Origin of the sequence: Paraburkholderia sp. RCC_158 (genome assembly GCF_041355255.1) — a bacterium.
Classification (GTDB): domain Bacteria; phylum Pseudomonadota; class Gammaproteobacteria; order Burkholderiales; family Burkholderiaceae; genus Paraburkholderia; species Paraburkholderia graminis.
Genome location: NZ_JBFUPM010000012.1, coordinates 115344 through 229991 on the forward strand (window position 1 = coordinate 115344; position 114648 = coordinate 229991).

Annotated in this window: 100 protein-coding genes, 1 other RNA gene, 1 pseudogene and 1 riboswitch (2 of these 103 running past the window's edge); of the genes and pseudogenes, 51 read left to right on the top strand and 51 right to left on the bottom strand. The window is 64.7% G+C overall.

Going from position 1 to position 114648, the window contains the following annotated elements:
* Together AB6809_RS22595 and AB6809_RS22600 are read left to right on the top strand one after the other, a co-directional pair.
* Window positions 1–424 carry the 3' portion of a hypothetical protein gene (locus AB6809_RS22595; RefSeq protein WP_371027245.1) on the top strand. Its footprint begins 200 nt before the window's first position, so 424 of the gene's 624 nt are visible here — the last part of the coding sequence; the start codon falls outside the window, past its left edge; it ends in the stop codon at window positions 422–424.
* A 61-nt stretch (window positions 425–485) separates the two neighbouring features.
* Window positions 486–1196 carry a nuclease-related domain-containing protein gene (locus AB6809_RS22600; RefSeq protein WP_371027246.1) on the top strand — a complete coding sequence of 237 codons (711 nt, stop codon included), beginning with the start codon at window positions 486–488 and terminating at the stop codon, window positions 1194–1196.
* Window positions 1197–1236: 40 nt separating this feature from the next.
* Here AB6809_RS22600 and AB6809_RS22605 read toward each other — a convergent pair whose 3' ends face one another.
* Window positions 1237–2337 carry a glycosyltransferase gene (locus AB6809_RS22605; protein ID WP_371027247.1) on the bottom strand — a complete coding sequence of 367 codons (1101 nt, stop codon included), beginning with the start codon at window positions 2335–2337 and terminating at the stop codon, window positions 1237–1239.
* A gap of 252 nt (window positions 2338–2589) precedes the next feature.
* Here AB6809_RS22605 and AB6809_RS22610 point away from each other — a divergent pair, with 252 nt between their 5' ends.
* Window positions 2590–4239, top strand: coding sequence for a methyl-accepting chemotaxis protein (locus AB6809_RS22610; RefSeq protein WP_371027248.1), 1650 nt, complete (start codon window positions 2590–2592; stop codon window positions 4237–4239).
* 75 nt (window positions 4240–4314) lie between these two features.
* Here AB6809_RS22610 and AB6809_RS22615 read toward each other — a convergent pair whose 3' ends face one another.
* Window positions 4315–4749, bottom strand: coding sequence for a diacylglycerol kinase (locus AB6809_RS22615; RefSeq protein ID WP_370882101.1), 435 nt, complete (start codon window positions 4747–4749; stop codon window positions 4315–4317).
* A gap of 276 nt (window positions 4750–5025) precedes the next feature.
* On the opposite strand from AB6809_RS22615, the gene bcsB reads away from it, so the two are divergent.
* Genes bcsB through AB6809_RS22660 form a run of 9 tightly spaced genes read left to right on the top strand, consistent with a single transcriptional unit; the run spans window position 5026 to window position 20483 of the window.
* Window positions 5026–7437, top strand: coding sequence for a cellulose biosynthesis cyclic di-GMP-binding regulatory protein BcsB (gene bcsB, locus AB6809_RS22620; RefSeq protein ID WP_371027249.1), 2412 nt, complete (start codon window positions 5026–5028; stop codon window positions 7435–7437).
* Window positions 7437–8870 carry a cellulose synthase complex periplasmic endoglucanase BcsZ gene (bcsZ, locus tag AB6809_RS22625; RefSeq protein WP_371027250.1) on the top strand — a complete coding sequence of 478 codons (1434 nt, stop codon included), beginning with the start codon at window positions 7437–7439 and terminating at the stop codon, window positions 8868–8870. The genes bcsB and bcsZ overlap by 1 nt, the downstream gene beginning before the upstream one ends.
* Entirely contained in the window at window positions 8849–13072 is a 4224-nt protein-coding gene (locus AB6809_RS22630) for a cellulose synthase subunit BcsC-related outer membrane protein (protein ID WP_371027252.1), read from the top strand. The genes bcsZ and AB6809_RS22630 overlap by 22 nt, the downstream gene beginning before the upstream one ends.
* Window positions 13073–13083: 11 nt before the next feature.
* Window positions 13084–15072 carry a cellulose biosynthesis protein BcsE gene (gene bcsE / locus AB6809_RS22635; protein ID WP_371027254.1) on the top strand — a complete coding sequence of 663 codons (1989 nt, stop codon included), beginning with the start codon at window positions 13084–13086 and terminating at the stop codon, window positions 15070–15072.
* The gene (locus AB6809_RS22640) at window positions 15069–15308 is read left to right on the top strand and encodes a hypothetical protein (protein ID WP_371027256.1); all 240 of its coding nucleotides are present in this window, start codon (window positions 15069–15071) and stop codon (window positions 15306–15308) included. The genes bcsE and AB6809_RS22640 overlap by 4 nt, the downstream gene beginning before the upstream one ends.
* A complete protein-coding gene (bcsQ, locus tag AB6809_RS22645) occupies window positions 15305–16084 on the top strand; it encodes a cellulose biosynthesis protein BcsQ (protein ID WP_371027257.1) in 780 nt (259 codons plus the stop codon). Before AB6809_RS22640 ends, bcsQ begins: the two co-directional genes overlap by 4 nt.
* A gap of 1 nt (window position 16085) precedes the next feature.
* The gene (bcsA, locus tag AB6809_RS22650; RefSeq protein ID WP_371027259.1) at window positions 16086–18653 is read left to right on the top strand and encodes a UDP-forming cellulose synthase catalytic subunit; all 2568 of its coding nucleotides are present in this window, start codon (window positions 16086–16088) and stop codon (window positions 18651–18653) included.
* Between the two features lie 55 nt (window positions 18654–18708).
* Window positions 18709–20271 (top strand): cellulose biosynthesis protein BcsG, encoded by a 1563-nt coding sequence (gene bcsG, locus AB6809_RS22655; protein WP_371027260.1) that lies wholly within the window; start codon window positions 18709–18711, stop codon window positions 20269–20271.
* A complete protein-coding gene (locus tag AB6809_RS22660) occupies window positions 20268–20483 on the top strand; it encodes a hypothetical protein (protein WP_371027262.1) in 216 nt (71 codons plus the stop codon). Before bcsG ends, AB6809_RS22660 begins: the two co-directional genes overlap by 4 nt.
* Before the next feature lie 85 nt (window positions 20484–20568).
* Here the strand turns inward: AB6809_RS22660 and galE are convergent, their stop codons facing one another.
* From galE to AB6809_RS22680, 4 genes are all read right to left on the bottom strand, one after another.
* On the bottom strand, window positions 20569–21591 hold the full coding sequence (gene galE / locus AB6809_RS22665; protein ID WP_029971085.1) for a UDP-glucose 4-epimerase GalE: 1023 nt from the start codon (window positions 21589–21591) through the stop codon (window positions 20569–20571).
* 12 nt (window positions 21592–21603) lie between these two features.
* The gene (locus AB6809_RS22670; protein ID WP_006048601.1) at window positions 21604–22752 is read right to left on the bottom strand and encodes a glycosyltransferase family 4 protein; all 1149 of its coding nucleotides are present in this window, start codon (window positions 22750–22752) and stop codon (window positions 21604–21606) included.
* 70 nt (window positions 22753–22822) lie between these two features.
* A complete protein-coding gene (locus AB6809_RS22675) occupies window positions 22823–23656 on the bottom strand; it encodes a glycosyltransferase (RefSeq protein WP_371027264.1) in 834 nt (277 codons plus the stop codon).
* The gene (locus AB6809_RS22680; RefSeq protein WP_044020762.1) at window positions 23653–24915 is read right to left on the bottom strand and encodes an oligosaccharide flippase family protein; all 1263 of its coding nucleotides are present in this window, start codon (window positions 24913–24915) and stop codon (window positions 23653–23655) included. Before AB6809_RS22680 ends, AB6809_RS22675 begins: the two co-directional genes overlap by 4 nt.
* Window positions 24916–25159: 244 nt before the next feature.
* Between AB6809_RS22680 and AB6809_RS22685 the strand changes: the two genes are divergently transcribed.
* The 4 genes from AB6809_RS22685 (at window position 25160) to waaA (ending at window position 30154) form a co-directional block, all read left to right on the top strand.
* The gene (locus tag AB6809_RS22685) at window positions 25160–26554 is read left to right on the top strand and encodes a phosphomannomutase/phosphoglucomutase (RefSeq protein ID WP_006048597.1); all 1395 of its coding nucleotides are present in this window, start codon (window positions 25160–25162) and stop codon (window positions 26552–26554) included.
* A 286-nt stretch (window positions 26555–26840) separates the two neighbouring features.
* Complete coding sequence (gene waaC / locus AB6809_RS22690; RefSeq protein WP_029971088.1) at window positions 26841–27842, top strand: lipopolysaccharide heptosyltransferase I; 1002 nt, start codon at window positions 26841–26843, stop codon at window positions 27840–27842.
* A gap of 49 nt (window positions 27843–27891) precedes the next feature.
* Window positions 27892–28776: a Kdo hydroxylase family protein gene (locus AB6809_RS22695; RefSeq protein WP_006048595.1), complete on the top strand. Its 885-nt coding sequence runs from the start codon at window positions 27892–27894 to the stop codon at window positions 28774–28776.
* Between the two features lie 64 nt (window positions 28777–28840).
* Window positions 28841–30154: a lipid IV(A) 3-deoxy-D-manno-octulosonic acid transferase gene (waaA, locus tag AB6809_RS22700; RefSeq protein WP_029971089.1), complete on the top strand. Its 1314-nt coding sequence runs from the start codon at window positions 28841–28843 to the stop codon at window positions 30152–30154.
* Between the two features lie 111 nt (window positions 30155–30265).
* Here waaA and ureG read toward each other — a convergent pair whose 3' ends face one another.
* The 14 genes and pseudogenes from ureG to AB6809_RS22770 all read right to left on the bottom strand — a co-directional run.
* Complete coding sequence (gene ureG, locus AB6809_RS22705) at window positions 30266–30919, bottom strand: urease accessory protein UreG (RefSeq protein WP_006048593.1); 654 nt, start codon at window positions 30917–30919, stop codon at window positions 30266–30268.
* An 11-nt stretch (window positions 30920–30930) separates the two neighbouring features.
* Window positions 30931–31611 (bottom strand): urease accessory protein UreF, encoded by a 681-nt coding sequence (locus AB6809_RS22710; protein ID WP_029971090.1) that lies wholly within the window; start codon window positions 31609–31611, stop codon window positions 30931–30933.
* Window positions 31598–32218 carry an urease accessory protein UreE gene (gene ureE, locus AB6809_RS22715; protein WP_029971091.1) on the bottom strand — a complete coding sequence of 207 codons (621 nt, stop codon included), beginning with the start codon at window positions 32216–32218 and terminating at the stop codon, window positions 31598–31600. The genes AB6809_RS22710 and ureE overlap by 14 nt, the downstream gene beginning before the upstream one ends.
* A 2-nt stretch (window positions 32219–32220) precedes the next feature.
* Window positions 32221–33927, bottom strand: a complete 1707-nt coding sequence (gene ureC, locus AB6809_RS22720) for an urease subunit alpha (RefSeq protein WP_006048590.1) — start codon at window positions 33925–33927, stop codon at window positions 32221–32223.
* 52 nt (window positions 33928–33979) lie between these two features.
* The gene (locus AB6809_RS22725) at window positions 33980–34285 is read right to left on the bottom strand and encodes an urease subunit beta (protein ID WP_006048589.1); all 306 of its coding nucleotides are present in this window, start codon (window positions 34283–34285) and stop codon (window positions 33980–33982) included.
* Between the two features lie 25 nt (window positions 34286–34310).
* Complete coding sequence (gene ureA / locus AB6809_RS22730) at window positions 34311–34613, bottom strand: urease subunit gamma (protein ID WP_006048588.1); 303 nt, start codon at window positions 34611–34613, stop codon at window positions 34311–34313.
* A 133-nt stretch (window positions 34614–34746) separates the two neighbouring features.
* The gene (locus AB6809_RS22735) at window positions 34747–35547 is read right to left on the bottom strand and encodes a transporter substrate-binding domain-containing protein (RefSeq protein WP_029971092.1); all 801 of its coding nucleotides are present in this window, start codon (window positions 35545–35547) and stop codon (window positions 34747–34749) included.
* 251 nt (window positions 35548–35798) lie between these two features.
* Complete coding sequence (locus tag AB6809_RS22740) at window positions 35799–36692, bottom strand: urease accessory protein UreD (RefSeq protein WP_029971093.1); 894 nt, start codon at window positions 36690–36692, stop codon at window positions 35799–35801.
* Window positions 36693–36838: 146 nt separating this feature from the next.
* Window positions 36839–37531, bottom strand: a complete 693-nt coding sequence (gene urtE / locus AB6809_RS22745; RefSeq protein WP_006048585.1) for an urea ABC transporter ATP-binding subunit UrtE — start codon at window positions 37529–37531, stop codon at window positions 36839–36841.
* A gap of 56 nt (window positions 37532–37587) precedes the next feature.
* Window positions 37588–38451, bottom strand: coding sequence for an urea ABC transporter ATP-binding protein UrtD (gene urtD, locus AB6809_RS22750; RefSeq protein WP_006048584.1), 864 nt, complete (start codon window positions 38449–38451; stop codon window positions 37588–37590).
* Window positions 38448–39644, bottom strand: a complete 1197-nt coding sequence (gene urtC / locus AB6809_RS22755; RefSeq protein ID WP_029971094.1) for an urea ABC transporter permease subunit UrtC — start codon at window positions 39642–39644, stop codon at window positions 38448–38450. Before urtC ends, urtD begins: the two co-directional genes overlap by 4 nt.
* 1 nt (window position 39645) lies before the next feature.
* The gene (gene urtB, locus AB6809_RS22760; RefSeq protein WP_081653081.1) at window positions 39646–41292 is read right to left on the bottom strand and encodes an urea ABC transporter permease subunit UrtB; all 1647 of its coding nucleotides are present in this window, start codon (window positions 41290–41292) and stop codon (window positions 39646–39648) included.
* Between the two features lie 402 nt (window positions 41293–41694).
* A complete protein-coding gene (gene urtA, locus AB6809_RS22765; protein WP_006048581.1) occupies window positions 41695–42999 on the bottom strand; it encodes an urea ABC transporter substrate-binding protein in 1305 nt (434 codons plus the stop codon).
* Window positions 43000–43671: 672 nt separating this feature from the next.
* Window positions 43672–44778, bottom strand: a pseudogene (locus AB6809_RS22770) (DUF3443 domain-containing protein); the annotation flags it as partial.
* Between the two features lie 23 nt (window positions 44779–44801).
* Between AB6809_RS22770 and AB6809_RS22775 the strand changes: the two are divergent.
* Window positions 44802–45110: a hypothetical protein gene (locus tag AB6809_RS22775; protein WP_371027289.1), complete on the top strand. Its 309-nt coding sequence runs from the start codon at window positions 44802–44804 to the stop codon at window positions 45108–45110.
* Between the two features lie 272 nt (window positions 45111–45382).
* On the opposite strand, the gene AB6809_RS22780 is transcribed toward AB6809_RS22775, so the two are convergent.
* The 3 genes from AB6809_RS22780 to AB6809_RS22790 all read right to left on the bottom strand — a co-directional run bounded on the left by AB6809_RS22780 (window position 45383) and on the right by AB6809_RS22790 (window position 47850).
* A complete protein-coding gene (locus AB6809_RS22780; protein ID WP_029971099.1) occupies window positions 45383–45838 on the bottom strand; it encodes a DUF2844 domain-containing protein in 456 nt (151 codons plus the stop codon).
* Between the two features lie 148 nt (window positions 45839–45986).
* Window positions 45987–47294: a DUF3443 domain-containing protein gene (locus AB6809_RS22785; protein WP_029971100.1), complete on the bottom strand. Its 1308-nt coding sequence runs from the start codon at window positions 47292–47294 to the stop codon at window positions 45987–45989.
* Between the two features lie 28 nt (window positions 47295–47322).
* Window positions 47323–47850 carry a DUF2844 domain-containing protein gene (locus AB6809_RS22790; protein WP_029971101.1) on the bottom strand — a complete coding sequence of 176 codons (528 nt, stop codon included), beginning with the start codon at window positions 47848–47850 and terminating at the stop codon, window positions 47323–47325.
* A gap of 242 nt (window positions 47851–48092) precedes the next feature.
* On the opposite strand from AB6809_RS22790, the gene AB6809_RS22795 reads away from it, so the two are divergent.
* Window positions 48093–48929, top strand: coding sequence for an alpha/beta fold hydrolase (locus AB6809_RS22795; RefSeq protein ID WP_006048575.1), 837 nt, complete (start codon window positions 48093–48095; stop codon window positions 48927–48929).
* Between the two features lie 82 nt (window positions 48930–49011).
* On the opposite strand, the gene AB6809_RS22800 is transcribed toward AB6809_RS22795, so the two are convergent.
* Together AB6809_RS22800 and AB6809_RS22805 are read right to left on the bottom strand one after the other, a co-directional pair.
* Entirely contained in the window at window positions 49012–49335 is a 324-nt protein-coding gene (locus AB6809_RS22800; protein ID WP_006048574.1) for a rhodanese-like domain-containing protein, read from the bottom strand.
* Window positions 49336–49396: 61 nt separating this feature from the next.
* Window positions 49397–50050, bottom strand: coding sequence for a protein-L-isoaspartate O-methyltransferase (locus tag AB6809_RS22805; protein ID WP_006048573.1), 654 nt, complete (start codon window positions 50048–50050; stop codon window positions 49397–49399).
* 310 nt (window positions 50051–50360) lie between these two features.
* On the opposite strand from AB6809_RS22805, the gene AB6809_RS22810 reads away from it, so the two are divergent.
* The 6 genes from AB6809_RS22810 (at window position 50361) to AB6809_RS22835 (ending at window position 57308) form a co-directional block, all read left to right on the top strand.
* A complete protein-coding gene (locus tag AB6809_RS22810) occupies window positions 50361–51422 on the top strand; it encodes a LacI family DNA-binding transcriptional regulator (protein ID WP_044020760.1) in 1062 nt (353 codons plus the stop codon).
* 3 nt (window positions 51423–51425) lie between these two features.
* The gene (locus tag AB6809_RS22815; protein ID WP_053857658.1) at window positions 51426–52913 is read left to right on the top strand and encodes a sugar ABC transporter ATP-binding protein; all 1488 of its coding nucleotides are present in this window, start codon (window positions 51426–51428) and stop codon (window positions 52911–52913) included.
* Window positions 52894–53907 (top strand): ABC transporter permease, encoded by a 1014-nt coding sequence (locus tag AB6809_RS22820; RefSeq protein ID WP_006048570.1) that lies wholly within the window; start codon window positions 52894–52896, stop codon window positions 53905–53907. The genes AB6809_RS22815 and AB6809_RS22820 overlap by 20 nt, the downstream gene beginning before the upstream one ends.
* Before the next feature lie 75 nt (window positions 53908–53982).
* Window positions 53983–54945, top strand: coding sequence for a substrate-binding domain-containing protein (locus AB6809_RS22825; RefSeq protein ID WP_006048569.1), 963 nt, complete (start codon window positions 53983–53985; stop codon window positions 54943–54945).
* A gap of 73 nt (window positions 54946–55018) precedes the next feature.
* Complete coding sequence (locus tag AB6809_RS22830) at window positions 55019–56068, top strand: sugar phosphate isomerase/epimerase family protein (protein ID WP_371027273.1); 1050 nt, start codon at window positions 55019–55021, stop codon at window positions 56066–56068.
* 82 nt (window positions 56069–56150) lie between these two features.
* On the top strand, window positions 56151–57308 hold the full coding sequence (locus AB6809_RS22835) for a Gfo/Idh/MocA family protein (RefSeq protein WP_029971105.1): 1158 nt from the start codon (window positions 56151–56153) through the stop codon (window positions 57306–57308).
* 5 nt (window positions 57309–57313) lie between these two features.
* On the opposite strand, the gene AB6809_RS22840 is transcribed toward AB6809_RS22835, so the two are convergent.
* From AB6809_RS22840 to AB6809_RS22850, 3 genes are all read right to left on the bottom strand, one after another.
* Window positions 57314–57574, bottom strand: coding sequence for a hypothetical protein (locus tag AB6809_RS22840; RefSeq protein WP_006048566.1), 261 nt, complete (start codon window positions 57572–57574; stop codon window positions 57314–57316).
* Window positions 57575–57682: 108 nt separating this feature from the next.
* Complete coding sequence (locus AB6809_RS22845) at window positions 57683–58843, bottom strand: ABC transporter substrate-binding protein (protein ID WP_006048565.1); 1161 nt, start codon at window positions 58841–58843, stop codon at window positions 57683–57685.
* A 43-nt stretch (window positions 58844–58886) separates the two neighbouring features.
* Complete coding sequence (locus AB6809_RS22850) at window positions 58887–59828, bottom strand: CysB family HTH-type transcriptional regulator (RefSeq protein ID WP_029971106.1); 942 nt, start codon at window positions 59826–59828, stop codon at window positions 58887–58889.
* 238 nt (window positions 59829–60066) lie between these two features.
* Here AB6809_RS22850 and AB6809_RS22855 point away from each other — a divergent pair, with 238 nt between their 5' ends.
* From AB6809_RS22855 to cobA, 6 genes are all read left to right on the top strand, one after another.
* Complete coding sequence (locus tag AB6809_RS22855; protein WP_029971107.1) at window positions 60067–61746, top strand: nitrite/sulfite reductase; 1680 nt, start codon at window positions 60067–60069, stop codon at window positions 61744–61746.
* Between the two features lie 22 nt (window positions 61747–61768).
* Window positions 61769–62326, top strand: coding sequence for a DUF934 domain-containing protein (locus AB6809_RS22860; RefSeq protein WP_029971108.1), 558 nt, complete (start codon window positions 61769–61771; stop codon window positions 62324–62326).
* Window positions 62323–63075 (top strand): phosphoadenylyl-sulfate reductase, encoded by a 753-nt coding sequence (locus AB6809_RS22865; protein WP_029971109.1) that lies wholly within the window; start codon window positions 62323–62325, stop codon window positions 63073–63075. Before AB6809_RS22860 ends, AB6809_RS22865 begins: the two co-directional genes overlap by 4 nt.
* Before the next feature lie 127 nt (window positions 63076–63202).
* Complete coding sequence (gene cysD / locus AB6809_RS22870; RefSeq protein WP_006048560.1) at window positions 63203–64165, top strand: sulfate adenylyltransferase subunit CysD; 963 nt, start codon at window positions 63203–63205, stop codon at window positions 64163–64165.
* A 27-nt stretch (window positions 64166–64192) separates the two neighbouring features.
* Window positions 64193–65509, top strand: coding sequence for a sulfate adenylyltransferase subunit 1 (locus AB6809_RS22875; protein ID WP_029971110.1), 1317 nt, complete (start codon window positions 64193–64195; stop codon window positions 65507–65509).
* A gap of 46 nt (window positions 65510–65555) precedes the next feature.
* Window positions 65556–66326, top strand: a complete 771-nt coding sequence (gene cobA, locus AB6809_RS22880; RefSeq protein WP_029971111.1) for a uroporphyrinogen-III C-methyltransferase — start codon at window positions 65556–65558, stop codon at window positions 66324–66326.
* A gap of 36 nt (window positions 66327–66362) precedes the next feature.
* On the opposite strand, the gene AB6809_RS22885 is transcribed toward cobA, so the two are convergent.
* From AB6809_RS22885 to lptF, 3 genes are read right to left on the bottom strand one after another with little or no spacing between them, the layout of a single operon-like run.
* Window positions 66363–66749 carry a sirohydrochlorin chelatase gene (locus AB6809_RS22885; protein ID WP_029971112.1) on the bottom strand — a complete coding sequence of 129 codons (387 nt, stop codon included), beginning with the start codon at window positions 66747–66749 and terminating at the stop codon, window positions 66363–66365.
* Between the two features lie 11 nt (window positions 66750–66760).
* A complete protein-coding gene (lptG, locus tag AB6809_RS22890) occupies window positions 66761–67909 on the bottom strand; it encodes an LPS export ABC transporter permease LptG (protein ID WP_006048556.1) in 1149 nt (382 codons plus the stop codon).
* A 3-nt stretch (window positions 67910–67912) separates the two neighbouring features.
* Window positions 67913–69010 (bottom strand): LPS export ABC transporter permease LptF, encoded by a 1098-nt coding sequence (gene lptF, locus AB6809_RS22895; RefSeq protein ID WP_006048555.1) that lies wholly within the window; start codon window positions 69008–69010, stop codon window positions 67913–67915.
* A 137-nt stretch (window positions 69011–69147) separates the two neighbouring features.
* Between lptF and AB6809_RS22900 the strand changes: the two genes are divergently transcribed.
* The 3 genes from AB6809_RS22900 (at window position 69148) to AB6809_RS22910 (ending at window position 72244) form a co-directional block, all read left to right on the top strand.
* Window positions 69148–70689 carry a leucyl aminopeptidase gene (locus AB6809_RS22900; RefSeq protein WP_371027276.1) on the top strand — a complete coding sequence of 514 codons (1542 nt, stop codon included), beginning with the start codon at window positions 69148–69150 and terminating at the stop codon, window positions 70687–70689.
* Window positions 70690–70768: 79 nt separating this feature from the next.
* Window positions 70769–71185 carry a DNA polymerase III subunit chi gene (locus AB6809_RS22905; protein ID WP_006048553.1) on the top strand — a complete coding sequence of 139 codons (417 nt, stop codon included), beginning with the start codon at window positions 70769–70771 and terminating at the stop codon, window positions 71183–71185.
* 102 nt (window positions 71186–71287) lie between these two features.
* Window positions 71288–72244 (top strand): DUF2486 family protein, encoded by a 957-nt coding sequence (locus AB6809_RS22910; RefSeq protein ID WP_029971114.1) that lies wholly within the window; start codon window positions 71288–71290, stop codon window positions 72242–72244.
* A 111-nt stretch (window positions 72245–72355) separates the two neighbouring features.
* Here AB6809_RS22910 and AB6809_RS22915 read toward each other — a convergent pair whose 3' ends face one another.
* Together AB6809_RS22915 and ilvD are read right to left on the bottom strand one after the other, a co-directional pair.
* Entirely contained in the window at window positions 72356–72697 is a 342-nt protein-coding gene (locus AB6809_RS22915) for a c-type cytochrome (RefSeq protein WP_006048551.1), read from the bottom strand.
* A 171-nt stretch (window positions 72698–72868) separates the two neighbouring features.
* Window positions 72869–74542, bottom strand: coding sequence for a dihydroxy-acid dehydratase (gene ilvD, locus AB6809_RS22920; RefSeq protein WP_029971115.1), 1674 nt, complete (start codon window positions 74540–74542; stop codon window positions 72869–72871).
* A 131-nt stretch (window positions 74543–74673) separates the two neighbouring features.
* On the opposite strand from ilvD, the gene AB6809_RS22925 reads away from it, so the two are divergent.
* The gene (locus AB6809_RS22925) at window positions 74674–75678 is read left to right on the top strand and encodes a LysR family transcriptional regulator (RefSeq protein ID WP_029971116.1); all 1005 of its coding nucleotides are present in this window, start codon (window positions 74674–74676) and stop codon (window positions 75676–75678) included.
* Window positions 75679–75789: 111 nt separating this feature from the next.
* Window positions 75790–76689, top strand: a complete 900-nt coding sequence (gene lgt, locus AB6809_RS22930; RefSeq protein ID WP_029971117.1) for a prolipoprotein diacylglyceryl transferase — start codon at window positions 75790–75792, stop codon at window positions 76687–76689.
* A 110-nt stretch (window positions 76690–76799) separates the two neighbouring features.
* On the opposite strand, the gene AB6809_RS22935 is transcribed toward lgt, so the two are convergent.
* The 5 genes from AB6809_RS22935 to AB6809_RS22955 all read right to left on the bottom strand — a co-directional run bounded on the left by AB6809_RS22935 (window position 76800) and on the right by AB6809_RS22955 (window position 79272).
* Entirely contained in the window at window positions 76800–77531 is a 732-nt protein-coding gene (locus AB6809_RS22935) for an SIMPL domain-containing protein (RefSeq protein WP_006048547.1), read from the bottom strand.
* Window positions 77532–77707: 176 nt separating this feature from the next.
* Window positions 77708–78166, bottom strand: a complete 459-nt coding sequence (locus AB6809_RS22940) for an EVE domain-containing protein (protein ID WP_371027278.1) — start codon at window positions 78164–78166, stop codon at window positions 77708–77710.
* 85 nt (window positions 78167–78251) lie between these two features.
* A non-coding RNA gene (gene ssrS / locus AB6809_RS22945) (6S RNA) lies at window positions 78252–78433 on the bottom strand.
* A 171-nt stretch (window positions 78434–78604) separates the two neighbouring features.
* Entirely contained in the window at window positions 78605–78919 is a 315-nt protein-coding gene (locus AB6809_RS22950) for a cell division protein ZapA (protein WP_006048545.1), read from the bottom strand.
* Complete coding sequence (locus tag AB6809_RS22955; RefSeq protein ID WP_006048544.1) at window positions 78916–79272, bottom strand: hypothetical protein; 357 nt, start codon at window positions 79270–79272, stop codon at window positions 78916–78918. Before AB6809_RS22955 ends, AB6809_RS22950 begins: the two co-directional genes overlap by 4 nt.
* A 218-nt stretch (window positions 79273–79490) precedes the next feature.
* Window positions 79491–79840, top strand: a riboswitch (cobalamin riboswitch).
* A gap of 88 nt (window positions 79841–79928) precedes the next feature.
* Here AB6809_RS22955 and AB6809_RS22960 point away from each other — a divergent pair.
* From AB6809_RS22960 to cobC, 6 genes are read left to right on the top strand one after another with little or no spacing between them, the layout of a single operon-like run.
* Complete coding sequence (locus AB6809_RS22960; RefSeq protein WP_029971118.1) at window positions 79929–81815, top strand: TonB-dependent receptor domain-containing protein; 1887 nt, start codon at window positions 79929–79931, stop codon at window positions 81813–81815.
* Window positions 81816–81842: 27 nt separating this feature from the next.
* Window positions 81843–82913 (top strand): iron ABC transporter permease, encoded by a 1071-nt coding sequence (locus AB6809_RS22965; RefSeq protein ID WP_029971119.1) that lies wholly within the window; start codon window positions 81843–81845, stop codon window positions 82911–82913.
* Complete coding sequence (locus AB6809_RS22970; protein ID WP_371027280.1) at window positions 82910–83764, top strand: ABC transporter ATP-binding protein; 855 nt, start codon at window positions 82910–82912, stop codon at window positions 83762–83764. Before AB6809_RS22965 ends, AB6809_RS22970 begins: the two co-directional genes overlap by 4 nt.
* Window positions 83765–83797: 33 nt before the next feature.
* Entirely contained in the window at window positions 83798–84886 is a 1089-nt protein-coding gene (gene cobT / locus AB6809_RS22975; protein ID WP_029971121.1) for a nicotinate-nucleotide--dimethylbenzimidazole phosphoribosyltransferase, read from the top strand.
* A 47-nt stretch (window positions 84887–84933) separates the two neighbouring features.
* Complete coding sequence (locus AB6809_RS22980) at window positions 84934–85719, top strand: adenosylcobinamide-GDP ribazoletransferase (RefSeq protein WP_029971122.1); 786 nt, start codon at window positions 84934–84936, stop codon at window positions 85717–85719.
* Complete coding sequence (gene cobC, locus AB6809_RS22985; protein ID WP_006048537.1) at window positions 85704–86294, top strand: alpha-ribazole phosphatase; 591 nt, start codon at window positions 85704–85706, stop codon at window positions 86292–86294. Before AB6809_RS22980 ends, cobC begins: the two co-directional genes overlap by 16 nt.
* Before the next feature lie 64 nt (window positions 86295–86358).
* On the opposite strand, the gene AB6809_RS22990 is transcribed toward cobC, so the two are convergent.
* Genes AB6809_RS22990 through cobU form a run of 4 tightly spaced genes read right to left on the bottom strand, consistent with a single transcriptional unit; the run spans window position 86359 to window position 89901 of the window.
* Window positions 86359–87279, bottom strand: coding sequence for a cobalamin-binding protein (locus AB6809_RS22990; protein ID WP_029971123.1), 921 nt, complete (start codon window positions 87277–87279; stop codon window positions 86359–86361).
* Between the two features lie 51 nt (window positions 87280–87330).
* Window positions 87331–88392, bottom strand: a complete 1062-nt coding sequence (gene cobD / locus AB6809_RS22995) for a threonine-phosphate decarboxylase CobD (RefSeq protein WP_029971124.1) — start codon at window positions 88390–88392, stop codon at window positions 87331–87333.
* A 19-nt stretch (window positions 88393–88411) separates the two neighbouring features.
* Window positions 88412–89347 (bottom strand): adenosylcobinamide-phosphate synthase CbiB, encoded by a 936-nt coding sequence (cbiB, locus tag AB6809_RS23000; RefSeq protein WP_029971125.1) that lies wholly within the window; start codon window positions 89345–89347, stop codon window positions 88412–88414.
* Window positions 89347–89901, bottom strand: a complete 555-nt coding sequence (cobU, locus tag AB6809_RS23005) for a bifunctional adenosylcobinamide kinase/adenosylcobinamide-phosphate guanylyltransferase (RefSeq protein ID WP_029971126.1) — start codon at window positions 89899–89901, stop codon at window positions 89347–89349. The genes cbiB and cobU overlap by 1 nt, the downstream gene beginning before the upstream one ends.
* A 45-nt stretch (window positions 89902–89946) precedes the next feature.
* Between cobU and AB6809_RS23010 the strand changes: the two genes are divergently transcribed.
* Window positions 89947–91491 carry a cobyric acid synthase gene (locus AB6809_RS23010; RefSeq protein WP_371027283.1) on the top strand — a complete coding sequence of 515 codons (1545 nt, stop codon included), beginning with the start codon at window positions 89947–89949 and terminating at the stop codon, window positions 91489–91491.
* A 159-nt stretch (window positions 91492–91650) separates the two neighbouring features.
* Entirely contained in the window at window positions 91651–92067 is a 417-nt protein-coding gene (locus tag AB6809_RS23015; RefSeq protein WP_029971128.1) for a DoxX family protein, read from the top strand.
* A 146-nt stretch (window positions 92068–92213) separates the two neighbouring features.
* Here AB6809_RS23015 and AB6809_RS23020 read toward each other — a convergent pair whose 3' ends face one another.
* The gene (locus AB6809_RS23020; RefSeq protein WP_006048529.1) at window positions 92214–92633 is read right to left on the bottom strand and encodes a PaaI family thioesterase; all 420 of its coding nucleotides are present in this window, start codon (window positions 92631–92633) and stop codon (window positions 92214–92216) included.
* A 249-nt stretch (window positions 92634–92882) separates the two neighbouring features.
* Between AB6809_RS23020 and AB6809_RS23025 the strand changes: the two genes are divergently transcribed.
* Complete coding sequence (locus AB6809_RS23025; protein WP_006048528.1) at window positions 92883–93521, top strand: ParA family protein; 639 nt, start codon at window positions 92883–92885, stop codon at window positions 93519–93521.
* Between the two features lie 60 nt (window positions 93522–93581).
* Here AB6809_RS23025 and panD read toward each other — a convergent pair whose 3' ends face one another.
* The 4 genes from panD to AB6809_RS23045 form a co-directional block, all read right to left on the bottom strand.
* On the bottom strand, window positions 93582–93968 hold the full coding sequence (panD, locus tag AB6809_RS23030) for an aspartate 1-decarboxylase (RefSeq protein ID WP_029971129.1): 387 nt from the start codon (window positions 93966–93968) through the stop codon (window positions 93582–93584).
* A gap of 51 nt (window positions 93969–94019) precedes the next feature.
* Window positions 94020–94853, bottom strand: a complete 834-nt coding sequence (panC, locus tag AB6809_RS23035; RefSeq protein WP_006048526.1) for a pantoate--beta-alanine ligase — start codon at window positions 94851–94853, stop codon at window positions 94020–94022.
* 273 nt (window positions 94854–95126) lie between these two features.
* Window positions 95127–96002: a ScpA family protein gene (locus AB6809_RS23040; protein ID WP_029971130.1), complete on the bottom strand. Its 876-nt coding sequence runs from the start codon at window positions 96000–96002 to the stop codon at window positions 95127–95129.
* 16 nt (window positions 96003–96018) lie between these two features.
* Window positions 96019–96204 carry a DUF3460 family protein gene (locus AB6809_RS23045; RefSeq protein WP_029971131.1) on the bottom strand — a complete coding sequence of 62 codons (186 nt, stop codon included), beginning with the start codon at window positions 96202–96204 and terminating at the stop codon, window positions 96019–96021.
* 371 nt (window positions 96205–96575) lie between these two features.
* On the opposite strand from AB6809_RS23045, the gene AB6809_RS23050 reads away from it, so the two are divergent.
* Both AB6809_RS23050 and AB6809_RS23055 read left to right on the top strand, forming a co-directional pair.
* Complete coding sequence (locus AB6809_RS23050) at window positions 96576–98432, top strand: autotransporter assembly complex family protein (protein ID WP_029971132.1); 1857 nt, start codon at window positions 96576–96578, stop codon at window positions 98430–98432.
* 28 nt (window positions 98433–98460) lie between these two features.
* Window positions 98461–102828, top strand: a complete 4368-nt coding sequence (locus AB6809_RS23055; RefSeq protein WP_029971133.1) for a translocation/assembly module TamB domain-containing protein — start codon at window positions 98461–98463, stop codon at window positions 102826–102828.
* 95 nt (window positions 102829–102923) lie between these two features.
* Here AB6809_RS23055 and metG read toward each other — a convergent pair whose 3' ends face one another.
* A complete protein-coding gene (gene metG / locus AB6809_RS23060; protein ID WP_371027285.1) occupies window positions 102924–105071 on the bottom strand; it encodes a methionine--tRNA ligase in 2148 nt (715 codons plus the stop codon).
* A 413-nt stretch (window positions 105072–105484) separates the two neighbouring features.
* Window positions 105485–106138 (bottom strand): OmpA family protein, encoded by a 654-nt coding sequence (locus AB6809_RS23065; RefSeq protein ID WP_029971135.1) that lies wholly within the window; start codon window positions 106136–106138, stop codon window positions 105485–105487.
* Window positions 106139–106519: 381 nt separating this feature from the next.
* On the opposite strand from AB6809_RS23065, the gene apbC reads away from it, so the two are divergent.
* The 5 genes from apbC to AB6809_RS23090 all read left to right on the top strand — a co-directional run bounded on the left by apbC (window position 106520) and on the right by AB6809_RS23090 (window position 112227).
* Window positions 106520–107608: an iron-sulfur cluster carrier protein ApbC gene (gene apbC, locus AB6809_RS23070; protein ID WP_114155858.1), complete on the top strand. Its 1089-nt coding sequence runs from the start codon at window positions 106520–106522 to the stop codon at window positions 107606–107608.
* A gap of 120 nt (window positions 107609–107728) precedes the next feature.
* Window positions 107729–108262, top strand: a complete 534-nt coding sequence (locus AB6809_RS23075) for a superoxide dismutase family protein (RefSeq protein ID WP_006048518.1) — start codon at window positions 107729–107731, stop codon at window positions 108260–108262.
* A 306-nt stretch (window positions 108263–108568) separates the two neighbouring features.
* Window positions 108569–109138 (top strand): dCTP deaminase, encoded by a 570-nt coding sequence (gene dcd, locus AB6809_RS23080; RefSeq protein WP_006048517.1) that lies wholly within the window; start codon window positions 108569–108571, stop codon window positions 109136–109138.
* Between the two features lie 87 nt (window positions 109139–109225).
* Entirely contained in the window at window positions 109226–111511 is a 2286-nt protein-coding gene (locus AB6809_RS23085) for an arginine/lysine/ornithine decarboxylase (protein ID WP_006048516.1), read from the top strand.
* A gap of 2 nt (window positions 111512–111513) precedes the next feature.
* Window positions 111514–112227, top strand: coding sequence for a lysozyme inhibitor LprI family protein (locus AB6809_RS23090; RefSeq protein ID WP_029971137.1), 714 nt, complete (start codon window positions 111514–111516; stop codon window positions 112225–112227).
* A gap of 41 nt (window positions 112228–112268) precedes the next feature.
* Here AB6809_RS23090 and AB6809_RS23095 read toward each other — a convergent pair whose 3' ends face one another.
* Both AB6809_RS23095 and AB6809_RS23100 read right to left on the bottom strand, forming a co-directional pair.
* The gene (locus tag AB6809_RS23095) at window positions 112269–113195 is read right to left on the bottom strand and encodes a bestrophin family protein (protein ID WP_029971138.1); all 927 of its coding nucleotides are present in this window, start codon (window positions 113193–113195) and stop codon (window positions 112269–112271) included.
* Between the two features lie 152 nt (window positions 113196–113347).
* Window positions 113348–114648, bottom strand: the 3' portion of a protein-coding gene (locus tag AB6809_RS23100) for a bifunctional transcriptional regulator/glucokinase (protein ID WP_006048513.1). The gene runs 616 nt beyond the window's last position; 1301 of the gene's 1917 nt are visible here — the last part of the coding sequence; the start codon falls outside the window, past its right edge; the stop codon is at window positions 113348–113350.

The window sequence follows — 114648 nt, forward strand, 5'->3', positions numbered from 1 at the left end:
GAGCGGCTATGCGCTACAGACACCCTGGAATTTTCGCAGCAAGCATTTGCAGGTGCTCATCAATCGCTGGTCCACGCAGCGACTGACATCCGAAGAGGCGGCCGAGAGACTCCAGCACTGGTGCGAGTTTTTCCGATGGATCAGGAAGCCCCAACTCATCGTTTTAATGAACGCGCCTCTTACCGCAGCAGCCTCGCGTGTCGGGGGCAAACCTGTCCAATACTGCGATGCTTCAGTCTACTCGCGGCCGGACATACCAGTGCTCACGAGCGAAAAGGCCATGGACGCCCTGACGGAACACCGCGGTAACCTGCGCAAGGCGGCCCGCGCGCTGGGAACGTCGACGCATGCTGTCTGCGAGGCCCTGAACGAAGGGCGGCCAACGGCGGAGCAGTTTCCTCCCGGCCTTACGATCCTGAGCTGATGCTTGACTTCTCCTAGCGCCCGATACGCTGGTTTCACCTACATCTAAAGGAGAAACCAGCATGCTGATCCAGAAAATCCTCGGGCTCGCGACTGGATTGCTGTACGCGTATCTGAGCTTCAGCCAGCAACGTCTCGCGGACGACGACGCTCGCGAAGCGCGGGCGGCACCTGCCCAGGAGCGGGGGGAAGAAGGAGAGAGGGAGGTGTCAGCTGAACTGCGCTGGCACCTCACGCGACTGTGCGGTGATGACTGGCTGGTATTGGATGGCCTCGTTCTGATCCACGCACCGGGGAGCGACTTTCCGACTGCTGAAATCGATCATCTGGCGATCGCGCCGTTCGGAGTCTTCGTGGTCGAAACAAAGCATTGGGCAGGGGTAGTCACACACGGTGAAACCGACGACACGTTGACGCTCACGACGGTTGATGGGCAGCGGTTCGTGCGCACCTCGCCATTGAAGCAGAATGCAGCGAAGGTGCGGTTTTTGCGCAGCCTGCTTCCTCCGCGGCTGTGGATCGTTGAAGGGCTCGGTGTCTTTTCGCATGAAGCCGTAATGGTCGCCCCTGCGCTTCCCGCGGTGTTGCTTGAGCGCAGTGAACTTTACCGGCATCTGCGGGTGCGCCAGCAGCAGTTTGCGCGTACGGGGACGGGACGCCTGCCCGTTCCCAAGATCGCGGACGTTATTTTGCGGCATGCGGACACGCGTCCGGAGGCGCTGGCTGAGCACCGGCAACGCATCCAGGAGGGCCGCGCGCGCGGCCAGAGCTAGGCCGGATAAATCCGCTGACACGGGGACCTGTGAACTGCGCTCACCGCCTGGTCTTCCTCACCACCATCCACCGCGGCGACTTGAACCGCACGATGCTCACATAGAGCCACACATAAGTCGCCGCGAACACCACCACGAAACAGAACAGATGCAGCGTATGCCGCCAGAACAGCGTAGCCGGCACCACTGCAATCAGACACAGCAGCCACAAATAAGGCGACGTCAGCGAATTGCGCCGCGTGAGTTCGCGCGCGGTTCGCGTGCCGACTGCCCAGCGCATCAGCCGCTTATACACCAGCATATGCAGATGCACGCCATCGGGAATGCCGGGCGACATGCCGCGAATAAACTTCTTCCGGTAAATCGAGAAGCACGTCTCGAAGATCGGATACATGAAGAGCAGCACCGGATACCACGCTGACACATCGCGATTGCGCATCACCAGCATGATCGACAGCTCGGCGAGCATGAAGCCGATGAAATATGCGCCGCCGTCACCGAGAAAAATCAGCCCCGCCGGGAAGTTCCAGATGAAGAAGCCGAGCACCGCGCCCATCATCATGAACGATGCCGACAGCACGATCGGATCGTGCACCTGGAAGGCCACGTAGGCGAGCGACGCGAACATCATGAACGCGACCATCGAAGCCAGGCCGTTGAAGCCGTCGATGATATTGATCGCGTTCGCCAGCGCCGCGACCGCGAGCACCGTCACCGCGCACGAAATCACCGCATACGAGAGCAGAAAGTCGAGCGGCGGCACGCTGATGCGCGTCACCGCGATGTCGAGCAGAAAGTACGCGAGCGCGGCTGCCGCCATCGTGCAGACGAGGCGCGCAAGCGGCGACACGCGCTTGGTCAGGTCTTCGACGAGACCCGAGCCGAAGGCCGGCATGCCGCACGCAATGAGTCCGAGGATGCCGCCCGACACCGCAGGGTACGCGCCGTGCAATTGCACCGCCGACGCGATCAGCCCGAGCAGAATGCCCGTTCCGCCGATGCGCGGCACCGGGCGCACATGGAATTTCTGCACGCCGGCGAGATCGGTGTCCGTCGAAAATTTTTCATGCAGATGCGCGTAGCGCACGATCAACAGCGTGATCAGCAGTGAAACGAGAAAGCCGAGCGCAAAACTAAGCATGAAAGTGGGCCTGAGCGAAGACGCCGAATTATACAAACGAAATCTTGCGCGCCCGGAAAAGCGCCGGGCTCGCCGATGCCGCCGACTATCCCAGATAGTGAGGCGAGAATTGCCCGGAAAGCCGCGCCAGTCATGGATTTCACCTATTCAGCGAGGCTTGCCGCGAGCCGTTAAGACTGGATGCGGCGAAGTGCGGACAGCGCGGGGCAACAGGCACTCGTCGCGGATCGACAAGACCGTTCCGGAGAATCCATGCTAAACAACATCACAATTCGTGGCGGCCTGACGCTGGTCATCAGCGTATTCGTTGCCTTTCTGCTGACGGTGATCGGCGTCGGCTATGGCGCGCTGAAGCTCGCCAACAGCAGCCTCGCCGACACGCAGCGCAGCGCGTCGGCGCTCTCGCATCTGAAGGCGAGCTCGGAGAAGCTCCTGCAGGTGCAACTGGCGCTGGGCTCGTATCAGACGCTCTTTAGCATCGGCAAGCAGACCGACGATCTGCTGCCCGCCGCGCACAAGGTGCTGGTCGAGTCGAACAACGACTTCCGCAATTACATGGCCGGCCCGTTTGCGAGCGACGCCGAGCAGAAGCTCGCGCAGAACGTCGAACAGGCACGCAGCGCGCTCGTCGATAAGGCGATCGAGCTCGAGTTCAAGGCGCTCACCGACTTCGACTTCAACACGTTTCGCAACATTCAGGGCGAGACGGCGAACGCGTTTTACGCGACGTATTCGAAGGCCATCGACGCACTCGAACACGCGCAGATCGAGAATCAGCATCGCCAGGCCGCGACCGCCGAGCAACGCTTCCAGATGGCGACGCTGCTGTTTGCCGCGATCGGCGCACTCGCCATCGCGGTGGGCGTGGCGGCGCGCATCGCGTTGTCGGCGGCGCTGATCAAGCCGGTCAACGCGACCGTCAAGCACTTCGAGCGCATGGCTGCAGGCGATCTGACGGTGGCGATCAAGAGCCAGTCGCGCAATGAAATGGGCCAGTTGCTGAGCGCGTTGACGAAGATGCGCGACGGTCTCGTCGAAACGGTCTCGCAAGTGCGCGGCAGCACCACGGCCATCACGCAGGGCGCGAACGAAATCGCCTCGGGCAACACCGATCTGTCGGCGCGCACCGAGCAGCAAGCCGCGGCGCTTCAGCAGACGGCGGCCAGCATGGAGCAGCTTTCCGCGACCGTGAAGCAGAACGCGGACAACGCGAAGCAGGCCAACCGGCTGGCGCACGGCGCGCTCGATACCGTCACGCGCGGCGGCAAGGTCGTGTCACGCGTGACCGAAACGATGGACGGCATCACCGAGTCGTCGCGCAAGGTGACCGAGATCATCGGCATGATCGAGGGCATTGCGTTTCAGACCAATATTCTCGCGCTGAACGCGGCGGTGGAGGCGGCGCGCGCCGGCGAGCAGGGGCGCGGATTTGCAGTCGTGGCCTCGGAAGTGCGCAGCCTCGCGCAGCGCTCGGGCGCGGCGGCCAAGGAGATCAAGGAGCTGATCGGCGATTCTGCGGCGCAGGTGGAGCAGGGCGCATCGCTCGTCGCCGAGGCAAGCCGCACGATGAACGAGGCGATGCAGTCGGTGGAGCGCGTGACCGGCATCATGGGCGAGATCGAGGCGGCGGCGCTCGAGCAGAGCGACGGCATCGAGCAGGTCAACAAGGCCGTTTCGCAGATCGACGAAGTCACGCAGCACAATGCGGCGCTCGTCGAGGAGGCCGCGGCGGCGGCGAAATCGCTGGAAGAACAGGCGGCGGTCTTGCGCGACGCGGTCGCAGTGTTTCGCGTGGATGGCGCGCAGTCGGCCGGAGCCGCGGATGGCCGCTCGCTGTCGCATGCCGACACGCGCCGTCCCGTATTGCCGGCGCGCGACGCTTCGCCGCTGCAAGTGGCTTGACGTCGAATGTCGAATGGTTGGCGGGCTTCAGAAGGCCCGCCCCGCGCGCGGCTTCTGGAGCCAGCTCAAAGAAAACTAAAGATAAGCCCCGGCCAGCCTCACAACCACCGGCCCGGCGAGCAGCAACCAGACCGTCGCGCAGATCAGCAGCGACAACGTGACCGCCGCGCTGCCGCAATCCTTGGCCCGTTTTGAAAGCTCGTGCCGCTCCAGCGAAATGCGGTCGATTGCCGCTTCGATACTCGAATTCAGCAACTCGACCAGCAGCACCAGCAGCAGCGACGAAATCAGCAGCACGCGTTCGACCGGCGTGACCGGCAGCAGCAACGCAAACGGCATCAACACCGCGGCGAGCGCGGTCTCCTGACGGAATGCGCTTTCTTCACGCAGGGTCGTAAGGAATCCGTCATAAGAGTGCCGCAGCGCGAACAGTCCGCGCAAGATTCCGCTGCGTTTGGGAGCGACAGGGGACGGCGGCGGATCGTTCGGGCGGCGCATCGATCGGTTCATTCTGGACATCCGCAGAAGCATGCCACACGGGCCTCTGTCTGTGTGGCCGCCGGGTGTTCGCGCTGCTACTGTCTCGCGCACGCGACATCGTGCGGCATCATTTTGAGATTTGCGCTCCAGTTTTCGGCTGCCGTGACGTAAAGCAGTGTGACCTTACCTTCTGTTGTCTTATTATTGCCCCTTCCTTCTATCCCATCAGCATCCCGGCCAGGGAATTGGCTTTGCCACAGCATTGCCAGCAATTGTGCTGCGGGGGCGCGAGAGTCTGATCAGTTCATGAAGCCTGCTGTCTCGTTCTGTGTGTCACTGGTGGCCGGCGCATGCGCGCTCGCAGCGGCTATCTATCCGTCGATGTCGGTGGCCGCGCGTGCTGGCGAGGCGCCGGCGCGCACAACGGTTGCGCCCGCAACCGACGCGTCCTCGGTTTCCGCTGCTGCGTCGGCTGCTTCCGCTGGAATCGCCGGCAAGCTCGCTGCCGCGCCGCTGGCATCTGCGTCTTCTGCCGCCGTGGGCGGATCGTCCGCCGCAACGAGCGCTGGCGCGCTGCGTTTGCCGTTCTCCATGCTCGGCGCCTATCAGACGTTGGCGCTGCGCGGTCTCGACGACACCCGCACGGTCAATGTCGGCGTGCGGCTCGACCGTGTGGTGACGGCCGCGACGCTGCGCCTGCGCTACACGTATTCGCCGTCGCTCGTGTTTCCGATGTCGCACATCAAGGTGTCGGTGAACGGCGAGTCGGTCGCCACGGTGCCGCTCGAGCGCGAACAGGCGGGGCAGGCCGTCACGCGCGACATCGTGCTCGATCCGCGTTTTTTCACCGACTACAACCAGCTCAACCTGAACCTGATCGCGCACTACACGCTCGATCATTGCGAAGACCCGCAAAACTCCGCGCTGTGGGCCGACATCAGCCCGACGAGCGAACTGATCCTGCAAACGTCGGCGGTCCATCTGCCGAACGATCTCGCGCTGCTGCCCGCGCCGTTTTTCGACCGCCGCGACGTGTCGCGCCTGCGTTTGCCGTTCCTGTTGCCGGCCAATCCCGACAACGAGACGGTGCGCAGCGCCGGCGTCCTGGCGTCCTGGTTCGGCATGCTGGCCGATTACCGTCAGGCGCGCTTTCCGGTGGTGTCGGGGCTTCCCGCCGACAGCCACGGCGTCGTGATCGGCGTGGCGTCTTCGTTGCCTGCGCAACTGAAGCTGCCCGCGCCGGCCGGCCCGACCTTGATGGTCGTCGACAACCCCGCCGCGCAGGACAAGAAGTTGCTCGTCGTCACGGGCCGCGATGCCGCCGAAGTCGAGCGCGCCGTCGATGCGCTCGTGCTCGGCCGTGCCGCGCTGTCCGGCCCGGCGACGACGGTCGCGCATATCGACATCGGCGAGCCGCGCAAGCCTTACGACGCGCCGCGCTGGGTGCCGGTCGACCGTCCGGTGACGTTCAAGGAACTCGTCGACGACCCGGCGCAGCTGCAGGTCAGCGGCAGCAATCCCGATGCGATCCGCGTGAATCTGCGCGTGCCCGCGGACCTGTTTTCGTGGAGCGGCACGGGCGTTCCGCTCGACCTGCATTACCGCTATACCGCGCCGACCGTCGTCAATAATTCCGCGCTGGCCGTCAACATCAACGATCAGCTCGTCAAGTCGCTGCGTCTGCCGAAAGCGAGCGCCGAGGACGGGCAAGGGCGCATGCAGTTGCCGGTGCTCTCCGACCAGCCGAGCCACTCGACCAACTCGATCGACATTCCGGCGTTTCGCGTCGGCAGTTCGAACCAGTTGCAATTGCGCTTTAACCTCGATTCGCAAAAGACCGGTCTGTGCCAGGGCGTCGCGGCCAATCCGGTGCAGGCCGCGGTCGACCCCGATTCGACGATCGACTTCTCGCATTTCGTGCACTACGCGCAGATGCCGAACCTCGCGTTCTTCGCCAATAGCGGCTTTCCGTTCACCCGCTACGCCGATCTTTCGCAGACGGCGGTGGTAATTCCGCCGCATGCGGGCGCCGAGGAACTCGAAGCATTCCTGACGATGATGGGCCACATGGGTCAATGGACCGGCTACCCGTCGTTGCGCGTGCAGGTCATTCGCCCGGCGGCGGTTGCGTCGCTCGCGCAAACGAAGGACATGCTGTTCGTCGGCGGCTCGCCCGGCGTGCTTGCGCAAACGCCGTGGCAAGCGGCGCTGCCGCTCACGCTCGGCGCGCTGCAAGGCGGGGCCGGCGGCGCGGGCGGCTCAGGCGCACCGAGTGGCACCGTGCGCGCGTCGTTCTCGGTCAAGGAACACTGGCGTAACGGCGCGCCCGTCGCCGGCGGCAGCGCGCAGCTCGAGCAGGACGGCGCGCTCGCCGCGCTGTTCGGCTTCCAGCAGCCCGGCACCAAGGGGCGCAGCGTGGTCGTCATGCAGGCGACGAGCCCGGCGCATCTGACCGACATGCTCGATGTGTTCGAACGCGGCGACAGCGTGTCACGGCTGCAAGGAGATCTCGCACTGGTCCGCGACGGACAGATCGACAGCCTGCGCGTCGGCGAAACTTATCTGGTCGGCTACGTGCCGTGGTACGCGCGCATCTGGAGCAGCGCGATCAGGCATCCGGTCGTGCTCGGCTTGCTGGGCGCGTTGGGCGGTCTGCTGCTGGCGATCGGCGCCTTTGTCGCACTCCAGGAGCTTGCGGCGCGCCGCCGGGGTCTCTGATGGTGAAGCGCACAGTTCAGGTTCGCGCGAACGGCGTGCAGTCGCCGTCTGTCGGCGTTGCGCGCGCGGCATGCGCACGCAACGCGCGTCGCGTCGCGTCGGGTGTGTGCGGCGCGGTGCTGGCGTGGCTTGCCGCGGGTGTCGCGCTGGCGCCGGCGAGTGTTGCGGCCGCGGTTTCGGGTGCTTCTTCGGCCGCGGCTTCGGCTGGTACTTCGGTTGCTGCAAATTCGGCCGCTTCTTCGGCTGGCACTTCCGCTACTTCTTCGGCGGCCGGCGCAGCCGGCACCGCCGCATGTCCCGCCCAGGCTTTCCGCGCCTTCGACAACGCCGGCGGCGCGCAATCCACGGTACTCGCGCTTTCCGCCGATTGGCCCGCGTGGGAACAGTTCAGGCGTAAGTTCGTCTCGCCGGACGGCCGCGTGATCGACGTCGGTTCCGACGACGACCGCACGGTCTCCGAAGGCCAATCGTACGGACTGTTCTTTGCGCTCGTCGCCAACGACCGCGCGTCGTTCGACCGTCTGTTGCACTGGACCGAGAACAATCTGGCCGAGGGCGATCTCACGGCCCATCTGCCCGCGTGGCTGTGGGGGCGAGGGCAGGACGGCAAATGGGGCGTGCTCGACAGCAACGCGGCGTCCGACGCCGACTTGTGGATCGCCTATGCGCTGCTCGAAGCGGGGCGCGTCTGGAACGAGCGCAGCTACACGGCGCGCGGCGCGGCGCTTGCCAGGCGCGTGCTTGACGAGGAGACCGCGCGCGTGCCGACGCTCGGCCTCACGCTCTTGCCGGGACCGACGGGTTTTCATCCCGAGGCCGATTTGTGGCGCGTCAACCCGAGCTACGCGCCGGTTCAGGTGCTGCGCGGCCTGGCTAGCGCGCTGCCTTCGGACAGGCGCTGGCAGGCGCTCGTCGATTCGTCGGCGCGCATGGTCGTCGACTCGGCGCCGCAGGGTTTTTCACCCGACTGGTCGCTCTATCGCGCGGGCAAGGGCTTTTTGCCGGATCCCGCGACGCATGCCGAGAGCGCGTACAACGCGATTCGCGTGTACTTGTGGATCGGCATGCTCAGCGGCAGCGATCCGTTGAAAAGCCGCCTGCTCAATCATTTCACGCCGTTTGCGCGCTATGTCGCGGAACACGGAGCGCCGCCGGAGCGCATCGATACGACCGACGCGAAACCCGGAGCGAACGACGGCAACGCGGGCTTTTCGGCAGCGGCGATTCCGTTCCTGATTGCGCGCGGCGAGACGTCGATTGCCGACCGGCAGGCCGCGCGGGTCGACCAGCTCGATGCGCAGACCGCGCCCGGCTATTACACGAGCGTGCTGACGCTGTTCGGCCTCGGCTGGCGCGATGGCCGCTATCGCTTTGCGGCCGATGGGTCGCTCGACTTGCCCTGGAGTTCTGTTTGCCGTCCCGCGAAACGCTAACCGTCGCTGTTCGCGCGCGCTCGCGAATTGCGCGCGCGCTGTGGCTGGCCGGTCTCACGTGCGGCATGCCGCCGCTCGCGCATGCGGTTGCCGCGCAGGAGGCGGCAGCGCAGGCTGCCGGTTCCGCGTCGGCGGCGCCGGCTGAGCCGGCTGAGCCGGCACACGCACGCGCCGCGCGGTCTGCGGGCAAGGGCACGCGCAATGGCGGCGCGGCAGCGGCCAGCGCAAGCGTCGCAGCCAGCAAGAGTGCCGCGGTCAGCAAGAGCGGCGCGGTCAGCAAGAGCGGCGCAGCCCACGCCCACACCAGCGCCGATTCCAGCGCCCGCGCCGCAGCGCACGCCAGCGCCAGAGCCGTAGCCGTAGCCGTAGCCAGCGCCGCGGCCAGCGGTAACGCCGCAACCAGCATCACTACCACCGCCACCCCAAGCACCGCAAACCCCACCCCCGCCACACCCGCCGCATCACCCGCCGATTCCACCAACATCTCCCGGCTGTACGCAACCGCCCGCCTCTGGAGCGCCAAGCGTCGCGACGACCTCGCCAAGCAGGCAATCGACAAAGCGTTGCTCATCGCGCCGCAGTCGCCTGTCCTGCTCGCCGAACTGGTGAGCATCAATTTGCGCCTCGGACAGGCGCAGGCCGCCCAGGCCGCGTTGACGAAGCTGCACCAGGCCGCGCCCGGCAGCAAACTCGCGCAACAGTCGGACGACGAATTCCGCGTGGCCACGAGCGGCCGTGGCGAGCTCGCCACGATCCGCCTGCTCGCGCGCAGCGGTCAGTCCGAAGAAGCCGCGCGGCGCCTCGAGGCGCTGTTCCCGCACGGCGCGCCGTCCGGGCCGCTCGGTGCGGAGTACTACAGCATCGTCGCCGGCACGCCGGACGGCCGGGTGCGTGCGGTCGCCGCGCTGCGCGCGCGGCTCGCCGCCGATCCCGCCGACGCGCAAGCCGCGATGGCGCTCGCCGGCCTGCTCAATCGCAGCAGCGACACGCGGCCCGAGGCCGAGCGCATCGCCCGTTCGCTCGCTACCCGCAACGATGTGGACCACGGCGCGGCGATGGACCTGTGGCATCGCGTGCTGCAGTCGGCAGGGCCCGACCCGGCCTATGTGCAGGGCTTGAGCGCCTACGTCGCGCTCGCGCCGGACGACACCGAGTTCCACGACCGCCTCGCCGTGGTCAAAGACAAAGTCGACGCCCAACGCCGGCTCGAAAGCAATCCCGATTACATCGCGCAGAAGCGCGGCCTCGCGCTGCTCTCGCGCAACGATCTCGCCGCTGCCGATCCGCTGCTGACGCGCGCCGCGCAGGCGCGATCCGATGACGCCGAGGCGGTTGGCGGCCTCGGTCTGCTGCGTATGCGCGAGGGCCGCCAGGACGAGGCGCAAAAGCTCTTTCAGCGCGCCGCGCAACTCGCGCCCGACAATCGCGCGAAGTGGACGGGCCTCGCCCGGACCGCGCAGTTCTGGGCCACGCTCACGCGCGCGCGGCAAGCCGCGGCGGCCGGCCGGCCGGACGAAGCCGCGCGGTTGGCGCGCGAGGCGCTCGCCATGAACGTTTCGAATACCGACGCCAAGCTGGTGCTCGCCGACTCGCTGCTTGCGCAAAAAGATTGGGCGAACGCCGAGCCTTTGCTGAAGGAATTGCTGAGCGCGCGCGATCCGAGCCTCGCGACGGTGCGCAGCACCGCGACGCTGTTCGACAACACCGGCCGCGACGAACGCATCGGGCCGCTGCTGGATGCCGTGCAAAACCGCTTCCGCGCGCCGGCGGATCGCGCGGAACTCGCGCAGATTCGCGCGGACAATCTGGTGGCGCAAGCCGAGCGGCTGTCGCAGCAAAGCCTGCGCGCGCAGGCGATCGACCGCTACGAAGCGGCGCTGCGCGCAGCACCGGATTCGCCGTGGACGCGTTTCGCGCTCGCTCGCATCTATCGCGATCTCGGCCTGCCGCAACTCGGCCGCACGGTGATGGACGAAGGGCTGAAGGCTTCCGACTCGCCGGAAATGCATTACGCCGCCGCGCTCTACCGCAATTCCACGGACGACCTGGCCGGCGCGCGCGCGTTGCTCGCGAGCGTGCCGGCCGCGAATCAGACCGATGCGATGCGCGCGTTCGGCCGCAATCTGGATGCGCAGCAGGCGCTCGTCACGGCGCGCGCCGCGTATGCCGCGGGCGACGCGCAGGCGGGCAAAGCCGCGCTCGATCAAGCCGCGGCGCTCGGCGCGGACGACGCGAACCTGACCGCGTCCGTGGGGTCGCTCGAAATCGACATGGGCCAGCCGGATCGCGGTCTCGCGCGCCTTGCCGACTGGATGAAGGCGCACCCGCAACAGACCGACGACGACGTCAGGCTGCGCTATGGCGATCTGCTCGGCTCCGCGCATCGCGACGACGAACTCGACGCGTGGCTGCGCGATCTGCGCAACGACGCCACGTTGACCGCGGCACAGCGCGCGCGGCTGCAGGACCAGTCGGTGCGGCTTGCGCTGCGCCGTGCGGACGCCGCGATCGACGCCGGCGACTACCGGCGCGCGGCGGCGGTTCTCGCGGCCGTCGACGAAGAAGGCCAGCGCGATCCGCGCTACACGCTCGAGGTCGCCGATCTGCAGCGCGCGCAGGGCCAATTCGCCGGCGCCCGCGCGACGCTCGAAAAACTGCTCGCCGAGCATCCCGACGATCCCGATGCGCAGCTTGCGTTGGCCCGCGTGCTTCAGCAAAGCGGCAAGCGTCGCGAGGCGCTCGATCTCGTGCACGGCGTTGTCGAACAAAGCGCGCCGGACGACATCGATACGCGGCTCTCGGCGGCGCGCCGGCTGGCCGCGTTGCGCCGGCCGTATGAAGCACAGACGCTGACCGACGAACTGGCGAGCGCGTTTCCCGACCGTTACGACGTGACTGCGCAGCGGGGGCATATCAGCGAGGATCTCGGCCGCTACGACGACGCGGCGGCGCTGTATCGCAAGTCCGAGGTGCAGGAGCGCAGCGCCGGCGTGAGCCCCGGCCCGAACGGCACGCCTGCGCAAGTGGCGTTGAGCGATCTGGAGCAGCGCCGCGATCCGTCGATTGAAGCGGCGTGGTATCCGGCCTACAAGTCCGGCGACGAGGGCATCTCGAACTATCACGCGCAGCAGGTGCCGATTTATGCGCAGTTGCCGGTCGGTTACGACGGACATGTGTTCGCGCATGTCGACGTCGTCAATCTCGATGCTGGCACGCTGAGCAGCTCCGACTCGAGCCTGCTCGACACGCTCGGCACGCACGCGGCGCTGACGGACAGCGGCACCGCCGCGGTGGCGAGCTTCCATCAGCATGCGACCGGTGCGGGCGGCGGCATCGGCTACCGGTCGGACAATCTGCGGTTCGATCTCGGCACGACGCCGATCGGCTTCCCCGTGCATTACCTCGTGGGCGGCGTGCGCTACCGCATGGCCGGCGACGACAGCAGCTTCACCGTCAATCTGTCGCGGCGGCCGCAAACCAGCAGTGAACTGTCGTACGCGGGGCTTCGCGATCCGTGGACGGGCGCGGTCTGGGGCGGCGTGCGCCGCGACGGGCTGGATGTGCATTCTTCCGTCGACGTCGGCCGCGTGAACCTGTTCGCCGACGTCGGCGCCGGGATGTTCACCGGCCGCAACGTCGCTTCCAATACCGGCGTCACGCTCCGCACGGGAGCGACCGTGCCGGTCTTCGAGCGCGCCGACATGAGAGTCAGCACCGGCGTGGTCGGCAATGCATGGCACTATGCGAACAATCTGCGGTTCTACACTTTCGGCCAGGGCGGCTATTACAGCCCGCAGCGCTATCTGTCGCTCGGTTTCCCGGTCGAATGGCAGGGCCGCCGCGGCGCGTGGCGCTGGGATCTGACCGCGACGGTCGGCGTGTCGAACTCGTATGAGCGCAGTTCGCCGTTTTATCCGAACGGTCTGCCGGCGTCGGCGGCGCTGAACCCGGCGGCGCTGAGCAACAGCAACAACGTGTATGGGGCCAGCTCGACGCGCGGCGTGTCGTTCCTTTACGGCCTGACCGGCGTCGTCGAACACCGTTTCAGTCCGCATCTGGTGGCCGGGCTGCTGTTCGACATCGACCGCTCGCACGATTACGCACCGAGCTCCGCGATGGTCTATGTGCGCTACAACCTGGATGCTCGCAAGCCGGATACGAGCCTGTCGCCGACGCCGACGCGTCTGTATTCGAGCTATTGAGGAGGCACGGCATGCGACCCGCAACGTCAGATCCACGACATTCCGGCCAACGGCCGGGCAACGCGGCTTCGTCGGTGTCGACGCTGCGCGCGCTCGGCGCCGGCTTCAGGCGCCTGGTTGCGCCGAACAAGGCGCCCGACCGGCTCGCGCTCGACGGCCTGCCCGAAAGCTGGGCGACACTGGCGCCCGGCAGCGTGTACCTCGTGTACGGCATCGCGGGCACGCCGGCAGCCGACGCGCTGCTGTTCGAAAGCGCCCGCGACTGCGCCGCGCGCTCGGTCACGCTTGTGCTGTCCGCCACACGCGCCGCGCCGCTCGCGCGCTTGCACGCGAAAGGCGGCGGCGATCTGCCGGCGCGCCTGAACGTCGTGACGCTAAGACCGCGCGAGTCCGCGAGCGACGCCGCTGTGGGCAGCGCGCAGACGGATGCCGCGGCACGGCCGCTGGCGCGTCTCTACGGCGCGCTGCGCGCGCTCAAGCCGTTTGGCTTCAGGCGAGGCAGCGTTTTCTTCGTCGAAGGCGCGGAGCATTGGTTTAGTTGGGACCGTCCCGACGATCTCGCCTACGAAGGCCGCGTGCTCGCCGACTGGTGCGAGACGCGCAACATCACGCTCGTGCTGCTGGCCGGGCGCGCGGCGGCGTCCACGAACGACCTCGCGCTCGATTCCGAGGCGATCGAAGAGCAGCTCGAACAGGAGGCGCGCGATCCCGAGCGCGACGCGTTCCACACCAGTTGCCAGGGCGTCGCGCGATTGCAGCCGACTCACGGCGAACTGTTGTGGCATGTCGATTTCTGGCGCAGCCGCGCGGCGCTCGCCGCCGGCGAAGTGCGTGCGCTGCGCTTCACGAACGCCGGCCGCCTGATGGTCGCGCCCGAGGAAACCGAAGCCTGCCGCCGTGCCGACGCACGCATCGCACGCGACGAAATGCGCGTGATCGCGACGCGCAAAGCCGTCGGCGATGAACCGTGGGTGCCAGCGGAGTGGGAGATCGTCGACGGTTTGCAGGCGGCGCTCAAGGCGAGCCTTGGCGCGCGCGCGGCGAGCGTCGTGCTCGACTACAGCGGCGGCGATCAGCTCGAGACGCTGTGCGAGACCATCCACACGCTGCGCCGTACGTGCGGGCGCGCGCTGAAGATCGTGCTGGTCGAACGCGGCCAGGTGCTGCGTCATCAGTTCGAGTTGCTCGTGCTGAATCTCGGCGCGAACCTCGTGATCGGGCGCGACGTGCCGTTTTCGCGGATGCAGTCGCTGATGCAGTCGTTAAGAGGGCAGCTCAACGCGCGCCCGGTCGCCGCCGATTACCGCGCCGCGCTCGCCGCTGCGCTGAGCGATGCCGTCTGCGGCTATTTGCCCGTGGCGCGTTTCGCGGATCACGTGAGCAACGTGCTCGGGCGTGGCTTGTCGTTGAACCTGCCGCATGTGCTGGTCAAGCTGCTGCTGAAGCCGGAAGTCGCGCATGCGGACGCGCTGCGGCAGTGTCGGCCGGTGCGCAATGGCGATGTATTCACCGCCGACGGCGCGTATCTCTATGTGTTCCTGTTCGCTTGCCGGCTGGCTGATGCGCAGGGATCGCTGGCGCGCATTTTTCAGGTGCCGGTCGAGTCGCTCGCGCAAAGCAGGCAACTGATCGCCGGCGAGCAGTTGTTGCCGGAGATCGAGCGGCTGCGCATCGAGGAGCGCCGCGTGCCGAATGTCGACTTTAGCGATCTGTTTGGTGCTGTGGCTGTTGCTGTTGCGCAGGATGCATCGCAACGCCCGGTGGAAACCCCGACAGAAAGCCGGCAAGAAACCGCGGCAGAAGCCACGACACCGGGCGTGACTGAACACATCGCGCAAGCCCCGTCTGCAAGCGCCGTCAACTCACACAGCCTGCCTTCCGACGAAGCCGACCACGCGCCGCAACCCGCCGCCGCCACCGACCACGCCGCCGCGCAACTCCGACGTCGCCGCCGCGCCGAGCCGGCCGCCATGCCACTGCGCAAGCAGGAGGCCCTATGACATTGTTTTTCCTCATCTGCTTCGGCATCGGCATGATCGGCGGGATTCCGCTGTGGATCGTCTGGCAGCACTTTCGCCGACGTTCCGGCATGCGCGCCACGCGCAGCTTCGATCCGCGGCATGAAGTCCCGTTCGACGCCGCCGCGCTCGTGCAGAAGGGCCGTCTCGTGCCGCCGGCCGTTGCCGCGCCGGCCGCTGAAGAAGAACGCGCGACTGGAGCGTCGTCCGTCCAATGAAAACCATCGCGATTCTTTCCACGGCGGGCGGCGCCGGACGAACCACGCTAACCGCGGCGCTCGCGGTGCTGCTCGCGCGCCGCGGCCGCCCCGTCGTCGCCGTCGATTTCGATCCGCAAAACCTGCTTGGTCCGCACCTCGGGCTCGACGAGTTGCCCGCCGACGGAATCGGCGCGGCCATCGCGAGCGGCGCGCCCTGGCACGCGCATACATGGCGCAATGACGACGGCGTGCTGTTCGTCCCGCACGGCGACGTGCCGCTTTCGAGCCTCGTGTCGATCAGCCAACTGCTCGCCGACGAACCCGCGTGGCTCGCGAACTCGCTCGCGGGCATCGACCTGCCCGCGCAAGGCGTCGTGCTGATCGACACGCCGCGTTATCCGTCGGTGCATGCGGCGCAGGCGCTCTACTGCGCCGATCTGATCGTCTGCGTGACACCGCCCGAGCCCGGTCCGCTCGCGACGCTCGCACGCCATCTGCCGCAATTGCGGGCGGCGCGTAACGAGTCGCTCTTCGTGCTAAACCGCCTGAACCCGGCGCGCGAGATGCAGCGCGACGCGCTCTCCATGCTGTCGGCCGCGCTCGGTCCCGGCGCCGCGCCGGTCATCCGTCTGCATGCCGACGCCGCGCTGCCCGAAGCATTCGCGCGCGGCTCGTGGCTTTTCGACGATGCGCCGTATTCGCAGACCTCGCACGACCTGCAAGGACTGGCAAGCGCGGTCGACGAATGGCTCGCGCCGCTCGCCGAGCCATCGCGGGATTCGGAGCCTCGTTGACATGACGACGCCACAGCCAAACCAGCCCTTCGGCGACGCCCGTCCTGCGGCGCGGCCGTTGCGCTCGCGCGCGGGCGACTGGCTCGCGCGCCGTCTCGGCGTGAGCGGCGGCGGCCGGCTCGAATGGTGGGTGCGGCTCTTTTTCCGGCCGCCCGCCGATGGCCGGCGCGATCTGCCGTTGTGGCTCGCGCGCGTGTCGGTGGCGTTCCTCGCGGCTCGCTTCGATGTCGTGCGTCCCGCGCCGTTGCGCGCCTGGCTGTGGCGCGTGTTCGTGCGGCCACGGCCGCTGCGGCTCTCCATTGCCCCGAAGATCGGGCGCGGCCTGGTCTGGCTCGGACGCTATGGCGTGCTGCCCATCTACCGCTTATGGCGCGGCGCAGTCGGGGCGCTCGACCGCCAACTGGCGAGACTGCCGTGGCAGCGCTGGGGCACTTCGCTGGAAGCGGGCGCGACGCGCGCGGGCCGCATCCGCTGGCTGATGTTGATGCTGGCGGCGCTTGGCGCCGTGCTGTGGGCGCTGGTCGGCACATCGCCGCTGGCCGGCGTGAACCAGTACGTGTTTTTCGGGCTGACCATCGGGCTCGCTTTGCTGATCCGCCGTCTGCCGGGCCGTCTTCCGGTGCTGCTGCTCGCGTCGCTGTCGTTGCTCGCGATGCTGCGCTACGTCTGGTGGCGCGCGACGCAGACGCTCGACTTTCACGGCCCGAGCGAAGCGATCGTCGGTTATGCGTTGTTCGGCGCCGAGGCGTACACGTGGCTCGTGCTGCTGCTCGGTTTCGTGCAGACGGCCTGGCCACTCGAACGGAAAGTGTCGCCGCTGCCCGACGACCGTTCGCGCTGGCCCAGCGTCGATGTCTACATTCCGACTTATAACGAGCCGCTCGCGGTCGTGAAACCGACCATTCTCGCGGCGCAGGGTATCGACTGGCCCGAAGACCGCCTGCACATCTATCTGCTCGACGACGGCAAGCGTCCCGAGTTCGAAGCATTCGCGCGCGAGGCGGGCATTCGCTATCTGACGCGCACCGACAATCTGCATGCGAAGGCGGGCAACATCAACCGTGCGCTCGCGAAGACGAACGGCGACTACATCGCCATTTTCGATTGCGACCACGTGCCGAGCCGGTCGTTCCTGCAAACGACGATGGGCACCTTCCTGCGCGATCCGCTGTGCGCGATGGTGCAAACGCCGCATCACTTCTTTTCGCCCGATCCGTTCGAACGCAACCTCAATACCTTCCGCCGCGTGCCGAACGAAGGCGAGCTGTTTTACGGGCTCGTGCAGTCGGGCAACGATCTGTGGAACGCGACGTTCTTCTGCGGCTCGTGCGCCGTCATCAAGCGTGCGCCGCTGGAAGAAGTGGGCGGCGTGGCCGTCGAGACCGTCACCGAAGATGCGCATACGGCGCTCAAGCTGCATCGGCGCGGCTATACGACAGCGTATCTGCCATACGTGCAGGCCGCGGGTCTCGCCACCGAAAGCCTCGCCGGCCATATCAAGCAGCGCACCCGTTGGGCTCGCGGCATGGCGCAGATTTTCCGCATCGACAATCCGTTTTTCGGGCGCGGGCTGAACCTGTTCCAGCGCATCTGCTACGGCAACGCGATGCTGCACTTCTTCTATGGCGTGCCGCGTCTCATCTTCCTGACGATGCCGATGGCGTTCCTGTTCTTCGGCATGTACGTGATCAACGCATCGGCGACGACGATCGCCGGATTCGTGTTGCCGTACATCATGTTGTCGAGCATCGCGAACTCGCGGCTGCAAGGCCGCTATCGACGCTCGTTCTGGGCGGAAGTCTACGAATCGGTGCTCGCGTGGTACATCGCGGTGCCGACCACGCTCGCGTTCTTCAGCCCGAAGCACGGCAAGTTCAACGTGACGGACAAGGGCGGCCGCATGGACGAGGGCTATCTCGACTGGTCCGTGTCGAAGCCCTACATCGTGCTGCTGGTGCTGAACGTGGTGGCGATGCTCGCGGGCGTGTACCGCATCGTGTTCGGTGTCGGCGAGGAGTTCGCCACTGTACTGATGAACGTGTTCTGGACCGCCTACAACCTCGTGATGCTCGGCGCGGCCGTGAGCGTCGCGCGTGAGGCGAAGCAGATTCGCGGCAGCCACCGTGTGCCGATGAGCATGCCGGCCACGCTCTTGCTCAGCGACGGCACCACGGTCGCGTGCATGACGAGCGACTACTCGACGGGCGGCCTCGGTCTTCACGTCGCGCCCGGCCTGCCGCTCGTTGAAGGCGACTGGCTGCAGGTGTGCGTGAGCCGCGGCGACCGGCAGTTTGCCTTTCCGGTCCACGTGGTGCGGGCGGCCGGCCAGCATCTCGGCGTGCAGTTCGACGAGTTGACGCTCGAGCAGGAACGCCAGCTCGTGCAATGCACGTTCGGCCGCGCGGACGCATGGATCGCCGCCGCCGACGAAGCGCGCACCGAGGAAGATGCGCCGTTGCGCGGGCTCGCCGAAGTGGTGCTGATGGGCGCCGAAGGTTATTCGCGCCTGCTGCAAGGCCTGTCGCAGAAACTGCGCGCGGTGTTTGCGCTGGACGAAAGCCGCTATTGAAGCATTGAGCTATTGAACCGCCGGCGCGAGGCGCCGGAATCTGAGGTTGGATCGAATGAGTGTCTGGAACCTGTATTTCCTGCTGAAGCTGTATCTGTTCAGCACAGGCCATCTGCATCCGCTGTGGCTCGCGAACATCGCTTTCGCGCTGGCGCTCGCCGCGACGGGCGCATTGCGCAACCGTCTGCTGCGCGTGTTGCGCGCGGTGATCGCGCTGGCCGTCGGCATCGTGCTGATGTATCACGAAGCCGCGATTCCGCCGTTCGCGCGGCTCGTCGAGGAGTTCGGCAATCTCGAGTCGTTCAGCTTCGGTTACTGGATGGAGCTCGCGCAACGCTTCGTTCCGCCCGCGGCTTTGTTCGCCGCCTGCTGCGCGATAGTCGCGTATGTGGTGGTGAACCGCTGGTTGCGCGTGACGAGCTTCGTCATCATCGCGCTCGTGGCGTTGCCGGTCTGGCAGGCGAGCACCAATGCGCTCGCCACGATTCAGGCGGCCGCCACGCTGCGCACGGGTGCGAAGGATGGCGGCGTCGCGCAGCCCGGCGCGCCGCTCGACCATACCGCGGCGCTGGCCGCGTTCCGTGCCGGCGAATCGCAACGTCAGGTGAGCATGGCCCATCTCACGAGCGATCCGAACCAGCAGTTCGACGTGATCGTGCTGCACGTGTGCTCGCTTTCATGGGCTGACCTCGATGTATCGAAGGCGCGCAACAACCCGATGTTGAGCCACTTCGACTATCTGTTCACGAACTTCAGCACCGCGGCAAGTTATAGCGGCCCGGCGGCGATCCGCGTGTTGCGCGCAAGCTGCGGGCAGGAGGCGCATGCCGACCTGTACAAGCCGGCGGCGCAGCAGTGTTATCTGTTCTCGCAACTGGCGCAGGCCGGCTTCGCGCCGCAGACCATCCTGAATCACGACGGACACTTCGACAACTTCCTGCAGATCATCAAGGACAACGTCGGCGTGCCGAATGTGCCGATGATCTCGAGCGCCGACGTGCCCGTTGCGATGCATGCGTTCGACGGCTCCGCGATTCACGACGACTACGGCGTGCTCGCGAAGTGGTTCGCGCAACGGCAACAGATGGCAGGACCGGTCGCGCTGTACTACAACACGATCAGCCTGCACGACGGCAACCAGTTGCCGGGCGTGAGACAGACCAGCATCGAATCGTATCCGGCGCGAGTCAACAAGCTGATGAACGACTTCGACCGGCTCGCCGATCTGATCGCCGCGTCGGGCCGGCGTGCGGTGATCGTGTTCGTGCCTGAGCATGGCGCTGCGCTGCGCGGCGACGCCAACCAGGTGGCGGGCCTGCGCGAGATTCCGACGCCGCGGATCGTGCACGGACCGGTCGGCGTGCGGCTCGTCAATCTTCCTGGCAGCCACGGGCCGACCACGGTCATCGACCAGCCCACGAGCTTTCTGGCGGTGTCGCAACTGCTGTCGAATCTGGTGTCGAACAGTCCGTTCAAGCCGGGCGTGACGCTGTCGCAGTACGCAGCCGATCTGCCGAAAACGGAGATGGTCGGCGAAAACGAAGGCACCGTCACGATGAAGACGGCAACCGGTTACGTGGTGAAAACGCCGGACGGCGTGTGGGTGGACGAGAAGTGAACAAGCCTGAATTGCAATCGGCGCAAGAGCCGAAGCAGGAGCCGACGCAGCGCAGGTGGTCGGTCAACGACATTGCCGGCCTCGCGCGATCGCTGCCCGAGATCGATCCGTCGAAATACGTCGATGAGCAGGCCGAGCATGCGTATGCGCATGCGCTGGTGAAGTGGCCGGTGATGGCGCGATTGATGGGGCTCGTGAAAGAGCCGCGGTAACAGAAGCGCTAAAACAAGCGCTAAAAGAAGCGCGCCGGTCGAGCCGGCGCGCGCAATTACTTCGGTAAGCGAAGCAATTGAAGCATCAATTAAAGCCGTTCGGATTCGCGGACTGCCAGCGCCAATGGTCCGCACACATTCTTTCGATACCGAACTCGGCACGCCAGCCGAGCACCTCCAGCGCCGCGCGCGGATCGGCAAAGCACGACGCCACGTCGCCCGGACGGCGCGCGACGATTTCATACGGCACGGGCCGGCCCGACGCCTTTTCGAATGCCTTCACGACGTCGATCACGCTATAGCCCTGGCCGGTGCCGAGATTGACGACGAAGCTCGCGTCGCGCTTCACAAGCGCATCGAGCGCGGCCAGGTGCCCGCGCGCCAGATCGACCACGTGAATGTAATCGCGCACGCCGGTGCCGTCCGGCGTTTCATAATCGCCGCCGAACACGCGCAGCTTGTCGAGCTTGCCGACCGCGACCTGCGCGACATAAGGCATCAGGTTATTCGGAATGCCTGCGGGATCTTCGCCGATCAGGCCGCTCTCGTGCGCGCCGACCGGATTGAAATAACGCAGCGTGGCGACGCGCCACGACGGGTCCGCGACCTGCAGATCGCGCAGCACCTGTTCGGCGATCAGCTTCGACTGGCCATACGGATTGGTGGCCGACAGCGGAAACGATTCGTCGATGGGCGAGCTTTTCGGCACGCCGTACACCGTGGCCGACGAACTGAACACGAACTGCTTCACGTTGCGATCGCGCATCACGCCGAGCAGCGCGAGCAGGCTGCCGACGTTGTTGCTGTAGTACTCGACAGGCTTCGCGACCGATTCGCCCACCGCTTTCAGCGCCGCAAAGTGAATCGCGCCGGTGATCGGATGCGCGTCGAAAATGCGGTTGAGTGCGGCTTCGTCGCGCGCGTCGGCTTCATGAAACGCGACCGTGCGGCCGGTGATCTGTTCGACACGCCGCAGCGATTCGCGCTTGCTGTTCACGAGATTGTCGATTACCACGACGTCGTAGCCACCGTTCAGCAGTTCGACGCAGGTATGCGAGCCGATGAAGCCCGCGCCGCCTGTTACCAGAATCGTGCCCTTCGTGGTCATGCTGTTGCTCCGTTAAAGTAAAACGCCCGTCATTTTTTGCACCAGGTCTTTATACGTTTCGACGACGACGCGTTCGTCGAATTCCTGCGCGACTTTCTGCCGGCCGCGTTCCGCCATCGCGCGGCGCTCTGCGCCGCTCATGTCGAGCATTTGCGCGAGCGCGTCCGCGAGGCTGTCCGCGTTGCGCGCTTCGCAAAGCAATCCGTTGACGCCGTGCGCGACCACTTCGCGGCAGCCGGGCACGTCGGTCGCGACAATCGGCCGTCCCATCGCCGACGCTTCCATCAGCGTGCGCGGCACGCCTTCGCGATACGAAGGCAAAACGACGCAATCCGCATCGGCGATAAAGGGCCGCACGTCGTGCGCCTCGCCGCGATACTCGACGATGCCTTCGCGTTCCCACGCCGCGACTTCGTCGCGCGTGATCGCACTCGGATTGTCGACGCCGACCGGCCCGAGCAACTGGAAGCGCGCATGCGGATAGCGTTCGCGCACACGCCGCGCCGCTTCGACGTATTCGCCCACGCCCTTGTCCCACAACAAACGGCCGATCAGCACGAACCTGAATTCCGCGCGCTCGGGCAAGGGCGTGAAGCCGAATTGTTCGAGGTCGACGCCTTCGCCATGCAGAAGCCGCGCGCGTTCAGGATGCACCAACAAATTCTGTTCGACAAACGCTGTCTGATCGTCGCGATTCAAAAACCATATTTCGCGCGGAAAACGGAACGCAAAACGATACAGTTTTTTGGCGACCTGCGCGGCGCGGCTCCGCTGGATGAACACATAGCCGAGACCCGTTGTGACCGCGACCGATTGCACGCCCGCGAGCTTCGCCGCAATCGAGCCGTAAATATTCGGCTTGATCGTGTAGTGAAACACGACGTGCGGGCGGATCGCGCAGTAACGGCGGTAGAGCGACCACAGCGTGCGCAGATCGTCGCGCGGATTGGTGCCTTTCGACGCGACCGGCAATTCGATGCAGCGGCAACCCATTGCGGTGAGCAGTTCGAAGGTGCGGTCGCGCGGCGCGAGCACCGTCACGTCGACGCCGCGTCCCACCAGCATGCGGATCAGGCCTTGCCGATACGTATAGATTGCCCAGGCGGTGTTACACACGAGTGTAATGCGCAACGCGGGCGTCGACTTCAGGGCTGGCTTCATGCGGGAACGAACTCGGCGGTGAGTGAAAAGACAAGCTGTGAGAACAGGCGGACCGGGACTAAGCTGAAGCTCAATGACTCGCGCGCGCAGCCAGAAGGCCGCGTTTGACCCGCTGCAACGCGCGGTAAGGCGTCACGAGATGCAGCAGATTTTTGCCGAGGCCCAACCAGTCGTACGGATTCGCGATGTTGAAGTAGCGCAATTGCAGCCGCAGCGTCGACAGCACCTGGCGGCGGCGCCTGGTCGCGCTGATGCCGCCTTCGTTCAGCTCGTAGTACAGGCCCAGCTCCGGCAGATTCGCGCAGTCGTAGCGCTCCATCAGGCGTACGAACAGATCGAGGTCTTCGGCCGAACGATACATCGCGCGATAGTTGCCGACGGCGCGCACCGCGTCGATTCGCAGCATCATCGAAGGATGCGCGAGGCATGAGCGGAAAAAGCGCAGGCGGCGGATGTCCGCCGGGTCGCTCGGCGGCGTCAGCATGAAGAGCGGCTCGCCCGCGCGCGTGACGACCTGCGTCCACATGCCGAGGCCGGCGACGCGCGGATGCGCTTCCATGAACGCGCGCTGCTTCGCAAGACGCTGCGGCACGCTGCGGTCGCCCGCGTCGATGCGCGCCGCGTAGCGATAGCCGCGCTGCGCGAGCGCGTCGATGCCGGCTTCCAGTGCGCGCTCGATGCCGCCGTTCACCGGCATGCGCAGTACTTCAATGTGCATGTTGGCAAGCTCGGGCGCGACGATGGGCGGCGTGCTGCCGTCATCGACGATCAGAACGTGCACCAGCGGACGTTCATCGAACGACGCGAGCGTCAGATCGACGTCGGCCTGGCCGTTATAGGCGGGCATCAGCACCGCGACGTCGTCGAGGCAGTGCGGCGGCGTGTCGGTGGCGGGAAGCGTCATGGGCGCAATTTGAAACGAATGTAATAAAGATTAACTGCCGCCGCCGCCAGATAACCGCACGCGAGTCCGGCCAACGCGCCATAGGCGCCGAGCCGCGGAATCGCGAGCAGATTGACGACGAACGCTACGGCAAGCGCGAGCAGCCATTTGAACAGCAACACGAACTTCGCCTGATACTTCAGCACGACGAGATTGCCGATCGCCTCGATGCCCGCGGGCACGGAAAGCCACACCGCCCAGCGGAAAATCTCGATGGCGCCTTCGAAGCCCGGCCCGAACACGCGGCGAATGATAAAGCCCGCGAGCAGGTCGAGCACGAGCGCGCCGCCGATCATCAACGCGGCGGTCATCGCGGTGAGGCGCCAGATGTTCCGGCGCAATTGCGCGGCCTGCTGCACACGGTAGACGAATGCGGGCGCGATAGTCTGTGCGAGCATTAACGCAAGCGTGATCCAGTTTTCGTTCAGTTGCTGCGCGGCCGAATAACGCCCAAGATCGGCGAATGAAACGGCGCGTTCGAGCATGAGCCGGTCCAGTTTCAGGAACAGGTACATACAGATCAGGCCGAGCCAGAACACCGTGCCCGCGCTCGCAAAATGCCTGAACAGCGAGCGGTCGAAGTGCCAGCCCAGCTTGCCGCCATGACGTCGAATGTAATAGACGACCAGCACGCCGCCGATGGCCGCCGACTCCAGCGCCCACAGCCAGCCGAAGCGCGAGGGCTCGGCAGCCGCGCGCACGAGCAGATAGACGAAGCCCGCCTTGATGACCGCGGTGCTCATGCTCGTGAGCAACTGCGGCTTGCTGTACGTCATGCTTTGCAGCCACGCATTGATCACGCCGACGAACGGTTCGCGAAACAGCATCGTGACGGCAAGGCCCGCGAGCATGGCGCCGACGAGCGGATCGAAGAGGCCGAGTGCAATGGCGAGCCATGTGAGCAGCAACGCCGCGACCGAAACGGCAAAGCGCAGCGTGAAGGCGCTGCCGAGCACGGTGCCGAGTTGCGCGGGCGGCCGCGCGACGATGGTGGGCACCAGAATCTCCGCGCCGCATACCCATGTGATCGGCGAGAGCACGAGCAGCAGCGTGTTCGCGTATTGCCATTTGCCGAACGTATCGGGTCCGAAGTAACGCGCGAGGATGCCGCTGATCGCAATCGCCACGCCGATTTGCGTGAGCCGTTCGAGCCCGAGCCAGACGATATTCGTGAACGCGCGCGTGACGTCCGGATTGGCGAAGCGTTTGAGCGTCAGCATCCGGCAGGCGCCCGCCAATGCATCGTGCGCGAGTGCGCGCACCTGACAGGCCATCCCGGCAACTTTACAAATGGAGGGCGTCTAAGCATTAGAATGGCGTTACCAGGCTGGTCCGAAAAGCGCAATTATAAGTTGGAACCGGATCGCTTCCGGCAAGGGCGCGGCACCATGTCCGATCACCATGATTTACCGATCTGCATGACCGCGCCGGTCAAAATTTTCCATTGCACGCAAGTGAGCCAACATGATCTCCAAATCTATTTTCAAGGCGTATGACATTCGCGGTGTGATCGGCAAGACGCTCGACGCCGACACGGCGCGTTCGATCGGCCGCGCATTCGGCAGCGAAGTGCGTGCGCAAGGCGGCGACGCTGTAGTCGTCGCGCGCGACGGTCGCCTGTCGGGTCCGGAATTGATCCAGGCATTGTCGGACGGCCTGCGTGCGGCCGGCGTCGACGTGGTCAATGTCGGCATGGTGCCCACGCCGGTCGGCTACTTCGCGGCGAGCGTGCCGTTGCAGCTCGAAGGCGGCGAACGCCGTGTCGATTCGTGCATCGTCGTGACGGGTAGTCATAATCCGCCGGATTACAACGGCTTCAAGATGGTGCTGCGCGGCTCGGCGATTTATGGCGAGCAGATTCTCGCGCTGCATCAGCGCATCGTCGACGAAAACTTTTCCGAAGGCAGCGGCACCTACACCGACTACGACATCGCCGACGCGTATCTCGAACGCATTGCGAGCGACGTCAAGCTCGCGCGTCCGATCAAGATCGTGGTCGATACCGGCAACGGCGTCGCGGGCGGTCTCGCGCCGAAGCTCTTCAAGAAGCTCGGTTGCGAACTCGTTGAACTGTTCACCGAGATTGACGGCAACTTCCCGAACCATCACCCGGACCCGGCTCATCCGGAAAATCTTCAGGACGTGATTCGCGCGCTGAAGGAAACCGACGCGGAAATCGGCTTCGCGTTCGACGGCGACGGCGACCGCCTGGGCGTCGTCACCAAAGACGGCCAGATCATTTATCCGGACCGCCAACTGATGCTGTTCGCCGAAGAAGTTCTGTCGCGCAACAAGGGCGCGCAGATCATTTACGACGTGAAGTGCACGCGCAATCTCGCGAAGTGGGTGAAAGACAAGGGCGGCGAGCCGCTCATGTGGAAGACGGGTCACTCGCTCGTGAAAGCCAAGCTGCGCGAAACGGGCGCACCGCTCGCGGGCGAAATGAGCGGCCACGTGTTCTTCAAAGACCGCTGGTACGGTTTCGACGACGGCCTGTACACGGGCGCACGTCTGCTCGAAATCCTCACGCGCGTGCAGGACCCGAGCAAGCTGCTGAACTCGCTGCCCAACTCGCATTCCACGCCGGAACTGCAACTCAAGCTCGAGGAAGGCGAGAACTTCGAACTGATCGCGCGCCTGCAGAAGAACGCGCAATTCACCGGCGCGGACGACGTGGTGACGATCGACGGCCTGCGCGTCGAATACCCGGACGGCTTCGGCCTTGCGCGTTCGTCGAACACCACGCCGGTCGTGGTCATGCGTTTCGAAGCCGATAACGACGCGGCGCTCAAGCGCATCCAGGAAGATTTCCGCCGCGTGATAATGGCGGAGAAGGCGGACGCAAAGCTGCCGTTCTAAAAGCTTGAACGGCGGCAGCGAAGGCGCTGCGGTTTGCAATGAGCCGCAGTGGTCTTTCGCAGTTTGCGTTATAACGCGGCGCGGGTCTCACTTACCGCGCCGCGTTTTTTCATGCCGATCAGCTATGTCGCGCTAGAATTGCCGTCCTGGCGACGCGACATCAGCGCATAAGCGCATCAAGGTCGTGTCGCCGCTCGCTGGAGGTATATCGCGTGAAGCGAAGCGGCAGGTTTTTCGCCGCGCCTCTTTCAATGCATCTTAGGACCGCCTGGCCGGTTTTCCTCTCTTGAGCGTGCAAAAGATATTGATCGTGAGGGTGTCGTCGCTGGGCGACGTCGTCCATAACATGCCGGTGATCGCCGACATCCGGCGCCGCCATCCCGACGCGCAGATCGACTGGCTCGTCGAGGAAAGCTTCGTGGGGCTGGTCGAACTCGTTAGCGGCGTGCGGCGTGCGATTCCTGTGTCGCTGCGGCGCTGGCGCAAACGCATTCTTTCGCTCGACAACTGGCGCGAGATCGGCGCGTTTCGCCGCGCGCTCGCCGCCGAGCACTACGATCTCGTGATCGACTGCCAGGGGCTCATCAAGACCGCATGGGTCGCGAGCATGGCGCGCGGACCGCTCGTCGGGCTCGGCAATCGCACGGATGGCGCCGGCTACGAATGGCCGGTGCGATTCTTCTACGACAAGCGCGTGCCGATCGCGCCGCGCACGCATGTTGTCGAACGCACGCGGCAACTGGTGGCCGCGGCGCTGAACGAGCCCGAGCCGCAACCCACCGACGAGATCGACTTCGGCATCGACACGGGTCGCGCTGCGCTGGCGTTGTCGGCGGCCAATCTGAATCTTCCGGTGCCTTACGTGGTGTTCGTGCACGCGACGTCGCGCGCCGACAAGCAATGGCCCGATACCGCGTGGATCGAATTGGGCCAGGCGCTCGTGCGGCGCGGCGCGTCGATCGTCCTGCCGTGGGGCAGCGACGCCGAACGCGCGACGAGCGAGCGTCTCGCGAAGGAATTCGGCGCGGCGGCCATCGTGCCGCCGAAGTTGTCGTTGCCCGCGGTCGTCGGGTTGATCGAAGGCGCGGCTGCGACAGTCGGCGTTGACACAGGTCTGGTTCACATTGCGGCTGCGCTGAAGCGGCCCACGGTCGAGTTGTACAATTTCGCCACCGCGTGGCGTACCGGCGGCTACTGGTCGCCGAACGTCGTCAATCTCGGCACGGCCGGGCAACCGCCCACGCTGCAACAAGTGAAGTCCGCGCTTGCCGGCTTCGGCCTGCTGTAATTCGTCCGGCGCGCTTCGCCTTACGCATCATCCGTTTTCAAGGGCGATCATGAACGAAACACAGATCATCGAAGTCGCGAACGCCGACTGGCACGCACGCAATCTGTCCGTGCCGCGCGAGACGCTGCTGGCCGGCGTCGAACGCGGCAAAGTGCTGTATTTTCCGAATCTGCGCTTTGCTATCGAAGGCGGCGAGCAGGCGCTGCTCGATCCCGCGCTCGCCGATCCGAATCGCAAGAACATCAGCCTCGAACCGAACGGCGGCGCGCTGCATGGCGTGGCTGGGGACGCCGTCACGCAGTCCGCGGTGCGCGCGTTGATCGCGCGTTATCAGGCGAATGCACGCACGCTGGTCGACGGGCTCTTTCCCGAATACAACGGCCGGCTGCGGGTCGCGCCCACGAGCCTGCGGCTGCATCAGGTGGAAACGCGCCAGACCTCGTGGCGCAAGGACGATAGCCGTCTGCACGTCGACGCATTCCCGTCGCGGCCGAATTACGGCGAGCGCATTCTGCGCGTGTTCACCAACGTCAATCCGCATGGCGTGCCGCGCGTGTGGCGAGTCGGCGAACCGTTCGAGGACATGGCCAAACGCTTCCTGCCGCGCATCAAGCCGCAAATGCCGGGCGCCGCGTGGCTGCTGAATCTGCTGCATGTGACGAAGTCGCCGCGCAGCGAATACGACCATCTGATGCTCAATCTGCACGACGGCATGAAGGCCGATCTCGAGTATCAGAAGACGAGCCCGCAGGAGACCATGCCGTTTCCGCCGGGCAGCGTGTGGGTGTGTTTCTCCGACCAGACTTCGCACGCGGTGATGTCCGGTCAGTTCATGCTCGAACAGACCTTCTTTCTGCCGGTCAAGGCGATGGCGCAACCCGAGTGCGCGCCGCTCGGCATACTCGAACGCCTGAAGGGCAGGGCGCTGGTTTGAGCGCCGCTTGTTGCGAGTCGCCGGCTTCGTCAGCCCGTCGCGTGCTTCGTGATGCGGAGCGCGCATGCTGAGGGTGATCTATAACGCGCTGTGGTGGATCATCGCGCCTGTCGCCGTGCTGCGTTTGCTGATCCGCTCGCGCAAGGAGCGCGGTTATCGTCAGCATATCGGCGAGCGCTTTGGTTATGCGCGCGGACGTTTGCCGGAGGACAACGCGCCGCTGATCTGGGTGCATGCGGTGTCGGTGGGCGAGACGCGCGCCGCGCAGCCGCTGATCGACGCGCTGATGAAGGCGCGTCCCGATGCGCGCATTCTGTTGACGCACATGACGCCGAGCGGCCGCGCAACCGGCGAGCAGATTTTCGGCGACCGTGTGTTGCGCAGCTATCTGCCGTACGACATGCCTCACGCGGTGCGGCGTTTTCTGCGCGCGTGGCGGCCGTCGGTCGGTCTCGTGATGGAGACCGAAGTGTGGCCCACGCTGATCGACGAATGCCGTCGCGCGGATGTGCAACTCGTGCTGACCAATGCGCGCATGTCGGCGCGCTCATTCAAGCGCGCGGCGAAGTTCGGCGGTGCGACGAAGGACGTGTTCGGCGGCTTTGCGCGCGTGCTGGCGCAAAGTCCGTCGGATGCCGAGCGGCTCACCGCGCTCGGTGCGCGCAACGTCGCGGTGCTCGGCAATCTGAAGTTCGACATGAACACGCCGCCTGAACTGGCGGCGCGCGGTCATGCGTGGCGCGCGGCGATCGGCGCGCGTCCCGTGTGGGTTGCGGCAAGCACGCGCGAGGGCGAAGAGGAACTCGTGCTGCAGGCGTTCTCCGAGCTTGGCGTGGAAGGCGCGCTGCTGATTCTCGTGCCGCGTCATCCGCAACGCTTTAACGAAGTGGCGGCGCTCGTCGAGAAAGCGGGCTTGCGGCTCGCGCGGCGTTCGCAATGGGCGCCGGATGCGAAGGTGGCATCGGCCGCGGTGGCTGCGAGCGGCGGCGTGCCTACGTTGCCGGCGGACGTGAATGTGCTGCTCGGCGATTCGATGGGCGAACTGGGCGCTTATTATGCGGCCTCCGACTTGGCGTTTATCGGCGGCAGTCTGTTGCCGCTCGGCGGACAGAATCTGATCGAGGCATGCGCGGTCGGCGTGCCGGTGCTGATCGGCCCGCACGTGTTCAACTTCACGCAGGCCACGGCCGATGCGGTCGCCGCGGGCGCGGCGGTGCAAGTGCAAGACCCGGCCGATCTCGCCCGCGCACTGCGCGAACTCTTCAACGACAAGGCGCGGCGCCTCGCGATGGGCGGCGCGGCATCGGCCTTCGCCGCGCGCCATCGCGGCGCGACCGCGCGCACAGTGGATGTGTTGATGGCGGTGTTGCCGGAGTGAGGGGGGGCTCGGCGCTTCTTGCTAATTAATTCGTATATCCTGAAGACAACTGCGTTTCGCACCGATCACCCTCATCCGGGCGAGTGAGACGCCGAGCATCACGCTCCGCCCTCAAACCCTCAACAACCCCTTCCGCTCGATAAACCGCACCACCTGATCCAACCCGTCGAGCGCCTTCAGATTGGTCATCACGAAAGGCCGCTCGCCGCGCATTTTCTTCGCGTCTGAGGCCATCACGTCGAGGTTCGCGCCGACCATCGGCGCGAGGTCCGTCTTGTTGATCACGAGCAAATCCGACTTCGTTATGCCGGGGCCGCCCTTGCGCGGGATCTTCTCGCCGCCGGCCACGTCGATCACGTAGATCGTCAGGTCCGACAGTTCCGGGCTGAAGGTTGCCGCGAGGTTATCGCCGCCCGATTCGATGAAAACGATGTCCGCGTCCGGGAAGCGCGTGAGCATGCGGTCGACGGCTTCGAGGTTGATCGACGCGTCCTCGCGAATCGCCGTATGCGGGCAGCCGCCCGTCTCGACGCCCATGATGCGCTCGGCCGGCAACGCGCCCGCCACCGTCAGCAGGCGCTGATCTTCTTTCGTATAGATGTCGTTGGTGATCGCGACAAGATCGTATTGTTCGCGCATCGCCTTGCAGAGCATTTCGAGCAGCGTGGTCTTGCCCGAGCCGACCGGACCGCCGACGCCCACGCGCAGCGGCGGCAGTTTCTTCGTGCGAACGGACGAGTGAGCGGAATGTTGAGGTGCGTTCATGATGGATCGATTTATGAGCGAAAGAGCCGCGAATACTGCGACTCGTGACGCGCCGACAGAATGCCGAGCTGCGGCGCGAACGTATTGATATGTTCCGGCGATGTCGCGAGCGCGCGCGTGACCGCAGCGTCGATCGGTCCGCGCAACGCGACGATAATGCGCTGCCCCGCGAGTTGCCCGAGCGGCACCGCCTTCAATGCGGCAGCGGCCTGGTTCTCCACCCAACTGAATGCGTACGCGGCGAGAGCGGCATCGACCGCTGCATCGTGCGCGTAGGCGGCGAAAGCGAATGCCGTGGGCTGCGCGAGCGGCGTGATCGCGCCAAGCGTCGCGCGCCGCGCTGCATCGCTCCATTCGAGCGACACGCACAATTGCCGCAGCGACCACCCCATTTGCTCGGTCTCGCGACGCAACTCGGCAGACTCGCGGCTCGCGAGGAATTCGCGGTTCGCTTGTGCGAGGCCGTCGGCGTCGTGCGTGCGCCAGCGTTCCATTTGATGCGCGAGGAACGGCAGTTCGCCATGCGCGAGCACGTCGGTCAGGCCGCTTGCGATCCAGTCGCGGGCCGAGTCGGCGTCGGTGATCAGTTGCGCTTCAATCGCCGCTTCGAGACCCTGCGAATAACTGAATGCGCCGATCGGCAATGCCGGCGACGCGAGATGCAATAGCGCGGTGAGTTCAGCGATGCGCATGGTGAGAGTGATGCGCGTGGCCGCAAGATTCGTCGTGTACGTGGCCTTCGTGATCGTGCGAATGGCCGTGATCGTGCGAATGCTCATGCCCATGATGCTCGCCGAACACCTGCTGCGCCAACGCATAGTCTTCGGCGAAAGTCTCGTCGTGGCCATGCTTGTGACCGCCGCCATACGCGCCCGACTCGGGCTGAAACGGCATCGACACCTGATCGACGGTTGCTCCGATGCGCTTCAACATATCGGCGAGAACCGGATCGAATTCGAGCTTCAGATAATCCGCGCCGACTTCAACCGGCGTATGACGATTGCCGAGGTGATACGCGGCGCGCGTGAGCGTCAGCGTATCTTTCGCGCGGACCACGAGCACGGTTTCCGCTGCGGCGACCACGCGCACGAGGCCGCCGTCGTCGGCGACCAGCACATCGCCGTCGCGCAGAACAGTGCCGCGCGGCAGCAGCATCGCCACTTCCTCGCCGTTATCGAGCGTGGCCGCGAGGCGGCTCTTGCGACGTTCGTCGAACGCGAGTGTCAAGGTCGGCGCGCGCTTGACCAGCACGGGCGCGAGCTTCAGATGAGGTGCAAGCAGTTTGTCGAGTGTGCGCATGATTAGAACAGGAAATAGCGTTGCGCCATCGGCAAGACAGTGGCCGGTTCGCAGGTCAGCAGTTGACCATCGGCGATCACCTGATAGGTTTCGGGATCGACGCTGATCGACGGACGCCACGCGTTGTGAATCATGTCGGCCTTCGTGATGTTGCGGCAGTTCTTCACGGCCACGATACGCTTGTTCAAACCATAACGCTCGGCAACGCCAGCCTCGGCGGCGAGTTGCGAAACGAAAGTCAGCGACGTGCGCCCCAACGCACCGCCGCGCGTCGCGAACATCTCGCGATAATGCACCGGCTGCGGCGTGGGAATCGACGCGTTGGGGTCGCCCATCTGCGCCATCGCGATCATGCCGCCCTTAAGAATCAGCGAAGGCTTGATGCCGAAGAACGCCGGCTCCCAGAACACGAGGTCGGCCCATTTGCCCGGCTCGATGGACCCGACTTCATGCGCGATGCCGTGCGTGATCGCGGGGTTGATCGTGTACTTGGCGACGTAACGCTTCGCGCGAAAGTTGTCGTGACGCGCGCCGTCTTCGGGCAGCGCGCCGCGCTGCACCTTCATCTTGTGCGCGGTCTGCCATGTGCGGATGATCACTTCGCCCACGCGCCCCATCGCCTGCGAATCGGACGACAGCATCGAGAGCGCGCCGAGATCGTGCAGGATGTCTTCGGCGGCAATCGTCTCGCGGCGTATGCGCGACTCGGCAAACGCAATATCTTCCGCAATCGACGGGTCCAGGTGATGGCACACCATCAGCATGTCGAGATGCTCTTCGAGCGTGTTGACGGTGTAAGGGCGCGTCGGATTCGTCGACGAGGGCAGCACGTTCGCCTCGCCGCATACCTTGATGATGTCCGGCGCGTGGCCGCCGCCCGCGCCTTCGGTGTGGTACGTGTGGATCGTGCGGCCCTTGAACGCGGCCACGGTCGCTTCGACGAAACCCGCTTCGTTCAGCGTGTCCGTGTGAATCGCGACCTGCGTGTCGGTGTCATCGGCAACGGAGAGACAGTTGTCGATCGCGGCCGGCGTCGTGCCCCAGTCCTCGTGCAGCTTCAGGCCGATCGCGCCCGCGGCGATCTGTTCGAGCGCGGGCTGCGGCTGGCTCACGTTGCCCTTGCCGAGAAAGCCGAGGTTCATCGGATAACCGTCGGCGGCTTGCAGCATGCGTTCGAGATGCCACGGACCCGGCGTGCAAGTGGTCGCATTCGTGCCAGTGGCCGGGCCGGTGCCGCCGCCGAGCATCGTCGTCACGCCGCTCGCGAGCGCTTCTTCAATCTGCTGCGGGCTGATGAAGTGAATATGCGTGTCGATGCCGCCCGCCGTCACGATCAGTCCTTCGCCGGCGATCACTTCGGTGGACGCGCCAATCGCAATCGTCACGTTCGGCTGAATGTCGGGATTGCCCGCTTTGCCGATCGCGGCAATGCGGCCGTCCTTGATGCCGATGTCGGCCTTCACGATGCCCCAGTGATCGAGAATCACCGCATTCGTCACGACAGTATCGACAACCTCGGCATGCACGCGCTGCGACTGGCCCATGCCGTCGCGAATCACTTTGCCGCCGCCGAATTTCACTTCCTCGCCATAAGTCGTGAAGTCGCGCTCGACTTCGATCAGCAACTCGGTGTCGGCGAGACGCACGCGGTCGCCGGTGGTGGGGCCGAACATTTCCGCGTATGCGCGGCGGCCAATGCGTAAGGTCATGGTGTGGGTCCGGAAATGAGCAGGTCGTTCGGGGCGAGTGCCCGCAAGGGCATCACAGCTTGCCCATCACCTTGCCGTTAAAGCCGTAGACGATGCGCTCGCCCGCCAGTTCGACGAGTTCGACGGTGCGCTCCTGGCCTGGCTCGAAGCGCACGGCCGTGCCCGCCGCGATGTTCAGGCGAAAGCCGCGCGCGGCTTCGCGGTCGAACGCGAGCGCGTCGTTCACTTCGTAGAAATGGTAGTGCGAGCCGATCTGCACCGGCCGGTCGCCGGTATTCGACACGACGACCGTGACGGTGGCGCGGCCCGCGTTGAGTTCGTGCTCGCCGTCGTCGGTGAGGAGTTCGCCGGGAATCATGGGCGTGCCTTTGTGGTTCAGCGGATCAAGGGATCGGATGATGAACGGTGACGAGCTTCGTGCCGTCAGGGAAGGTCGCCTCGACCTGAATGTCGGGGATCATCTCGGGCACGCCTTCCATCACGTCGTCGCGTGTGAGCAGCGTCGTGCCGTAGTGCATGACCTCGGCGACGGTCTTGCCGTCGCGCGCCGCTTCCATCAGCGCGGCGGTGATGAAGGCGACCGCTTCCGGATAGTTCAGTTTGAGGCCGCGCGCGCGGCGCCGTTCGGCAAGCAGCGCAGCGGTGAAAATCAGCAGCTTGTCCTTCTCGCGAGGTGTCAGCTTCATCGAATGAGTGCGGTGAGTGGCGCCCGGTCCAAGTGGATCGGGTCGCGACAATGATATGCGTTGCGGGTCGCGGATGCGACCCGTGCAATGCCGGACCAAACAGCGACGCTATCAAGTCCGGCTAACGGCGCGCTTACAGATCGGCAGGCAGCGCCGCGCCGAACCACTTCTTCGACATCGTGTTGAACGTGCCGTCCTGCTTCGCCTGCGCGATCGCGGCGTTGACCTTCTGCTGCAGGCGCGGCTCGTTCTTGTTCATGCCGACGAAGCACGGCGAGTTCTTGATGACGAACTTCGGCTCCGGACGGCGCGGCGGATTCTTCGCGAGGATCGCTGCCGCGACGATGTTGCCCGCCGCGATCAGTTGAACCTGGCCCGACAGAAATGCGGCGATGGTCGCGTTGTTGTCCTCGAAGCGCTTGATCGTCGCGTTCGGCGCCATTTGCGTGAGGCCGAGTTCCTCGAGCGCGCCGCGCGTCGCGCCGACCGTCTTGCCGGTGAGGTCGGCGGGGCCGCTCACCTTGACGTCGGCGGGACCGAACACGCCCTGGTAGTACGGCGCGTACGCGGTCGAGAAGTCGATCACTTTCTCGCGATCCGGCGTCTTGCCGAGCGACGAGATCACGAGGTCGACCTTGTTCGTTTGCAGATACGGAATGCGGTTCGCGCTGTTGACGGGCACGAGTTCGAGCTTCACGTTCATCGACTTCGCGAGCAGCGCGGCCGTCTCGATGTCGTAGCCTTGGGGCTTCATGTCCGGGCCGACCGAGCCGAATGGCGGATAGTCCTCGGGCACGGCGACTTTCAGCACGCCCGCCTTGGCGATGTTGTCGAGCGTGTCCGCGTGGGCGGGCACGGTGACGGCGAGGACAGGCGAGGCGAGCAGTGCGGCGAGCAGCGTGCGGCGCATGGAACGAAGCGTGGGTCGGTTCATGTGATGTAGGCGTGGTCCAGGCGTGGTGTGGTCGGTGTGCGCGTTCGGGCGCGATGTCGACGCGCGAGGCGCGGCAGCATCGCGCGCTAACAACGCAAGGTGTGTGCCATCGTGGTGCGGCGGGCGCGAGCGGGGAGTTTTCAGCGCGGCGCACCATGTGGGGGCTCGCCGTTGCGCCAGTGTGGTGCGGGGCTGTCTTACGCGGTGAAAGCGCGGCGGCGCGCTAGGTGGTCCAGATTAGGTGGCCCAGATCAGGTGGTCCAGATTCTTAGTGGCACGGCATCGACGCCGTGCACGATGGGGCGCAACTGCATCCAGCATTGCGTCAACGCGCGTTGCAAGCTCTCCATTGAACGCGAGAGGACACGAACCAGCAACACGCCGCTCGTCACGCAAGTGGCCGCTGCGCGTATCGTGCTGTCGAATGGAAGCTGAGCGGTCAGCGCCTCGGCGAGCGCGTCGTCGCAAGCAGCGCCGATCGCCCACAGCGTGCCGTACGCGGGAAAGCCGCCGAGTCCTTGAGCGGCATCGCGCAACGGGTCGTCGGCGGCGAGGCTCGCGCGCTCGAACCACAGCAAGTCGCCGTTCATGTCGTTCTTTGCCCGCACGATCCGCGACACCGCCCGCAGACTTCCCTCCGACCACCGCTCGCCAGCCGCTTGCCGGCCCAACTGCGTCGCGTCCCAGCCGATCGCGGTCGCGCCTTCGTCGAGTGTCAGCGAAAAATCCAGCGCCGCATTCGCATGATCGAACACGATGTTGTTCTGCGGCAGCCAGTCGAGCTTCGCGTTCTCGCCGACGTGCACGGCGATGTTTTGCCGCGCGGCGCGTCCATTGGACTTGTACCACTTGGTCGCGCCTGGCGTCGTGATGACGGCATGCGCGGCGGCGCCGACATTCACGCTGATGTCGAGCTGATCGCCGCCCGCAATCCCGCCGGGCGGATGCACGATCACCGCATGACAGATGGACTCGCCCTCGGGATAAAGCGGCCGCTGCACGCGCAACGGTCCATCGTGGAGCCGGTGTTCAAGCGCCGTGCGCTGAGCTCGCCTGACGAAGCCGAGTTCGAGACGCGCGCGCCATTGCGCATGCGCTTCGCTTTGCGCATTGGCCAACGTGAGGTGGTTTTCGTGAAGCGACATGCAAGTGGACGTGCTAATGAACGTGCTAATGAGCGTGCGATCGATGTGTGAGTACAGGAACTACAGGCGCGAGCCGGAGCTAACGCGAGGCCCGCGCAACACGAACAAGACGCGCCGAGCATAGCACGCGAACCAACGCGCACAAGTCACACCGCGATCAGCGCACGCACGCCGTCCGCATCCATATTCGCGCCTTCTCCGCCCGCGACGATCTCGCCACGGCTCATCACCCAATAGCGGTCGGCGATCTCCTTCGCGAAGTCGTAGTACTGCTCCACAAGCAGCACCGTCATGCCCATTTCCTCGACCAGTTGACGCAGCGTGCGGCCAATATCCTGAATGATCGACGGCTGAATGCCTTCCGTCGGTTCATCGAGAATCAGCAGTTGCGGCTCGCTCATCAGCGCGCGGCCAATCGCGAGCTGTTGCTGCTGACCGCCCGACAGATCGCCGCCGCGGCGCCCGCGCATGTCCTTCAGCACCGGAAACAATTCGTAGATGCGCTCGGGGACTTTCTTCGGCGCTTTCTTGCTGGCCGCGCCCACCAGCAGATTTTCTTCGACGGTGAGCCGCGGAAAAATATCGCGCCCTTGCGGCACATAAGCGAGGCCATGCTCGACGCGCGAATACGTGGGCAGCTTCGTGATCGGCGCGCCGCGCCACGCGATGGAGCCGCTCTTCGTCTGCACGACGCCCATCAGGCAGCGCAGCAGCGTGGTCTTGCCGACGCCGTTGCGGCCCAGCAGCACAGTGAGCTTGCCGTCGGGCACGGTCAGCTTCACATCGCGAAGAATGTGGCTGCCGCCGTAGTACTGGTTGAGGTTTTGTACTTCTAGCATGGTGGTCCGGTCCTGTGATTCTCTGCGCGCTGATCGGGCTAACTAATAGAGCTAACTCAGCGGCCGAGATACGATTCGATCACGGTCTCGTCGCGTTTGACGTCGTCGAGCGTGCCGTGCGCGAGCACGCGTCCTTCGGCCATCACCGTGACCTTGCCGGTCTTGCCCGACAGTGCCGCGACGAACTCCATATCGTGCTCGACCACCATCATCGAGCAGGTGCCGCGCAGATGGTTGAGCAGTTCGGCGAGCTGCATGGTTTCGTCGTCGGTCATGCCGGCGGCGGGTTCGTCGAGCAGCAGCAGCGCGGGTTGTTGCATCAGCAACATGCCGATCTCGAGCCGCTGCTTTTGTCCATGCGACAACTCGCCGGCCAAACGCCGCGCCTCGCTTTCGAGACCGATCAACGCCAGCGTTTCTTCGATGCGCGCTTGCGCCTCGCGATCGAGCCGCGCACGCAATGAAGCGAGCCAGCCCTTGTCGGTTTTCATCGCCAGTTCGAGGTTTTCCCACACGGGATGCTGCTCGAAAACCGTCGGCTTCTGAAACTTGCGTCCGATGCCGGCGCGCGCGATGGATGGCTCGTTCATCCGCGTCAGGTCGATCGACTGGCCGAGAAACACCTTGCCGGAATCGGGCGCGGTCTTGCCGGTGATCACATCCATCATCGTCGTCTTGCCCGCGCCGTTCGGGCCGATGATGCAGCGCAATTCGCCGGCGTCGATGGAAAGCGTCAGCGCGTTCAACGCGCGAAAGCCGTCGAAGCTCACGGTCACGTCGTCGAGATACAGGATCGTGCCGTGCGACACGTCGATCTCGCCCGGCACGACCGCGTGCCCCATGCTGGCGACGCCGCTTAGCGCATGCTCGGAAGGTTGTTCGGGCAACGCGAGATCGGGAACCATCGGATTTTCGTTCATGAGCGGTTCCTCTTGCGGGTCACGAGTTCGATGAGTCCCATGATGCCGTTCGGCAAGAACAGCGGGACCAGCACGAAAATCAGACCGAGAAAGAACAGCCAGTATTCAGGGAAATTCGCCGTGAAAAAGCTCTTCGCGCCGTTGACCGCGAACGCGCCGACAATCGGCCCAATCAGCGTGCCGCGTCCGCCCACGGCGACCCAGATCGCCATTTCAATCGAATTGCCCGGCGACATTTCGCCGGGATTGATGATGCCGACTTGCGGCACATACAACGCGCCGGCAATGCCGCACAGCACCGCGGACACGGTCCACACGAACAGCTTGTAGGCGAGCGGGCTATAGCCGAGGAACATGAGGCGCGTCTCGCCGTCGCGCACGGCGGTGACGACGCGGCCTAGCTTCGACGTGACGATCGCGCGCGCGCCGATGAACGCGAGAATCAGCACGGCAAACGTAATCAGCAGCAACGCGGTGCGCGTACCCGGGTGCGTGATCGCGAAGCCGCCGATGCGCTTGAAATCCGTAAAGCCGTTATTGCCGCCGAAGCCCGTTTCGTTGCGATAGAACAGCAGCATCGCGGCGAAGGTCATGGCCTGCGTGATGATCGACAGATACACGCCTTTCACGCGCGAGCGGAACGTGAAGAAGCCGAACACCCACGCGACCACGGCCGGCACCAGCACGACCAGCAGCAGCGCATAGCCGAGATATTGCGTGCCTTCCCAGTACCAAGGCAGTTGATGCCAGTCGAGGAACACCATGAAGTCGGGCAGGTCGCTGCCGTACTTGCCGTCGTGACCGATGGCGCGCATCAGGTACATGCCGATTGCGTAGCCGCCGAGCGCGAAGAACAGCGCATGACCGAGGCTCAGAATGCCGCAGTAGCCCCACACGAGATCGAGCGCCAGCGCGGCGATCGCGTAGCACATGAACTTGCCGGTGATCGTCATCGCGTAGGCGGACAGATGCAGCGGGCTCGTCTCCGGCACGACGAGCGTGGCGAATGGCACGCCGAGCCCGAACACGATGATCAACGCGATCAGCGCGAGCCACGCGCGCCGCGACAGCAGCGCGGGACGCGGCGGCAAGCCGAGCGCGAAGCCGGATTGCGCGGCGCGCGTTTCGGCGCCGCTTGTGCCGTGCGTGCCGACGTGAGCCGGCGCGTTCGAAGAAGAAGTCGCAGATGTCATGTCATGCCTCCGCGCTGCGGCCCTTGAGGGCGAACATGCCCTGCGGACGCTTCTGGATGAACAGCACGATCAGCACGAGCACCGCGATCTTCGCGAGCACGGCGCCCCAGAACGGTTCGATCGCCTTGCTGACGAGTCCGAGCCCGAAGCCGCCGATCACCGTGCCCGCCAGTTGACCGACGCCGCCCAGCACGACCGCCATGAACGAATCGATGATGTAGCTCTGACCGAGGTCAGGGCCGACGTTGCCGATCTGCGAGAGCGCGCAGCCGCCGAGTCCCGCGATGCCCGCGCCGAACGCGAACGCATACGAATCGACGCGCGCGGTTTTCACGCCGACGCAAGCGGCCATGCGACGGTTTTGCGTGACGGCGCGCACGAACAGACCCAGGCGCGTCTTCGTCAACACGGCCCATGCAATGCCGACGACAAAGAGCGCAAACGCGAGGATCACGAGGCGGTTATACGGCAGGATCAGATTCGGCAACACGGTTACGCCGCCGCTCATCCACGAAGGGTTCACGACTTGCACGTTCTGCGCGCCGAACAGCATGCGCGTTGCCTGGATCAGAATCAGGCTGATGCCGAACGTGGTCAGCAGCGTTTCGAGCGGACGGCCATACAGATGCTTCAGCACAAGCCGCTCGATGACGATGCCGACAAGCGCCGCCGCGACGAACGACGCAGGCACCGCGAGCAGCGGATACCAGTCGAACGCGCCGGGCGCGAAGCGTTGAAAGAGGTTCTGCACGACATAGGTGGCGTAAGCGCCGATCATCAAAAATTCACCGTGCGCCATGTTGATGACGCCGATCAGGCCATACGTGATCGCGAGGCCGAGCGCGGCGAGCAGCAGCACGCTGCCGAGCGACAGACCCGCGAACAGCGTGCCGGCAATCGCGCTGCGGCGCTGGATTGCATCGAGTTCGTCGATGCCCGTTTGTGCCGCGGCCCGCACGCGAGCGTCCGTTTCGGCGAACGTGCCGTCGGGCTTCTTCGCGACGAGCGGACGCAGCAGTTCGTTCATGTCGAGGTCGTGGCGAGCGGCGACGAGTTGCACCGCTTCGAGGCGTTTCGTCGCGTCCGCGTCATGCAGCGCGGTCATGGCCCAAAGCGTATCGAGGCGCTTCTTGAGCGCCGGGTCGGTTTCCTTTGCGCGGGCCGCGTCGACGAGTGGTTTGATCGACGGGTCCGGGTTTTTCAGCAGCGCATTGATGGCTTCTTCGCGCGTCGTTTTGTCGGCGGAGTCGAGTTGCAGGCCGGAGAGCGCGCCTGATACTTTTGAGCGCAGCAGGTTGTTTAGCGTGACGGGCTGGGCGTCGCTGGCTTCCACTGGTTTGCCGGTGACTGCATCGTGCAGCGTGTCGCCGTCTTGTAGCAGGACGGCGCCGGAGTCGGTGGCGAGGACCGCGTCTTCGGACAGCGCCTTTAACACCGTCAGCGATTCCTTGTCGTGGTTCGCGATGAGTTTGTCGATGGCTGCGGACTTGGCGTCGAAGTCGTCGGCGGCGAGCGGCGCGACATCGGCGGTGGTCAGCGCGAACGCGGTGTGTGGCGTTAGCGTGGCTAATGTTGCTAACGCGAACAGTGCAGATGCGGTGCCGCGTCGAGCGAACCGCTGCGCAGAAGCGAGAAATGGAAACGCCATGATGGCCTTTGAAGAATGACTAGCGACGCGGCGCGATGCAAGGCAGCGTTTCGCGCGATGGGTTGCGGGAGCGCTGCGGATGCTTGTGGCCGGCCGCTTGTTGTGGCGAGGTGCTGGCGGCGCGATGCGGCGTAGTGCGGCGGTGCAGTACGACGGCGCAGGACGACCAGCAGTGCGACAGCGCAGTACGACACACGACGCGACCACGGAGTACGACCACGCAACACGGCGACGCAGTGCAACCCACGCACTACGCGATCCACACGATTCGAGCAACGCACGACCACGCAATTCAACCCGAAGCCATGCGCCGCAAAGCGACTCCCCGCACGCGCCCCGCAACCACAAAATCAACGCATCGCAACGGCAACACAAGCCGCCGCGACACGCCACACCACGCAATCAGGCGACCCGCGACCGCGAGCGCTTCAGAAACGCCGGAATCGAACTCACCACATCCGGCTTGCCTGCATTGCCCGCGATAAACGGACTCCACGGCTGCGCGCGAACCGCGGTCTTGGTGCGCCATACGACATTGAACTGACCGTCCGCGCGCACTTCGCCGATCATCACCGGCTTATGCAGATGGTGGTTGCCGTCCATCTCGAGCGTGAAGCCCGACGGCGCCGCGAACTGCTGGCCGACCATCGCCACGCGAACCTTGTCGACGTCCGTGCTCTTGGCCTTCTCGACCGCCTGCTTCCACATGTGAATGCCGACGAAAGTCGCTTCCATCGGATCGTTCGTCACGCGCTTCGTGCCGCCCGGCAGGTTGTTTTCCTTGACCCACGCGGCCCATTGCTTCTTGAACTTCTCGTTGGCCGGATTGCGCACCGACATGAAGTAGTTCCATGCCGCGAGATTGCCGACGAGCGGCTTGGTGTCGATGCCGCGCAGTTCTTCCTCGCCGACCGAGAACGCGACGACCGGCACGTCCGACGCCTTCAGCCCCTGGTTGCCGAGTTCCTTGTAGAAGGGCACGTTCGAATCGCCGTTCACCGTCGAGATCACGGCCGTCTTGCCGCCTTGCGAGAAGGTCTTGATGTTCGCGACGATGGTCTGGTAGTCGCTATGGCCGAACGGCGTGTAGACCTCCTGGATGTCGGCGTCCTGCACGCCCTTCGACTTCAGAAACGCGCGCAGGATCTTGTTGGTCGTGCGCGGATACACATAGTCGGTGCCGAGCAGGAAGAAGCGCTTCGCGCCGCCGCCTTCCGCGCTCATCAGATATTCGGTTGCGGGAATCGCCTGCTGGTTCGGCGCGGCGCCCGTGTAGAACACGTTGCGCGACATCTCTTCGCCTTCGTACTGCACGGGGTAGAACAGCAGGCCGTTGAGTTCCTCGAAGACCGGCAGCACCGACTTGCGCGACACGGAAGTCCAGCAGCCGAACACCACCGCGCATTTTTCCTGCGTGATCAGTTGACGCGCTTTTTCTGCGAAGAGCGGCCAGTTCGATGCCGGGTCGACGACCACCGGCTGAAGCTGACGGCCCATCACGCCACCGTTCTTGTTGATGTCCGCGATCGTCATCAGCGCGGTGTCTTTCAGCGATGTCTCGGAGATCGCCATCGTGCCCGACAGCGAATGCAGGATGCCTACCTTGATCGGGCCGCTTGAGGACTGTGCGTGCGCGAACGGCACGCGGCCTGCAAGCGCGAGCGCGCCGGACATGGAGCCGAACTTCAACAGACTGCGACGTTTCATGTGTATCCCCTTGCCATTGATGATGAATGTTTATGGGCGTCGATCTCAGCCACAGGGGCGTGCCCTGCATGATTTGCCGCTCCTGTACTGCAAGGCATATGCCATGTTGATGAAACGCGCGGGATGGCAGCGTCGCGCGCTGTGGCGCGGCCCGGAGCAAGCGGGCTTATGCGTGCTGGCGTACGAATGTGGTGCATGCAGATGGGATGCGCCTCGTTCGGGTGCGGGACGCGCCGCGACGAGGCGTGAGAATAGGCAAGCGGGCTTTGACGGTGCACATGCGCAGCGGCGTTGTGCATGGGGATGCGGCGCTTGCGGTGGCGCTCGCGTATGGCGGTGGTTGTGGCGAACGCAACGCGCCGCTGAGATTGCGCTCGCCTTTCACGGCCGGCGTGAGAGGGGCAGCGTACTGTTCGATAGCGCTCGCGTTTCACCGCCGGCTTGGCGAAGACAGCGCACGCGCTCGATCGGGTGCGAGCGCGGCTATCGCCGCGTGGTTCGTCGGCCTCGGCGGCTTTTCCGAGGTGATCGAAACCGCAAGATCGCGGCGATATTCGCGGCCGCCGCCGGCGTGTCCAATGTGAGCTAATGAACGCGTGTGAATGGTCTTGCACGAGGCCGGCTGTTGCCTTTGCCAGCCTCGCGTATTACCCGCGTTATGCGTCGGCTTTCTTAGAACGCAACGAAGGGCCCGCTCTGCGGTCCGGCTTGTGAGCCGCTAAGCGCCGTATAAACACTGCGGCCGAAGAAGAACGGCAAGCCCCAGATGAAATAGCCCGAGACCGACGTGTACGCGGCGATGTTGTCGAACGCGGCATACGTGCCGGCGAGGAGGCTCGCGGTGTTGGCGACCTGGAAGGGCACGGTCGCGGACTTGAGCGCGCCGCTCGTCGGCTTGAGCACGGCGGACAGGCTCAACGTGGTCGATGGCGTATAGCGGCCCCATGCATCGAACGGAATGGCCGTGTCGCCGAAGATGGTGATGTTCGAGCCGCTGTCGATCACGCCGTTGCCGAACGCGCTTCCTTTGTACGTCGTCGTGAAAAAGCCGTTGCTGTCGAGCGGGATGATGTTCGCGGTCGACGGCAGCGCGTTGTTCTGCTGCGTGCCGATGCCGAACACGAGCTCGCCCGTCGCGCTCGCCTGGCCGCCCGGCTGCAACGAAGGAAGACGGATGATCGTGCCGTTGTTGTCGGTCGTGAAGTCCGCAACCGGATTCATGACCTGCGTATCGAGCGGCACGCGCGTGTTCGCGCACGGACCCGACGACGGACAGTAATAGTACGTTGCCGGCAACACATATTGCGCGGCGAGCGGGAAGTCGCGGACCGCCGAGCCGATGCCGACCACGCCGTTCGCGCCGAGCTGCGCGACGCTACCAATATCGACGACGCCGCGCGACGCGCAATCGGTCGGCGTCGGATTCGCGCCGTCGCTGATGATCTGCACCGGCAGACTGCCCGCCAGCTTTCCGCCGATGCTCACGTCCGCGCGCTTGACCGAGCCCCACGTGTAACCCGACGCAAAGATCGCGCACTGGGAGATGGACGCGTTGTGCGTGGGATCGTCGGTCGCGCCTGTCTGCGCCGGCAAGCTGCCCGCCAGCGCCGACCCGAGCGCGCTCGCCATCACACGCACGCCTGCCGAGCCGGTATCGAGCAACATGTGATCGATGGTCGCGCATTGATTCGCGCCTTGCACGCCGGGAATGCAGATCGTGACCGTGACGTACGGCGTGTTCGCGTAGCCGCCTGTCCATCGTTCTATTGTAATGGGGGCTGTGTTTTGCGTTGGTGTGGGCGTTGGCGTGGGCGTTGGTGTGGGCGTTGGTGTCGGTGTTGGGGTTGGGGTTGGTGTCGGTGTCGGTGTCGGAGTTGGAGTTGGAGTTGGAGTCGGAGTCGGAGTTGGAGTTGGTGTCGGAGTCGGAGTCGGAGTTGGTGTCGGAGTCGGAGTCGGTGTTGGTTTCGGCGTCGGCGTCGGAGTCGGTGTTGGTTTCGGGGTTGGCGTCGGCGTCGGCGTCGGCGTTGGTGTCGGTGCCGGAGTCGGAGTTGGCGTCGGTGTCGGAGCCGGGGATGGCGTCGGAGTCGGCCTTGGCGTGGGCGTGGGCGTAGGCGTCGGAACAGGCGCCGGAATCGGAGTCGGCACAGGCGTCGGAGCCGGAGCAGGTGCCGGAGTCGGAGTCAGAGCCGGCGAAGGACGCGGACTCGAAGCCGGACTCACAGAATCCGCTTTATCGTTATTCTGCACCGCCGCGCCCGATGCGTCGTCGTCGCCGCCACCGCCGCCGCAACCGGAAAGCCCGACGCTAGCCGTGAGCAAAGCGAAGCAAACTGTCTTGCTGAAAGTCTTCATTATTTTCTTCTTCGTAAATCGACGCGGGCCGTTACCGGACATCTTCTGCACGGACATTCGCCGGCAGCAGCCGCGGCAAAATCGCTTTGCCGAAGAAATTGCCAGGCCGGCCGACCGACTCGATCTGGAAGTCGTCGCTACGGTCGATTAACGGACCGGTGCCGCGAGGCTTACCCGCACCCGCCGACGCCGCGCGATGAAAATAATTGCCTAGCAGCGCATTCATGTCGGGGCGCACCGGCCCCTGCCACGCGACGGCAAACACGACGTTATTGGGCTGCACATATTCGCGAATCGTGACGCCGTCCGCGTCGCGCGCTTCACGCACGGTGTACGAGGCGGAAGCCAAAGCGGTGGGCGCGGCAACGGCGGCGGACCGCAGCCGTGACTGCGACGCTGCGCTGATCGTCGGCGCGCCGCCCAACGCCGCATAGGAAGCCAGCGGTAACATCACCGCAGCGGCGAGCGCGGCCTTCACAAGATTCATCGCAATGCTCCAGAAAACAGGTCGGAGCATGTTGCCAGCGCAGCCGTACCGGAATATGCCGACAAAGCTGAATGTGTCCTGGGAAATGGCGCAAGAAGGCGCAGCGGTAACAGCGGTAACGCCGCGCCTTCAGTGCCGCGCGAAATGGTTAGAACGCGATGAACGGTCCGGTCTGAGTGCCTACCTTCGCGTTACCCATGGCCGTATAAACGTCGCGCCCATAGAAAAACGGCAGTCCCCACAAGAACATGCTGTTCTTGTGCTGCGAGAAGTTGCTGCCGGCGTCGCTCAGCGCGTAGTAACCCGCTGAGCTTCGGCCGCCCGGATTGGCGATCGAGAACGGCACATCGAGCGGCTTGCCGGAGCCGTTGGTCGACTCCATTGTTGCGCTCAGGCTGAGCGGCGCAGCGGGCGTGTACCAGTCGCCGAGCGCGGTCGGAATGGTGTCATCCGGAAAGGCATAGGCGTTCGTGCCGCTGTCTATCAGGCTGTGGGTGAAGGCCCGGCCTTTGTACTGCGTGGTGAAACTGCCGTATTTGTCGACGGCAAGAATCGTCGCGGTGGACGGCACCTGATTGTTCTGCTGTGTACCGATGCCGAACACCAGTTGCCCCGTCACGCTAGTCTTGCCGCCGGCCGGCACGGCGGGCAGACGGATGATCGCGCCGTTGTTGTCGGTGGCGAATGATGCGATCGGATTCCTGACCTGCTTGCCGGCCAGCATGCGCGTGCTGACGCACGAGTTCTGCGACGGGCAATAGTAGTAAAGGCCGGGAACCGCGGTGGTCAGTGCGTCCGCCGAATCGCTTGTGAAACTGTCCACACCGACAATGCCGTTCATGTTCGAGAAGTCGGCGCCGCCAATGTCGGCACCGGAGTTCGAGCAGTCGTCCGGCACCGGATAGGCGTTGTCCGAATACACCTGAATGGGAAGATTGCTCGCCGTCTTGCTGCCGATCGTGATGTCGGCGCGCTTGACCGAGCCCCACGTGTAGCCCGACGCGAACGGCATGCATTCGACAATAGGCGCCGAGCCGCTCGTGTCGTCCGCAGCGCCGACCTGCGTGAGCAGCAACGGGGCCAGCGTGGGAATCGCGCGCGCGGCGATGCGCACGCCCGTGGAGCCGGTGTCGACCAGCATGTTGTCCACGGTCACGCATTGCGGCGTGCTCTGCGTGCCCGGCACGCAGATCTTGATGGACACCTTCGGCATGTTGATGCTGCCCATCGACTTGTCGACGGTGATCGTCGCCGTGTTGTCGCCGGTTGCGGGCGGCGATGAATTCCCCGAGTCCGTGCCTGAGCCGTGCGGCGTCCAGTCCGGCGTCGCATTCCAGCCAACCGAATTGCTGCCCTGATTGTTGCTGCCGCCACTGCTGCCGCCGCCTCCACATGCCGAAAGCGCGAACACGCCAATGGCGGCCGCGAGCGAAAGCGTCTTCTTTAATGTATTCATGTCTTGTTCTCTTCGTGCCGAGCGGCGGTTATTCGAGGTCGCCGGGACGCACGCCCGCGGGCAACAGACGCGGCAGCCAGGCCATGCCGGAGAAGTTCCCCAGGCGGCCTGCGGACTCGATGCGGAAATCGTCGTTGCCTTCTATCAGCGGGCCGGAGCCGCGCACGCCGGTCTGGCCGGCGGCAACGTAGTTCGTGAAGTAGCTGCCGAGCAGCGCGCGCATGTTCGGGCGGATCGGCCCTTGCCAGGTGACGGCGAACACGACGTTGGCCGGCAGCAGGTATTCGCGGATCGTGACGCCGTTCGCGTCGACGGACTGGCGCATCGTGTAGGGCGCCGTGGCGGTGACGGCGCTGGCCGGCTGGCTGCCCGCGGCAGGGGACGCGGCAGGGGACGCGGAAGCGGACGCCGAAGCGGAATCCGAAACCGACTGCGACGCCGCGGCGCGCAGCACGAGCGGCGCGGAGGCGTTCGCGACGGGGGCGCCGCCAAGCGCCGCAAACGACGACAGCGGCAACAACGTTGCGGCCAGCATCGCGATCTTTATTAGTCTCATCACACGGCTCCCAGAATGAACAGAGCATGGTGCCTGTGTGGCATTCCGAAAAACCTGTGAAATTTCGCAATCAATGCGGCGAAGCGGTGCAAATCTCTTCCATAACGCGGAGCGCGTCCGTATTCTCCATTCGATGCGTTTGCAGTTGCTTGTGCAGTCGCCGCCACCGTGGTGGCTTTCGTAACACGGCAGCCGGATCATGCAGCCGGCTATCGCCAAAAATCTCAACCGGAGAAACGACCATGCCGTATGTGACAACGAAGGACAACGTCGAAATTTTCTACAAGGACTGGGGCCCGAAAGACGCGCAGCCGATCGTCTTCCATCATGGCTGGCCATTGTCTTCCGACGACTGGGATACGCAGATGCTGTTCTTCGTCCAGAAGGGCTATCGCGTGATCGCGCATGACCGGCGCGGCCACGGCCGCTCGTCGCAAGTGTCGGAAGGACACGACATGGACCACTACGCCGCGGATGCTTTCGCCGTGGTCGAAGCGCTCGACTTGCGCAATGCCGTTCACATCGGCCATTCGACGGGCGGCGGCGAGGTGGCGCGTTACGTGGCGAAGCATGGCGAGCCTTCCGGCCGCGTGGCGAAGGCGGTGCTGGTGAGCGCCGTGCCGCCGCTGATGCTCAAGACCGAGGCGAATCCCGAAGGCTTGCCGCTCGAGGTTTTCGACGGCTTTCGCGCGGCGCTGGCCGCCAATCGCGCGCAATTCTTTGTCGATGTTCCGGCGGGTCCGTTCTACGGCTTCAACCGTGCGGGCGCGACAGTCCATCAAGGCGTGATTCAGAACTGGTGGCGTCAGGGGATGATGGGCAGCGCGAAGGCCCACTATGAAGGCATCAAGGCTTTCTCGGAAACGGACCAGAGCGGGGACCTGCGCGCGATCTCGGTGCCCACGCTCGTGCTGCACGGTGAGGACGATCAGATCGTGCCGTATGCGGACGCGGCGCTGAAGTCGATCAAGCTGCTGAAGAACGGCACGCTGAAAACGTATCCGGGCTTCCCGCACGGCATGTTGACGGTGAATGCGGATGTGTTGAACGCGGATCTTCTGGCGTTCGTGCAGGCGTAGTAGCGATTGACGTGAGTCCGCGTTTCGCGGGCTCACGCTCGAGCTGGCGGAAACGAACCGCCTCTACACGATCAGTACGCGATCAGTACGTCGGAACCGACGGATCGACCTGACGCGACCACGCGTCGATCCCGCCTTGCAGATTGAAGACGTTGGCGTGGCCGCGCGATTCGAGGAACATGGCGACCTGGGCGCTGCGCGCGCCGTGATGGCAGATGCAGACGATTTGCGCGTCGTCGTCGAGTTCCTCGCTGCGCGCGGGAATCTCGCGCATCGGAATCGACACGATGCCCGGCATCGCCGCCGTCTGGATTTCCCACGGTTCACGCACGTCGAGCAGCACGGGGGCGGGGCGCGACGTGTCGGCGAGCCATTCGGCGAGTGCGGGAGCGGTCAGGTTTTGCATCAGCGGGACTTCCGTTCAAAGGACGGCGGCGCGCGCCGGCCGTCCGTGAAAAACAGGCGAATCAGAACTTGAAGCGCGGCGGCTGCACGGCGTTGACGAGCGGCTCGACATACGTCTCGAACACGTCGGCAATGCGGTACTGCTTTTCGTCGATGCGCGTGATGATCTGCGCCTTCATGACCGGCGCCGTGCCGACGAATGCCGCCAGACGGCCGCCCACCTTCAGTTGTTCGAGGATTTCCTGCGGCAGCACGGGCAGTCCGCCCGACACGCAGATCACGTCGTACGGCGCGGCGGCGGACCAGCCGCGCGCGGCGTCGCCGGTCGCGACTTCCGCGTTGAGCACGCCGTTGGCGATCAGGTTGGTTCTCGCGAGTTCGGCGAGTTCAGGTTCGATGTCCACCGTCAGCACGTGTTGCGCGCGATGCGCGAGCAGTGCCGCCATATAACCCGAGCCGGCGCCGATTTCCAGCACGCTTTCGTGCTTCTTCACCGCCAGTTCCTGCAGCGTGCGCGCTTCGACGCGCGGCGCCAGCATGTGCTGGCCGGCCGGCAGCGGCACTTCGAAGTCGACGAAGGCCAGTTCGTGGTACGCGGCGGGGACGAAGTTTTCACGCTTGACGATCGACAGCAGATTCAGCACGTCCTGGTCGAGCACTTCCCAGGGGCGGATCTGCTGTTCGATCATGTTGAAACGCGCTTGCTCGATGTTCATGGTGGATTGGCGGTTCTGGTTTGCGAGTTTTGCGATTTATCCGCTGCGCGGGCGCCTGGGCATGAGCCTCGGCATTGAAGCCGGCAGGCAGGCACGGCAGGGTAACTGCGGGATTGTACCAAATGGCGCCGGGGTTCCGGGCCAGGGCGCGCAGCGCGGCGCGGCTGCTTTTGTCCGCGTTGCCCCCCGTTGCCCCCGTGTTAATCCCTAGCAATCTGGCCTTGCACTTCGGGCTGTCATCGCTCAAAAATGTAATCGATTACATTCTGGAGCCGCGTCCGTGCCGAGACCGACGTCGAAAGCGAAGCCTGTGGAAAGCGCTGCCACACGCGCAGCCGCAGTCACGCCCGCGCCCGAAGGTTTGTCGATCGCCGGCGTCGCGCGGCAGGCGGGCGTTTCCGTCGCCACCGTATCGCGCGTGCTGAACGCGCACGAGAACGTGCGGCCCGCGACCCGCGACAAGGTGCTGGCCGCCATCGACGCAAGCGGCTACCGCGTCAACGAACTCGCGCGCAATCTGCGAACCGCGGAAAGCCGCCTGCTGCTGACGATGGTCCCCGACTTCGGCAATCCGTTTTACGCGGAGATCGTGCGCGGCATCGACAGCATCGCGCGCCAGCACGGCTACTTCATGCTTCTGTGCGATACCGGCGCCGACCCCGGCCGCGAGCGCAGCTACTTCGATCTGCTGCGCCGCCGCCGCGCGGACGGCGCGATCTGCCTCGATCCCGCGACGATCCAGCAGGCGCTCGGCGAAGCGTCGAGCGCGCTGCCGTGGGTCGCGTGCTGCGAGTTCGATCCGGCGATGGGCGTGCCGTATGTGGGCATCGACAACTATCGGGCCGCGGGCGACGCCGTGCGGCATCTGCTCGCGCGCGGCCACCGGCGCATCGGCCTCATCAATTCGGACGTCGACTACCTGTACGCGCGGCAGCGTCAGCAAGGTTATCTCGATGCGCTGACCGAGGCGGGGATCGAGCCGCTCGACGGCTGGCGCATGAATCTGAACAGTCTCGACTACGAGGCGGGCGCGTCGGCGGCGGTTTCGCTAATGCTGCCGAGGCAAGGGCGGGGACAAGGACAAACGGAGCCGCCGAGCGCGATCTTTGCCGTCTCCGACACGCTCGCGACCGGCGTCCTGCACGGCTTGCGCAGCATCGGCAAACGCGTGCCGCAGGATGTCGCCGTGGTCGGCTTCGACGACATCTCCATCGCCGCGCAAGTCGATCCGCCGCTCACCACCATCGCCCAGCCGATGCGCGAACTCGGCGAGACCGCCGCGCGCCTCCTGTTGCAGCGGCTCGCGAATCCGTTGGCGAATGTGCCGGGCGTGCTGCTGCCGCATCGGCTCGTGATTCGCGGGAGCACCTGAGCCATGAGTCTCGCGATCCGCTTCGACGACATCCGCAAAGACTTCGGCCCCGTGCGCGTGCTGCACGGCGTGAGCTTCGATCTCGCGCCTGGGCGCATCTACGGTTTGCTCGGCGAGAACGGCGCGGGCAAGTCGACGCTGATGAAGATTCTCGCCGGGTACGAAACCGCGACGTCGGGCACGTTGCTGGTCGACGGCCATGCGCAACACTTCGCCGGTTCGCGCGACGCCGAAGCGCAAGGCATCGTGCTGATTCACCAGGAGTTCAACCTCGCCGAGCATCTGACGATTGCGCAGAACATGTATCTCGGCCACGAGAAGCGGCGCGGCTGGTTCGTCGACGACGCCGCGATGCGCGCCGAAGCCGCGCGCTATCTCGCGCAGGTCGGGCTCGACAAGGCGCCGGATACGAAGGTGCGCGAACTGATCGTCGCGGAAAAGCAGATGGTGGAGATCGCGAAGGCGCTGTCGCGCCGCGCGCGTCTGCTCATCATGGACGAGCCGACCGCTACGCTCACGCCGTCTGAAACCGAGCGGCTTTTCACGCTGATGGCGAAGCTGAAGGCCGACGGCGCGACCATCGTCTACATCTCGCACAAGCTCGATGAAGTCGAGCGCATCACCGACGAAGTGATCGTGATGCGCGACGGCCGCTTCGTCGCGCGCAACGAAACGGCGGCGCTTGCGCGGCAGCAGATGGCGAACCTGATGGTCGGCCGCGACGTGTCCGACATGTTCCCCGACAAGATCACCGTGTCCGCGAGCGCGCCGGTCGCGCTCAAAGTGGAAGGGCTCGTGGTGCCGGAGTGGGTCGACGATCTGAGCTTCGACGTGCGCGCCGGCGAAGTGCTCGGCTTCGCCGGACTCGTCGGCGCGGGCCGCACCGAAGCCTTCGAAGCGATCATCGGTTTGCGCAAGCGCACCGCGGGGCGCATCGAAATCGCCGGGCATGCCGTCGATCTGAAAAGCCCGCGCGACGCAATGCGTCACGGCCTCACGTATCTCAGCGAGGACCGCAAGGGCAAGGGCCTGCATGTGAACCTGAGCCTGCAGGACAACGTCACGCTGATGACGCTCGAACGCTACGCGCATCCGCTGCTCGACATGAAGGCGGGCCGCGACGCGTTGAAGCATGCGGTGAGCGAATTCGGCATACGCACGGGCGACCTGTCGAGCCGCGCGCGCATGCTCTCGGGCGGCAATCAGCAGAAGCTTGCGCTCGCCAAGTTTCTGCAGCCGGAACCCGACGTGATCGTGCTCGACGAACCGACGCGCGGCGTCGACGTCGGCGCGAAACGCGACATCTATTTCCTGATTCATCGTCTCGCCGCGCAAGGCCGCGCGGTGATCGTCATTTCATCCGAACTGATCGAGCTGATCGGCTTGTGCCATCGCGTCGCCGTGATGCGCGCGGGACGTCTGCAAGCCACGCTCACGCTCGACCATCTGACCGAAGAGGAGTTGATCGCTCATGCGACCGGCACCCACTGAAGCCGTGCAATCCGGCCGCGCGTTGCGCTTCGCGCATCGTCTGTATGCGCTTGGGCCGTTCGCCGGCCTGATCGCGCTGTGCATCGCCGGCACGCTGCTGAACCGCGACTTCGCCACGCTCGACAACATGATGAACGTGCTCACGCGCACGTCGTTCATCGGCATCATCGCGGTCGGCATGACGTTCGTGATCATCTCGGGCGGCATTGACCTGTCGGTCGGCTCAATGGCCGCGCTGATCGCGGGCAGCATGATCTGGCTGATGAACGGGCTCGCGGCGGGCGTCGGCGGCCATACGTTCCCGCCGCTCGTCATCGTCACGTTGGGCATCGCATTCGCGCTCGTACTCGGCGGACTGTTCGGCTGCGCGCACGGCTTGCTGATCACTAAAGGACGCATCGAGCCGTTCATCGTCACGCTGGGCACGCTCGGCATCTTTCGCGCGGTGCTGACCTGGCTCGCCGACGGCGGCGCGCTGACGCTCGATAATTCGTTATCCGATCTTTATGGGCCGGTGTATTACGCGAGCCTCTTCGGCGTGCCGGTGCCGATCTGGGTGTTTCTCGTGACGGCCGCAGGCGGCGCGCTGATTCTCAACCGCACCGCATTCGGCCGGCACGTCCAGGCGATCGGCTCGAACGAACAGGTCGCCCGTTATGCGGCGATACGCGTCGACACGGTGAAGATCGTCACGTATGTGCTGCTCGGCATCTGCGTCGGCGTGGCCACGGTGCTGTACGTGCCGCGCCTCGGCTCGGCGACGCCGACCACCGGCTTGCTGTGGGAACTGGAGGCGATTGCGTCGGTGGTCGTCGGCGGAACGGCGCTCAAGGGCGGCGAAGGACGCGTGGTCGGCACCGTGGTCGGCGCAATCCTGCTGTCGGTGATCGCCAACATTCTGAATCTCACCAGCATCATCAGCGTGTATCTGAACGCGGCGGTGCAGGGCGTGGTGATTATCTTCGTCGCGTTCGTTCAACGCGGAAGGCGGTAGCGATTCACGGTGATTGACGGTGAAACAACGGAAGGGGCGCACGATCGCCTCACAACATCAGATAGGAGACACACCATGAAGCAGGTCATTCGAGCGATCGGCGCCGGCATGCTGGCGTTGGGCATAGTGAGCACGGCGGGCATCGCGCGCGCCGACGACAAGGTCACGCTGGGCGTCGCGATTCCAACCGCCGATCACGGCTTCACGGGCGGCATCGTCTGGTGGGCCAACAAGGCGAAGGCCGATCTTGAGAAAGAACATCCGAATCTGAAAGTGATCGTCAAGACCGCGGCCGGCTCGCCCGAGCAGGCCAACCAGTTGCAGGATCTCGTGACCGTCAACAAGATCAATGCGCTCGTGATTTTCCCGTTCGAATCGGCGTCGCTCACGCAACCGGTCGCGCAGGTGAAGAAGAAGGGCGTGTATGTGACGGTGGTGGACCGCGGCCTGACCGACACCAGCGCGCAGGATGCATACGTGGCCGGCGACAACACCGCGTTCGGCAGAATCCCCGCTGAATTTCTGGCGAAAGCGCTGGACGGCAAGGGCGACATCGTCGCGCTGCGCGGCATTCCGACCACGCTCGACAACGAACGCTGGACCGCTTTCACCGGCGTATTGAAGGGCTATCCGAACATCAAGATTCTCGACGCGAAATACGCGAACTGGAATCGCGACGACGCGTTCAAGGTGATGCAGGATTACCTCACGCGCTTCAAGCACATCGACGCCGTCTGGGCCGCCGACGACGACATGGCGGTCGGCGTGCTGAAGGCCATCGACCAGGCGAAGCGCAGCGACGTCAAGATCGTATTCGGCGGCGCGGGCTCGAAGGGCATGGTGAAGAACGTGATGGACGGCGCGCCGCTCATCAAGGCCGACGTGTCGTACTCGCCGAAATTCATCTACGACGCGATCAAGCTCACCGCCGAGGCGCGTCTCAAAGGCGAGAAGCTGCCGGCCACGACGATCATTCCTTCGGTGCTCATCACGAAGGAAAACGCGCAGCAGTTCTACTTCCCCGATTCGCCGTTCTGATCGTGAAGCGCGGCCCTCGTTAATGGGTAGATCAACCCAAGATCAACGGAACCCAGGTTAAAGGAACCCAACGATGAAAACCATCAAAGGTCCGGCGATTTTTCTCGCTCAATTCATGGGCGACGAGGCGCCGTTCGACAATCTCGCGCACCTGGCCAGTTGGGCCGCGAGCCTCGGCTTCAAGGGCATTCAGGTGCCGTGCGATGCGCGCCTGATCGATCTCGAACAGGCCGCGTCGAGTCAGTCGTATTGCGACGAGCTGCGCGAGACCGTGGACAACCCGGGCGTGACGATCACCGAGTTGTCGACGCATCTGCAAGGGCAACTCGTGGCCGTGCATCCCGCGTACGACACGTTATTCGACGGCTTTGCGGCGGCTCACGTGCGCGGCAATCCGTCAGCGCGCACCGAATGGGCCATTGAGCAATTGAAGCTCGCGGCGAAGGCGTCGCAGCGTCTCGGCCTCGATACGCATGTGTCGTTTTCGGGCGCGCTCGCGTGGCCGTATCTGTACCCGTGGCCGCAGCGTCCAGCCGGTCTGGTCGAAGCCGCATTCGACGAACTCGCGCGCCGCTGGACGCCGATTCTCGACGCATTCGACGCCGCCGGCGTGAACGTCTGCTACGAACTGCATCCGGGCGAAGACCTGCACGACGGCGTGACCTTCGAGCGTTTTCTCGATGCAGTGAGGCAGCATCCGCGCGCGAACATTCTCTACGACCCGAGCCATTTCGTTTTGCAGCAGCTCGACTATCTCGCGTTCATCGACATCTATCACGAGCGCATCAAGGCGTTTCATGTGAAGGACGCGGAATTCCGGCCGAACGGCAAGCAGGGCGTGTATGGCGGCTATAGCGGCTGGGTCGAGCGCGCGGGGCGTTTTCGTTCGCTCGGCGACGGGCAGATCGACTTTCGCGCGATCTTCTCGAAGATGGCGCAATACGATTTCCCCGGCTGGGCAGTGCTCGAATGGGAATGCGCGCTCAAGCATCCTCACGACGGCGCGCGCGAAGGCGCGCAGTTCATTCGCGAGCACATTATCCGCGTGGCCGAACATGCATTCGACGACTTCGCGGGCAGCGGCGTCGACGCGGCGCAATTAAAACGCGTGCTCGGCATTTGAGCGTAGGTAAGCGTAGTCAAGCGCAGTGCAACGACAGCAACGACAGCAACGACAGCAACGACAGGCGAAAGGAAGAAGCGCGATGCCATACAAGAGACTCAGAAGACTCAGGCTCGGGATGGTCGGCGGCGGGCAGGGCGCGTTCATCGGCGCAGTGCATCGGATCGCGGCGCGGCTCGACGATCGCTTCGAACTGGTGGCGGGCGCGTTGTCGTCCGATCCGGAGCGCGCGCGTCAGAGCGCGGCGGAAGCGGGCGTCGCGCGCAGCTACGACGACTGGCGCGAGATGGCGCGCGTGGAAGCGGCACGCGATGACGGCATCGACGCGGTCGCTATCGTCACGCCGAATCATCTGCATGCGCCGGTCGCGACCGCGTTTCTCGAAGCCGGCATCCATGTGGTGTGCGACAAACCGCTCGCCATTTCGCTCGCCGAAGGCGAAGCGCTGGCGAAACTCACGCGCGAGAAGAACCGGCTCTTTGCGCTGACGCACACCTACTCCGGCTATCCATTGGTGCGTCACGCACGCGAGATGATCGAAGCGGGCGAACTCGGCCAGATTCGCGTCGTGCAGGTCGAATACGCGCAAGACTGGCTGGCCGAACCGATTGAAAACGGCGGCCTGAACAAGCAGGCCGGCTGGCGCACGGACCCGGCGTTGGCGGGGCCGGCAGGTTGTCTCGGCGATATCGGCACGCATGCTTATCAGCTTGCCGCGTTCGTCACGGGCATGACGCCCGTCGCGCTTTCCGCGGAGTTGCATACGTTCGTGCCGGGACGCCGCATCGACGATCATGTGCAGGCCATGCTGCGCTACGCGAACGGCGCGCGCGGCATGCTGTGGGCGAGCCAGGTCGCGAGCGGCGCGGAGAACGCATTGCGTCTGCGTGTCTACGGAACGAAAGCGAGCCTCGCATTCGATCAGGAGCAGCCCAACGAATTGTGGTTCACGCCGCTCGGCGCAGCAGCGCAGCGTTTGACGCGCGCCCGCGTGAGCGGCGCGAGCGCGGCCCATGCGACGCGGGTGCCGGCCGGTCATCCCGAAGGTTATCTGGAAGCGTTCGCGCAGTTGTACAAGGACGCGGCGTTGCAGATCGAGGCGCTGAACGAGGGCCGCGCGCTGCCGCCGGAAAGTCTCTTGCTGACAACGGTGGATGACGGCGTGGCGGGTCTGCGTTTTATCGACGCCGTGCTGGCGAGCAGCGCGGCCGATGGTCAGTGGCGCGAGATTGCGCCCTGAAGGTTCTAGCCGCCTTTGCTCTTCTTGATCTGGGCTTCGAACGCGATATCGAGCTTGCTTGCCTTGCGAGGCTTGGGCGGACCGTATGCATCGACGAACTTGACGAAGTCGTCGAGCGTGAGCGGGTCGGAGACTTTCTTGTCGGAGCCGCCTGATTTGTCGACGAGATAAAAGAGGCCGCCGGAGAGGCTGATCGCGGCGAACTGCGGATTGCCGCTGCGCGTTTTCAGGCGCTCGACGGCGTGGATGGCTCGCGTGGTGCGCATGGTGTGGTAATGCCGGTCGGTTGAATACTACTACTTTAACAATTTCGTGGCGGCGGTTAAGTTACGCGTGAAGCGCCGCTCCACGCGTAACCGTCGCTTGTTAGACGCTTACTGGCTCAGGTACACGAACTTGCCGTTCTTAATGATGCCCATCACGCTCGCGCGCTGATCCAGTCCGACGTGATCCTTCGCGCTCGTGCTCACGACGCCGTTTGGCACCACCAGTTCATGGGCGTGCTCGAGTTCGTTGCGCAGCGCCACGCGGAAAGCCTGCGTTCCCGGTTGCGCCGTCTTCAGCGCGCGCGTGACCGCATCCTGTAGGCGCGGATAGACGCCCGCTGCATCGCCCGCGAATTGCGTGACGCTGCCTGCGCCGTACTTCGCTTCATAGTCGTTCGCGAACGCGAGCGCCGCTTTTTTCGCGGGATGATCCGCCGGCAACGTGCGCGCGACGACGACCGGCTGCGTCGGAAACAGCGTGCCTTCGACGTCCTTGCCGCCCAGCTTGATGAACTCCGGCGTCGCGATGCCGTGCGTCTGATAGATCGGCCCTTTATACCCGCGCTCGATCAGCGTGCGCTGCGGCAGCACCGTCGGCGTGCCCGCGCCGGCGATCAGAATCGCGTCGGGCTTCGCGGCCATCAGCTTGAGAATCTGGCCGGTGACGCTCGCGTCGGTGCGGTTATAGCGCTCGGTCGCGACCAGTTGAATGTGGCGCAGCGCCGCGAACTTGCTGAACTCGTTGAGCCAGCTTTCGCCGTAGCCGTCCGCGAAACCGATGAAGCCCACCGTCTTCACGTTATGGTTCGACATGTAGCGCGTCATCACGTCGGCCATCGCGCTGTCGGTCTGCGCCATCTTGTAGGCCCACACCTTCTTGCCTTCCTGCGGCTCGACCACGCTTGCCGAGCCGATCAGCGTGATCATCGGCGTCTGGCTTTCGGCGACCGGATCGAGCGCGGCCATCGCGGCCGGCGTGATGTTCGGGCCGACGATCACGTCGACGTGGTCTTCGTTGATCAGCTTGCGGATATTGCGCACGGCGGCGCCTGGGTCCGACGCGTCGTCGAGAAAAATATAGTCGGCTTTCTGGCCGGCGATCGTGGCCGGCCACATCAGCATCGCGTTCTTGCTGGTGATGCCGATCACGGCGGCCGGGCCGGTGCTCGACAGGTCGATGCCGACCTTGATGTCGGCATGCGCGGCGGTGGCGAGCAAGAGCGCGCCGAGAGCGGCGAGGCCGCGAAGTCTGTTTTTATGCGACGTCATCGATGGGTCTCCGTAGCGGACAAAGCAAAGCGCGTTGGTCAAATCAAAGTTCGTAGGTTTCGTGTTCGCCCTTGAGCGCCTGTTCGATCAGCCTGCGGTTCAGGCCCGGCGACAGAAGCTCGACCAGCGTATACACATAGCTGCGCAGATACGCGCCGTGCTTGAGCGCGACCCGCGTCACGTTGCTGCCGAATAGGTGGCCGACCGGCATCGCGCGCAGATGACGGTCGCGCTCGGCGTTGAACGCGATATCCGCCATGATGCCGACGCCGAGGCCGAGTTCGACATAGGTTTTGATCACGTCGGCGTCGATCGCCTCGAGCACGATGTCCGGATGCAGCGCGCGCAGCCGGAACGCCTCGTTGATCTTGGTGCGGCCGGCGAACGCGTTGTCGTAGGTGATCAGCGGATACTGCGTCAGATCGTCCAGCGACAACAGCTTGCGGTCGAGCAGCGGGTGATCCGGCTGCATCACCGCGACGTGATGCCACTGGAAGCACGGCAGCGAGACGAGTTCTTTATAGTTGGAGATCGCCTCGGTGGCGATGCAGAGGTCCGCCTGGTCGTGCAGCACCATCTCGGCCACTTGCGTCGGGCTGCCTTGCAGAATCGAAAGGTGAACCTTCGGGAAGCGTTTCTTGAACTCCGCGATGGCGGCGGGCAGCGAATAGCGCGCCTGCGTGTGCGTGGCCGCGATCACCAGGTTGCCCTGATCCTGCGCCGCGTAGTCCTTGCCGACGCGTTTCAGGCTCTCGACTTCCTGCAAAATACGCTCGACCGATTGCAGGATGATGCGCCCCGGTTCGGTCAGCGAACGCACGCGCTTGCCGTGGCGCGTGAAGATTTCCACGCCCAGCTCGTCCTCGAGCTCGATGATCGCCTTGGAAACCCCCGGCTGGCTGGTAAACAGCGCCTTGGCCGCTTCGGTCAGATTGAAGTTCTGCCGCACAGCCTCGCGGACGAAGCGGAACTGATGCAGGTTCATATATAACCTCTCCGCATATCAAAAGAATTTTTTAGTCGTTTGAAATATAAGGCGAGTTTATTACGATCTGTCCATCTTTTTCAATATGGATATCTGTATTTGTTATAAGCAAATGAGAGATAGGTCTAAACCCTGACTCCATCGAGCTGACAAACACGGATGTTCAGAAGCGCGGCGGAGCCGGAGCGCCGGTCGCCGGACCGTCGTGTGTGCAAGCCAAAAAAATTGGGGTCCCCGAATGTACCAATACGATCAGTACGACCAGACCATCGTCGATGAACGGGTCGCGCAGTACGCCGATCAGGTTCGCCGCCGCTTGTCGGGCGAATTGAGCGAAGAGGAGTTCCGTCCGCTGCGTCTGCAGAACGGCCTGTACTACCAGCGCCACGCGTACATGCACCGCATCGCGATTCCCTACGGCAATCTGCGCAGCGACCAGCTTCGCATGCTGGCCGTGATCGCGCGCGAGCACGACCGCGGCTACGGCCATTTCTCGACGCGCTCGAACATCCAGTACAACTGGATCAAGCTCGAGGAAACGCCGGAGATTCTGCGCAAGCTCGCGTCGGTGCAGATGCACGCGATCCAGACGTCGGGCAATTGCATCCGCAACATTACCGCCGATCAGTTCGCGGGCGTGGCGCCCGACGAATTTGTCGACCCGCGGCCGTGGGCGGAAATTCTGCGTCAATGGTCGACGTTCCACCCCGAGTTCCTGTGGCTGCCGCGCAAGTTCAAGATCGCCGTTTCGGGTTCGCAGGAAGATCGCGCCGCCGTGCAGATTCACGACATGGGCGTGTACGTGAAGCGCAACGCGCAAGGCGAACTGGTGGTCGACATTCTGGCGGGCGGCGGTCTGGGCCGCACGCCGATCGTCGGCGCGGTCATTCGTCGCGATCTGCCCTGGCAACATCTGCTGACGTACAGCGAAGCCGTGCTGCGTGTGTACAACCGCTACGGCCGCCGCGACAACATGTACAAGGCGCGTATCAAGATTCTGGTGAAGGCGCTGTCGCCGGAGAAGTTCGCCGCGCAGGTCGAAGAGGAATGGCAGCATCTGAAGGACGGTCCTTCGACGCTGACGCAAGCCGAACTCGATCGCGTGTCGCAATACTTCCAGCCGCCGGTGTACGAGAAGCTCGCCGACACCGACGCTTCGTTCGAAAAGCATCTGCTCGAAAACCGTGGCTTCGCGCGTTGGGTCGAGCGCAATGTGCGTCCGCATAAGGTCGCGGGTTACGCGGCCGTGACGCTGTCGCTGAAAAACGGCATCGTCGCGCCGGGCGACGCAACCGACGCGCAAATGGAAGCCGTCGCGGATTGGGCCGACGAGTATTCGCTGGGCGAAGTTCGCGTGTCGCACGAACAGAATCTGATTCTCGCGAACGTCAAGAAGCGCGACCTGTTCGCGCTGTGGGAAAAGGCCAAGGCGCAAGGTTTTGCGACGCCGAACATCGGCTTGCTGACCGACATCATCGCGTGCCCGGGCGGCGATTTCTGCTCGCTCGCGAATGCCAAGTCGATCCCGATTGCACTCGCGATTCAGGAGCGTTTCAACGATCTGGACTTCGTGTACGACCTGGGCGACGTGTCGCTGAATATCTCGGGTTGCATCAACGCTTGCGGTCATCACCACGTCGGCAACATCGGCATTCTGGGGGTCGATAAGGACGGCTCGGAGTGGTATCAGGTGACGCTCGGCGGCGAGCAGGGCACGGGCGCAACCGGCGCGCATCTCGGCCGCGTGATCGGCCCGTCGTTCTCGGCGGAAGAAATGCCGGACGTGATCTCGAAGGTGATCGACACGTTCGTCGAGCATCGCGAGGAAGGCGAGCGTTTCATCGACACGTACAGCCGCATCGGCATCGCTCCGTTCAAGGAACGCGTGTACGCATCGCGTCAACCGGCTCACGCGTAAGCGCGCAAAGGATACAGAACAGATGGCTTCTATCATCAAGAATCGCGCGATCGTCAACGATGACTGGACGCTCGTGCGTCCCGCCGAAGACGGCTCGCTGCCCGCGGTGAACGAACTGCCGGCCGGTAAGATCATCGTGCCGCTGGCATTCTGGCAAGCGGAGCGCGACGCATTGAGCGCCTCGCGCGGCGCCGCTGAACTCGGCGTGTGGCTTGCGCCGGACAGCGAACCGGCGGACATCGCCGGCGATTTCGACAAGCTCGCGGTGATTGCCGTGGACTTCCCGGTGTTTCGTGACGGCCGCGGCTACAGCATCGGCCGCCTGCTGCGCGAGCGCTATGGCTACAAGGGCGAATTGCGCGCCATCGGCGACGTGCTGCGCGACCAGGTGCGTTTGATGTTGCGTTGCGGCTTCGACGCATTCGCCGTGCGCGCGGATAAAGACATCGGCGACGCCATCAAGGCATTCGACGATTTCACCGTGCAGTATCAGGGCGCGTTCGATGAACCGGCGCCGCTGTTCCGCCGCCGCGCTGCTTCGGCTTCGTCGTCGGCTGCTTCGCAAAAGGTCCCGGCATGAGCGCCGCTTTATCGCAGTCGCTCGCGCCCGAACTCGCTGCGAAAGTCGAGCGCCTGAATGCGCTGCTCGATTCGATCGCCGCGCGTCACGCGAACGTGAAGTTCGCGAGCAGCCTCGCCGCCGAAGACATGCTGCTCACGCACGCGATCCTGTCGCGCGGCGTGAAGATCGGCATCTTCTCGCTGAATACTGGCCGCTTGCACGCCGAGACGCTCGGCATGATCGATCGCGTGAAAGAGCGTTATGGCTACGACATCGAGCAGTTTCATCCGCAAGCTGCCGCCGTCGAAGAATACGTCACGTCACATGGTCTGAACGCGTTCTATGAAAGCGTCGATCTGCGCAAGCGCTGCTGCGAGATCCGCAAGGTCGAGCCGCTCAATCGCGCGCTGTCGGATGTCAGCGCATGGGTGACGGGCCAGCGCCGCGAACAGTCGGTCACGCGTGCCGAACTGCACGAGGAAGAGCACGACGCCGCGCGCAACATCGCGAAGTTCAATCCGCTCACGGACTGGACCGAAGCCGAAGTATGGGATTACCTGAAAGCGTTCGACGTGCCGGTGAATCCGCTGCATGCGCGCGGTTATCCGAGCATTGGCTGTGAGCCGTGCACGCGCGCCGTGCGTCCCGGCGAAGACAGCCGCGCGGGCCGCTGGTGGTGGGAGTCGCGCGACACGAAGGAATGCGGACTGCACATCACGACGATCACGCCGATTGCGGTGGATCGCAGCGAGAACGCCCCGGCCTGAAGCATCGCTTATTGATGCGGCGTGGAGTTGAAGACTTGTCTTTGCTTCTTCACGCCGCACATACCGAATTGAATCTGTGCGCTTCGCGAGCAACCGCTCGACAAGCGAATCAACGAAGGACCCAAACATGAGCACCACGCTCGATTCCACTGTCAACGCTCCGCTTGCCAACACGGCGAACCGGATGGATCACCTCGATTGGCTCGAAGCCGAGTCGATTCATATCCTGCGCGAACTGGTTGCCGAATGCAGCAAGCCGGCGCTGCTGTTTTCGGGCGGCAAGGATTCGGTCGTCGTGCTCGCGCTCGCACTGAAGGCGTTCGGCATCGGCGCGAATCGCAAGACCGTGCTGCCGTTTCCGCTCGTGCATATCGACACGGGCCACAACTACGACGAAGTGATCGACTTCCGCGACCGTCGCGCGAAAGAGATCGGCGCGGAACTGGTGGTTGGCCACGTTGAAGATTCGATCAAGCGCGGCACGGTGCGTCTGCGTCGCGAAACGGATTCGCGCAATGCGGCGCAAGCGGTGACGTTGCTTGAAACCATCGAACAGCATGGCTATACCGCGCTGATCGGCGGCGCGCGTCGCGACGAAGAAAAGGCCCGCGCGAAAGAGCGCATCTTCTCGTTCCGCGACGAGTTCGGCCAATGGGACCCGAAGGCGCAGCGCCCCGAACTGTGGAGCCTGTACAACGCGCGTCTGCATAACGGCGAACATCTGCGCGTGTTCCCGATTTCGAACTGGACCGAACTCGACGTGTGGCAATACATTGCGCGCGAGAAGCTCGAATTGCCGTCGATCTACTACGCGCACCAACGCGAGATCGTGCGCCGCAACGGCCTGCTCGTGCCGGTCACGCCGCTCACGCCGATGCGCGAAGGCGAAGTCAGCGAAACGGCGGTGGTGCGTTTCCGCACGGTCGGCGACATTAGCTGCACCTGCCCCGTTGAAAGCGATGCGGACGATCTGGAAAAGATCATCGCCGAAACGGCCGTGACCGAAATCACGGAGCGCGGCGCGACCCGGATGGACGATCAGGTCTCCGAAGCCGCGATGGAACAGCGCAAGAAGCAAGGTTATTTCTAAGCACGCCGACATACGTAAAGGAACATCATGAGCAGCATTCACCAACCAGAAGACCTCGGCGTGCTTCGCTTCATCACCGCGGGTAGCGTCGACGACGGCAAGAGCACGTTGATCGGCCGCCTGCTGTACGACAGCAAGGCTGTCTTGAGCGACCAGCTTTCCGCGTTGTCGCGCGCGAAGAACAAGCGCACCGTCGGCGACGAAATCGACCTCGCGCTCCTCACCGACGGTCTCGAAGCCGAACGCGAGCAGGGCATCACGATCGACGTCGCGTATCGCTACTTCGCGACCGCGAAGCGCAAGTTCATCATCGCCGATACGCCGGGCCACGAGCAGTACACGCGCAACATGGTGACGGGCGCATCGACCGCGCACGCGGCGATCATTCTCGTCGACGCAACGCGCGTGACCTTCGTCGACGGCGTCGCGCAACTGTTGCCGCAGACCAAGCGTCACAGCGCGATCGTGAAGCTGCTCGGCTTGCAGCATGCGATCGTCGCGATCAACAAGATGGATCTGGTCGACTACAGCGAGACGCGCTTCAACGAGATTCGCGACGCGTATGTCGAACTCGCGCGTCAGCTCGGTTTGAGCGATGTGCGCTTCGTGCCGGTGTCGGCGCTGAAGGGCGACAACATCGTGACGGCCAGCGAACGCATGCCGTGGTACGCGGGCGAGCCGCTGCTCGATCTGCTCGAAGCGCTGCCGGTGCAAGTGCCGACGGGCCAGGCGCTGCGTTTCCCGGTGCAATGGGTCGCGCGCCAGGACGGCAGCCAGGCCGACGACTTCCGCGGCTATATGGGCCGCGTCGAAGCGGGCGAGGTGAAGGTCGGCGACACGATCGTCGTGCTGCCGGCTAATCGCGAAGCGACGGTTGCTGAGATCATCGCGCCGGTGGTGGGCGGCACGGCTGCGGTAGACCGCGCGTTTGCCGGTCAGACGGTGACGATCCGTCTCGCGGAAGACGTCGACGTGTCGCGCGGCGATACGTTCGTGCTGCGCGAGGCCGCGCCCGAACCCGCGAAGAAGGTCGAGGCCGACCTGTGCTGGTTTGACGACACGCCGCTGTCGACACAGCGCAAGTATCTGCTGAAGCAGACCACCAACACCGTGTTCGCGCGCATCGGCTCGATCAAGGAAGTGCTCGACGTGCATACGCTGTCGCAGTCGACGGATCGCCGCGAACTCGCGATGAACGACATCGGCCGCGTGGCGCTCACGTTGCAAAAGCCGCTGGTGTGCGACGTGTACGACTCGCATCAGGGCACGGGCGCGTTCGTGCTGATCGACGAAGCGACGCATCACACGGTCGCGGCCGGCATGATCCGCGCGTTCTCGGCGTAACGGTGATTGATTGGCAGCGAGCGCACTGACGAACAGGCTGACACACATGGGTAAGGTTTATCTGATCGGCGCGGGACCAGGCGCCGCCGACCTGATCACGGTGCGCGGTGCGCGGCTTCTCGCGAGCGCCGACGTCGTGCTGCACGACGCGCTGGTGGAGCCGGCGATGCTCGACTACGCGCCGTCCCACGCAAAGCGGATTGCTGTCGGCAAGCGCTGCGGACAGCTATCGACGGCGCAGCAGTTCATCAACAAGCAGATCGTCGATGCGGCTCTCGAACACGAAGTCGTCGTGCGCCTGAAGGGCGGCGATCCGATGCTGTTCGGTCGCGCCGACGAAGAGATGCGCGCGCTCGAGGCCGCGGGCATCGAGTATGAAGTGGTGCCCGGCATCACGGCTGCGCTCGCCAGCGCGGCCTCCCTGAAGCGTTCGTTGACGTTGCGCGGCGTGTCGCGCAGCGTCGCACTCGCGACGTTCAGCCGCGCGCCGGGCTCCGATGAAATTCGCGAGCAGGTGAACGCCGATTCGCTCGTGTTTTATATGGGGCGTGACAGCGGCGTCGAGATTGCGCAGCAGTTGATCGACGCGGGCAAGCCGGTTTCGACGCCCGTGGCGATTGTCGAGGCCTGCAGCACCGAGCGTGAGCGCATGCTGACGTTGACGCTCGAAGAACTGGCTGCCGGCGAAGCGCAAAGATGGCTGGACGCTTCGCAGCCGAGTCTGTTGATGATCGGCGAGGCGTTTGCGGCGCGCGACGGTATGAAGGCGAAGGACGCGGCGCGCTCTGTGGCGGGCGGGATTCTGGTGGCGGCTTAAACGCCGGCTGCGACTAGCGATCCTGGAACAAAAGAATCACTCCTGCCGCAAGCAATACCCCACGACAGCATCGAGCACAGCCTCATCCTCACCCACGGCAACCGCGCACGTAATCTCCACCGAAGGCTGCGCGTCGCGGCAACGCTGAATCAACTCGGGCAGATCTTTCCTGATATGCCCGCCTTGCCCGAAGAACACCGGCACGACGGTAATCGCATCGCAGCCGTCGGCAACAAGCTCGCCGACCGCGGTGGGCAAATCCGGTTCCATCAACTCCAGAAAAGCGAGACGCACGCGGCCATCGTCGCCGTTCGCGCCCGAAGCGCGCGCTGCGCGCAGCTTCTGCGCGAGCCGCTCAAAGGGCTCACGCCAGCGCACATCGCGTGCGCCATGCCCAAACAGGATCAACCCATGCGTAGCCATCGCGAAGGCTCCTAATGGCGATCAACCCACTTTAGCCCGACGAGGCCGAGCACCAGATAAACCAGTCCAGGCGTGGCCGCCGTCAACGGCGCGGGCCACGTATTCAGTGTGCCGATATGCGAGAACAGCGTGTTGAACAACTGGAAGCTCATGCCGAGCATGATCCCGCCGAACACCTTCATACCGACCACGCCGGCGCGCGTATGCAGATACGCAAAGGGCAGCGACAGCACCAGCATCACGAACACCGCGAACGGATACAGCACCTTGCGCCACAGCGCGATTTCATAGCGCTGCGTGTCCTGATGATTCTCGGTCAAATGCTGAATGTAGCGGAACAGGTTGAACATCGACATGCGATCCGGCGACACCAGCAGCACCGACAGAATCTGCGGCGTCAATTCCGAGCGCAACGAATATTCAGGCAGCGCAACCTGCCTCGCGCGATACACCGGATTCAGCGCATCGGCCGGCGTGCCGGAAGGCGGGGGCACGTCGATCAACTGCGTATCCGTCACGCCGGTCAATTGCCAATGACCGGGCGGCTGATACACGCCGCTCTTCGCAATGCGCACATTCGAAAGCCGGAACTTCGAATCGAACTCGTAAATGCGGACGTTGCTGATGGTCGCGTCCGGCTTCAGTTCGCCGACGTTGACAAAGCGCGTGACCTGCTCGCCGTCGGCGCGCGCGGTCAGCGTGTCCTTCACCCATACGCCCGACTGGAAGTTGCTCGACACCGACGACCCGAGCGCCTCGAGCCGCACGCGCTCGGACAACTGATCCGTGTACGGGCCGACCACTTCGCCGATCAGATACGTCAAAAACACCAGCGGAATGCCGATTTTCAGCAGCGAGCGCAGCGCCTGATTAGTGGCGAGCCCGGACACGCGAAAGATCGTGTACTCGGAATTCGCCGCCATTTGCGCGAACACGTAGATCGCGCTGATCAGCGCGGCGACCGGAATGATCTCGTAGAAACGCGACGGTGTTTGCAGCGCGACGCGCAGCACCGCGTACTGGAATTTATAGTTGCCGTGGCCGACCGAGTTCAGTTCGTTGATCAGGTCGAAGAAAAAGAACAGGCCCGAAAACGCGAACAGAATGAAGATGAACGTGAGGTAGACCTGACGCGCGAAGTACCTTTCATAGATGCGCATTGATCAGGCTCCCTGCGAACGGCTGAACATGGCCCTCGTGAAGAGCGGCCGGTTGCGCACGCGCAGCCAGAAGATAAACGCGACAATCGCTGCCACGATGACATGCAGAATCACGAGCCCGAGCGCGAACGACATCTTGCCTTGCTCGATCCACGACTGCACGACGTTCAGCAGATTCGAATACGTCAGATAGATCAGCACGGCCATCACGAGATTGATCGTGCGGCTGCGCCGCGGGTTCTGATGCGCGAGCGGAATGGCGAGCAGCATCAGATTGATTGCGATAAGCGGCAGCCCCGCGCGCCACGCGAATTCGGCGAGATTCACCTGGGTCGGATTGCGCAGCAGCGTGAGCGTGGGCGTGCCCGTCGTGGTGGGCGTGTTGACCACCGGCTGACTCTCGATTTTGACGCCGTAACGCTCGAACTCCATGATGCGGAAATCCGGATGCCCCGGCTCGCCTTCATAGCGCCGGCCGTTTTCGAGCACGACGAAGCGGTCGCCGTTCTTGTGCGTTTCGGTATGGCCGTTCTTCGACACCACCACGTTGACCTTGCCGTTCTCGGTGCTCGTCACGAACACGTTCTCGACGTGGCCCTGATCCGGCGACATCTTCTCGATGAAGAACACACGATGGCTGCTAGCCGATTCGCGAAACTGGCCAGGCGCGAGCAGTGAAACTTCGTCGCGCTGCTGAAAGCGCGCGCGGATCATTTTGCTTTGCTGATTCGACCACGGCCAGCCGACGAATACGAAGAAACAGATAAGAATAATGATCGGCGTGGCGAACATGCCGATGGGCTTGATAAACCGGGTGAGACTCACGCCCGACGAAAGCCACACGACCATCTCGGAGTCTTTGTACCAGCGCGTCAGCACAAACAGGATCGACACGAACAAAGTGGCGACGAGCATGATGGCGAGATAGCCGATCACGGTCAGGCCGATCAGGACCAGCACGTCGCGCGGGTCGATCTCGCCTTGCGCCGCGAAGCCGACGATGCGGATCATCATCGTGGTCAGCACGAGCGTAAGCAGAACCATGAACACGGCACCAGCCGTATACGCGAGTTCGCGCTGGAGGGAGCGTTCGAAGATCATTATTGATGACGAGAGGGGGCGCTCTCAGCGACGCGCGGATTGCTTTCCGCCACGCCTCCGGTGCAGCCGCCGCAGGAAAAATAGCGGATAATTGCGGCTTTCATCCTAAGCCCAGATTTTATCCGAGGACAAGCGCGATGGACTTTAGCATAAAAGCCTGTGATTGGACCAAAGGCTCGTCAAACGGTTTCCTCACCGGGAAATCGGATTGCATCGTAATCGGCGTGTTCGAGTCGCAGACGCTCTCAGGCGCGGCACTCGAAATCGACGTAGCCACCAAGGGCCTCCTGACCCGCATCATCAAGGCGGGCGACATGGAAGGCAAAGCGGGCAGCACGCTGTTCCTGCATGAAGTCTCGGGTATCGGCGCATCGCGCGTGCTGCTCGTCGGGCTCGGCAAACAGGACGCTTTCAGTCAGAAAGCCTATGGCGAAGCGGTGCGCGCGGCATGGCGCGCGTTGCTCGCCACCAAGGTCGTGCAGGTTACGTTCACGCTGGCGCAACTGCCCATCCTCGAGCGTTCGGCCGACTGGGCTGTGCGCGCCGCGATTCTCGCGCTGCGCGAACTGACCTACAAGTTCACGCAGATGAAGAGCAAGCCGGACAACTCGGCGCGCGCGCTGAAGCGCATCGTCTTCAGCGTGAATACCGGCGACGAGAAGGCCGCCAAGCTCGCCGCGAAGCAGGGCGCCGCGCTCGCCAACGGCATGGACTTGACGCGTGACCTCGGCAATCTGCCGAGCAACGTCTGCACGCCGACTTATCTCGCGAACACCGCGAAGAAGCTCGCGAAAGACTGGAAGCTGAAGGTCGAAGTGCTCGGCGAAAAACAGTGCGAAGCGCTGAAGATGGGCTCGTTCCTGTCGGTCACGGCGGGCTCCACCGAACCTGCGCAGTTCATCGTGCTGCAGTACCAGGGCGGCGCCGCGAAGGCCGCGCCGGTCGTGCTGGTCGGCAAGGGCGTGACGTTCGACACGGGCGGCATTTCGCTCAAGCCCGGCGAAGGCATGGACGAAATGAAGTACGACATGTGCGGCGCCGGTTCGGTGCTGGGCACATTGCGCGCGGTCGCCGAAATGGGCCTGAAGATCAATGTGGTCGGCATCATTCCGGCTGTCGAGAACATGCCTTCGGGCACGGCCACCAAGCCGGGCGACATCGTCACGAGCATGAAGGGCCTGACAATCGAAGTGCTCAACACGGACGCCGAAGGCCGTCTGATCTTGTGCGACGCGCTCACTTATGCGGAGCGCTTCAAGCCCGCCGCGGTGATCGACATTGCCACGCTGACGGGCGCTTGCATCATCGCGCTCGGTCATCACAACAGCGGCCTCTTCTCCAAGAACGATGCGCTGGCGGGCGAGCTGCTCGACGCATCGCGCGAGGCATCGGACCCGGCCTGGCGCCTGCCGCTCGACGACGAGTATCAGGAACAGATCAAGTCGAATTTCGCGGACCTCGCGAATATCGGCGGCCGGCCGGCGGGCAGCGTGACGGCGGCGTGCTTCCTGTCGCGCTTCACCGACGCGTATCCGTGGGCGCATCTGGACATTGCCGGCACGGCGTGGAAGAGCGGCGCGGCGAAGGGCGCCACCGGACGTCCGGTGCCGTTGCTCGCGCAGTTCTTGATCGATCGCGCCGCGGACGGTCGGGCCGTGGACGGCCGCGCGGCGCAATGACGCATCGCAGTAACGTTGCGCGCGTCGCAGGTGTCCCACGTGTCGCAGAGCGCGCCGAAAGCGTAAAGCGGGGCCGCCGATGACTCGAATCGACTTCCATTCGAACGTCGGCGACTCGCTGCTTTATGCGTGCCGCCTGGTGCGCAAGGCGTATCAGGCGGGGCAGCCCACCATCGTCGTGGCTGAGCCCGAGCGGCTGCGCGCGTTCGACGAGCAACTGTGGACTTTCTCGGCGCTCGACTTCGTGCCGCACTGCATGGCGGGCACGCCGCTCGCCGCGCAAACGCCGATCGTGCTGGCCGCGAACCTCGACGACGTGCCGCATCATCAGGTGCTTCTCAATCTCGGTGCGACGGTGCCCGCGCAGTTCGCGCGCTTCGAAAGGTTGCTCGAAGTGGTCGGTAACGCACATGACGAACTCATTGCCGGGCGCGAGCGCTATCGCTTCTATCGCGATCGCGGCTATGCTTTGAACAACTATAAGCAGGGCGGCTAGAGCTTCGTCCCGCCTCGCGTCATGTGTTGCGTTGTGTCCTGTCAAGGCGCGCCGGCGCATACGCGGCCTGCTTCCGCTACGACTCAAACACGGAGGGCGCACGTGTCCGATTCCAACGATAATTCGATTCCTATTCTGCAAGAGGTGCTGGTGCCGGGCCATGCGGCGCAACGGCGCGAGCCGCAGAGCGGCGGTGGGGGTGCGGCTGGTGTGCCGGGGGCTGTGCCGGGCGGTGGTGAATCGGCTGGTGCTGCGGCGGCTGGTACCGCATCGGCAGGTGCTGCACCGGCTGGTACTGCACCGGCTGGTACTGCACCGGCTGGTACTGCGGCCGCGCCAGCGCCTGCGCCGGTCGCTACCCAGACCGATACTAAAAGCGCGGCTCAGCCCGCTACTAAGCCCGCTACTCAGCCCGCTGAGGCCGCCATTCAGCCTACGGCTCAGAGTGCCCCTCAGAGTGCCGCTCAGCCCGCGGCTCGCTCCGATACACCTCTGCGCGAACCCGAAGACCTGCGTGAGCCCGGCCTAACAGCCGAGCCCGAACTCGCACCGCAGCCGGTTCTCTCGCCCGAACAAACGTTGACCCCCGAGCCCGTGCTTGCACCGGAGCCTGGCGCAGCGACGCCGGCGCATTCCGCACAGCACGCACAGCCAACCACCTATCCCGACGATGCCCATCGCGCAGCCGAAGCCGAGCACGCGCATGACGAGGTGCTGGCTGCATCGGCGGGCGTGTTCGATCGCACCGAGCCGCCGACGCCGCTCGAAGCGGGCGCCACCGTGCCGCCGGATTTCGCGCACGAAGCGGGCGAGCAGGCATCGTCCGCCGTCGATGCAGAGGTCATCGCCGGGCGTCTACAGGAACGATTCGCGGATTTTCTGGCGGGCGATGGACGCGGCATCGTCGAAGCGCGCTGCCGCAGCGCCGTGCAGGAGCACACGACCCGGCTCGTCGATCAGATCACACGCGAAGTGGTGTCCACGCTCGCGAACGAAATGACGGGCTGGGTACGCGAAGCGGTGGAAGCGGAGATCGCGCGGCGAACACCGAAAGCGTGATCGAAGAGAGGGTCGCGTATCGAGCGCGGCTCGCTCTATCGAACGAACAGTTCAGACGCGGCCCGCTCGTACCCGACCAAGGTCGACCAACGCCGATCAAAGCAAGCCGCGCTACTTCAACGTCAACACCCAGCTCGCGAGCGTGGCCGCCTGGTCGGGCGTGAGCTGCGTATTCGCGGGCATCGGCACCTGGCCCCACACGCCGGTGCTGCCATCCAGAATCTTGTGCTTGAGATAAGTGGTCGCGTCTTCGCGGCCCGAATATTTCGCGGCCACGTCGTGCAGCGCCGGGCCCATGAACGGCCGCGCCACCGAGTGGCAGCTCATGCAGTTTTGCTGTTGTGCAAGCGCGAGTCCCGCCGCCGCTTCCGCATGCGCGGTCGCGCTGACGCCCATCGACAACGCGGCGAACACGGCAGCCGCTGCAAGCACCGCATACGACATTGATTTCATTCTGGTCTCCGCCGGTGCGGATGCCCGGCTTGTGGTGCAGGCATTATAAAAGGAAAGGGGCACACGGTTTTTCGTGCGCCCCTTTCGCTTTTACGTAGGGCTAATGCAGCGACGTTTTGCCCGCCTGCATCGTTACAAACCTTCCCGCGTCGCTTCCAAACCGCATCGCCATCAACCGGTGACCGCCCCCTTGTTGGCCGGCAACGCCAGCGCCGAGTACTTCGCCAGCACGCCGCGCGTGTAGCGCGGCTTCGGCTGCTGCCAGGCGGCGCGGCGGCGCTGCAATTCGGCGTCGTCGACGTTCAGTTGCAAGAGCAACCTGTGTGCGTCGATGGTGATCGAGTCGCCTTCCTGCACGAGCCCGATCGTGCCGCCGACGAACGCTTCCGGCGCGACGTGGCCGACCACCATGCCCCATGTGCCGCCCGAAAAGCGTCCGTCGGTGATGAGGCCGACGCTTTCGCCGAGCCCTTTGCCGATAATCGCCGACGTCGGCGCGAGCATTTCCGGCATGCCCGGACCGCCCTTCGGGCCGAGATAGCGCAGCACGACGACATCGCCGGCAACGATCCTATCGGCCAGAATCGCTTCGAGCGCGCTTTGCTCGTCGTCGAACACGCGAGCCGGCCCGGTGATCACCGGGTTCTTGAGGCCCGTGATCTTCGCCACCGCGCCGTCTTCGGCGAGATTGCCCTTCAGGATCGCGAGATGGCCTTCCTTGTACAGCGCCTTCTCGATCGGGAAGATCACCTGCTGATCGGCGCGCGGCTTGCCCGGCACGTCCTTCAGTTCTTCGGCGAGCGTCTTGCCCGTGATGGTGATGCAGTCGCCATGCAACAGACCCGCGTCGAGCAGAATCTTCATGACCTGTGGAATGCCGCCGGCCTTGTGCAGGTCGGTCGCGACGTACTGGCCCGATGGTTTCAGATTGCAGATCACCGGCACTTTTTTGCGGATGCGCTCGAAGTCCTCGATCGTCCATTCCACTTCAGCCGCGTGCGCGATCGCCAGATAGTGCAGCACCGCGTTGGTCGAGCCGCCCGTCGCCATGATCAGCGCGACGGCGTTTTCAATCGACTTCTTCGTGATGATGTCGCGCGGCTTCAGGTCTTTCTTGACCGCTTCGACGAGCACGCGCGCCGACTCGGCCGCCGAATCGACCTTTTCCTCGTCGGGGTTCGCCATCGTCGACGAATACAGCAGCGACATGCCGAGCGCTTCGAATGACGAGCTCATCGTGTTGGCCGTGTACATGCCGCCGCACGAACCCGTCGACGGGCACGCGTTCTTCTCGATGCCTTCGAAATCCTCTTCCGACATGCGGCCGGCCGTGAATTCGCCGACCGCCTCGAACGACGACACGATGGTCAGATCGGTGCCCTTCCAGTTGCCCGGACGGATCGTGCCGCCATACACGTAGATGCCCGGCACGTTCATGCGCGCGAGGCCGATCATGCCGCCGGGCATGTTCTTGTCGCAGCCGCCGATCACGACCACGCCGTCCATCCATTGGCCTTGTACGCAGGTCTCGATGCAGTCGGCGATCACTTCGCGTGAGACGAGCGAGTACTTCATGCCTTCGGTGCCCATCGACATGCCGTCCGAGATGGTCGGCGTGCCGAAGATCTGCGGATTCGCGTCCGCGCCCTTGACCGCGGCGACGGCGGCGTCGGCAAGACGCTGCAGGCCGGCGTTGCAGGGCGTGATCGTCGAATGGCCGTTCGCGATGCCGATCATCGGCTTGTCGAAGTCTTCCTTCTGATAGCCGAGTGCGTAGTACATCGAGCGGTTCGGCGAACGGGCCACGCCTTGCGTGATGTTCTTCGAACGACGGTTGTATGGCATGGGGAACTCCAGTCTGTTTGTTTTGCTGGTCGGTCCAGTGTAGTTCGGACGCGTCGGGCAAGAATGCAATTTTGCGAGATGCGTGTCCAATATATTATTAGCGGCTTATTAGGTCGTAAAATGTCTTAATCATGCTGCCCGCCGTTCCCGACCTGCGTCAATTGCGCTATTTCGTGACCGTGGCCGAAGAAAAGCACTTCGGCCGCGCCGCCGCGCGCCTGTCGATGACGCAGCCGCCGTTGTCGCAGGCAATTCGCGCGCTCGAGGAGACGCTCGGCGTCGAGCTGTTCGCGCGCACCAAGCGCTCGGTGGAGCTGACGCGCGTCGGCGCCGACCTGTTGCCCGAAGTTCAGCGTCTGCTGGCGGGCGCCGAAGGATTGCGGCCGCTTGCGCAAAGTCTTGCGCGTGGCGAGGCGGGCGTGCTCTCGCTGGCGTTCGTATCGACGGCGGATTACGGTTTGCTGCCGCGGCTCTTGCGCGAGTTCGGCGCGCGTTATCCGCGCGTGCGGCTCGAACTGACCGAAGCCACGAGCGACGTGCAGGTGGACGAACTGGTGGCCGGCCGCATCGACGCCGGCCTCGTGATCGCGCCGCTGCCGTCGCGTCATGCGATGCAGCTTTCGTGGCTGCCGATCGAGCGCGAGCCGCTCGTCATCGCGATGTCGACGGAGATGGCGGCGCGGGTCGCGCATGGTGGGGCGCATGCCGCGGCGGCCACGGATAGCGCCGGCGAGCCGCACGCCGAATGGCTGGACGCGCCGGTCAGCCTGCGCGAGGTCGCCGACGCGCCGCTCGTCATCTTCCCAAGACGTTTGGCGCCGGGCTTTTATGACATCATTATGGATTGCTACGGCGTCGCGGGGCTCGTGCCGCGCATCGGCCAGGAGGCGATACAGATGCAGACCATCGTCAGCCTCGTGTCGGCCGGCATGGGTGTCGCACTGGTGCCGCAATCGCTGCGTAACCTGCGCCGCACCGGCGTCGTGTACCGGCCGTTGCGCGAGTCCGTGCCCGCCATCGAGACCGGCCTCGTCTGGCGCAGCGCCGAGGTGAGTCCGGTGCTCGCGGGCTTTATCGACATCGCGCGGGCGCATGCGGCCGCTGCAGACACGCAGCCGGCCACGTCACGCGTCTAGCGCCACGGCGGCGAACGCATTGCGCGCAAAGCCGTCCAATGCAGACGGCGCGCGAGCCGTCCGTCATCCCTACCAACCCGCTTCTGAACCCGAACTGCCCATAACAACACGATGCTCATTCACCCGAACTTCGACCCCGTCGCCATTCACCTGGGGCCGCTCGCCGTGCGCTGGTATGGACTGATGTACCTCGTCGCGTTCATCGCGGCGATCGTCGTCGGCCGGCTGCGGCTGCGCTTGCCGTACGTCGCCGCGCAAGGCTGGACGCCGAAAGACATCGACGACATGCTGTTTTACGGCGTGCTCGGCACGATTCTCGGCGGCCGGCTCGGCTACGTGCTGTTCTACAAGGCGAGCTTTTACCTCGCGCATCCGCTCGACATCTTCAAGGTGTGGGAAGGCGGCATGTCGTTTCACGGCGGCTTTCTCGGCGTGACGTTCGCGATGGTGCTGTTCGCGTATCAGCGCAAACGCTCGTGGCTGCAGGTCACCGACTTCGTTGCGCCGATGGTGCCGACCGGGCTCGCCGCGGGGCGGCTCGGCAACTTCATCAACGGCGAGTTGTGGGGGCGCGTGACCGACCCGTCCGCGCCGTGGGCGATGCTCTTTCCCGGCGCCGCGCCCGACGACGCCGCGTGGCTCGCCGCGCATCCGCAACTCGCCGCGCAATGGCATCTGAACGAAGTGTTCGCGCAATATCACATGCTGCCGCGTCATCCGTCGGAGCTGTACGAGATCGCGCTCGAAGGCATCGCGCTGTTCTTCGTCATGTTCTTCTTCTCGCGCAAGCCGAAGCCGATGGGCGCGATTTCCGCCGTGTTCCTGATCGGCTATGGCCTCGCGCGCTTCACGGTGGAATTCGCACGCGAGCCCGACGACTTCCTCGGTCTTCTCGCAATGGGTCTCTCGATGGGCCAATGGCTTTCGCTGCCGATGATTCTCGCGGGCATCGCGATGCTGGTATGGTCGTATCGGCGCGGCCGCAGCGAAGCGGCTCACGCGTTGCCGTAACGCGCGGCGCGCGTTTTTTTCGGCGCGCGATGGACAGCAAAACGCCACGGGATGCAATGCATGCCCGTGGCGTTTTTGTTTGGCCGAATATCCAGCGAAGTGCCAGCGTATTACTTCATCTGCACCGAGCCTGACACATTCACCGTCACCGTCGACGTGCCGCCTTCTATCGGCACCGGTGCAGCCATCTTCGCGTCCGCGCCCATCGCGCGCGCGCTCATCATCATGACCGGCCGCGGCATCGAGCCGTTGTGCCCGACGTTGACCTCGCGGATCGAATAGCCGCTGTAGCCGAACGCCTGCGCGGACGATGCCGCCTGCTCGCGGAACGACTTGATCGCCTCGCCGGTGAGCTTCTGTTCGGCCACGCGCTGCGCCGCGGGCGACAGCGAGAACTGCACGTTGCCGACCTGCATGATGGAGGCCATTTGCCCCGCGAGCTTCGACGCCGCGGTGAAGTCGTGCGACTCGAGCACGATCTCCGTGCGGCCGCGCCATGCGGAGATGCGCCCGTCACGATCGGTCGACGGATAAATCGAGAACGAACCGGTGCGCGCGGTCACGCCGCTCACACCCTTTGCTTTTTGCAACGCGGAATCGGCACGCTGATTCAGCGTTGACGTGAGCGCCGACGGATCGCTTGCTTCCTGCTCATAAAAGAGCGTGATGTCGACCACGTCTTGCGGTACGTCCGCGCTCGCTTGCGCATTCAGCGACAGCACGCCGGCCGGTTGATAGGGCACGACGCTCTGCGCGCGCGCAACGGCGGGCGTGAGCGCGAGTGCAGCGGGCGCCGCGCAGACCAGCGCGAAAGCGAGTGCACGTGCGGTGTGTTTCGTCATTATTGGACTCCATGCTTGAACAGGGTTGCGCGCGACGAGGCGAGCGCGACGCAACGGCACGACACTTGCCGAAGCCGTTTGCGAGTCCGTTAGGCGCTCGTAACCTGAGCTTGGTTCCCTAATTTAACCTTGCTTCAACGTTGCTGCAGCGTTGCGGCAACGTGGGCCGCGCGACGTCAAACGAGCCGCGTCGTGATGAAGCGCCACTCCGCTTCGGTCACTGGCGTGATCGACAGACGGTTGCCTCTCGCGAGCACGCGCATGCCCTTCAGTTCTTCATGCTCGCGCAAGGCGGCGAGCGGAATCAACGGAATCTTCTTCTTGAACACGACGTCGACGAGCAGCCAGCGCGGCGTTTCCTGCGACGACTTCGGGTCGTAATACGGGCTCTTGCTATCGAACTGCGTGGGGTCCGGATAGGCCGTGGACGCGACTTCAGCAAGCCCCGCGATGCCCGGCTCGGGGCAGCTCGAGTGATAGAACAGCACGCCGTCGCCGATCTGCATGCCATCGCGCATGAAGTTGCGAGCCTGATAGTTGCGCACGCCCGTCCACGGCAGCGTGCGGTGCGCGGCGTTGGCGAGATGGTCGATGCTTGCTTCGTCCGGTTCGGACTTCATTAGCCAGTAGCGCATGAATCGAATTGAACGTTAGGGGTTTGAAGAAGCACGGCGCCCAAACAAAAACGGCACCGGACGCAAGTCCGATGCCGTTCCAAATAAGGTCCCCGCCTTAGCCGCTAGGCCGGCATCCTGAACCGGGGGTTCAGAATTGGTCGCAGTTAGCAGCACTTCGGGTACATCAGACAGAGTGACGCGCACGCCCGTGCTACAAATTTCCGCAACCGTGCACATGGCATTGGTTCAAGGAATATATGACCTTGGCGAACCAGGCAGGGAAGCTAAACCGATGAAGCAAAACCGATGACACTGAAACGATTGACTCAAACGTTGGGGACCTGTTCGCCTCGCGCAGTTCGTGCATGCTTCACGAACCTTGCCTGCTTACTTTCCGTTTGAATCCGCAGCCGGTATCAGCACCGGCCGCACTGCTCTCAACATGCTACTTGCAACTTACTGCACGCTGTACTGCTCGATGACAGTACCCAGTTGCTCGTTCATTTGATGCATTGTACGCCGGATTTCTTCAGCGGGAAATGCTTCTCCGTGACGCACGCTTGTTTGCAGCTTAAGCAGTTCGGATGCCAGCGACAGCGCAGCCATGACTGCAATGCGATCCGTGCCGCGCACGTTGCTGTTATTGCGGATCTTCGACATTTCGGCGTCGACTCGCGCGACTGCTTCAAGCAGCGCGCCTTCCGTTTCCGGCGAGCAGGCGAGGCGATAGGGCACGCCGAGAATCGATACTTCGATCTGCTTGGTCGTCATGCATTTTCTCCGTGGCGAGTGGCGTCGCTCTCTGTTTCGACCTCGTGCGGAGCGGGCTCGAGCAGATCGAGCTGGTTGTCCGGCTCGTTGTGCGCACGCGCACGCGGCAATTTTTCGAGGATCGCGTTCAGGCGCACCTGCGCGTCGTCGATCTTGGCCGACAGCGCGTCGCGCTCCGCTTGCAGTGCGTCGCGTTCCTCGCGCAGCAGCGCAAGTTCCGTGCGCGTAGCTTCGGCTTCGGCGCGCGACTGCGCGAGTTGCTCTTCGAGCGCGAGGCGCGCTTCATTGTGGCGCTGGCTGATCGCGATCAGCTTGCCGATATTCTGTGAAAGTGTTTCGAGTTCGGTGAGCATGTGCTGCGTCCTCTAAAGACATCGCATTTTAGCGCGGAATGTCGCACGTTCCGACATTTGTCTCGTTTCGAGACGTAACAACCCCGCTTTTTGCAGCCTTTTTTCGACTGAAGAAGAGAAACTACGCGCGTGCCGGAGATCGCGTCGGACAATAGCTCGACCCTGTCCGAATGAATCGCTCTCGCGGCCCGCGTTCTTGACTGACTCAGAGGGCGCTCATACACTGGCCGCACTCTGGTGCCCGCGCGCATTTCATTGTGCGCGCAGTTAAACGGGAAGCAGGCCGCGCCGTTCTACCCGAACGCGCCAACCTGCGCTGCCCCCGCAACGGTAAGCGACCGCATTTCGCGCGCATTGCAGTTCGTCGCATTCGCTGCAGTTCAATGCTGCTCATCGCAGTTCAGTGCTGCGGTACGAATCGTATTTCGAACAGCAGTTCGCGCTTTTGCAGTTCGATCCCCATCGCGTGTTCCGGTTCAACTCGCGAGTGTGCCACTGCGCGTCACGCGTGGGAAGGCGGGATCGAAAGTCGTTAGCCCGGATACCGGCCAGAGGGAGGGGCGCGCGGCGCGAATTATCAAAAGCGCACGCGCCTCGTTACGCGACGGCCTGCGGGGAAGCGGGCCGCGCACGCCATCCACGGGAAATCTCACTTCATGCTGTCCCCCATCGCCCGCGCGGTGCTGCTCGCTTTTGCCGGGCTGCCCCATCTCGCGCATGCGCAGGCCGCCGCGCCTGCAAACGCCGACGCTTCGTCCACTGCTGCGTCCACTGCATCGTCCACTGTTTTATCGCCCGTCGTGGTGACCGCCGAGCGCGGACCGCAAGCGCTTGCCGATACGATCCCGCAGACGTCGCTATTCGATCAGCAGGACCTGGCCGACACCACCGCAACGGATCTGCCCGGCCTGCTGCAACTCGCGCCCGGCGCGCAAATCTCGCGTACAGGCGGGCCCGGTTCGACGGCGAGCCTTTATTTGCGCGGCGCGTCGTCGACGCAATCGCTGATTCTCATCGACGGCGTGCGCGTCGATTCCGTGAGTCTCGGCACCGCGCAAATCGCGCAGATTCCGCTCGATCAGATCGATCACGTCGAGGTCGTGAACGGCAACGTGTCCGCGTTATACGGCTCGGGCGCGATCGGCGGCGTGGTACAGGTGTTTACGAAAGACGGCGGCGCGCATCCGCCGCGTTTCAATTTCTCTGTGGGCTACGGCAGCTATCACACGCAGACGCAGCAGGTGGGCGCGAACGGCGCATTGGATAAAGACGGCCGCACGACCTTCAGCATTTCGCTCGCGCGCTCGAAAGACGACGGCTTTTCAGCGCTGAATCCGCGCGAGGCGCCCAACGCGAATCCGAACGCGAACGGCTATCTGAACGAGAGCATTTCGGCGTCGCTGCGCCACAAGTTCAACGACCAATGGGACGCGGGCGTCCGCTATCTGCAGTCGAACGGCAACAACAGCTACGACAATGCGTACGGCGCACCGACCGATCTGAACAACCTCTACACGAAAGTGCGGCAGGTGTCGGCGTTCGCCAACGGCAAGCTGACCGACTGGTGGACCACGCACTTCATCGTGTCCGAAGGCGACGACCGCAGCGTATCGAAGACCAACGGCCTCTACAACGGACGCTTCGATACCGACAACCGGCAATACACGTGGCAGAACGATTTCGCGCTGGCCGCGCAGCAAAAACTGCGCGTGGGCTACGAGCATCTCGATCAGAGCCTCGACTCCGATACGTTCGCCGCGCCCACGCGGCATGTCGATTCCGTCTTCGCGGGCTACACGGCGCGCTTCGGACGCAATCAGATCCAGGCCAACGTGCGGCGCGACCAGTACTCCGATTTCGGCGGAGCGAACAGTTACTATCTCGGCTATGGGTTCGACATCACGCCGCATTGGAAGCTGAGCGCAAGCTATTCGGATTCGTTTCGCGCGCCGAGCTTCGACGATCTGTACTATCCGCTAAGCGGCAATCCGTCGATTCAGCCCGAGCGCAGCCATTCGCTCGAAGCGGCGCTGCAGTACGCGTCGAATGCGTTGGGCGTGATGCGTTTGAGTGCTTTCCAGACGCGTTATTCGAATCTGATCGACTATCAGCAGGTCACGCCGGGCATCTATCTGGCGGAGAACGTGGGGCATGCAAAAGTGCAGGGGCTCGAGGGATCGTGGAGCGGACATGTGGGCAAGACCGATGTGCGCGCATCGGTCACGCTGCAAAATCCCGTCGATCTCGACAACGACGTGGACCTCGTGCGGCGCGCGCGGCGCTTCGCGTCCTTGACGTTAAACCGCAGCATCGCAGGGTGGCGCGTGGGCGGCGAGTGGATCGTGAGCGGCCCGCGCGAGGACAGCAGCGGCAAGCTCGGCGGCTACGGCATCGTGAATCTGTCCGCGCGCTACAACATCACGAAAGCCTGGTACGTGGCCGCGCAAATCCAGAATCTGTTGAACAAGGACTATGAAACGGCCTACTCGTATAACTCGCCGGGGCGCGGTGCGTATGTCACGCTCGGCTGGCAGCAGCAGTGATGCGCGCGCCATGTTGAGAGCGCGCCGATGAGCCGTCATCCAGGTTCGCTGCCCGCCGCATTGCACGCGATGACCGCGAAGCGCGCCGCCGCGATCTGGCTCGTGCTCGCGCTCGCCGCGCTGGTCGTGCTGATGGCGTCGCTCGCGTTGGGCAGCGTCTCGCTCGCGCCCGCGCGCGTGATCGAGGCGCTGTCGCCGTTGCATGCGTCGGCGTCCGCGTCCGGCTCTGCAAGCGCCTCCGACGATCTCGCCGGCGAAATCGTGCGCACGCTGCGCTTGCCGCGCGCATTGGCCGGTTTCGCGTGCGGCGCATTGCTCGCAATGGCCGGTGCGCTGCTGCAAGTGCTGTTGCGCAATCCGCTCGCGGAGCCCTACGTGTTGGGCGTATCGGGCGGGGCCGCGAGCTTCGCGCTGATCGCGATGATCGCCGGCAGCGCGTGGTGGCTCGTCGATGCGTCCGCGTTCGCAGGCGCGTTCGTGTCGATTCTGCTCGTGCTCGGTCTCGCGCGCCGCGAGTTGTGGCGCGGCGAGCCGCAGGACACGTCGCCGCGTTTGCTGTTGACGGGCGCGGTCATCGCGGCGGGTTGGGGCGCGCTGATCACGTTGCTGCTGAACCTCGCGCCCGACAATCGTCTGCGCGGCATGTTGTTCTGGCTCACCGGCGACCTCAACGGCAATGCGATGCCGTGGACGGCGCTTGCGGCGCTCGTGGTCGTTGTAGTTGTCATCGTGCCGGTTGCGCCGCGTCTGAACGTGCTTTTGCGAGGCGACGCCGTCGCAGAAGCGCTCGGCGTGGCGGTCATGCCGCTGCGCTTGCGCGTCTATCTCGCGGCCTCGCTCGCGGCGGCCGCGGCCGTGACGACGGCGGGCACCATCGGCTTCGTCGGGCTAGTTGTGCCGCATGTGCTGCGGCTCGCGTTCGGCAACGACCAGCGCATGCTGCTGCCCGCCGCGGCGCTCGGCGGCGGCGTCGCGGTGATGGGCGCGGACCTGATCGCACGCCTCGTGATCGCGCCGGCGCAATTGCCGGTCGGCGTGATCACGTCGATCATCGGCGTGCCCGTGTTTCTGTGGATGCTGCTGCGCGCCCGCCGATGATGCACGCCTCCCATCACACCTCCAACCAGGCTCAGCCCGCGCTCAGCGCGCAACGCGTGACGTTGCGTGCCGGCGCACGCGCCTTGCTCGACGCCTTCACGCATACGTTCTATCCCGGCGAGATCTGGTGCGTGGCCGGTCCGAACGGCGCGGGCAAGACGACGCTTCTATCGACGTTGGCCGGCTTGAAGCAACCGTCGGCGGGACAGGTCGAACTCGACGGCGTGCCGCTTGCTCGCTGGCATGGTCAGCAGCTTGCGCAGCGTCGCGCGTTGATGCCGCAAAGCGCGCCCGACGCTTTCAGCGCAAGCGTGCTCGACATCGTCATGCTCAACCGCTTTCCGCATCTGACCGGCTGGGGCTGGGAGCGCGAGGCCGATCGCGAGGCGGCGCACGCCGCGCTCGATGTGCTCGGCCTCAACGAATTCGCCGCGCGCGACGTGCTGTCGCTCTCAGGCGGCGAACGTCAGCGTGTCTCGCTCGCCGGGGTGCTGTGCCAGCAAGCGCCGCTGTTGCTGCTCGATGAACCGCTGTCGCATCTCGACTTGCATCATCAGATAGAGTGCCTGGAAGCGCTAAGCGAATGGACACGCGAGCCGGGACGCACGGTTCTGTTCTCCTGTCACGACCTGAATCTCGCGCGCCGGTTCGCGACGCACGCGCTGCTTCTGGACGGCGCGGGCGCTGCCTATGCGGGTCCCGCGCACGATGTACTGACGCCCGCGTTGACGAGCCGCGTATTCGGCTATCCGCTGATTCTGATTCGCGATGGCGAGCACGAGGCGCTGATTCCCGCGCCGCGTTCACGTCATGAATCGTCTTCGGTTCATGACACATCGGCAAGCCGGTAGCCAGACCACAACATCATCTATCTTCACGAACTCATGACTTCCACGCCAGGCTTGTCCGCATTGTCCGAAGTTGAACCGCTCGATGAGACGTTGCGCGCCGAGCTTCAGCACATCATCGATACGAAGACGAAGCCGCCCGGCAGTCTCGGCCAGCTTGAAACGCTCGCGCGTCAGATGGGTTTGATCCAGCGCAGCACGCGTCCCAACGTACAGCGACCCGCGTTGATCGTCTTCGCCGGCGATCATGGCATTGCCGCTGAAGGCGTGAGCCCTTATCCACAAGCGGTGACCGCGCAGATGGTCGCGAATTTTCTCGCGGGCGGTGCGGCGGTCAATGCGTTGAGCCGCGTGGCCGCCGTCGAACTCGAAGTCGTGAACGCCGGTATCGCCACGCCGCTGCTGCACACGGACGGCCTCATCGACATTCCGATTGCAGCGGGCACGCGCAACTTCGCGCACGAACCGGCGATGACGCGTGACCAGGCGCTCGCCGCAATGCACGCCGGCGCCGCGCGCGTGCGGCATCACGCGGCGCTCGGCAGCAACGTGATCGGCTTCGGCGAAATGGGCATTGCGAACACGTCGGCGGCGGCGTGTCTGATGAGCCGCTTGTGCGGCGTGCCGATCGACGAGTGCGTGGGCCGCGGCACCGGTCTCGACGACGCGGGGCTCGCGAAAAAGCGCAACGTGCTGGCCGCGGCGCTCGCGCATCACGGTGCATCGCATGATCCGCACGATCGGCACAATCCGCTCGATGTGCTCGATGTGCTCGCCACCTTCGGTGGCTTTGAAATCGCGATGATGGCGGGCGCCTATCTGGCGGCGGCGCAGGCGCGCATGACGATTCTGGTCGACGGCTTCATTGCGAGTTCGGCGCTGCTGGTCGCAAACGCCATTGCGCCGAACGTGCGCGAATACTGCGTGTTCGCGCATGCGTCGAACGAAGCGGGGCATCGGCGTATGCTCGATCATTTCGGCGCCACGCCATTGCTCGCGCTCGACATGCGGCTCGGCGAAGGCACGGGTGCTGCGCTCGCCGTGCCGCTGCTGCGCGCGGCCTGCGCGTTCATCAACGAGATGGCGAGCTTCGAATCGGCCGGCGTCGCGAATCGCGAAGCCTGAGCGATCCTCGGCATGCTTTTCAAACCCATGCACGCGACGACGCACCCATGAACCCGCTGGCGGAATTGCGCTACTTCTTCACCGCGCTCGGCTATTTCACGCGTGTGCCCGTGCCGCGATGGGTCGGCTATGAACCGCATTATCTGAATGCGGCGGCGCGTTACTTTCCGCTCGTCGGCGCGCTGGTCGGCGGCGTCGGCGCGCTGGTCTACCTTGCTGCGTTGCGCGTGTTTCCGGCGGGCGTCGCGGTGTTGCTGTCGATGGCGTCGACGTTGCTGATTACCGGCGCATTTCACGAGGACGGTCTCGCCGATTGCGTCGATGCGTTCGGTGGCGCCTATGCGCGCGACGATGTTTTGCGCATCATGCATGACTCGCGCATCGGCGCATTCGGCGCAATCGCGCTGGTGATCGCACTCGCGCTCAAGTGGCAGACGCTCGCCGCGTTGCCGCCGATGCGCGCCGCCAGTCTGATGATTGCGGCCCATGCGGCGAGCCGTGCATGCGCGATCAGCTATCTGGCGACGCTCGACTACGTGCGCGCGGAGGGCAAGGCAAAACCGGTCGCGCAACGCCTGAGCGGCATCGCGCTGCTGTGCGTGGTGGTGTTCGGATTGCCGTGGCTGCTGTGGCCCGATGGTCCGCACGGACTGCTCATGCCCGATTGGCGCTTCGCCTGCGCGACGCTTGCCGTGCTGCTGGTGCTGCGCTTTGCGATGGGCCGCTACTTCGTGCGGCGCATCGGCGGCTATACCGGCGATTGCCTCGGCTTCGCGCAGCAGATCTTTGAACTGAGCATCTATCTGGTGGGGCTCGCATGGACCTCGTTCTGATCCGTCACCCCGCAGTCGCGCTCGACGCGGGCGTGTGCTACGGCCACAGCGATGTGGCGCTCGCCGAGGCGGCTGATGTGTCGTCGGCCGCGCTTGCGCTCAGGCTTGCCGGTTTGCAGGTGCCCGCGCCGCGCGTCGTGATGTCGAGTCCGTTGACGCGCTGCTCGGCGCTCGCCGTCGAAATGACCAACGATTTCGGCTGCGTGCTGAGCCACGACGACCGGCTGAAGGAAATGAATTTTGGCGCCTGGGAAGAGCGCCGCTGGGACTCGATCGATCGCGAATTGCTCGACGACTGGGCTTCGAACTTTGAACACGCGCGAGCGCATGGCGGCGAAAGCGTCGCGCAATTCGTCGTTCGAGTGCGTGCGTGGTTCGACGCGTACGCGCAAACGCGCGAGCTCTCGCCTGCGTATGTGGTCACGCATGCCGGCGTCATGCGCGCGATTGCGTCGCTGGCGCTCGACGTGCCGCTCGAACGCTGCTTGCGATGGTCGCTTGAAACCGGCGCCATCGTCTGGCTGCGCCGCGGCGGTGACGGCGAGCCGTGGTCGCTCGTGAAGTGGAATGCGTGAGCGCTTGGCGATGTTTGCTTGCTGATGCTTTGTTCACGCTTTGCCGCGCTTCCCGCATCGAGCGTTACTGCGCGTTCTGCTTTCTGCGCGAGCGCGCGAGTTCAAGGTCCTCGCACATCCGCGTCGCGCCCTGCACGATGCGCGGCGTGGGCCGATTGATCACATCACCGTCGATGGCGAACAGGTTGTCGTGCGCCACCGCCGATAGACGCGGCCACGCGCGCCATGCGCTCAATTGCGGCAACGCGGTGTCCGGTTTCGTCGCGCCGGGCGCGGCCGTGACGATCGCTTCGGGATTGGCGGCGAGCACGGCTTCCGTCGACACCGTGGGCACGAGCGGTTGAAGCGCCGCGAACACGTTGCGCCCGCCGCATAGCGCGATCACGTCGCTGACCATGTGTTCGCCGTTGAGCGTCATCAACGGTTGATCCCACACCTGATAGAACACACTCACAGCCGGCCGTTTCGCGTACTGCGCGCGCAGGTTCGCGATGTCGCGCCGATATGCGGCCGCGGCTGCATCCGCAGTGGACGAGGTGCCGAGCAACTGGCCGAGCTTCGTCAGCGAAACGGCAATATCGTCCAGGCGATGCGGCTCGCTGAAGAACAACGGTATGTGCAATTCGCGCAAACGGTCGAGCTGACGTTGCGCATTGCCGTGCCGCCACACCACGATCAGATCGGGCTTCAACGCGACGATGCGTTCGAGATCGAGCGACTTGTTATCGCCGACGCGCGGCAGTTGCTTTGCCTCGGGCGGATAGTCGCTGTACGACACCGCGCCCACGATTTTCGAGCCGCCGCCGGCCGCATACAAAAGTTCGGTGACGTGCGGCGCGACGCTGATCACGCGTTGCGCTGCGGCGGGCAGGGTAACGACGGCGCCGGTGTCGTCGGTCACGGTGATGCTGGCCCGCGCCGGCAAGGTCGCGGCGATCAACGCGGCGGTGAGGGTGAGGCGGGCACGGCGCACTGATTGAGTCATCGGTTGAGAGATCGGGTTCGGTGGCGCGTCGGCATGGCAAAGCACCAGGAATCAGGCAGCGCCCGCAGCGTCAATCGTATCGATCGCCGCGCGCAGGCTCTCTTGCAGCCGCGCCCATTCCGCTTCGGTTGCAGGCAAGCCGAACCGCACGCTACCTGACGATGCAAAGAGCCGCGTCCACACGCCGCGCGTGGCCAATGCCTGATGCAAGGCCGCGGCGCGTGCGTCGTCGGTCCATGCGAAGAGCGGCGTGGCGCGCGTGCGAATGCCGTGGGCTTGCAACATGTCGACGAGACGTGCGCTGTCCGCGGCGAGCCGTGAGCGCATCTGCTGTTGCCACGCGCGGTCCGCGAACGCCGCTTTCACGGCATGACGCGCGGGGCCGCTGACCGTCCACGCGCCGAGCGTGCGGCGCAGGCTGTCGAGCAGCGCGGGCGCGGCGAGCACAAAACCGGCGCGCACGCCCGCGAGGCCGAAGAACTTGCCAGGCGAGCGCAACACGATCAACCCTTCGCGATTCGCGTGCGCTGCGAGCGAAGCGGCGGGCATCGTATCGGCGAACGCTTCGTCGACGAGCAGTGTGCCGCCGCGCGCGCTCAGTTGAGCATGCCAGGCGAGCAGCCTCGCGGCGCTCAAATGCTCGGCCGTCGGATTGTTCGGATTCACAACGATTGCATGCGTGAGCGTCTCGGGCAGCACGTCGCAGGAAATATCGAGCGAGACGACGCTATGCCCGGCCCGCTCAAACGCGGGTGCGTATTCGCTGTACGTGAGCGCCGCGACGCCGGCCTGCGCGCGCGGCAGCAACGCCGGCAGTGTGCGAATCGCCGCCTGGCTTCCCGCCACCGGCAACACGTGCGCCGCGTCCGGCGCGCCGTAGTAGCGCGCGGCGCAGGCGGCGAGATCGTCGCCATCGTCGGGCAGGCGGCGCCATGCGTCGGCGGGAACGGGCGGCACCGGATAGCCGTGCGGATTGATGCCCGTCGACAAATCCAGCCACTGATCGTACGGAATGCAATAGCGCTCGGCCGCTTCGTGCAGATTGCCGCCATGCGTGATGAGCGCGCCAGCCGACGCATGAGAAGCCGTGTCGGGCGACGCGTCATGACGCATGCAGGATTCGGCGCTTCGCTCAGACATGCAGGGGCACGCTCAGCAAGGCCAGCACGATCAGCACCGCGAGCCACAGGATCACCGTGCGCTCGACCAGCATCAGCGCGGCCGTGATGTGAGCGGCCTTCGCGGGATGACCGAAGCCGAGCATCGGCCGATGTTCGAGCATGCCGTTATAAACCGCGGGACCGCCGATCAGCACGTTCAGACTGCCCGCGCCCGAGGCCATCACCGGGCCGGCGTTCGGACTGTCCCAGCGCGGCGCCTGCTCGCGCCAGCAGCGCAACGCGGTGCGCGTGTCGCCGAGCAGCGCGTAGCTCGCGGCGGTGAGGCGCGCGGGAATCCAGTTGAGCACGTCGTCGAGGCGCGCGGCGGCCCAGCCGAAGCGCAAATAGCGCGGCGTGCGATAACCCCACATGGCGTCGAGCGTGTTGGCGAGGCGAAAGCCGAGCGCGCCGGGGCCACCTGCGATGGCGAACCAGAACAGCGCGCCGAAAATCGCGTCGTTGCCGTTTTCCAGCGCCGATTCGACGGCGGCACGCGACAGCGCGGCTTCGTCGGCATTGGCGGTTTCGCGCGAGACGATCCGCGCCGTCAGCAAGCGCGCCTCGCCGAGGTCGCGCTGCGCGAGCGCTCGCGCGATCGGTTCGATGTGATCGTGCAGGCTGCGCGCGCCGAGCGCGAACCACAGCAGTGCGACGTGCACGGCGCACGCCGCAAAAAACGGCAGCACGGCGACGAGCCACCAGGCGACCAGCACCGGCGGCAACACAGCCAGCGACCACGCGAGCAGACCCTTGAGCCGCAAGCGCCGGCCACGGTTGTAATGCGCCTCGAGGCGCGCCGCCCATTTGCCGAAGCCGACCAGCGGATGCGCGCCGCTCGGCTCGCCGATCCAACGGTCGACGGCCACGCCCGCGGTGGCGAGCGTCACGATGAGAGGAAGCGACAGCATCACGCGCCGCCTGCGGTTTTGAGCGACAGCGGCAGGCCGGCGACCATCATCGTGGCCTGCGTGGAGAGCGCCGCGATACGTTGATTGAGCCGCCCGAGTTCATCGACGTATAGACGCGTGGCCGCGCCGAGCGGCACGACGCCGAGACCAATTTCGTTGCTGACCGCGATGATCTTGCCGCGAGCGTTGGCGAGCGCGGCCTCGAGCGCTTCGATGCGGGCTTGAGTTTGAGCGGGCGGCAGCGCGTCGCCGTCGGCGGGACATAGCAGGTTGGCGAGCCACAGCGTCAGGCAGTCGATCAGCGTGCAATGCCCGGGCGCGTCCGCCTTCCACACCGCGCCCGCGAGGTCGACGTCCGCTTCGAGCAGGCGCCAGTGCGCGGGACGCCGCGCGCGATGATGCGCGATGCGCGCGCTGAATTCGGCGTCGCCGGTGACGCGCGCCGTCGCGATGTAGGTGACGGGCAGCGCGCTTTGACTGGCGAGCTGTTCCGCGTGCACGCTCTTGCCGGAGCGCGCGCCGCCGATGACGAAGGTGAGGTCGCGGGAAATCATCGCGTGATTGTACCGGCGTGCAGCGCGGGTCGGCGCGATGGGATAATGCGTTTCCCCACCGAATCCAACCTTCCCGTGAGCATTCATTCGATCCCGCATGACGCCGTCTTCATGCCGCGCGGCACGCTGATGATTCAGGGCACCACGTCCGATGCGGGCAAGAGCACGCTCGTCGCCGGCCTGTGCCGGCTCGCGCGGCGCGCGGGCGTGCGCGTCGCGCCGTTCAAGCCGCAGAACATGGCGCTGAACAGCGCGGTGACCGTCGACGGCGGCGAAATCGGGCGCGCGCAGGCGCTGCAGGCGGTGGCCGCCGGCATCGCCGCGCACACCGATCTGAACCCCGTGCTGCTCAAGCCGACGAGCGATCGCGGCGCGCAGGTGATCATCCACGGCAAGGCGCGCATGAATCTCGACGCCCGCGCGTATCACGACTACAAGCCGGTCGCGTTCGAGGCGGTGCTCGAGTCATATGCGCGGCTGCAAGCGGCCTACGACACGATCTTCGTCGAAGGCGCGGGCAGTCCGGCCGAGATCAATCTGCGCGATCGCGACATCGCCAACATGGGTTTTGCGGAAGCGGTCGACTGTCCGGTCGTGCTGGTGGCCGACATCGACCGGGGCGGGGTGTTCGCGCATCTCACGGGGACGCTCGCGTGCCTGTCGGCGAGCGAGCAGGCGCGCGTGCGCGGTTTCATCATCAACCGCTTTCGCGGCGATATCGGACTGCTGAAGCCGGGGCTCGACTGGCTCGAAGCGAAGACCGGCAAGCCGGTGCTCGGCGTGCTCCCGTATCTGCACGGCCTCACGCTCGACGCCGAGGACATGCTGCCGCCCGAGTTGCGCGCGGCGCAGCGCGGCGACGCCACGCGCACGTTGCGGGTCGTCGTGCCGGTGCTGCCGCATATCAGCAATCACACCGATTTCGACGCGCTGCGCGCGCATCCGCAGGTCGATTTTCATTACGTGCGAAGCGGCATGGCGCCGCCGCCCGCCGATCTGATCATTCTGCCGGGTTCGAAGAACGTGCCCGGCGATCTCGCGTTCCTGCGCGCGCAAGGCTGGGACGCGGTGCTCGAGCGGCACTTGCGCTATGGCGGCCGGGTGATCGGCATCTGCGGCGGCATGCAGATGCTGGGGCGCGAGGTGGCGGACCCGCATGGCGTGGAGGGCGCGCCGGGGACGTCGGCGGGGCTGGGCTGGCTCGATTACTCGACGGTGCTGACGCGCGAGAAGACGCTCAAGAATGTTAGCGGCCGCCTGGCGCTGCCTGGTTCGCCGGAAGTCGCGGGCTATGAGATACATATGGGCGAGACGCGCGGTCCTGCGCTCGACTCGCCGGCGCTGCGTCTCGGGCAAGCGGGCGAGTCGCGTCCCGACGGCGCGCTGTCCGTGGATGGCCAGATTCTCGCGACCTACGTGCACGGCCTGTTCGACACGCCGGCCGCGTGCGCGGCGCTCCTGGCGTGGGCCGGACTGAGCGATGCCGAGGCGATCGATTATCCGGCGTTGCGCGAAGCGTCGCTGGATCGGCTGGCCGATACGCTGGCAGAGCACCTGGATCTCGCAAAATTGATGGCGGCGATGGCTTGACGCCGGTTGCGCTTGAAAGGACGCGGCCGCCGATTGCATCACGGCAGGAAAAAATCAAAGCGAAATCGACGGTTTTTCGTGCGTGGTGGTTCGAATAGAGTGGCGGACATCGACCGGCTTGGTCCAAGCCGTCTCCCACCTCTCACGAAGGATCCCGTCATGAACCCGAACCGCTCCGCCGATCTGGCGGCTTTGATCTTGCGCGTCGCCCTCGGCGTGCTGTACCTCGCGCACAGCCTGCAAAAGATTTTTGTGTTCACGCTACCCGGCACCGCGCAGTTCTTCGTCTCGCTCGGCTTGCCGGGATGGCTGGCTTACGTGACGACGTTCGTCGAACTGATCGGCGGGATTGCGCTGTTGCTGGGCGTGCAGGTGCGCTGGGTCGCGCTCGTGCTGCTGCCGTTCATGCTCGGCGCAGTCTCCGCGCATTGGCACAACGGCTGGGGATTCGGCTCGCCGCACGGCGGCTGGGAATATCCGGCGTTCTGGGCGGTGACGCTCGTCGTGCAGTCGTTGCTCGGCAGTGGCGCGTTCGCGATGGGCGGCGTGAAGGCGCCGCGGGCGGTGGTTGCCTGAGGTGCGGCGGGGCGTGCGCGCCGCCGCCTTTAGCCGGCGCCCCTTGAGCCCATCCAAGCAGCATTTCAAAAAGCACGCACCGTCAGGTCGCGTGCTTTTTTGCATCGCAAGCGCGACAGTCGCGTGCCTGCTTCTTCTCCAACCCCTCAATACAACACGATCTGCGTGCAGCGAAACAACGCAATCGTCTTGCCGTTCGCATCGCTCACCGTCGCGTCCCAAACCTGCGTACTGCGGCCGAGGTGCGCGCCTTTCGCCACCGCGCGGATGATGCCCTCTGTGGCCGTGCCGAGGAAGTTGCTTTTCAGCTCGACCGTCGTGAAATTGCGCGCCGTCTCCGGCAGATGCGCGAGGCACGCGTAGCCGCAGGCGGTGTCCGCGAGACCGATCACCGTGGCCGCGTGCAGAAAGCCGTTCGGCGCGAGCAGTTCCTCGCGCACGGTCAATTCCGCGCTCAACATGCCCTGATCCAGCGACAGCACACGCACGCCCAGCAAGCCGGGCAGCTTGCCCTTCTGGCGTTCGTGCAGGCGTTCGACGGTGTATTCCGGACGGAGCTTGCTCATGGCGGTGGCTTCCTCGAAGGATGGATTCGCTGACGGACGACGCCGATTAGCCATTCGGGGGCTTCGGCCTCGCTGCATTTGTCGATATTATCAACGGCTGGATCGGCGCGCGGACTGAAGCCCAGGCAAATCGGCGCATCGGCGCATCGGCGTGGCAGCAGTGCAGCAGGGCAAAATCCGACGCATACAGTTGAAGACACACAGCGGCAAACCGGCTGGCAGCGCCCAGCCTTCTTTCCGGGAGTATTCATGACGGTAATCGTGGTGGCGAATCCGAAGGGCGGCGTGGGCAAAAGCACGCTGTCGACGAATCTGGCCGGCTATTTCGCCGCAAACGGCGAGTGGGTGGCGCTCGCGGATCTGGACAAGCAGCAGTCGGCGCATGCGTGGCTGTCGTTGCGGCCCGACACGTTGCCCGCCATCGAAACGTGGGAAGTCAACCCGGAGACGCCTGCCAGGCCGCCGAAGGGGCTCGAGCACGCGATCGTCGACACGCCCGCCGGCCTGCACGGCAATCGCATGAACGTCGCGCTGGAACTGGCGGACAAGGTGATCGTGCCGCTGCAGCCATCCATGTTCGACATCCTCGCCACGCAGGATTTTCTGGAGCGCTTGGCCAAGGAGAAGGCCGTCAGGAAAGGCGCGATCGAGATCGGCGTGGTCGGCATGCGGGTCGACGCGCGCACGCGCTCCGCGGAGCAATTGCACCGTTTCGTCGAGGGATTGAAGCTGCCGGTGCTCGGCTATTTGCGCGACACGCAGAATTACGTGCAGCTCGCGGCGCACGGCCTGACGCTGTGGGACGTCGCAAAAAGCCGCGTGGAGAAGGATCTGGAGCAGTGGCAACCGATCATCGAGTGGACGAACGGCGCCGCGAGGAAGGGTTGAGCGATTGCGGGGCTGGACGGCGTGGCAATCTTAGGCCGGCCGACGCCGCCCGCAGCTTTCTCAGGTCCAGTTCTGCGTAGGCACGTGGTCGCGGCTGCCCTTGATCTTGTTGTTTTCGTCGACGAACACCAGGTCCGGCTTCCAGCCCGCCTTCAGCTCGGCTTCGTCGACCACGGCGAAGGCCGCGATGATCACCAGATCGCCCAGTTGCGCGCGCCGCGCCGCCGAGCCGTTCAGCGAAATCATGCCGCTGCCGCGCTCGCCCTTGATCGCGTACGTCCAGAAACGCTCGCCGTTATTGATGTTCCAGATGTCGATCCGCTCGTTTTCCACGATATTCGCCGCTTCGAGCAGATCTTCGTCGATCGCGCACGAACCTTCGTAATGCAGCTCGCAATGCGTGACCGCGACGCGGTGAATCTTCGACTTCAGCATGTTGCGTTGCATGGCTAGTCAATCCTTTGACTCGTAGGCGCAGTCCAATCGCCTAAGGCAATTTCAGATTTCGAGGTTGTCGATAAGACGGGTCGACCCAAGCTTGGCGGCCGCCAGCACGACAAGTTCGGCGTTCGCGTCTTGCGGACCCGGCGGCAGCAGATTCGAGCGCTTGCGCACCGCGACGTAATCCGGTTGCCAGCCGCGCGCGCTCAGCGCGGCCATCGCCGCGCGCTCGAGCGCCGCGAAGTCGTGTTCGCCGGCGAGCACCGCATCGCGCACGCGATTGAGCTCGGCCGCCAGCATCGGCGCCTCGGCGCGCTCGGCCGCCTGCAAAAAGCGGTTGCGCGAGCTGAGCGCGAGGCCGTCGGCGTCGCGCACGGTCTCAGCCGCGATGATGTCGGTCGGCAGCGCGAACTGGTGGCACATGCGGCGCACGATCATCAACTGCTGGTAATCCTTCTTGCCGAACACCGCGACGCGCGGCTGCACGCACGACATCAGCTTCATCACGACGGTGCACACGCCCTGGAAAAAGCCCGGCCGGAATTCGCCCTCGAGGATGTCGCCCAGATCGTGCGGCGGATGCACGCGATACTCCTGCGGCTCCGGATACAGATCGCGCTCGGTCGGCGCGAACAGCACGTAGACGTTTTCCTTCTGCAGCTTCTCGATGTCGGCTTCGAGCGTGCGCGGATATTTGTCGAAATCCTCGTTCGGCCCGAACTGCAGACGATTGACGAAGATGCTCGCCACCACCGGATCGCCGTGCTGGCGCGCGAGGCGCATCAGCGACAGATGGCCCTCGTGCAGATTGCCCATGGTGGGCACGAAGGCCGTGCGATTCTGGCCGCGCAACTGGTCGCGCAATTCATGGATCGAGCTGATGACTTTCATGATCGGACAGGGATTCCTCGCGCGGCGCGAGACTGGGTTGACGCAACGGCCTGGCCGGTTGCGCGGCCCGCGGCCTCACTGGTAATGACAGGTTCGAAGCGCGGGATTGTAGTGGATTTGCCGGCGCGACGCACCGAAATGAGGCCTGATCGGCCACTCGAAATGGGGAGGTGCGGCGCCGCGGTTTCCATGCTGGCCCCGCTGGCGAATGGCTTCGCTAACGGCCTGGCGAATGGCCGGCCCAACGGCCGCGCTTCCGCCCGAAAGCGACGCTCAGGCCGGCAAATAGGCGAGGCGCACATAGATCGGTGCGAACGGCTCCGCCTGCGTAATTTCGACGAGCGATTCCCGGCACAGCTCGAGCACCGCGATGAAGTTCACCACCACCACAGGCACGCCCTTGCCGGTATCGAACAGCTCGGCGAACTCCATGAAGCGTGCGCTTTGCAATTGCCGCAGGATCGAGCTCATGTGCTCGCGCACGGACAGTTCCTCGCGCGAAATCTTGTGATGCTGGACGAGCTTCGCGCGCTTGATGACGTCGGCCCACGCGGCGCGCAGGTCTTCGCTGTTCACGTCGGGAAAGCGCGGCGTGATGCTTTGCTCGATGTAGACCTCGGCGCGCAGGAAGTCGCGCCCGAGTTGCGGCAACTGGTCGATGCGCTGCGCGGCGAGCTTCATCTGCTCGTATTCGAGCAGGCGCCGCACGAGTTCGGCGCGGGGGTCTTCGGCTTCCTCGCCGCTGTCCACCTTCTTGACGGGCAGCAGCATGCGCGACTTGATCTCGATCAGCATGGCCGCCATCAGCAGATATTCGGATGCGAGTTCGAGATTGGTCTGGCGCAACTGGTCGACGTAGCCGAGGTATTGCACCGTGACATCCGCCATCGGAATGTCGAGCACGTTGAAGTTCTGCTTGCGGATCAGGTAGAGCAACAGATCCAGCGGTCCCTCGAACGTTTCGAGAAACACCTCGAGCGCGTCCGGCGGGATGTACAGGTCGGTGGGCAGCTTGAAGAGCGGCTCGCCATACAGGCGCGCGAAAGCAATGCCGTCGACGGTGTCCGGCGTCGAATCGGTGGCGGGCGCGGCAAGCGCGGCGTCGGACGAATCCGGCGGCGCGCCGTGTGCCTCGTCGGCGTGACTCATCGGTTGCGCCGGGCGCTTAGAAGTTCTGATAGTACTGGTAAGGCGTCTGTTCGACGCGCGAAGCCTTCTGCTCGGCGCGCTCTTCCAGGTCGATCGGCTGCTTGTCCCACAAGAGCGCCCGGCCGCGGCGCTGCTCGGCTTCCAGCGTGGGCTTCTGCTCCTTGAGCTGATTGAGGAACTGGGTGATGTCCGACTGATACATGGCTCGACGTCCGTGGTTGGGGAAACGGCGGCTTCGCTGGTCTTCGTGCGGATGCCGCATCTATTTCGCAATTTTAGCGCATGCGCCGCGCGCGGTCGAAAAACCCCGTCGACGGCGCACGCATCGTGGCCGATGTTGCGCGCTGCATGCGTGGCTGGAACCGCGCGCCGTATGACGCGTCAAAGGCGGGCGCGTCCGCCTCGCTGGATGCGTCTGCGGCGGGATCGGCAGCGCGTTCGAGCTTGTGTTCGAGGTTGCGTTCGAGCGTGCGTTTAGAGATAGCGCGCTTCCGCCGATGTGGTCAAATAGCGAGCTTCGGCGGCACTGCGCGCCCGAACGAAAAATTCATCAACCATGGCCGGAGGTCCTGCTTGGCGGGGTGTGCGATCGAAAAGCCGCTAGAGCGGCGCGGTGAACGCGGCGCGCGGGGCGCAGCGCAGCGGCGCGCGTTAGCCGGCAACGCGGCGCTGCGGCGCTGGCTGCGCGCGTGGCTTGCCGCCGCCGTGCTGCTGCTGACGCTCGCCGGCGGGCCCGCTTACGCGGCGCGCGCGGCGGCGAGCTACAAGGTCGACGTGGAAGCCTCGCCGCGCTCGCTGCGCAAACTCCTCGAAGAGCATCTGGATATTGCGCGCTTCGCGAAGCGTCCCGACATCAGCGAGGATCAGTTCGAGTTTCTGATCACCGCGACGCCGCAGCAAGTACGCGATCTCGCCGCGACGCAGGGCTATTTCACGCCGATTGTGCGCACCGACGTGCGCACGGTCGACAACGCGAAGCGCGTCACCGTGAGCGTCGATCCAGGCCCGCAAACCACCATCAGTTCGATCTCGCTGTCGTTTCGCGGCCCGGTGCTGACCGAGGACCCGGAGCAGGAAAACACCGCGCGCTTCGCGTTTTCGCTGCACGAAGGCGATCCCTTTTCCCAAGGCGACTGGGACGACGCGAAGAACGCATCGCTAAAGGCCTTGCAGGCACGCCGCTATCTCGGCGCGAAGATTTATCACTCGGAGGCGCGCGTCGATCCGCGCACGCACGAGGCCAAGCTCTCCGTCGCCTATGAAAGCGGGCCGACCTTCACGATGGGCAAGCTCGACGTGTCGGGCACGCGGCGCTATCCGGAGCAGATCGTCGACAACGTCAATCCGATTTCGGTCGGCGATATTTACGACGTCCAACGCATCACCGAATTGCAGCGGCAGTTGCAGAACACGCCGTACTACGCGAGCGTCGCGATCGACGTGGACAGCGACCCGGCCAAGCCGGCCGAAACGCCGCTGCATGTGAAGGTGTCGGAATATCCGTACAACAGTATTCGCGGCGGCGTCGGCTATTCGACCGATAACGGCGCGCTCGTGCAGGGCGCGTACTCGTATCTGAATACGTTCGGCAAGGCGTGGCCGTTCACCATCGACGGCCGGGTCGATCAGGTGCAGCAATACGGCCAGATCCAGCTTGCGATGCCGCCGGGCCCGCGCGCATGGACCAATAGCGTGCTCGCTTCCTACACGACGACAGATGTTTCCGACACGCGCATCTACAGTATCCGCGGCGGTGTGCAGCGCACGCGCACGTCGCAATTCATCGACTACAACTACGCGATCCTGTTCTACCAGGATCGGCTCGATCAGAACGTCGGCCCGCCGACCACGAGCCGCGCGCTGGTGCCGACCTGGTCGTGGACCCGGCGCAATACCGACGACCCGCTGTTTCCGCGCAAAGGCAATCTGATTCACGTCGAGGCCGGTTTCGCGGTGAAGGGCGTGCTGACCGACCAGACGTTTATCCGCGGCTACGCGCGCGGCCAGCAGTACCTGCCGATCGGCAAGCAGGACCTCGTGGTATTTCGCGCGGAACTGGGCGGCGTGTTCACGAGCGGCAGTTCGAGCGGCATTCCGGCCTCGCTGCTGTTTCGCGCGGGCGGCTCGAATTCGGTGCGTGGCTATAGTTACCAGAGCATCGGTAACAACGTTCAGGGTTCCGTGCTGCCGACCAAGTATCTGCTGACGGGGTCGGCGGAATATCAGCACTGGTTCACGCACGACTGGGGCGCGGCCGCGTTCTTCGACGTCGGCACCGCGACCGACACCTGGGGGGAAAGAGTGTTTTATCCGGGCGTGGGCGTCGGCGCGCGCTGGCGCAGCCCGGTCGGTCCCGTCAACGTCGACGTGGCCTACGGCATCCGCAACCGAAGCGTGCGGCCTTATCTGACGCTTGGGATCGCCTTCTGATGGAAACCTCCTTTTACCCGAACCGCGCATGACCACGGACGTTTCCGCCCAACCTCCCGCGCCGCCGCCCGGCAACGAGCCGCCCGGCGCCGCTGGACAACCCGGCGCGCCGCAGCCGCCTGGGAAGCGCCGCGGCGCCGGCCGTCTGCTGCTGAAGACGCTCGGCTGGATGGTCGTGGTGCTGGTGTTGCTGCTCGTTCTGGCGCTGGGTCTCGTGTACGGCGCGCTTACCACCGAGCGCGGCACCGCGTACGCCTGGCAGGCGGCGGTGCGGCTGCTGGGCGGCAAGCTGAGCGGCACGCTCGAAGGCGGCGCGCTGGCCAACGGCGTGCGGCTGCGCGCAGTGCGCTGGCGCGCGCTGGACGGCAGCGGCACCGACATTCAGATCGACCGCGTGTCTGGCCGCTGGGGACTCACGCGCGAACCGTGGCGCTTCACGATCGACTATCTGCATGTCGGCACCATCGACGCGCGCATCGGCGCATCGTCGCCGAGCAGCAATGAACCGCTGAAGCTGCCGCAGGACCTGCGCTTGCCGATGCAACTCGAGATCCGCGATGTGCAAGTCGACAGCCTGCTGCTGCGCCAGGGCACGTCGACGAGCGAGTTTTCGCACTTCGCTTTTCATGGCCGCAGCGACGGACGTCATCACGAGGCCGCGGTCGAGCGCCTGGATACGCCGTTCGGCGGGGTGACGGCGTCGGCGAAACTGGACGGCGTCAAACCGTTTCCGCTGACGGGCGATGTCGGTTACTCGGGCAAGGTCAACGACGAGGCCGTGCAGGTGGGCGGGCATCTGAGCGGGTCGCTGGAGAATGTGCTCGCCGAACTCGACGCAAGCGGGATGAAGCTCGCCGGGCACGCGCAAATTGAAGCGACGCCGTTCGCCGAGGTGCCGCTCAAGCGCGCGACGCTGACGTTCGATCACGTCAATCCGCAGGCGTTCGCGCCGGGCGCGCCGCTCGCGGATCTCGCCGTGAGGGCGGAGTTGCAGCCGGTGGGGGCGGAGGCGGGTGCGAGCAGTGTGAACGGCGCGACCAGCGGAAACGGCGCGACCAGCGGAAAGGCGGCGACCAGCGCGAACGGCGCAAACAGCGCAAACAGCGGAGCGGGCCGTGACGGCGCCGTGCATGCCCCAGGCTCCCCCCATCGCCCGAGCCCCAGCAAAACGCCGAGCCCGTTCGCCGTCGCGGGCCATATCTCGATCGTCAACGCGCGTCCCGGCGCGATCGATCAGAACCTGCTGCCGCTCATCGACGCCAACGCCGACGTGCGCCTCGACGCCGACGCGCAGCGCATCTCGAACCTCGCCGTCCGCCTCGTGAAGAACGCGACGCTCACAGGCGGCGGCGCGCTCACCGGCAAGCGCGGGCAGTTCGATCTGCAAGTCGCCGGCCTCGACCTCAATGCACTCCAGGCGACGGTGCGGCCGACGCAGCTTTCCGGGCCCATCGCCATCCGTCTGAATGACGACATTCAGAGCGTGACGCTCGATCTCGCCGACCCGAAAGCGGCGTTGCGGGCGCAAGGCAAGCTCACGATGGACCCGGCGCGGCTCAGCTTCAACGACGTGCGCATCACGTCGGGCAAGGGCCGCATCGAACTGTCCGGCGCGCTCAAGCACGACGCCAATTCCAGCTACAACCTGAAAGCGCAACTGACCGACTTCGACCCGTTGACGCTGACCTCGCAGATGCCGTCGCGCACGCCGGTCGCCACGTCCGCGGGACCGCAGCGCGCAGCCAAAGGCAAGCGGGCCGCCGAAGCTTCCAGCGAAGCCGGCAGCACCGCGGGCGCAAAAAGCGCGGCTCCGGCCGACAAGGCGGCTGCCGCCGTGAAGAACACCGGCAAGGCCGTCGTCAAAAGCGAGGTCATGCAGCGCAGGACGCCCGCGCCGAAACGCGCCGCGCCGCCCGCGCGCAAGATCGAGGCGAAGGTCAACGGCACCTTGTCCGCGACCGGCGTGCTGGCTCCGGGCTTCACCACCAAGGCCGAATTCAAACTGGGCCCGAGCGTCTACGACGGCCTGCCGCTGACGGGCGGCGGCACGATCCAACTGGCCGGCTCGCGAATCCTGCCGAGCCGCGCGAACCTGTCGGTGGCGGGCAATCAGGTGGAGTTGCAAGGCAGCTTCGGCGCGCGCGGCGACCGCTTGCGTTTTCATATCGACGCGCCCGCGCTCGAGCGCCTCGGCTTCGGCCTCGCCGGACTGATTGCCGCCGACGGCGATCTCACCGGCTCGTTCGACCATCCGAACGTCGTGCTGAACTACAAGGCCGACAGCGTCGTGTTGAGCAGCAACCGCATCGGCCATGCGGAGGGCCACGCCGAGGTGCGCGACGGCGCGAACGGCGCGCTCGTCTTCACAACGGATGCGCGCAACGTGAGCGCCGGCGGCGTCGATCTCGCCACGCTCACCGCGCGCCTGACCGGCACGCGCGCCAATCATTCGCTCGAAGCAGCCGCGACCGGCAAGCTGCAGGATCGGCCGCTCGATCTGACGCTCGCGGCCAACGGCAAGCTCACCGAAGCACGCGACGGCACGCGCTGGGACGGCACCGTGACGCGTCTGCAAAACCGCGGCACGCCCGCGTTGAATCTCGAGTCGCCGCTTGCCGTGAGCGCCGGGCCGCGCCACCTCACGCTCGGCGCGACGCGGCTCACGCTCGAAGGCGCGGTGCTGAGCCTGAAGTCGTTCGCGTTCGATCACGGCCGCGCGCAATCGGCGGGCACGCTGACCGGCATTTCGCTCGCGCGTCTGCAGGACTTGCGGCGCGAGATCACCGGCGCGCCGCCGGCGGTGAGGACCGATCTGATCTTCGACGGCGACTGGGACTTCGCGCTCGGCAGCACCGCAAGCGGCCATATCCAACTGAAGCGCCGCAGCGGCGACGTCACGGTTGAAATCGGCCGCGGGCTGGCATCGCTCGGCATTACCGATATGGCCGCGCGCGCCGAGTTCAGCGGCGGCAATCGTCTGAATGCCACGCTGCACGCGCAGGCGAGCCGCATCGGCGTGATCGACGCGGATGCGCACACCACGCTCGTCGCGCGCGACGGCTTCTTGACCGTCGACGAAGAGAGTGCGCTCAGCGGCAATGTGAGCGCCAACGTGCCGTCGCTGAAAACCACCGGCGGGCTGTTCGGCCCGAGTTATCTGCTCGACGGCCATCTCGCGCTGAAGCTCGCGCTCGGCGGCACGGTGGCCAAGCCCAATCTCACCGGCTCGCTGCTCGGCGACGAGTTGTCCGCCACGCTCGTCGATCAGGGCGTGCAGTTGAAGGACGGCATCGTGCGGATCGCGCTGTCGCACAATCTCGTGGACTTCCAGCAGGTCGAGTTCCACGGCGCGAGCGGCACCTTGCGGGCCACGGGCCGCGTGCGCCTCGACGGCGCGGAGCCGGATCTGACGGCGAGCATCGTCGCCGACAAACTGGAGTTGTTTGCCGCGCCGGACCGCAATCTGTCGCTGACGGGCAGCGCGACCGTCGCGAACGCGGGTGCGCAGGGCGGCATGGCGATCAACGGCAAGTTCGTCGTCGATCACGCGTTGTTCGACATGCCGGAGCAATCGGCGCCCAAGCTAGGCGACGACGTGGTCGTGGTGCGCCCCGACGGTACCGTGGCCGGCGAGCGGCCGCGGCCGGTACCCGGCAGCAACAAGCCGATCGGGCCGTTCGCGCCGCGCGCGAACATCGACATCAGTCTCGGCAACAGCTTCCGCTTTCGCGGGCAAGGCGCGGATCTTGGCCTGACCGGCACCATCACCGCGATGAGCGCGCCGAATCTGCCGCTGCGCGCGGTCGGCAACGTCCGCGTGACGCCGGGCTCGACGTATACCGCGTTCGGCCGCAAGCTCAACATCGAAAACGGCTTCTTCACATTCAACGGACCGGTGGCGAATCCGGGCCTCAACATTCTGGCCATGCGCCGCAATCAGCAGGTCGAGGCGGGCGTGCAGGTGACGGGCACAGTTCAGTTCCCGGTCGCGAAGCTCGTGTCCGAGCCGAACGTGCCGGACAACGAAAAGCTCTCATGGCTGCTGTTCGGCCACGGTACGGACCAGGGCAATAACCTCGGCCAGCAGAGCACGATGACGACGGCGCTCGCGTTGCTCGGCAGCGCGAGCGGCAAGCGGATTGCGCAGACCTTCGGGCTCGACGAGTTTTCGATTGGACACAGCGAAGTGGGGCTCACCGATCCGCAGGTGGTGATGGTGTCGAAGGCGATCAACGAATGGCTCGTGATCGGCTATGAGCAGGGCTTGCAGTCGGCGAGCAACGCGATCAAGGCGACGGTCAATCTGACGCGCTACTGGTCGGTCGCGGCTTATGGCGGCACGTTCGACGGCCTCACGCTGCTCTACACGCGGCGCTACGACCGGATCAAGTGGTGACTTTTTCGCAGGCGTAAAAAAACGGCACGTCTTTTGAGGACGTGCCGTTTTTGTTTGCCGGGCGAAAGCGTGGTGCGGAAAGCCCGCTGCCGGTTTTACTTCACCCGCATGCCCGGCTTCGCGCCGCTGTGCGGCTCGAGCACGTAAAGGCCCGGTTCGGCTTTCTCGTCCGCCGCCGATGCCGCCAGCACCATGCCTTCGGACAAACCGAACTTCATCTTGCGCGGCGCGAGGTTCGCGACCATCACCGTCAGCTTGCCGATCAACTGCTCCGGCTGATACGCGGACTTGATGCCGGAGAACACGTTGCGCGTTTTCTCTTCGCCGACATCCAGCGTGAGTTGCAGCAGTTTGTCCGAGCCTTCCACCACCTTGCAGTCGACGATCTTCGCGACGCGCAGGTCGATCTTCGCGAAGTCGTCGATCGAGATGATGCCTGGCGTTTCGTCGCTCGCCGCAGACGCACCAGCGGCTGCTTTGGCAGCCTTCGACTTTGCCTTCGCGTCCGCGGCGGACCCAGCCGTTTCCGGCGTGGCCTGCAGCGAGTCGCGATTGGCCGCGATCAGCGCTTCGATCTGCTTCGGATCGACGCGCGTCATCAGATGTTTGTACGCGTTGATCGGGCGCGCGGAGCTGAGCGGCACGTTGGCGTCGGCCCACACCAGCGGCTCGATACCGAGAAAGCCTTCGACGGCTTCGGCGAGCTTCGGCAGCACCGGCTTGAGCGCAAGCGACAACAGGCGGAACGCCTCGATGCTCACGCTGCATGTTTCGTGCAGCGCGACGGCGTTGGCCGGGTCTTTCGCCTGGTCCCACGGCTTGGCGGTATCGACGTAGGCGTTCACCGCGTCGGCCAGTTCCATGGTCTGACGCAGCGCGCGGCTGTACTCGCGCGCCTCGTAATGCGCGGCGATTTGCGGGACCGCGGCGCGCAGCGAAGCGAGCAGCGGATGCTGCATCGCGCTGTCCTGCACACGGCCGTCGAAGCGCTTGATCAGGAAGCCCGCGGCGCGGCTCGCGATGTTCACGTACTTGCCGACCAGATCGCTGTTCACGCGCGCCTGGAAGTCGTCGAGGTTCAGGTCGAGGTCTTCCATCGTGCTGTTCAGCTTGGCGGCGAAGTAGTAGCGCAGCCATTCCGGATTCAGCCCCGTGTCGATCACGCTTTGCGCGGTGATGAAGGTGCCGCGCGACTTCGACATCTTCGCGCCGTCGACGGTCAGAAAGCCGTGCGCGAACACGTTGGTCGGCGTGCGGTGGCCCGAAAATTCGAGCATGGCCGGCCAGAACAGCGTGTGGAAATACAGAATGTCTTTGCCGATGAAGTGATACTGCTCGGCCGTCGAACCCTTGCGGACCCACGCGTCGAAGTCGAGCCCGCGCTTTTGCGCGAGATTCTTGAAGCTCGCGTAGTAGCCGACCGGCGCATCGAGCCACACGTAGAAATACTTGCCCGGCGCGCCGGGAATTTCGAAGCCGAAGTAGGGCGCGTCGCGCGAGATGTCCCAGTCGGCGAGCTTGGCTTCGCCGGCGTCGCCGAGCCATTCGCGCATCTTGTTCGTCGCTTCCGGCTGGGCAAGGCCGCCCACCCACGCGCGCAGGAAGTTCTCGCAGCGCGGGTCGGACAGGCGGAAGAAGTAGTGCGTCGACGTCTTGCGGATCGGCGTGGCGCCCGACACCACCGAATACGGATTGACGAGCTCGGTCGGCTGATAAGTCGAGCCGCAGACTTCGCAACTGTCGCCGTACTGGTCTTTCGCGCCGCATTTCGGGCACTCGCCCTTGATGAAGCGGTCGGGCAGGAACATTTCCTTGACCGGGTCGTACGCCTGTTCGATGTCGCGCGCGTCGATCAGGCCCGCCTCCTTCAGCGCGAGGTAGATGTTCTCGCTGAGGACGCGGGTCTCTTCGGAATCGGTCGAATAGTAGTTGTCGAACGAAATGCCGAAGCTGTCGAAGTCGCGCTTGTGCTCCTGCCACACGCGGTCGATCAGTTGCTTCGGCGTTATGCCTTCTTTTTCCGCGCGCAGCATGACCGGCGTGCCGTGCGTGTCGTCGGCGCCCACGTAGTAGACCTCGTGACCGTGCATTCGCAGCGCGCGGACCCAGATGTCCGTCTGGATATATTCGACCAGATGGCCAATATGGATTTGCCCGTTCGCGTAAGGAAGGGCCGACGTGACGAGAATCTGGCGGCGGCCCGACGGCGCGCCTGCGATGAGATCGGTAGCGGGTGCTGACATAAGGATGGTGGGAGCCTGCGGTGGGACGAAAGGTCGATTCTAGCAGGCGGACGCCCACCGGGCGCGGGCTCGCGCGGAGCCGGACGCGGAGCGGGATGCGAAGCCGGAGTCATGCCGCGCTGCACCGGGCGATGCGAAAAGCGAGCGCCCAAAAAAAACCGGGGCGATTAACCCCGGAGCAACAACGACAAGAGGAGAATGGTGACGCGGCGGCTTCGCCAGCCACGTACCGTAAAGACAGACAGCGGATTTTCGCGAGAGTTCGAAATTTTTTTCGTCCTCGTGCGAGATTTCCCGCGATGCATCTTTTACGGCTGGATCATGGCGCGGCGCACGTCGACGCCAGGCGCGCGGGGCCCACCCTGCGGCCGGCCCTCGCCCGCCCATTTCTCCTGCGCTTTCGCGCGCTGTCCTTATTGCGTCGTGTGCTGAGCCGTGGCGCGCAGATAGATTTCCACGCGACGGTTAGCGGCACGGCCGGCTTCGGTGTTGTTGTCGGCGATCGGCTGGTTCTGGCCCATGCCTTCTGCCGACAGGCGTTGCGGCGCGACGCCGCGTTGCGCCAGATAGCCCGTCACGCTTTGCGCGCGGTTGACCGACAGCGTCTGGTTGTACGCCGGCTGGCCGGTGCTGTCCGTGTGGCCGACCACTTGCGCGATCACTTCAGGATTCTGCTGCAGCGTTTGCGTGAGCTGGTCCAGAACCGGCGCGAACGACGGCTTGATCGCGTAGCTGTTCGTGTCGAACGTGACCGAGCTCGGAATGTTCAGCTTGAGCGAGCCGTCCGGCTGCTCGGTGATCTGCGTGCCGGTGCCCTTGGTGGCGCCCGACAGCTTGTTGTGAATGGATTGCCAGTTGTAGCCGGTAATGCCGCCCACCGCAGCGCCGACGCCGGCGCCGATTGCCGCGCCCTTGCCGCCGCCGAAAATCGCGCCCAGCGCCGCGCCGGTGCCGGCGCCCACGCCCGTGCCGACGGCCGTGTTGGTGCCTTGCTGGCTAGCGCAGCCTGCCAGCAAGGAGCCGGCAACCGCGAAAACAGCCAGGCGAGTCATGATTCTTGCATTCATTTTTAAGTCCTCTTGAGTGAAGCGAATGACGCGCATGAAGCGCGCAGGTAAAGCACTCCGCAGCGTTGCGTCTGGATCAAGCCTGGACGGCGAACGCGGCGGGAGCCAAGCAGACTGCTCATCGAGACGGAACCCGGGCGTCAACCCAGGGCCGCTCTTCAGTCCCGGTCCGACAGTGAAGAAGGGTCTTCCGGCAGCGCACGACGCGAGCCACTACAATAAAGCCTGGCGCGCAGCGATGCGGCCCCACGGCCGTCCGCCTGCCCGAAGGGTGCCCGGCAGGCCCGGTTTTCGCAATGCTGCCTAACAATTTCTTGCAAATTCCGGCGCGTGGACGGGACTTCGATTCCGCCGCGCCGCGAGTGTTCCCTCGGAGTGTCAATGAGTATCGATCGGGCTTTGGTCGACGCTGCGCTCGCAGCCGTCGCTGACCCTAACACCGGCCGGCCGTATGCCGCTGCCAGGAACATCAAAAACGTAACCGTGGAGGGTGACACGGTTAGCGTCGCGGTGGTACTCGGCTATCCGGCCATGCGCCAATTCGACGCGATCCGCAAGCAGTTCGACGACGCGCTCAAGGCCGTGCCGGGCGTGGCCGGGACGCGCGTCGAGGTATCGCAGGAAATCGCCGCGCATACGGTGCAGCGCGGCGTGAAACTCTTGCCGAACGTTAAAAACATCGTGGCGGTGGCGTCGGGCAAGGGCGGTGTCGGCAAGAGCACGACCGCGGTCAACCTCGCGCTCGCGCTGGCTAGCGAAGGCGCTTCGGTGGGCATACTCGACGCGGACATCTACGGGCCGTCGCTGCCGTTGATGCTCGGCATCGAGGGGCGCCCGGAATCGCCGGACGAAAAGACCATGAATCCGATGACGGGTCACGGCCTGCAGGCCAACTCCATCGGCTTCCTGATCGAACAGGACAATCCGATGGTCTGGCGCGGCCCGATGGCCACCTCCGCGCTCGAACAGTTGCTGCGGCAGACCAATTGGCGCGATCTTGACTATCTGATCGTCGACATGCCGCCGGGCACCGGCGACATCCAGTTGACGCTCTCGCAACGCGTGCCCGTGACCGGCGCCGTGATCGTCACGACGCCGCAGGACATCGCGCTGCTCGACGCGCGCAAGGGCCTGAAAATGTTCGAGAAAGTGGGCATTCCGATTCTCGGCATCGTCGAGAACATGGCCATGCATATCTGCTCGAATTGCGGCCACGAAGAACATATCTTCGGCGCCGGAGGCGGCGAGCGCATGGGCAAGGAATACGGCGTCGACGTGCTCGGCAGTCTGCCGCTCGACATTGCGATCCGCGAGCAGACCGACTCCGGCCGGCCGACGGTCGTGGCCGATCCGCAAGGGCGCATCGCGGAGATCTATCGCACGATTGCGCGGAAGATGGCGGTGCACATCGCGGAACGGGCGCGCGACATGACCTCGAAGTTTCCGAACATCGTGGTCCAGAACACCTGACGCGCCCGAGCGGCGGCGGGCGCAACGCTCTATTTGCGCCTTCTCTCGCGGTATCATGTCGACTTCACAAGTTCGGCTCGGCGGCCGCAGGGGCGGCCACCAGGCCGGCAAGAGGATCGCATGGGAAAACGAATCGACGGGCAGGCGGTGCATGCGTTCATCGTCCTGACTGCCTGCAGTGTGCTGTTATGCGGCTGCAGCGCGTTCCTGAGACCACAGGAAAAGCGCGCCGACGCGCAGTTGCTGCCCACCGTGGGCAATCAGGCGCGCGGCCTCGTGACGTTCATCGAGCGCTCGGACGGCGTGCAGGTGACCTACAACCTCTCGGGCTTGCCGCCCAATAGCGATCACGCGCTGCAAGTCCACGAGCGCGGCGACTGCAATGCGACCGACGGCTCGAGCGCCGGCCAGATATTTTCGCCGGCCGCCGAACGTCTGAAAGCAGGCGCGCGCGTGGAAGGCGATCTCGGCAACATTCATGCGGATGCGAACGGCGTGGCAACCGGCTTCATCGTCGCGCCGGACGTTTCGCTCGACGGTATCCGTTCGGTCCTGCAACGCGCGGTTCTGCTGCATCGCGATCCCACCGATCCTTATGCGTATCCGCAGCATGGCGCCGGTCCGGCGCTCGCGTGCGGCGCGATCCGGCAATGAACGATCGCATGACGGGCCGCGCGCTTGTCGGCAGTTGCCGCGCGCTTGTCCATTCGCGGCGCCTTGGTGGTCCGCATTCGTGGCCCGCATCCGCGGCAGCATCTTCGTGATCGCGTAAAATAAGCGCCTTTCGTCGCGGCGTCCGGCTGGCGTTATCGTCAACAGGACTCGCGGGCGGCTTCGTCCGGGCGCGCTAGCAGCCTTCCCGCCGTCACGGCAATGCGCGAAACCGGCCGCAAGGCGGCCGGCGCACACCGGGCGGTTATCCGTCACACCTCTGTTATTCACGTCGAGCAGCGTTCACCTATGACCATCAAATCCGACAAGTGGATCCGGCGCATGGCCGAGTCGCACAAAATGATCGAGCCGTTCGTGCCCGATCAGGTTCGCGTCTCCGAAGACGGCCGGAAGATTGTCAGCTACGGCACCTCGAGCTACGGCTACGACATTCGCTGCGCCGACGAATTCAAGATCTTCACGAACATCAACTCGACCATTGTCGATCCGAAGAATTTCGACGAGAAATCGTTCGTGGACTTCAAGGGCGACGTCTGCATCATTCCGCCGAATTCGTTTGCGCTCGCGCGCACGGTCGAGTATTTCCGCATTCCGCGCTCGGTGCTGACCGTGTGCCTCGGCAAGTCGACTTACGCGCGCTGCGGGATCATCGTGAACGTCACGCCGTTCGAGCCGGAATGGGAAGGCCACGTCACACTCGAATTCTCGAATACGACACCTTTGCCTGCGAAAATCTACGCGAACGAAGGCGTCGCCCAGGTGCTGTTTTTCGAAAGCGATGAGATTTGTGAAACGTCGTACGCGGATCGCGGCGGCAAATATCAAGGTCAGCACGGCGTCACGTTGCCGAAGACCTGACGCCGGCAGCGCATCGACCCACCAGGTACACAGGGTGACCGCTGCAATTTATCGAATGCAGCGGTCGTTCTTTTTGGAGAATCGCCCATGAAGTTCCGTTTTCCCGTCGTCATCATCGACGAAGATTTCCGCTCCGAGAACATCTCGGGTTCCGGCATCCGGGCTTTGGCCGAAGCAATCGAGAAAGAAGGCGCGGAAGTGCTCGGGTTGACGAGCTACGGCGATCTGACTTCGTTCGCGCAGCAGTCGAGCCGCGCGTCGTGCTTCATCCTTTCCATCGACGACGACGAGCTGCTGCCGTACGTCGAAAACGTCGTGGTCGAAGGCGAGACGCCGGAACTCGCGGCGGCCATCGTCGCACTGCGCGCGTTCGTGACCGAAGTGCGCCGCCGCAACGCGGACATTCCGATTTTCCTGTACGGCGAGACGCGCACGTCGCGCCATTTGCCGAACGACATCCTGCGCGAACTGCACGGCTTCATCCACATGTTCGAGGACACGCCGGAGTTCGTCGCGCGCCACATCATCCGCGAAGCCAAGGTGTACCTCGATTCGCTCGCGCCGCCGTTCTTCAAGGAACTGGTGCACTACGCGGAAGAAGGCTCGTACTCGTGGCACTGTCCGGGCCATTCGGGCGGCGTCGCGTTTCTGAAGAGCCCGCTTGGGCAGATGTTCCATCAGTTCTTCGGCGAGAACATGCTGCGCGCCGACGTCTGCAATGCGGTCGACGAACTCGGTCAACTGCTCGATCACACGGGCCCGGTTGCGGCATCGGAGCGCAACGCCGCGCGCATTTTCAGCGCGGATCACGTGTTCTTCGTGACCAACGGCACGTCGACGTCGAACAAGATCGTCTGGCACGGCACGGTCGCGCCGGGCGACATCGTGCTGGTGGATCGCAACTGCCACAAGTCGATCCTGCACGCGATCACGATGACCGGCGCGATTCCGGTGTTCCTCACGCCGACGCGCAACAACTTCGGCATCATCGGTCCGATTCCGCGCAGCGAATTCGAGCCGGAAAACATCCGCAAGAAGATCGCGGCGAATCCGTTCGCGCGCGAAGCGCTTGCGAATAATCCGAACCTGAAGCCGCGCATTCTCACCATCACGCAAAGCACGTACGACGGCGTGATCTACAACGTCGAGATGATCAAGGAGATGTTGGGCGAATGGCTCGACACGCTGCATTTCGACGAAGCCTGGCTGCCGCACGCCGAGTTCCACGAGTTCTATCAGGACATGCATGCGATCGGCGCGGGCCGTCCGCGTATCGGCGCGATGATCTACGCGACGCACTCCACGCACAAGCTGCTCGCCGGCATTTCGCAGGCTTCGCAAATCGTCGTGCAGGATTCGAAGAACAGCCGCTTCGACAAGCATCGCTTCAATGAAGCGTATCTGATGCATACGTCGACGAGCCCGCAGTACGCAATCATCGCGTCGTGCGACGTGGCAGCGGCGATGATGGAAGCGCCAGGCGGCACCGCTTTGGTCGAAGAGTCGATTGCCGAGGCGCTCGACTTCCGCCGCGCGATGAGCAAGGTCGACGCCGAGTACGGCGACGACTGGTTCTTCAAGGTGTGGGGCCCCGACCAGTTCGCGGAAGAGGGCATCGGCTCGCGCGAGGACTGGATGCTGCGTCCCGACGATTCGTGGCACGGCTTCGGCCCGCTCGCCGAAGGCTTCAACATGCTCGACCCGATCAAGGCGACCATCGTCACGCCGGGTCTCGACATGAACGGCGATTTCGGCGAGACCGGCATTCCGGCCGCGATCGTCACGAAGTATCTGGCCGAGCACGGCATTATCGTCGAGAAGACCGGCTTGTACTCGTTCTTCATCATGTTCACGATCGGCATCACGAAGGGCCGCTGGAACTCGATGGTGACCGAACTTCAGCAGTTCAAGGACGACTACGACAACAACCAGCCGTTGTGGCGCGTGCTGCCGGACTTCGTCGCATTGCATCCGACGTATGAGCGTGTCGGTTTGCGCGATTTGTGCCAGCAGATTCACAGCGTCTACCGTGCGAACGACATTGCGCGCCTGACCACCGAGATGTACCTGTCGAGCATGGAGCCGGCGATGAAGCCGTCGGACGCATTCGCGAAGCTCGCGCATCGCGAGATCGACCGCGTGCCTATCGACGAACTCGAAGGCCGCGTCACGTCCATTCTGTTGACGCCGTACCCGCCGGGCATTCCGCTGCTGATTCCGGGCGAGCGCTTCAATAAGACCATCGTCAACTATCTGCGCTTCGCGCGCGAATTCAACGAGCGTTTCCCGGGTTTCCACACGGACATCCACGGACTGGTCGGCGAAATGATCAACGGGCGCATCGAATATTTCGTCGATTGCGTGCGCGTCTGACGATGCGATCGACGTTGCTCGCGCGGGCTGTCATCTGTGCGCTGCTGCTTGGCGCCGCGCCGCTCGCGGCGCGCGCCGAAGTCGCCGCCGCCGATCCGATCGACGCGGCCATGCGCACCTGTCTTGCGCGCAGCGACATGTCGTCGACGGCCGGGCAGGTGCAGTGCATGGAGACGGCGCGCATCGGCTGGAAGAGCGCGCTGGATAACGCATGGCAGCAGTTGCAGGGCGAGTCGCCGCAGACGCGCCGCAAGCAGTGGCAGAAGAGTCAGGCGAGCTGGCAGGCCTGGCGCGATGCCGACACGCAACTGCTCGCGGCGGTGTTCGCCACCACGCGCGGCACGATGTATGTGCTTGCCGCCGCCGATATGCAATTGCAGCCGGTGCGCGACCGCGCGCTCGTGCTGCGCAGCGCAACGGCAGATGCGAGCTCAGGTGGGCAACCTAAGGCCGGTCGTTCGCGGAGCGGCCGTGTGCGCGCCTGTGCCGCCGACGCGCGCTGCGAACACGCGATGTTCGACATGAACCGCTACTACCGTCGTCTGCAAGCGAAAATGCCGGCGCGTTCGCGTTCCACGCTGACGCGCGCGCAAAAGGCGTGGACCGCTTATCTGAACGCAAGCACGCCTTTGGTCGACGAGCGGGGCCGCATCGACATCATCGGTGCGCGTGTGGCGACGCTCAAGCGCTTGTCGGAAACGGTCGGCAACGACTAGGCTTCTGCGCGCGCAGAAGCCGCCTCATCGAGACGAGAGCTTCAGGTCAACGCGTAGCTGTCGGCTTGCAGATCGGGCAGCGCGACCGCGGGTTCGCCGCGCAGATCGCGCAGTGCGTCTTCAATGGTGAGCGACATGGTGTGCAGCGCGAGGTCGTTGTCGTCGGTGCCGAACGGCTCTTCGATTTGCGACGCGATCGCTTCGTGCGCCATGAACGTGTACGCGACGAACACCGCGAACACCGGCGTAAAAATGCCGATGCTGTCGACGAGTCCGAACGGCAGCGACGCGCAGAAGAAGTAGACCGTGCGGTGAATCATCACCGAGTAGGCAAACGGCAGCGGCGTGGAGGCAATGCGCTCGCATCCGCCGATCACATCCGACAAGCCATTCAGATTCCGGTCGAACGCGAGTACGGCCATCGGATCGATTGAGCCTTTTTGCGCCTGGCGCTGCACCCATTCGCCGAGAACCAGCATCAATGTCGCCGGTTGGTAGCGCGACGCCATCACGCGTTCGAACAGCGCAGGCGGCAGGCGCGCGGCGAGGTCTTCGCGCGGATCGCTTTTGCGAAGCTGATGCCGCAGCGCATGCGGCAACGCGCCCAATGCCGCGCAAAATTCGGCCGCGTCTTCTTTGGGCAACGGCGTCGTTCGCAAGGTCAGCGCCTGACGAATGAGCGAACGCGCGTCGTTCAGCAGTTGACCCCAGAGCTTGCGCGCTTCCCACCAGCGGTCATAACTGGCGTTGTTGCGAAAGCCGAGAAACACCGCGAGAGCGATGCCGACGAGCGAGAACGGCGCAGTCGTGTTGAGGTTCAGCGAGATGGGCAGCAGATGATCGTGCGCCGCGACCGCAACAATCGAGATCGCGAAAATGAGGAAGAGCCGGGGAAGCAACTGCGGAAGCACCGAGCCGCGCCACGCAAGCAGCATGCGGAACCAATGGAGATGCGGACGGATGATCATCGGTGTGCTGTGCCATGAGCGATGGAGTTTCTATTATCGCTTGTTGTGCGAGCCGCGCGATTGAAGCGCAGGCTCGCACGGGCAATGCTTCAGCAGAAAGCATGAAGGCCACGCCGTAGCGTGGCCTTCATGCAAGCCTCAATCTGCAAACGTCAATCGCGCGCCGATGAAGCCGCGCCGTGACTGAGCCAGTCGAGTACGGCGGTTGCGTCGTCGTCCGCGCCTTGACGCGCTTTCGCCACCGTTTCCGCAACGTCCGCGCTCGGCACCGCGCGACGAATCGCCACGCCGACCGCGAGAATATCGATCATCACCAGATGCAGGATGCGCGAGATCATCGAAAGCTGCGACTCGCGAATCTCGATGTGATCGGTTTCGAGCGCGACGGTAGCGCGCTTGGCCAACGGCGTGTTGCTCGACGTGATCGCGATCACTTTCGCGCCGGCCTGCATCGCGACATCGAGCACGCGCAGCAACTCGGGCGCGCGGCCCGACTTCGACACCGCGACGATCACGTCACCCTTGCCGAGCAACGCAGCGGAAGCCGCCTGCATGTACAGATCGCCGTAAGCAATGGTCGGAATGCCGAAGCGGAAGAACTTGTAGTGCGCGTCCTGCGCGACGATGTTCGAATTGCCGAGGCCATAGAACTCGATACGACGCGCGCCGTTCAACAGATCGATTGCGCGTTCCACCTGCTCGAAGTTCAGATGCTCGCGCAATTGCAGAATCGCCGACACCGTGTTGTCGAGCACCTTCGCGCCGAAGTCAGTCGCGGTATCGCCGAGATGCACCTGGCTATGGCTGACCGGAATCGTGCCGGTCAAGCCGGTGGCGAGCTTCAGCTTGAAATCCGACAGCCCCTGGCAGCCGAGCGAACGGCAGAAGCGGATCACGGTCGGCTGACTCACGTCGGCCTTGCGCGCGATGTCGACGATCGGATCGTTGATGATCGAACGCGGGTGGTTCAACGCGAGATCGGCGACGCGGCGCTCGGCCGGCGTCAACGCGTCGCGCATCTGGCGAATCCGCTCGAATACCGCCGACGAACTGCCGCCCGCGCGATTCGACAACTGTTCGGCGAGAATCGCGGACACGCCGAGAAAGGCCGGATATTCGGCGGTGATCACATACGTCGGCACGTTCTGCAAGTACGCCTCGAAGCGGCCCTTCGCCTCGAAGCGCTTGCGAAACGACGAGCGCGCGAAGAAATCGCCGAGCCGCGGCACCACGCCGCCGCCGATGTAAATGCCGCCGAGCGCGCCCAGCGTCACCGCGATATTGCCCGCGAAGGTGCCGAGAATCCCGCAGAACACATCGGCGGATTCGGCGGCGAGCGGCTCGCCTTCGAGCGCGCGCTTGACGATCTCGCGCGTGTCGACGTTGGCCGCCACGCGCTTCTTGTCGCGGCCCGCGAGCGCACGATAAATCACTTCCATGCCGGGGCCCGCGG

Excerpts from the sequence above, each read along its gene's own strand:
- lptF (WP_006048555.1), bottom strand. The coding sequence starts at position 69,010 with ATGATCTTCGAACGCTCCCTCCAGCGCGAACTCGCGTATACGGCTGGT.
- ureC (WP_006048590.1), bottom strand. The coding sequence starts at position 33,927 with ATGACCTTACGCATTGGCCGCCGCGCATACGCGGAAATGTTCGGCCCC.
- AB6809_RS22900 (WP_371027276.1), top strand. The coding sequence starts at position 69,148 with ATGGACTTTAGCATAAAAGCCTGTGATTGGACCAAAGGCTCGTCAAAC.
- AB6809_RS22840 (WP_006048566.1), bottom strand. The coding sequence starts at position 57,574 with ATGCGCACCACGCGAGCCATCCACGCCGTCGAGCGCCTGAAAACGCGC.
- ureE (WP_029971091.1), bottom strand. The coding sequence starts at position 32,218 with ATGCGCACACTCGACAAACTGCTTGCACCTCATCTGAAGCTCGCGCCC.
- bcsQ (WP_371027257.1), top strand. The coding sequence starts at position 15,305 with ATGAAAACCATCGCGATTCTTTCCACGGCGGGCGGCGCCGGACGAACC.
- AB6809_RS22725 (WP_006048589.1), bottom strand. The coding sequence starts at position 34,285 with ATGATTCCCGGCGAACTCCTCACCGACGACGGCGAGCACGAACTCAAC.
- AB6809_RS22820 (WP_006048570.1), top strand. The coding sequence starts at position 52,894 with ATGCGACCGGCACCCACTGAAGCCGTGCAATCCGGCCGCGCGTTGCGC.
- bcsG (WP_371027260.1), top strand. The coding sequence starts at position 18,709 with ATGAGTGTCTGGAACCTGTATTTCCTGCTGAAGCTGTATCTGTTCAGC.
- dcd (WP_006048517.1), top strand. The coding sequence starts at position 108,569 with ATGACCATCAAATCCGACAAGTGGATCCGGCGCATGGCCGAGTCGCAC.
- waaA (WP_029971089.1), top strand. The coding sequence starts at position 28,841 with ATGCTGAGGGTGATCTATAACGCGCTGTGGTGGATCATCGCGCCTGTC.
- AB6809_RS22960 (WP_029971118.1), top strand. The coding sequence starts at position 79,929 with ATGCTGTCCCCCATCGCCCGCGCGGTGCTGCTCGCTTTTGCCGGGCTG.
- AB6809_RS22795 (WP_006048575.1), top strand. The coding sequence starts at position 48,093 with ATGCCGTATGTGACAACGAAGGACAACGTCGAAATTTTCTACAAGGAC.
- lptG (WP_006048556.1), bottom strand. The coding sequence starts at position 67,909 with ATGCGCATCTATGAAAGGTACTTCGCGCGTCAGGTCTACCTCACGTTC.
- AB6809_RS22680 (WP_044020762.1), bottom strand. The coding sequence starts at position 24,915 with ATGCTGACGCTCAAACGCTTCGCCAATCCGGACGTCACGCGCGCGTTC.
- AB6809_RS22885 (WP_029971112.1), bottom strand. The coding sequence starts at position 66,749 with ATGGCTACGCATGGGTTGATCCTGTTTGGGCATGGCGCACGCGATGTG.
- AB6809_RS22845 (WP_006048565.1), bottom strand. The coding sequence starts at position 58,843 with ATGACGTCGCATAAAAACAGACTTCGCGGCCTCGCCGCTCTCGGCGCG.
- AB6809_RS22805 (WP_006048573.1), bottom strand. The coding sequence starts at position 50,050 with ATGAACATCGAGCAAGCGCGTTTCAACATGATCGAACAGCAGATCCGC.
- AB6809_RS23045 (WP_029971131.1), bottom strand. The coding sequence starts at position 96,204 with ATGTATCAGTCGGACATCACCCAGTTCCTCAATCAGCTCAAGGAGCAG.
- AB6809_RS22675 (WP_371027264.1), bottom strand. The coding sequence starts at position 23,656 with ATGACGCTTCCCGCCACCGACACGCCGCCGCACTGCCTCGACGACGTC.
- cobC (WP_006048537.1), top strand. The coding sequence starts at position 85,704 with ATGGACCTCGTTCTGATCCGTCACCCCGCAGTCGCGCTCGACGCGGGC.
- AB6809_RS22935 (WP_006048547.1), bottom strand. The coding sequence starts at position 77,531 with ATGACGAAACACACCGCACGTGCACTCGCTTTCGCGCTGGTCTGCGCG.
- AB6809_RS22785 (WP_029971100.1), bottom strand. The coding sequence starts at position 47,294 with ATGAATACATTAAAGAAGACGCTTTCGCTCGCGGCCGCCATTGGCGTG.
- galE (WP_029971085.1), bottom strand. The coding sequence starts at position 21,591 with ATGACCACGAAGGGCACGATTCTGGTAACAGGCGGCGCGGGCTTCATC.
- AB6809_RS22915 (WP_006048551.1), bottom strand. The coding sequence starts at position 72,697 with ATGAAATCAATGTCGTATGCGGTGCTTGCAGCGGCTGCCGTGTTCGCC.
- AB6809_RS22940 (WP_371027278.1), bottom strand. The coding sequence starts at position 78,166 with ATGCGCTACTGGCTAATGAAGTCCGAACCGGACGAAGCAAGCATCGAC.
- apbC (WP_114155858.1), top strand. The coding sequence starts at position 106,520 with ATGAGTATCGATCGGGCTTTGGTCGACGCTGCGCTCGCAGCCGTCGCT.
- cobD (WP_029971124.1), bottom strand. The coding sequence starts at position 88,392 with ATGCGTCATGACGCGTCGCCCGACACGGCTTCTCATGCGTCGGCTGGC.
- AB6809_RS22860 (WP_029971108.1), top strand. The coding sequence starts at position 61,769 with ATGGCTTCTATCATCAAGAATCGCGCGATCGTCAACGATGACTGGACG.
- AB6809_RS22600 (WP_371027246.1), top strand. The coding sequence starts at position 486 with ATGCTGATCCAGAAAATCCTCGGGCTCGCGACTGGATTGCTGTACGCG.
- AB6809_RS22790 (WP_029971101.1), bottom strand. The coding sequence starts at position 47,850 with ATGAGACTAATAAAGATCGCGATGCTGGCCGCAACGTTGTTGCCGCTG.
- metG (WP_371027285.1), bottom strand. The coding sequence starts at position 105,071 with ATGTCAGCACCCGCTACCGATCTCATCGCAGGCGCGCCGTCGGGCCGC.
- urtB (WP_081653081.1), bottom strand. The coding sequence starts at position 41,292 with ATGGCGTTTCCATTTCTCGCTTCTGCGCAGCGGTTCGCTCGACGCGGC.
- urtC (WP_029971094.1), bottom strand. The coding sequence starts at position 39,644 with ATGACATCTGCGACTTCTTCTTCGAACGCGCCGGCTCACGTCGGCACG.
- AB6809_RS22855 (WP_029971107.1), top strand. The coding sequence starts at position 60,067 with ATGTACCAATACGATCAGTACGACCAGACCATCGTCGATGAACGGGTC.
- bcsZ (WP_371027250.1), top strand. The coding sequence starts at position 7,437 with ATGGTGAAGCGCACAGTTCAGGTTCGCGCGAACGGCGTGCAGTCGCCG.
- AB6809_RS23095 (WP_029971138.1), bottom strand. The coding sequence starts at position 113,195 with ATGATCATCCGTCCGCATCTCCATTGGTTCCGCATGCTGCTTGCGTGG.
- urtD (WP_006048584.1), bottom strand. The coding sequence starts at position 38,451 with ATGAACGAAAATCCGATGGTTCCCGATCTCGCGTTGCCCGAACAACCT.
- AB6809_RS22740 (WP_029971093.1), bottom strand. The coding sequence starts at position 36,692 with ATGTCGCTTCACGAAAACCACCTCACGTTGGCCAATGCGCAAAGCGAA.
- cysD (WP_006048560.1), top strand. The coding sequence starts at position 63,203 with ATGAGCACCACGCTCGATTCCACTGTCAACGCTCCGCTTGCCAACACG.
- AB6809_RS22695 (WP_006048595.1), top strand. The coding sequence starts at position 27,892 with ATGAACGAAACACAGATCATCGAAGTCGCGAACGCCGACTGGCACGCA.
- AB6809_RS22815 (WP_053857658.1), top strand. The coding sequence starts at position 51,426 with ATGAGTCTCGCGATCCGCTTCGACGACATCCGCAAAGACTTCGGCCCC.
- ureG (WP_006048593.1), bottom strand. The coding sequence starts at position 30,919 with ATGAACGCACCTCAACATTCCGCTCACTCGTCCGTTCGCACGAAGAAA.
- cbiB (WP_029971125.1), bottom strand. The coding sequence starts at position 89,347 with ATGCTGTCGCTTCCTCTCATCGTGACGCTCGCCACCGCGGGCGTGGCC.
- AB6809_RS22950 (WP_006048545.1), bottom strand. The coding sequence starts at position 78,919 with ATGACGACCAAGCAGATCGAAGTATCGATTCTCGGCGTGCCCTATCGC.
- AB6809_RS22970 (WP_371027280.1), top strand. The coding sequence starts at position 82,910 with ATGATGCACGCCTCCCATCACACCTCCAACCAGGCTCAGCCCGCGCTC.
- panC (WP_006048526.1), bottom strand. The coding sequence starts at position 94,853 with ATGAAAGTCATCAGCTCGATCCATGAATTGCGCGACCAGTTGCGCGGC.
- AB6809_RS22955 (WP_006048544.1), bottom strand. The coding sequence starts at position 79,272 with ATGCTCACCGAACTCGAAACACTTTCACAGAATATCGGCAAGCTGATC.
- AB6809_RS23020 (WP_006048529.1), bottom strand. The coding sequence starts at position 92,633 with ATGAGCAAGCTCCGTCCGGAATACACCGTCGAACGCCTGCACGAACGC.
- AB6809_RS23055 (WP_029971133.1), top strand. The coding sequence starts at position 98,461 with ATGACCACGGACGTTTCCGCCCAACCTCCCGCGCCGCCGCCCGGCAAC.
- AB6809_RS22905 (WP_006048553.1), top strand. The coding sequence starts at position 70,769 with ATGACTCGAATCGACTTCCATTCGAACGTCGGCGACTCGCTGCTTTAT.
- AB6809_RS22780 (WP_029971099.1), bottom strand. The coding sequence starts at position 45,838 with ATGAATCTTGTGAAGGCCGCGCTCGCCGCTGCGGTGATGTTACCGCTG.
- bcsA (WP_371027259.1), top strand. The coding sequence starts at position 16,086 with ATGACGACGCCACAGCCAAACCAGCCCTTCGGCGACGCCCGTCCTGCG.
- bcsE (WP_371027254.1), top strand. The coding sequence starts at position 13,084 with ATGCGACCCGCAACGTCAGATCCACGACATTCCGGCCAACGGCCGGGC.
- AB6809_RS23015 (WP_029971128.1), top strand. The coding sequence starts at position 91,651 with ATGAACCCGAACCGCTCCGCCGATCTGGCGGCTTTGATCTTGCGCGTC.
- AB6809_RS22735 (WP_029971092.1), bottom strand. The coding sequence starts at position 35,547 with ATGAACCGACCCACGCTTCGTTCCATGCGCCGCACGCTGCTCGCCGCA.
- urtA (WP_006048581.1), bottom strand. The coding sequence starts at position 42,999 with ATGAAACGTCGCAGTCTGTTGAAGTTCGGCTCCATGTCCGGCGCGCTC.
- AB6809_RS22685 (WP_006048597.1), top strand. The coding sequence starts at position 25,160 with ATGATCTCCAAATCTATTTTCAAGGCGTATGACATTCGCGGTGTGATC.
- cobU (WP_029971126.1), bottom strand. The coding sequence starts at position 89,901 with ATGATTTCCCGCGACCTCACCTTCGTCATCGGCGGCGCGCGCTCCGGC.
- AB6809_RS22800 (WP_006048574.1), bottom strand. The coding sequence starts at position 49,335 with ATGCAAAACCTGACCGCTCCCGCACTCGCCGAATGGCTCGCCGACACG.
- AB6809_RS22830 (WP_371027273.1), top strand. The coding sequence starts at position 55,019 with ATGAAAACCATCAAAGGTCCGGCGATTTTTCTCGCTCAATTCATGGGC.
- AB6809_RS22610 (WP_371027248.1), top strand. The coding sequence starts at position 2,590 with ATGCTAAACAACATCACAATTCGTGGCGGCCTGACGCTGGTCATCAGC.
- AB6809_RS23040 (WP_029971130.1), bottom strand. The coding sequence starts at position 96,002 with ATGAGTCACGCCGACGAGGCACACGGCGCGCCGCCGGATTCGTCCGAC.
- AB6809_RS22925 (WP_029971116.1), top strand. The coding sequence starts at position 74,674 with ATGCTGCCCGCCGTTCCCGACCTGCGTCAATTGCGCTATTTCGTGACC.
- AB6809_RS22990 (WP_029971123.1), bottom strand. The coding sequence starts at position 87,279 with ATGACTCAATCAGTGCGCCGTGCCCGCCTCACCCTCACCGCCGCGTTG.
- ureA (WP_006048588.1), bottom strand. The coding sequence starts at position 34,613 with ATGAAGCTGACACCTCGCGAGAAGGACAAGCTGCTGATTTTCACCGCT.
- AB6809_RS23010 (WP_371027283.1), top strand. The coding sequence starts at position 89,947 with ATGCGTTTCCCCACCGAATCCAACCTTCCCGTGAGCATTCATTCGATC.
- AB6809_RS23025 (WP_006048528.1), top strand. The coding sequence starts at position 92,883 with ATGACGGTAATCGTGGTGGCGAATCCGAAGGGCGGCGTGGGCAAAAGC.
- AB6809_RS22710 (WP_029971090.1), bottom strand. The coding sequence starts at position 31,611 with ATGCGCATCGCTGAACTCACCGCGCTATTGCATCTCGCGTCGCCGGCA.
- AB6809_RS23085 (WP_006048516.1), top strand. The coding sequence starts at position 109,226 with ATGAAGTTCCGTTTTCCCGTCGTCATCATCGACGAAGATTTCCGCTCC.
- AB6809_RS22615 (WP_370882101.1), bottom strand. The coding sequence starts at position 4,749 with ATGAACCGATCGATGCGCCGCCCGAACGATCCGCCGCCGTCCCCTGTC.
- AB6809_RS22980 (WP_029971122.1), top strand. The coding sequence starts at position 84,934 with ATGAACCCGCTGGCGGAATTGCGCTACTTCTTCACCGCGCTCGGCTAT.
- panD (WP_029971129.1), bottom strand. The coding sequence starts at position 93,968 with ATGCAACGCAACATGCTGAAGTCGAAGATTCACCGCGTCGCGGTCACG.
- AB6809_RS22670 (WP_006048601.1), bottom strand. The coding sequence starts at position 22,752 with ATGAAGCCAGCCCTGAAGTCGACGCCCGCGTTGCGCATTACACTCGTG.
- bcsB (WP_371027249.1), top strand. The coding sequence starts at position 5,026 with ATGAAGCCTGCTGTCTCGTTCTGTGTGTCACTGGTGGCCGGCGCATGC.
- AB6809_RS22825 (WP_006048569.1), top strand. The coding sequence starts at position 53,983 with ATGAAGCAGGTCATTCGAGCGATCGGCGCCGGCATGCTGGCGTTGGGC.
- AB6809_RS22835 (WP_029971105.1), top strand. The coding sequence starts at position 56,151 with ATGCCATACAAGAGACTCAGAAGACTCAGGCTCGGGATGGTCGGCGGC.
- AB6809_RS22605 (WP_371027247.1), bottom strand. The coding sequence starts at position 2,337 with ATGCTTAGTTTTGCGCTCGGCTTTCTCGTTTCACTGCTGATCACGCTG.
- AB6809_RS22850 (WP_029971106.1), bottom strand. The coding sequence starts at position 59,828 with ATGAACCTGCATCAGTTCCGCTTCGTCCGCGAGGCTGTGCGGCAGAAC.
- lgt (WP_029971117.1), top strand. The coding sequence starts at position 75,790 with ATGCTCATTCACCCGAACTTCGACCCCGTCGCCATTCACCTGGGGCCG.
- AB6809_RS23075 (WP_006048518.1), top strand. The coding sequence starts at position 107,729 with ATGGGAAAACGAATCGACGGGCAGGCGGTGCATGCGTTCATCGTCCTG.
- AB6809_RS22865 (WP_029971109.1), top strand. The coding sequence starts at position 62,323 with ATGAGCGCCGCTTTATCGCAGTCGCTCGCGCCCGAACTCGCTGCGAAA.
- ilvD (WP_029971115.1), bottom strand. The coding sequence starts at position 74,542 with ATGCCATACAACCGTCGTTCGAAGAACATCACGCAAGGCGTGGCCCGT.
- AB6809_RS22875 (WP_029971110.1), top strand. The coding sequence starts at position 64,193 with ATGAGCAGCATTCACCAACCAGAAGACCTCGGCGTGCTTCGCTTCATC.
- AB6809_RS22965 (WP_029971119.1), top strand. The coding sequence starts at position 81,843 with ATGAGCCGTCATCCAGGTTCGCTGCCCGCCGCATTGCACGCGATGACC.
- cobA (WP_029971111.1), top strand. The coding sequence starts at position 65,556 with ATGGGTAAGGTTTATCTGATCGGCGCGGGACCAGGCGCCGCCGACCTG.
- AB6809_RS23090 (WP_029971137.1), top strand. The coding sequence starts at position 111,514 with ATGCGATCGACGTTGCTCGCGCGGGCTGTCATCTGTGCGCTGCTGCTT.
- urtE (WP_006048585.1), bottom strand. The coding sequence starts at position 37,531 with ATGCTAGAAGTACAAAACCTCAACCAGTACTACGGCGGCAGCCACATT.
- cobT (WP_029971121.1), top strand. The coding sequence starts at position 83,798 with ATGACTTCCACGCCAGGCTTGTCCGCATTGTCCGAAGTTGAACCGCTC.
- AB6809_RS22640 (WP_371027256.1), top strand. The coding sequence starts at position 15,069 with ATGACATTGTTTTTCCTCATCTGCTTCGGCATCGGCATGATCGGCGGG.
- AB6809_RS23065 (WP_029971135.1), bottom strand. The coding sequence starts at position 106,138 with ATGAATGCAAGAATCATGACTCGCCTGGCTGTTTTCGCGGTTGCCGGC.